The organism is Streptomyces sp. NBC_01077 (assembly GCF_045162855.1).
Classification (GTDB): domain Bacteria; phylum Actinomycetota; class Actinomycetes; order Streptomycetales; family Streptomycetaceae; genus Streptomyces.
In genome coordinates, this window is the sequence record NZ_CP108669.1 from 4,887,673 (window position 1) to 5,001,791 (window position 114,119).

General features: G+C 71.1%; 108 protein-coding genes and 3 tRNA genes (2 of these 111 only partly in view). 45 read left to right on the forward strand and 66 right to left on the reverse strand.

The window, feature by feature from the left end:
- Positions 1–36, forward strand: the 3' end of a protein-coding gene (locus tag OG462_RS21950) for a maleylpyruvate isomerase family mycothiol-dependent enzyme (protein ID WP_406059976.1). Its footprint begins 792 nt before the window's first position; 36 of the gene's 828 nt are visible here — the last part of the coding sequence; its start codon lies off the left edge, out of view; its stop codon occupies positions 34–36.
- Positions 37–74: 38 nt separating this feature from the next.
- Here the strand turns inward: OG462_RS21950 and OG462_RS21955 are convergent, their stop codons facing one another.
- From OG462_RS21955 to pdhA (OG462_RS21975), 5 genes are all read right to left on the reverse strand, one after another.
- Positions 75–1,391 carry a nitrate/nitrite transporter gene (locus tag OG462_RS21955; protein WP_406059978.1) on the reverse strand — a complete coding sequence of 439 codons (1,317 nt, stop codon included), beginning with the start codon at positions 1,389–1,391 and terminating at the stop codon, positions 75–77.
- Positions 1,388–2,029: a GntR family transcriptional regulator gene (locus tag OG462_RS21960; protein ID WP_406059979.1), complete on the reverse strand. Its 642-nt coding sequence runs from the start codon at positions 2,027–2,029 to the stop codon at positions 1,388–1,390. The genes OG462_RS21955 and OG462_RS21960 overlap by 4 nt, the downstream gene beginning before the upstream one ends.
- Positions 2,030–2,427: 398 nt before the next feature.
- Positions 2,428–3,840, reverse strand: a complete 1,413-nt coding sequence (locus OG462_RS21965; RefSeq protein WP_406066651.1) for a dihydrolipoamide acetyltransferase family protein — start codon at positions 3,838–3,840, stop codon at positions 2,428–2,430.
- Positions 3,841–3,871: 31 nt separating this feature from the next.
- On the reverse strand, positions 3,872–4,852 hold the full coding sequence (locus tag OG462_RS21970; RefSeq protein ID WP_406059980.1) for an alpha-ketoacid dehydrogenase subunit beta: 981 nt from the start codon (positions 4,850–4,852) through the stop codon (positions 3,872–3,874).
- A 2-nt stretch (positions 4,853–4,854) separates the two neighbouring features.
- Positions 4,855–6,048 (reverse strand): pyruvate dehydrogenase (acetyl-transferring) E1 component subunit alpha, encoded by a 1,194-nt coding sequence (gene pdhA / locus OG462_RS21975; protein WP_406059981.1) that lies wholly within the window; start codon positions 6,046–6,048, stop codon positions 4,855–4,857.
- 341 nt (positions 6,049–6,389) lie between these two features.
- On the opposite strand from pdhA (OG462_RS21975), the gene OG462_RS21980 reads away from it, so the two are divergent.
- The 3 genes from OG462_RS21980 (at position 6,390) to OG462_RS21990 (ending at position 8,800) form a co-directional block, all read left to right on the forward strand.
- Positions 6,390–7,049 (forward strand): response regulator, encoded by a 660-nt coding sequence (locus OG462_RS21980; RefSeq protein WP_406059983.1) that lies wholly within the window; start codon positions 6,390–6,392, stop codon positions 7,047–7,049.
- A gap of 86 nt (positions 7,050–7,135) precedes the next feature.
- Positions 7,136–7,588, forward strand: coding sequence for a pyridoxamine 5'-phosphate oxidase family protein (locus OG462_RS21985; protein ID WP_406059985.1), 453 nt, complete (start codon positions 7,136–7,138; stop codon positions 7,586–7,588).
- Between the two features lie 213 nt (positions 7,589–7,801).
- Positions 7,802–8,800 (forward strand): phosphotransferase, encoded by a 999-nt coding sequence (locus OG462_RS21990; protein ID WP_406066653.1) that lies wholly within the window; start codon positions 7,802–7,804, stop codon positions 8,798–8,800.
- Between the two features lie 8 nt (positions 8,801–8,808).
- On the opposite strand, the gene OG462_RS21995 is transcribed toward OG462_RS21990, so the two are convergent.
- Positions 8,809–10,431: a protein kinase domain-containing protein gene (locus OG462_RS21995; protein ID WP_406059987.1), complete on the reverse strand. Its 1,623-nt coding sequence runs from the start codon at positions 10,429–10,431 to the stop codon at positions 8,809–8,811.
- 276 nt (positions 10,432–10,707) lie between these two features.
- Between OG462_RS21995 and OG462_RS22000 the strand changes: the two genes are divergently transcribed.
- A complete protein-coding gene (locus OG462_RS22000; RefSeq protein ID WP_406059989.1) occupies positions 10,708–12,357 on the forward strand; it encodes a protein kinase domain-containing protein in 1,650 nt (549 codons plus the stop codon).
- A gap of 102 nt (positions 12,358–12,459) precedes the next feature.
- On the opposite strand, the gene OG462_RS22005 is transcribed toward OG462_RS22000, so the two are convergent.
- Entirely contained in the window at positions 12,460–12,972 is a 513-nt protein-coding gene (locus OG462_RS22005) for a hypothetical protein (protein ID WP_406059991.1), read from the reverse strand.
- 61 nt (positions 12,973–13,033) lie between these two features.
- On the opposite strand from OG462_RS22005, the gene OG462_RS22010 reads away from it, so the two are divergent.
- The 5 genes from OG462_RS22010 (at position 13,034) to OG462_RS22030 (ending at position 18,531) form a co-directional block, all read left to right on the forward strand.
- A complete protein-coding gene (locus OG462_RS22010) occupies positions 13,034–13,336 on the forward strand; it encodes a hypothetical protein (protein WP_406059992.1) in 303 nt (100 codons plus the stop codon).
- 95 nt (positions 13,337–13,431) lie between these two features.
- Entirely contained in the window at positions 13,432–14,142 is a 711-nt protein-coding gene (locus OG462_RS22015) for a PadR family transcriptional regulator (protein WP_406059994.1), read from the forward strand.
- A 147-nt stretch (positions 14,143–14,289) separates the two neighbouring features.
- A complete protein-coding gene (locus OG462_RS22020; protein WP_406059995.1) occupies positions 14,290–15,024 on the forward strand; it encodes an ABC transporter ATP-binding protein in 735 nt (244 codons plus the stop codon).
- Entirely contained in the window at positions 15,021–17,885 is a 2,865-nt protein-coding gene (locus tag OG462_RS22025; protein ID WP_406059997.1) for an FtsX-like permease family protein, read from the forward strand. The genes OG462_RS22020 and OG462_RS22025 overlap by 4 nt, the downstream gene beginning before the upstream one ends.
- 97 nt (positions 17,886–17,982) lie before the next feature.
- On the forward strand, positions 17,983–18,531 hold the full coding sequence (locus OG462_RS22030) for a bacterial proteasome activator family protein (RefSeq protein WP_406059999.1): 549 nt from the start codon (positions 17,983–17,985) through the stop codon (positions 18,529–18,531).
- A 119-nt stretch (positions 18,532–18,650) separates the two neighbouring features.
- On the opposite strand, the gene OG462_RS22035 is transcribed toward OG462_RS22030, so the two are convergent.
- The 7 genes from OG462_RS22035 to pdhA (OG462_RS22065) all read right to left on the reverse strand — a co-directional run bounded on the left by OG462_RS22035 (position 18,651) and on the right by pdhA (OG462_RS22065) (position 26,813).
- On the reverse strand, positions 18,651–19,637 hold the full coding sequence (locus OG462_RS22035) for an NAD(P)H-quinone oxidoreductase (RefSeq protein ID WP_406060000.1): 987 nt from the start codon (positions 19,635–19,637) through the stop codon (positions 18,651–18,653).
- Positions 19,638–19,685: 48 nt separating this feature from the next.
- Positions 19,686–20,771, reverse strand: coding sequence for a potassium channel family protein (locus tag OG462_RS22040; protein ID WP_406060002.1), 1,086 nt, complete (start codon positions 20,769–20,771; stop codon positions 19,686–19,688).
- A complete protein-coding gene (locus OG462_RS22045; protein ID WP_406060003.1) occupies positions 20,768–22,153 on the reverse strand; it encodes a molybdopterin molybdotransferase MoeA in 1,386 nt (461 codons plus the stop codon). Before OG462_RS22045 ends, OG462_RS22040 begins: the two co-directional genes overlap by 4 nt.
- Entirely contained in the window at positions 22,150–23,079 is a 930-nt protein-coding gene (locus OG462_RS22050) for an NTP transferase domain-containing protein (protein ID WP_406060004.1), read from the reverse strand. Before OG462_RS22050 ends, OG462_RS22045 begins: the two co-directional genes overlap by 4 nt.
- Before the next feature lie 103 nt (positions 23,080–23,182).
- The gene (locus OG462_RS22055; RefSeq protein ID WP_406060006.1) at positions 23,183–24,589 is read right to left on the reverse strand and encodes a dihydrolipoamide acetyltransferase family protein; all 1,407 of its coding nucleotides are present in this window, start codon (positions 24,587–24,589) and stop codon (positions 23,183–23,185) included.
- Entirely contained in the window at positions 24,589–25,653 is a 1,065-nt protein-coding gene (locus OG462_RS22060) for an alpha-ketoacid dehydrogenase subunit beta (protein WP_406060008.1), read from the reverse strand. Before OG462_RS22060 ends, OG462_RS22055 begins: the two co-directional genes overlap by 1 nt.
- Positions 25,653–26,813 carry a pyruvate dehydrogenase (acetyl-transferring) E1 component subunit alpha gene (pdhA, locus tag OG462_RS22065; protein WP_406066654.1) on the reverse strand — a complete coding sequence of 387 codons (1,161 nt, stop codon included), beginning with the start codon at positions 26,811–26,813 and terminating at the stop codon, positions 25,653–25,655. The genes OG462_RS22060 and pdhA (OG462_RS22065) overlap by 1 nt, the downstream gene beginning before the upstream one ends.
- 177 nt (positions 26,814–26,990) lie before the next feature.
- On the opposite strand from pdhA (OG462_RS22065), the gene OG462_RS22070 reads away from it, so the two are divergent.
- The gene (locus OG462_RS22070) at positions 26,991–27,581 is read left to right on the forward strand and encodes an Lrp/AsnC family transcriptional regulator (protein ID WP_406060010.1); all 591 of its coding nucleotides are present in this window, start codon (positions 26,991–26,993) and stop codon (positions 27,579–27,581) included.
- Between the two features lie 82 nt (positions 27,582–27,663).
- Here the strand turns inward: OG462_RS22070 and OG462_RS22075 are convergent, their stop codons facing one another.
- Both OG462_RS22075 and OG462_RS22080 read right to left on the reverse strand, forming a co-directional pair.
- Positions 27,664–28,257, reverse strand: coding sequence for a TetR/AcrR family transcriptional regulator (locus tag OG462_RS22075; RefSeq protein ID WP_406060012.1), 594 nt, complete (start codon positions 28,255–28,257; stop codon positions 27,664–27,666).
- Positions 28,254–29,861, reverse strand: coding sequence for a 3-hydroxyacyl-CoA dehydrogenase (locus OG462_RS22080; protein ID WP_406060013.1), 1,608 nt, complete (start codon positions 29,859–29,861; stop codon positions 28,254–28,256). The genes OG462_RS22075 and OG462_RS22080 overlap by 4 nt, the downstream gene beginning before the upstream one ends.
- 124 nt (positions 29,862–29,985) lie before the next feature.
- On the opposite strand from OG462_RS22080, the gene paaN reads away from it, so the two are divergent.
- On the forward strand, positions 29,986–31,683 hold the full coding sequence (paaN, locus tag OG462_RS22085) for a phenylacetic acid degradation protein PaaN (protein ID WP_406060015.1): 1,698 nt from the start codon (positions 29,986–29,988) through the stop codon (positions 31,681–31,683).
- A gap of 42 nt (positions 31,684–31,725) precedes the next feature.
- Here the strand turns inward: paaN and OG462_RS22090 are convergent, their stop codons facing one another.
- The 3 genes from OG462_RS22090 to OG462_RS22100 are packed head-to-tail and all read right to left on the reverse strand — an operon-like array spanning position 31,726 to position 34,525.
- On the reverse strand, positions 31,726–32,403 hold the full coding sequence (locus OG462_RS22090) for a TrmH family RNA methyltransferase (protein ID WP_406060017.1): 678 nt from the start codon (positions 32,401–32,403) through the stop codon (positions 31,726–31,728).
- Positions 32,400–33,749, reverse strand: coding sequence for an HTTM domain-containing protein (locus tag OG462_RS22095; RefSeq protein WP_406060019.1), 1,350 nt, complete (start codon positions 33,747–33,749; stop codon positions 32,400–32,402). The genes OG462_RS22090 and OG462_RS22095 overlap by 4 nt, the downstream gene beginning before the upstream one ends.
- Positions 33,746–34,525, reverse strand: a complete 780-nt coding sequence (locus OG462_RS22100; protein WP_406060021.1) for a DUF5819 family protein — start codon at positions 34,523–34,525, stop codon at positions 33,746–33,748. The genes OG462_RS22095 and OG462_RS22100 overlap by 4 nt, the downstream gene beginning before the upstream one ends.
- 112 nt (positions 34,526–34,637) lie before the next feature.
- On the opposite strand from OG462_RS22100, the gene paaA reads away from it, so the two are divergent.
- From paaA to OG462_RS22130, 6 genes are all read left to right on the forward strand, one after another.
- Positions 34,638–35,690, forward strand: coding sequence for a 1,2-phenylacetyl-CoA epoxidase subunit PaaA (gene paaA, locus OG462_RS22105; protein ID WP_406060022.1), 1,053 nt, complete (start codon positions 34,638–34,640; stop codon positions 35,688–35,690).
- Positions 35,687–35,974 (forward strand): 1,2-phenylacetyl-CoA epoxidase subunit PaaB, encoded by a 288-nt coding sequence (paaB, locus tag OG462_RS22110; protein WP_055599070.1) that lies wholly within the window; start codon positions 35,687–35,689, stop codon positions 35,972–35,974. The genes paaA and paaB overlap by 4 nt, the downstream gene beginning before the upstream one ends.
- Positions 35,971–36,711: a 1,2-phenylacetyl-CoA epoxidase subunit PaaC gene (gene paaC, locus OG462_RS22115; protein WP_406060024.1), complete on the forward strand. Its 741-nt coding sequence runs from the start codon at positions 35,971–35,973 to the stop codon at positions 36,709–36,711. The genes paaB and paaC overlap by 4 nt, the downstream gene beginning before the upstream one ends.
- A complete protein-coding gene (paaD, locus tag OG462_RS22120) occupies positions 36,705–37,202 on the forward strand; it encodes a 1,2-phenylacetyl-CoA epoxidase subunit PaaD (protein WP_406060026.1) in 498 nt (165 codons plus the stop codon). The genes paaC and paaD overlap by 7 nt, the downstream gene beginning before the upstream one ends.
- Positions 37,203–38,306, forward strand: coding sequence for a 2Fe-2S iron-sulfur cluster-binding protein (locus OG462_RS22125; protein ID WP_406060028.1), 1,104 nt, complete (start codon positions 37,203–37,205; stop codon positions 38,304–38,306).
- 119 nt (positions 38,307–38,425) lie between these two features.
- A complete protein-coding gene (locus OG462_RS22130; protein ID WP_406060029.1) occupies positions 38,426–39,559 on the forward strand; it encodes an acyl-CoA dehydrogenase family protein in 1,134 nt (377 codons plus the stop codon).
- Between the two features lie 54 nt (positions 39,560–39,613).
- Here OG462_RS22130 and OG462_RS22135 read toward each other — a convergent pair whose 3' ends face one another.
- From OG462_RS22135 to OG462_RS22150, 4 genes are all read right to left on the reverse strand, one after another.
- Positions 39,614–39,958: a rhodanese-like domain-containing protein gene (locus tag OG462_RS22135; protein ID WP_328487986.1), complete on the reverse strand. Its 345-nt coding sequence runs from the start codon at positions 39,956–39,958 to the stop codon at positions 39,614–39,616.
- Between the two features lie 59 nt (positions 39,959–40,017).
- Positions 40,018–40,839 (reverse strand): hypothetical protein, encoded by an 822-nt coding sequence (locus tag OG462_RS22140; protein WP_406060030.1) that lies wholly within the window; start codon positions 40,837–40,839, stop codon positions 40,018–40,020.
- 43 nt (positions 40,840–40,882) lie between these two features.
- A complete protein-coding gene (locus tag OG462_RS22145; RefSeq protein WP_406060031.1) occupies positions 40,883–42,376 on the reverse strand; it encodes a DUF2252 domain-containing protein in 1,494 nt (497 codons plus the stop codon).
- Positions 42,377–42,481: 105 nt separating this feature from the next.
- A complete protein-coding gene (locus OG462_RS22150; protein WP_406060033.1) occupies positions 42,482–43,582 on the reverse strand; it encodes a hypothetical protein in 1,101 nt (366 codons plus the stop codon).
- A gap of 92 nt (positions 43,583–43,674) precedes the next feature.
- On the opposite strand from OG462_RS22150, the gene OG462_RS22155 reads away from it, so the two are divergent.
- Entirely contained in the window at positions 43,675–44,169 is a 495-nt protein-coding gene (locus OG462_RS22155; RefSeq protein ID WP_406060035.1) for a MarR family winged helix-turn-helix transcriptional regulator, read from the forward strand.
- Positions 44,170–44,316: 147 nt separating this feature from the next.
- On the opposite strand, the gene OG462_RS22160 is transcribed toward OG462_RS22155, so the two are convergent.
- The 4 genes from OG462_RS22160 to OG462_RS22175 all read right to left on the reverse strand — a co-directional run bounded on the left by OG462_RS22160 (position 44,317) and on the right by OG462_RS22175 (position 49,663).
- The gene (locus OG462_RS22160) at positions 44,317–44,976 is read right to left on the reverse strand and encodes a response regulator (protein WP_406060037.1); all 660 of its coding nucleotides are present in this window, start codon (positions 44,974–44,976) and stop codon (positions 44,317–44,319) included.
- 37 nt (positions 44,977–45,013) lie between these two features.
- On the reverse strand, positions 45,014–46,792 hold the full coding sequence (locus tag OG462_RS22165) for a histidine kinase (protein ID WP_406066656.1): 1,779 nt from the start codon (positions 46,790–46,792) through the stop codon (positions 45,014–45,016).
- 306 nt (positions 46,793–47,098) lie between these two features.
- Complete coding sequence (locus OG462_RS22170) at positions 47,099–48,151, reverse strand: aldo/keto reductase (protein WP_406060039.1); 1,053 nt, start codon at positions 48,149–48,151, stop codon at positions 47,099–47,101.
- A 39-nt stretch (positions 48,152–48,190) separates the two neighbouring features.
- Positions 48,191–49,663 carry an MFS transporter gene (locus OG462_RS22175; RefSeq protein ID WP_406060041.1) on the reverse strand — a complete coding sequence of 491 codons (1,473 nt, stop codon included), beginning with the start codon at positions 49,661–49,663 and terminating at the stop codon, positions 48,191–48,193.
- A gap of 57 nt (positions 49,664–49,720) precedes the next feature.
- Between OG462_RS22175 and OG462_RS22180 the strand changes: the two genes are divergently transcribed.
- From OG462_RS22180 to OG462_RS22190, 3 genes are all read left to right on the forward strand, one after another.
- Entirely contained in the window at positions 49,721–50,596 is an 876-nt protein-coding gene (locus OG462_RS22180) for a helix-turn-helix transcriptional regulator (RefSeq protein ID WP_406060043.1), read from the forward strand.
- A gap of 221 nt (positions 50,597–50,817) precedes the next feature.
- The gene (locus OG462_RS22185) at positions 50,818–51,336 is read left to right on the forward strand and encodes a cupin domain-containing protein (protein WP_406060045.1); all 519 of its coding nucleotides are present in this window, start codon (positions 50,818–50,820) and stop codon (positions 51,334–51,336) included.
- A complete protein-coding gene (locus OG462_RS22190) occupies positions 51,336–52,379 on the forward strand; it encodes a 3-oxoacyl-ACP synthase (protein ID WP_406060047.1) in 1,044 nt (347 codons plus the stop codon). The genes OG462_RS22185 and OG462_RS22190 overlap by 1 nt, the downstream gene beginning before the upstream one ends.
- A gap of 198 nt (positions 52,380–52,577) precedes the next feature.
- On the opposite strand, the gene OG462_RS22195 is transcribed toward OG462_RS22190, so the two are convergent.
- The 4 genes from OG462_RS22195 to OG462_RS22210 all read right to left on the reverse strand — a co-directional run bounded on the left by OG462_RS22195 (position 52,578) and on the right by OG462_RS22210 (position 56,314).
- Positions 52,578–53,435, reverse strand: coding sequence for a BTAD domain-containing putative transcriptional regulator (locus OG462_RS22195; RefSeq protein WP_406060049.1), 858 nt, complete (start codon positions 53,433–53,435; stop codon positions 52,578–52,580).
- Between the two features lie 301 nt (positions 53,436–53,736).
- Positions 53,737–54,186: a MarR family winged helix-turn-helix transcriptional regulator gene (locus tag OG462_RS22200; RefSeq protein ID WP_406060051.1), complete on the reverse strand. Its 450-nt coding sequence runs from the start codon at positions 54,184–54,186 to the stop codon at positions 53,737–53,739.
- A gap of 110 nt (positions 54,187–54,296) precedes the next feature.
- Complete coding sequence (locus OG462_RS22205; RefSeq protein ID WP_406060053.1) at positions 54,297–54,728, reverse strand: hotdog fold thioesterase; 432 nt, start codon at positions 54,726–54,728, stop codon at positions 54,297–54,299.
- 11 nt (positions 54,729–54,739) lie between these two features.
- Positions 54,740–56,314, reverse strand: coding sequence for an MFS transporter (locus OG462_RS22210; protein WP_406060055.1), 1,575 nt, complete (start codon positions 56,312–56,314; stop codon positions 54,740–54,742).
- A gap of 175 nt (positions 56,315–56,489) precedes the next feature.
- Here OG462_RS22210 and OG462_RS22215 point away from each other — a divergent pair, with 175 nt between their 5' ends.
- Entirely contained in the window at positions 56,490–57,458 is a 969-nt protein-coding gene (locus OG462_RS22215; RefSeq protein ID WP_406060057.1) for an aldo/keto reductase, read from the forward strand.
- 171 nt (positions 57,459–57,629) lie between these two features.
- On the opposite strand, the gene OG462_RS22220 is transcribed toward OG462_RS22215, so the two are convergent.
- The 10 genes from OG462_RS22220 to OG462_RS22265 all read right to left on the reverse strand — a co-directional run bounded on the left by OG462_RS22220 (position 57,630) and on the right by OG462_RS22265 (position 67,602).
- On the reverse strand, positions 57,630–58,376 hold the full coding sequence (locus tag OG462_RS22220; RefSeq protein ID WP_406060059.1) for an HAD family hydrolase: 747 nt from the start codon (positions 58,374–58,376) through the stop codon (positions 57,630–57,632).
- Entirely contained in the window at positions 58,373–59,932 is a 1,560-nt protein-coding gene (locus tag OG462_RS22225; protein WP_406060061.1) for an FAD-dependent monooxygenase, read from the reverse strand. Before OG462_RS22225 ends, OG462_RS22220 begins: the two co-directional genes overlap by 4 nt.
- A 44-nt stretch (positions 59,933–59,976) precedes the next feature.
- A complete protein-coding gene (locus tag OG462_RS22230) occupies positions 59,977–60,735 on the reverse strand; it encodes an SDR family NAD(P)-dependent oxidoreductase (protein WP_260225706.1) in 759 nt (252 codons plus the stop codon).
- Positions 60,736–60,871: 136 nt separating this feature from the next.
- Positions 60,872–61,858, reverse strand: coding sequence for a 3-oxoacyl-ACP synthase III family protein (locus tag OG462_RS22235; protein WP_406060063.1), 987 nt, complete (start codon positions 61,856–61,858; stop codon positions 60,872–60,874).
- 54 nt (positions 61,859–61,912) lie between these two features.
- The gene (locus OG462_RS22240) at positions 61,913–62,665 is read right to left on the reverse strand and encodes an SDR family oxidoreductase (RefSeq protein WP_406060065.1); all 753 of its coding nucleotides are present in this window, start codon (positions 62,663–62,665) and stop codon (positions 61,913–61,915) included.
- Positions 62,662–63,921: a beta-ketoacyl-[acyl-carrier-protein] synthase family protein gene (locus OG462_RS22245; RefSeq protein WP_406060067.1), complete on the reverse strand. Its 1,260-nt coding sequence runs from the start codon at positions 63,919–63,921 to the stop codon at positions 62,662–62,664. Before OG462_RS22245 ends, OG462_RS22240 begins: the two co-directional genes overlap by 4 nt.
- Entirely contained in the window at positions 63,921–64,160 is a 240-nt protein-coding gene (locus OG462_RS22250) for an acyl carrier protein (RefSeq protein WP_406060069.1), read from the reverse strand. Before OG462_RS22250 ends, OG462_RS22245 begins: the two co-directional genes overlap by 1 nt.
- Positions 64,161–64,218: 58 nt before the next feature.
- Positions 64,219–65,274, reverse strand: a complete 1,056-nt coding sequence (locus tag OG462_RS22255; protein WP_406060071.1) for a ketoacyl-ACP synthase III family protein — start codon at positions 65,272–65,274, stop codon at positions 64,219–64,221.
- Positions 65,275–65,280: 6 nt separating this feature from the next.
- Positions 65,281–66,330, reverse strand: coding sequence for a ScbA/BarX family gamma-butyrolactone biosynthesis protein (locus OG462_RS22260; protein WP_406060073.1), 1,050 nt, complete (start codon positions 66,328–66,330; stop codon positions 65,281–65,283).
- Positions 66,331–66,672: 342 nt separating this feature from the next.
- Complete coding sequence (locus OG462_RS22265; protein ID WP_406060075.1) at positions 66,673–67,602, reverse strand: NADP-dependent oxidoreductase; 930 nt, start codon at positions 67,600–67,602, stop codon at positions 66,673–66,675.
- Between the two features lie 165 nt (positions 67,603–67,767).
- On the opposite strand from OG462_RS22265, the gene OG462_RS22270 reads away from it, so the two are divergent.
- Genes OG462_RS22270 through OG462_RS22280 form a run of 3 tightly spaced genes read left to right on the forward strand, consistent with a single transcriptional unit; the run spans position 67,768 to position 71,034 of the window.
- Positions 67,768–68,409 carry an MBL fold metallo-hydrolase gene (locus OG462_RS22270; protein WP_406060077.1) on the forward strand — a complete coding sequence of 214 codons (642 nt, stop codon included), beginning with the start codon at positions 67,768–67,770 and terminating at the stop codon, positions 68,407–68,409.
- Complete coding sequence (locus tag OG462_RS22275) at positions 68,406–69,428, forward strand: zinc-binding alcohol dehydrogenase family protein (RefSeq protein ID WP_406060078.1); 1,023 nt, start codon at positions 68,406–68,408, stop codon at positions 69,426–69,428. Before OG462_RS22270 ends, OG462_RS22275 begins: the two co-directional genes overlap by 4 nt.
- 28 nt (positions 69,429–69,456) lie before the next feature.
- Positions 69,457–71,034 (forward strand): methylmalonyl-CoA mutase, encoded by a 1,578-nt coding sequence (locus OG462_RS22280; protein ID WP_406060080.1) that lies wholly within the window; start codon positions 69,457–69,459, stop codon positions 71,032–71,034.
- A gap of 130 nt (positions 71,035–71,164) precedes the next feature.
- Here the strand turns inward: OG462_RS22280 and OG462_RS22285 are convergent.
- Positions 71,165–71,251, reverse strand: a tRNA-Leu gene (locus OG462_RS22285).
- A 420-nt stretch (positions 71,252–71,671) separates the two neighbouring features.
- Between OG462_RS22285 and OG462_RS22290 the strand changes: the two genes are divergently transcribed.
- The 6 genes from OG462_RS22290 (at position 71,672) to pknB (ending at position 79,852) form a co-directional block, all read left to right on the forward strand.
- Positions 71,672–72,541 (forward strand): FhaA domain-containing protein, encoded by an 870-nt coding sequence (locus OG462_RS22290; RefSeq protein WP_406060082.1) that lies wholly within the window; start codon positions 71,672–71,674, stop codon positions 72,539–72,541.
- A 10-nt stretch (positions 72,542–72,551) separates the two neighbouring features.
- A complete protein-coding gene (locus tag OG462_RS22295) occupies positions 72,552–73,076 on the forward strand; it encodes an FHA domain-containing protein (protein WP_406060084.1) in 525 nt (174 codons plus the stop codon).
- 179 nt (positions 73,077–73,255) lie between these two features.
- Positions 73,256–74,749 carry a Stp1/IreP family PP2C-type Ser/Thr phosphatase gene (locus OG462_RS22300; protein ID WP_406060086.1) on the forward strand — a complete coding sequence of 498 codons (1,494 nt, stop codon included), beginning with the start codon at positions 73,256–73,258 and terminating at the stop codon, positions 74,747–74,749.
- A 26-nt stretch (positions 74,750–74,775) separates the two neighbouring features.
- Positions 74,776–76,215 (forward strand): FtsW/RodA/SpoVE family cell cycle protein, encoded by a 1,440-nt coding sequence (locus tag OG462_RS22305; RefSeq protein ID WP_406060088.1) that lies wholly within the window; start codon positions 74,776–74,778, stop codon positions 76,213–76,215.
- Positions 76,212–77,678, forward strand: a complete 1,467-nt coding sequence (locus OG462_RS22310; protein WP_406060090.1) for a peptidoglycan D,D-transpeptidase FtsI family protein — start codon at positions 76,212–76,214, stop codon at positions 77,676–77,678. Before OG462_RS22305 ends, OG462_RS22310 begins: the two co-directional genes overlap by 4 nt.
- 155 nt (positions 77,679–77,833) lie before the next feature.
- The gene (gene pknB / locus OG462_RS22315; RefSeq protein WP_406060092.1) at positions 77,834–79,852 is read left to right on the forward strand and encodes a Stk1 family PASTA domain-containing Ser/Thr kinase; all 2,019 of its coding nucleotides are present in this window, start codon (positions 77,834–77,836) and stop codon (positions 79,850–79,852) included.
- 92 nt (positions 79,853–79,944) lie between these two features.
- On the opposite strand, the gene OG462_RS22320 is transcribed toward pknB, so the two are convergent.
- The 6 genes from OG462_RS22320 to OG462_RS22345 all read right to left on the reverse strand — a co-directional run bounded on the left by OG462_RS22320 (position 79,945) and on the right by OG462_RS22345 (position 84,215).
- Positions 79,945–80,619, reverse strand: a complete 675-nt coding sequence (locus OG462_RS22320; RefSeq protein WP_406060094.1) for a class E sortase — start codon at positions 80,617–80,619, stop codon at positions 79,945–79,947.
- Between the two features lie 37 nt (positions 80,620–80,656).
- Entirely contained in the window at positions 80,657–81,877 is a 1,221-nt protein-coding gene (locus OG462_RS22325; RefSeq protein WP_406060096.1) for a class E sortase, read from the reverse strand.
- Positions 81,874–82,512 carry an aminodeoxychorismate/anthranilate synthase component II gene (locus tag OG462_RS22330; protein ID WP_017240376.1) on the reverse strand — a complete coding sequence of 213 codons (639 nt, stop codon included), beginning with the start codon at positions 82,510–82,512 and terminating at the stop codon, positions 81,874–81,876. The genes OG462_RS22325 and OG462_RS22330 overlap by 4 nt, the downstream gene beginning before the upstream one ends.
- Positions 82,509–82,670, reverse strand: coding sequence for a hypothetical protein (locus tag OG462_RS22335; protein WP_017240377.1), 162 nt, complete (start codon positions 82,668–82,670; stop codon positions 82,509–82,511). The genes OG462_RS22330 and OG462_RS22335 overlap by 4 nt, the downstream gene beginning before the upstream one ends.
- Before the next feature lie 64 nt (positions 82,671–82,734).
- On the reverse strand, positions 82,735–83,406 hold the full coding sequence (locus tag OG462_RS22340) for a class E sortase (RefSeq protein WP_406060098.1): 672 nt from the start codon (positions 83,404–83,406) through the stop codon (positions 82,735–82,737).
- 41 nt (positions 83,407–83,447) lie between these two features.
- Entirely contained in the window at positions 83,448–84,215 is a 768-nt protein-coding gene (locus OG462_RS22345) for a DUF881 domain-containing protein (protein ID WP_406060099.1), read from the reverse strand.
- A 140-nt stretch (positions 84,216–84,355) separates the two neighbouring features.
- Here OG462_RS22345 and crgA point away from each other — a divergent pair, with 140 nt between their 5' ends.
- Positions 84,356–84,610, forward strand: coding sequence for a cell division protein CrgA (gene crgA / locus OG462_RS22350; RefSeq protein ID WP_030321260.1), 255 nt, complete (start codon positions 84,356–84,358; stop codon positions 84,608–84,610).
- A 315-nt stretch (positions 84,611–84,925) separates the two neighbouring features.
- On the opposite strand, the gene OG462_RS22355 is transcribed toward crgA, so the two are convergent.
- Together OG462_RS22355 and OG462_RS22360 are read right to left on the reverse strand one after the other, a co-directional pair.
- Complete coding sequence (locus OG462_RS22355; protein WP_406060101.1) at positions 84,926–85,810, reverse strand: rhomboid family intramembrane serine protease; 885 nt, start codon at positions 85,808–85,810, stop codon at positions 84,926–84,928.
- A 22-nt stretch (positions 85,811–85,832) separates the two neighbouring features.
- Complete coding sequence (locus tag OG462_RS22360) at positions 85,833–86,360, reverse strand: peptidylprolyl isomerase (protein WP_406060103.1); 528 nt, start codon at positions 86,358–86,360, stop codon at positions 85,833–85,835.
- Positions 86,361–86,535: 175 nt separating this feature from the next.
- Between OG462_RS22360 and OG462_RS22365 the strand changes: the two genes are divergently transcribed.
- The gene (locus OG462_RS22365) at positions 86,536–87,234 is read left to right on the forward strand and encodes a DUF5324 family protein (protein WP_406060105.1); all 699 of its coding nucleotides are present in this window, start codon (positions 86,536–86,538) and stop codon (positions 87,232–87,234) included.
- 253 nt (positions 87,235–87,487) lie between these two features.
- Here OG462_RS22365 and OG462_RS22370 read toward each other — a convergent pair whose 3' ends face one another.
- Positions 87,488–87,874 carry a DUF6344 domain-containing protein gene (locus OG462_RS22370; protein WP_406060107.1) on the reverse strand — a complete coding sequence of 129 codons (387 nt, stop codon included), beginning with the start codon at positions 87,872–87,874 and terminating at the stop codon, positions 87,488–87,490.
- 584 nt (positions 87,875–88,458) lie between these two features.
- Positions 88,459–88,531, reverse strand: a tRNA-Ala gene (locus tag OG462_RS22375).
- A 128-nt stretch (positions 88,532–88,659) separates the two neighbouring features.
- Between OG462_RS22375 and OG462_RS22380 the strand changes: the two genes are divergently transcribed.
- Both OG462_RS22380 and OG462_RS22385 read left to right on the forward strand, forming a co-directional pair.
- Positions 88,660–89,208 carry a helix-turn-helix domain-containing protein gene (locus OG462_RS22380; RefSeq protein ID WP_406060109.1) on the forward strand — a complete coding sequence of 183 codons (549 nt, stop codon included), beginning with the start codon at positions 88,660–88,662 and terminating at the stop codon, positions 89,206–89,208.
- A gap of 61 nt (positions 89,209–89,269) precedes the next feature.
- On the forward strand, positions 89,270–90,670 hold the full coding sequence (locus OG462_RS22385) for a serine/threonine-protein kinase (protein ID WP_406060111.1): 1,401 nt from the start codon (positions 89,270–89,272) through the stop codon (positions 90,668–90,670).
- Between the two features lie 83 nt (positions 90,671–90,753).
- On the opposite strand, the gene OG462_RS22390 is transcribed toward OG462_RS22385, so the two are convergent.
- From OG462_RS22390 to dnaA, 11 genes are all read right to left on the reverse strand, one after another.
- Entirely contained in the window at positions 90,754–92,091 is a 1,338-nt protein-coding gene (locus OG462_RS22390; RefSeq protein WP_406060112.1) for a hypothetical protein, read from the reverse strand.
- Positions 92,092–92,196: 105 nt separating this feature from the next.
- Positions 92,197–92,331: a DLW-39 family protein gene (locus OG462_RS22395; protein ID WP_003958712.1), complete on the reverse strand. Its 135-nt coding sequence runs from the start codon at positions 92,329–92,331 to the stop codon at positions 92,197–92,199.
- Positions 92,332–92,489: 158 nt separating this feature from the next.
- Positions 92,490–92,563: transfer RNA gene (locus OG462_RS22400), tRNA-Ile, on the reverse strand.
- Positions 92,564–92,672: 109 nt separating this feature from the next.
- The gene (locus OG462_RS22405; protein ID WP_406060115.1) at positions 92,673–93,233 is read right to left on the reverse strand and encodes a DUF3566 domain-containing protein; all 561 of its coding nucleotides are present in this window, start codon (positions 93,231–93,233) and stop codon (positions 92,673–92,675) included.
- Between the two features lie 106 nt (positions 93,234–93,339).
- Complete coding sequence (gene gyrA / locus OG462_RS22410) at positions 93,340–95,961, reverse strand: DNA gyrase subunit A (protein ID WP_406060116.1); 2,622 nt, start codon at positions 95,959–95,961, stop codon at positions 93,340–93,342.
- A 41-nt stretch (positions 95,962–96,002) separates the two neighbouring features.
- Positions 96,003–98,030 (reverse strand): DNA topoisomerase (ATP-hydrolyzing) subunit B, encoded by a 2,028-nt coding sequence (gene gyrB / locus OG462_RS22415; RefSeq protein ID WP_406060117.1) that lies wholly within the window; start codon positions 98,028–98,030, stop codon positions 96,003–96,005.
- Between the two features lie 415 nt (positions 98,031–98,445).
- Positions 98,446–99,000: a DUF721 domain-containing protein gene (locus OG462_RS22420; RefSeq protein WP_406060118.1), complete on the reverse strand. Its 555-nt coding sequence runs from the start codon at positions 98,998–99,000 to the stop codon at positions 98,446–98,448.
- Positions 98,997–100,118, reverse strand: a complete 1,122-nt coding sequence (gene recF / locus OG462_RS22425; RefSeq protein WP_406060120.1) for a DNA replication/repair protein RecF — start codon at positions 100,116–100,118, stop codon at positions 98,997–98,999. The genes OG462_RS22420 and recF overlap by 4 nt, the downstream gene beginning before the upstream one ends.
- 59 nt (positions 100,119–100,177) lie before the next feature.
- On the reverse strand, positions 100,178–101,056 hold the full coding sequence (gene gnd / locus OG462_RS22430) for a phosphogluconate dehydrogenase (NAD(+)-dependent, decarboxylating) (protein ID WP_141298773.1): 879 nt from the start codon (positions 101,054–101,056) through the stop codon (positions 100,178–100,180).
- Between the two features lie 185 nt (positions 101,057–101,241).
- Positions 101,242–102,372: a DNA polymerase III subunit beta gene (dnaN, locus tag OG462_RS22435; RefSeq protein WP_030205035.1), complete on the reverse strand. Its 1,131-nt coding sequence runs from the start codon at positions 102,370–102,372 to the stop codon at positions 101,242–101,244.
- Positions 102,373–103,312: 940 nt separating this feature from the next.
- A complete protein-coding gene (gene dnaA, locus OG462_RS22440; RefSeq protein WP_406060123.1) occupies positions 103,313–105,070 on the reverse strand; it encodes a chromosomal replication initiator protein DnaA in 1,758 nt (585 codons plus the stop codon).
- A 394-nt stretch (positions 105,071–105,464) separates the two neighbouring features.
- Between dnaA and rpmH the strand changes: the two genes are divergently transcribed.
- The 9 genes from rpmH to OG462_RS22485 all read left to right on the forward strand — a co-directional run bounded on the left by rpmH (position 105,465) and on the right by OG462_RS22485 (position 112,222).
- Entirely contained in the window at positions 105,465–105,602 is a 138-nt protein-coding gene (gene rpmH, locus OG462_RS22445) for a 50S ribosomal protein L34 (protein ID WP_030205020.1), read from the forward strand.
- A 20-nt stretch (positions 105,603–105,622) separates the two neighbouring features.
- Entirely contained in the window at positions 105,623–105,994 is a 372-nt protein-coding gene (rnpA, locus tag OG462_RS22450) for a ribonuclease P protein component (protein WP_406060125.1), read from the forward strand.
- A complete protein-coding gene (gene yidD / locus OG462_RS22455) occupies positions 105,991–106,317 on the forward strand; it encodes a membrane protein insertion efficiency factor YidD (protein ID WP_215065479.1) in 327 nt (108 codons plus the stop codon). Before rnpA ends, yidD begins: the two co-directional genes overlap by 4 nt.
- 3 nt (positions 106,318–106,320) lie before the next feature.
- Positions 106,321–107,664 (forward strand): membrane protein insertase YidC, encoded by a 1,344-nt coding sequence (gene yidC, locus OG462_RS22460; RefSeq protein WP_406060127.1) that lies wholly within the window; start codon positions 106,321–106,323, stop codon positions 107,662–107,664.
- Between the two features lie 29 nt (positions 107,665–107,693).
- Positions 107,694–108,203, forward strand: a complete 510-nt coding sequence (locus tag OG462_RS22465; RefSeq protein ID WP_189833698.1) for a R3H domain-containing nucleic acid-binding protein — start codon at positions 107,694–107,696, stop codon at positions 108,201–108,203.
- A gap of 117 nt (positions 108,204–108,320) precedes the next feature.
- Positions 108,321–109,040 carry a 16S rRNA (guanine(527)-N(7))-methyltransferase RsmG gene (gene rsmG / locus OG462_RS22470; RefSeq protein WP_406060130.1) on the forward strand — a complete coding sequence of 240 codons (720 nt, stop codon included), beginning with the start codon at positions 108,321–108,323 and terminating at the stop codon, positions 109,038–109,040.
- 236 nt (positions 109,041–109,276) lie between these two features.
- Positions 109,277–110,353 (forward strand): ParA family protein, encoded by a 1,077-nt coding sequence (locus OG462_RS22475; RefSeq protein WP_078944828.1) that lies wholly within the window; start codon positions 109,277–109,279, stop codon positions 110,351–110,353.
- On the forward strand, positions 110,350–111,444 hold the full coding sequence (locus tag OG462_RS22480; protein ID WP_406060132.1) for a ParB/RepB/Spo0J family partition protein: 1,095 nt from the start codon (positions 110,350–110,352) through the stop codon (positions 111,442–111,444). The genes OG462_RS22475 and OG462_RS22480 overlap by 4 nt, the downstream gene beginning before the upstream one ends.
- Before the next feature lie 160 nt (positions 111,445–111,604).
- Positions 111,605–112,222, forward strand: coding sequence for a GNAT family N-acetyltransferase (locus tag OG462_RS22485; RefSeq protein WP_406060134.1), 618 nt, complete (start codon positions 111,605–111,607; stop codon positions 112,220–112,222).
- Positions 112,223–112,331: 109 nt separating this feature from the next.
- On the opposite strand, the gene trxA is transcribed toward OG462_RS22485, so the two are convergent.
- From trxA to OG462_RS22500, 3 genes are all read right to left on the reverse strand, one after another.
- Entirely contained in the window at positions 112,332–112,664 is a 333-nt protein-coding gene (trxA, locus tag OG462_RS22490; protein WP_406060136.1) for a thioredoxin, read from the reverse strand.
- Between the two features lie 47 nt (positions 112,665–112,711).
- A complete protein-coding gene (trxB, locus tag OG462_RS22495) occupies positions 112,712–113,677 on the reverse strand; it encodes a thioredoxin-disulfide reductase (protein ID WP_406060138.1) in 966 nt (321 codons plus the stop codon).
- A 139-nt stretch (positions 113,678–113,816) separates the two neighbouring features.
- Positions 113,817–114,119: the end of a zf-HC2 domain-containing protein gene (locus OG462_RS22500; RefSeq protein WP_406060140.1), read on the reverse strand. The gene runs 648 nt beyond the window's last position; the window shows 303 of its 951 coding nt (coding positions 649–951); the start codon falls outside the window, past its right edge — the gene reads right to left on this strand; it ends in the stop codon at positions 113,817–113,819.

The following is a 114,119-nucleotide window of genomic DNA, read 5'->3' on the forward strand; positions in this document are numbered from 1 at the left end:
GCGATCCTCGACAACTTCGCGGTGACGCCCCGGTAGCTCTCCCCCCAGGGCGTCCGGACAGTCCCGGCAGCCCGCTACACCGGGACGTGGACGGCTTCCACGCGGCTGGCGACGAGCCGGTCCCGTTCCCTGCGGTGGGTACGGGCCTTGAGGCGCAGGATCTGGACGACGCCCAGCGCCTCCAGGACGAAGACCGACGAGAACGCGATCCGGTAGTTGTCACCGGTCGCGTCGAGCAGCACGCCCACGGCGAGCAGGGTCGTCATCGAGGCCACGAAACCACCCATGTTGACGATGCCCGACGCGGTGCCCTGACGCTCCGGCGGATTCGCCGGGCGGGCGAAGTCGAAGCCGATCATCGAGGCCGGTCCGCAGGCGCCGAGGACCAGGCAGAGCGTGACGAGCAGCCACATCGGTGCGTGGTCGACGGGGTACGCGAGGGTGGTCGCCCACAGCAGGGCGGTCGCGGCGACCGTACCGAGGGCGAGCGGGGCGCGGGCCGTGTGGTGGCGGGCGATGATCTGCCCGTACGCGAGGCCGACGACCATGTTCGACAGGACGACCAGGGTGAGCAGGCCCCCGGCGGTCGACCGGGAAAGGCCCTGCGCCTCGACCAGGTACGGCAATCCCCACAGGAGCAGGAAGACCATCGCGGGGAACTGGGTGGTGAAGTGCACCCACATGCCGAGCCGGGTGCCGGGTTCCCGCCAGGACTCGGCGATCTGACGGCGCACGAAGGCGGCGCCGGCGTGGGTGGCCGGCTGGGGCTCGTACCCCTCGGGGTGGTCCTTGAGGAAGAGCAGCAGCAGGACGAGGACGACGACGCCGGCGAGGGAGCTGCCGACGAACGTGGTCGTCCAGCCGAGGCCGTGCAGGGCGCGGGCGATGAAGACGGTCGAGACGAGGTTGCCGGCCATGCCGAAGAGGGCGGCGACCTGCCCGATGAGCGGGCCGCGGCGGGCGGGGAACCAGCGGCTGCCGAGCCGCAGGACGCTGATGAAGGTCATGGCGTCGCCGCAGCCGAGCAGGGCCCGGGAGGCGAGCGCCGTGCCGTACGAGGGGGAGAGCGCGAAGCCCAGCTGGCCCAGGGTGAACAGGACGACGCCGAGGGCGAGGACCTTCTTGGTGCCGAGCCGGTCGACCATGAGGCCGACGGGTATCTGCATGCCCGCGTAGACGAGCAGCTGGAGTATGGAGAAGGTGGAGAGCGCGGAGGCGTTGACGTCGAAGCGGTCGGCGGCGTCGAGTCCGGCGACACCGAGGGACGTACGGAAGATGACGGCGACGAAGTAGACGGCGACGCCGACACCCCAGACGAGGGCGGCGCGGCGGCCGCCGGGCGGGTCCCCGGGGAGGGTGACGGCGGAGCCGAAGCCGTTGCGGCTGCTCACCGGTCCTCACCCCGGACCAGGACCTTGACCCAGCTGAGGTGCTGCCGGACGCAATGTGCCGCGCCCTCGGCGTCGCCGGCTCTTATGCGGTCGAGGATCTCGGCGTGCTCGGTGATGTTCTTGGCGACGCGGTCGGGCTGGGACTGCATCACGGCGACGCCCATCCGCAGCTGGCGGTCGCGGAGCTGGTCGTAGAGCCGGGAGAGGATCTGGTTGCCGGCGTGGCGCACGATCTCGGCGTGGAAGCAGCGGTCGGTGACGGCGACCTCGGCGAGGTCCCCGGCCTCGGCCCGCAGCTTCTGCTCCTCCAGGAGCTCTTCGAGCCGCTCGATGAGCGAGGCGGGCGCGGGCACGGCCCGGCGGACGGCGAACTCCTCGACGAGCAGCCGGGTCTCGACGACATCGGCGATCTCCTGCGCGGAGACGGCGAGGACGAGGGCGCCCTTCTTCGGGTAGAGCTTCAGCAGCCCTTCCATCTCCAGCTTGAGGAGCGCCTCGCGGACGGGTGTCCGCGACACCCCCACGGCGAGGGCGAGTTCGCCCTCGGTGAGGAGGGTGCCTCCCTCGTAGCGCCGGTCGAGTACGGCCTGCTTGACGTGCATGTAGACACGGTCGGCTGCGGGGGGTGCGGATGCCATGGACACAGCATAGATACAACAAGGGTGCAACAGGCAGCCACGTCCGCGATGTGGACGTGGCTGTCGGCGGATTCGGCCGCCTCCGGGATCAGACGTGGACGGCTGCGACGATCTCGCGGATCCGCCGTACCGACGACCTTCGGTACGGCAAGGGCGCCACCTGCTCGACGACCGCGCCGAGCCACTCCGCATCGCCCAGCCGGTGCGTCAGCTTCGCCTCGGAGACCGCGTCGAAGAGATGACGCAGCAGATGGACGGCGCACCCGTGTAGGCGCGCTCGTGGTGGCTGTAGCGCGCGTACCGGTCGTCGTACGGATGGCGCACGAAAGAGAAACACCCGGCCGGGGGTGGTGTCACCCCCGGCCGGGTGTTTCACGTGAAACATCGCAACTCGGGCGTCACGCCCAGCTGATCAGCCTCTTCGGCTGCTCCAGGATCGCGGCGATGTCCGCCAGGAACTTGGAGCCGAGCTCGCCGTCGACCAGGCGGTGGTCGAAGGAGAGGGCCAGCGTGGTGACCTGACGCGGCTTGACCTTGCCCTTGTGGACCCACGGCTGGAGCTTGATCGCACCGACCGCGAGGATCGCGGACTCGCCGGGGTTCAGGATGGGCGTACCGGTGTCGACGCCGAAGACGCCGACGTTGGTGATGGTGAAGGTGCCGCCCTGCATCGCCGCCGGGGTCGTCTTCCCCTCGCGGGCGGTGGAGATCAGCTCGCTCAGCGACGCCGAGAGCTCGGGCAGGGTCTGCGCGTGCGCGTCCTTGATGTTCGGCACGAGCAGACCGCGCGGGGTGGCCGCGGCGATGCCCAGGTTCACGTAGTGCTTGAGGACGATCTCCTGCGCCGCCTCGTCCCAGGCCGCGTTGATCTCCGGGTTGCGCCGGACCGCGACCAGGACGGCCTTGGCGATGAGGAGCAGCGGGTTGACCCGCAGCCCCGCCATGTCCGTACCGGACTTGAGTTCGTCGACCAGCTTCATCGTGCGCGTGATGTCGAAGGTCACGAACTCGGTGACGTGCGGGGCGGTGAAGGCCGAACCGACCATCGCCGCCGCCGTGGCCTTCCGTACGCCCTTGACGGGGATACGGGTCTCCCGGGAGTCGGTCGACACGACGGGAGCGGCCTGCACGGCCGCCGGAGCGGCCACGGGCTGGGCGACGGGCGCCGCGGCCGGGGCCTCGACGACCGGCGCGGGCGCCGGAGCGGCCGCCGCGTGGACGTCCTCACGGGTGATGATGCCGTCCGGGCCGGTCGGGGTGACCGTCGCCAGGTCGACGCCGAGGTCCTTGGCGAGCTTCCGGACCGGCGGCTTGGCCAGCGGCCTCGCGGCGGCCGGCGCGTGCCCGTTGAGCTGCTCCGGCACGGAGACGGGAGCAGCCGCGGGGGCGCTCACGACCGTGCCCGGTGCCGCCTTGCGCGGCCGGCGCTTGGTGGAGCTCGTGGCCACGCCGTAGCCGACGAGGACCGGCGTACGGCCCTGCGGCTCGGCCTCCTCCTCGACGACCGGAGCGACCGGAGCGACCGCGGCGGGCGCCGCGGCCTGGGCGACCGGAGCGGCCTCGGCCGCCGGCGCCTCGGGTACGGCCCCGCCGCCCACGTTCACCGAGATGATGACCTGGCCGACGTCGACCGTCGTCCCCTCGGGGAAGCGCAGCTCGTGGACCGTGCCGTCGAAGGGGATCGGCAGCTCGACGGCGGCCTTGGCCGTCTCGACCTCGCACACGACCTGGCCATCGGTGACGGTGTCACCGGGCTGGACGTACCACTTGAGGATCTCGGCCTCGGTCAGGCCCTCGCCCACATCGGGCATCTTGAATTCGCGGATCGTCACGGTGCTCTCCTCAGTACGCCAGCGAGCGGTCGACGGCGTCGAGCACGCGATCGAGACCCGGCAGGTACTCCTCCTCCAGGCGCGCCGGCGGGTACGGCGCGTGGTAGCCGCCGACCCGCAGGACGGGGGCCTCCAGGTGGTAGAAGCAGCGCTCGGTGATCCGGGCGGCGATCTCCGCACCGGCGCCGTAGAAGACCGGGGCCTCGTGGACCACCACGAGGTGACGGGTCTTCTCGACGGACCGCTGGATGGCGTCGAAGTCGATCGGGGACATCGAGCGGAGGTCCACGACCTCGATCGACTTGCCCTCCTCCTGGGCGGCCGCGGCGGCCTCCAGGCAGACCTTCACCATCGGGCCGTACGCGGCGAGCGTGAGGTCGCTGCCCTCGCGCGCCACCCGGGCCTTGTGGAGCTCGCCCGGGATGGCCTCGGTGTCGACCTCGCCCTTGTCCCAGTAGCGGCGCTTGGGCTCGAAGAAGATGACCGGGTCGTCGCTCTGGATGGCCTGCTGGAGCATCCAGTAGGCGTCCGAGGAGTTGGACGGCGAGACGACCTTGAGGCCCGGGACGTGCGCGAAGAGCGCCTCCGGGGACTCGGAGTGGTGCTCGACCGCGCCGATGCCGCCGCCGTACGGGATGCGGATGACGACCGGCATCTTGACCTTGCCGAGCGCACGGGCGTGCATCTTGGCGAGCTGCGTGACGATCTGGTCGTACGCGGGGAAGACGAAACCGTCGAACTGGATCTCGACGACCGGCCGGTAGCCGCGCAGGGCCAGACCGATCGCGGTGCCGACGATGCCGGACTCGGCGAGCGGCGAGTCGATGACCCGGTCCTCGCCGAAGTCCTTCTGCAGACCGTCGGTGACCCGGAAGACACCGCCGAGCTTGCCGACGTCCTCGCCCATGATGAGGACCTTGGGGTCGGTCTCCAGCGCCTTGCGGAGCGACTCGTTGAGCGCCTTGGCGAGCGGAAGCTTCTGTACAGCCATGGTTACTTGACCTCGCCATCCGCGAAGGACGCCTGGTAGGCGGCGAACTGCGCGCGCTCCTCGTCGACGAGCGAGTGCCCGTCCGCGTACACGTTCTCGAAGATCGCCATGTGATCCGGGTCGGGCATGTTGCGCACACCCTCACGGACGCGCTTGCCGAGCGCCTCGCTCTCCGCCTCCAGTGCCTCGAAGAAGGCCTCGTCGGCGTTGCCCTCCCGCTCCAGGTACGCCTTGAGGCGCAGGATCGGGTCCTTGGCCTCCCAGGCCTCCCGCTCCTCGTCGGCCCGGTACTTCGTCGGGTCGTCGGAGGTGGTGTGGGCACCCATGCGGTAGGTGAAGGCCTCGACGAGGGTCGGGCCCTCGCCGCGGCGGGCGCGCTCCAGGGCGGAGCGGGTGACGGCCAGGCAGGCCAGCACGTCGTTGCCGTCGACCCGGACGCCGGGGAAGCCGAAGCCGCGGGCGCGCTGGTAGAGCGGGACGCGGGTCTGCTTCTCGGTGGGCTCGGAGATCGCCCACTGGTTGTTCTGGCAGAAGAACACGACGGGCGCGTTGTAGACCGCGGAGAAGGTGAACGCCTCGTTGACGTCGCCCTGGCTGGAGGCGCCGTCGCCGAAGTAGGCGATCACGGCGGAATCCGCGCCGTCCTTGGCGATGCCCATCGCATAACCCGTGGCGTGCAGGGTCTGCGAACCGATGACGATCGTGTAGAGGTGGAAATTGTTGCTGTTGGGATCCCAGCCACCGTGGTTCACACCGCGGAACATTCCCAACAGATTCGTGGGGTCGACGCCACGGACCCACGCGACACCGTGTTCGCGGTAGGTGGGGAAGACGTAGTCGTCGTCCCGCAGGGCGCGGCCGGAACCGATCTGGGCCGCCTCCTGGCCGAGCAGCGAGGCCCACAGGCCCAGCTCGCCCTGACGCTGCAGCGAGGTGGCCTCGGCGTCGAAGCGACGGGTGAGGACCATGTCGCGGTAGAGACCGCGCAGCTCCTCGGCGCTCAGGTCGATGTCGTAATCGGGGTGCTGGACGCGCTCTCCCTCGGGCGTCAGCAGCTGGACGAGCTCGGGCTCCACAGCCCCCGCCTCGGCGCGCGTGCTCGTCTTCTTGGTGGTGCTCGTGCTCGCGCTTGCGGTGCGCTTGGTGCCGCTGCTGCGTCGCGTCGTCTTGCGCGCTGCAGTGCTCTCCACGGTCACGTGCGTGCTCCTCCGTCGGTCCGGCCCCGGGTTCGCCGGTAAGGCCAGTGCGGCTCTCCGCCTTATCCGTACCCTTCGCACGGGGTGGGTGCGACGCGGCCGGGGTCGGGCGTGACAGGTGCCCCGGCGAGCGCCCTGTCATAGGCACGTTACCCACAGCGCGGCATTCCCGCGAAACCCCACTTGACCTGCGATTTTGCTTGGATTTCCAAGTAAATCGAGAAAAGCGGGAACAGCGGCTGGTCAGCGCGTCGGCAGCGACCGAGAGGGCCGCCGGAACATCCGGCACGTTATCCCGCGCACCCCGGGCGCGGGAAGAGCCAATATGTGAGACTGGCTGGGTGCGCGAAGAAGGAAAAATCCGGGTATTTCTGTTGGACGACCACGAAGTCGTCCGGCGCGGCGTCCACGAGCTGCTCTCCGTGGAGGACGACATCGAGGTGGTCGGCGAGGCCGGGACGGCGGCGGACGCGCTGGTCAGGATCCCCGCGACCCGCCCCGACGTCGCTGTGCTCGACGTCCGGCTGCCGGACGGCAGCGGGGTCGAGGTGTGCCGCGAGATCCGTTCGCAGGACGAGGGCATCAAATGTCTGATGCTCACCTCGTACGCGGACGACGAGGCGCTCTTCGACGCGATCATGGCCGGGGCCTCGGGATACGTCCTCAAGGCGATCCGGGGCAACGAGCTCCTCAACGCGGTACGGGACGTGGCGGCCGGCAAGTCGCTGCTCGACCCGGTGGCGACCGCCCGCGTCCTGGAGCGGCTGCGCGACGGCAACAACCCGAAGGGTGACGACAAGCTCGCCAACCTGACGGACCAGGAGCGCAAGATCCTGGACCTGATCGGCGAGGGCCTGACCAACCGGGTCATCGGCGAGCGGCTCCACCTCGCGGAGAAGACCATCAAGAACTATGTCTCCAGCCTGCTGTCGAAGCTGGGCATGGAGCGGCGCTCGCAGGCCGCCGCCTTCGTGGCACGGCTCCAGGCGGAGCGCCACTGACGGTCGCGATTCGGGACCTACGTCCTCGCGAAAGCGGGGCAGGGGCCCCTTTTCCGACACGGTGCCGGTGGCGGAGAGTGGATGCCATGTCCACCGACGAGACCCTCGCCAACGAGTTGCTCAGCCGCGTGTCGTACGGCCGGGTGGCGACGAGCATGCGGGCGATGCCGTTCGTCGCCCCCGCCCGGCACATCGTGGCCGACGGCTGCGTCCTCCTCCGGCTGCACCGGGGCCTCGGCTACCACCGCGCCTGCAACGGCAGCGTCGTCGCGTACGGCGCGGACAACTTCAACTCGGGCTCCGAGCACCTCTGGTCCGTGCAGTTCACCGGCACCGCCGAGATCGTCGAGCCGACCGGGGAGGAGCTCGCGGCCTTCGGTAGCGAGCCGGAGCTCGTGGACGGCGAGACCTTCGACCCGGTCTACATGCGGATCGAACCGCAGTTCGTGACGGTGCACGCGCTCGACTACGCGAGCGAGACCCCGGTGACCCGTCCCGACCCTCACTCCGTGCGGCGACACCTCCACCACGTAGCGTGATCTAACATCTGGCGGGTGCCGCGCTCATCTGAAACGCTCACTCCGTCGGCTGCACCGCTCACCCCGCCGGACGCCCTGGCCGATGCCCGCCGCGTGGCCGCCCGGCCCGTCGGCGTCCCGACGCCGCGGCCCTCCGGCGCCCCACCGGTTCCACCCGCAGGCGCCCCACCGGCCCGGCCAACCGGCGCCCCACCGGTTCCACCCGTCGGCGCCCTGCTGCGCCGCCACCGGCACGCCGGGGAGCCGCTCTCCTGCGTGCCCGTCACCGAGGGGCTGCTCAACCGCGGCTTCCGGCTCTCCACCACCCGCGGCACCTATTTCCTCAAGCAGCACCTGGACGCCCCCACCGCCGACCGCGCCACCATCGCCCGCCAGCACCGCGCCACCCAGCGGCTGCACGCCCTGGGCCTGCCCGTCGCCCCGCCGCTGCCCGACGCCACCGGCCGCACGGTCGCCGTCGTCGACGGCCACTGCTACGCCCTGCACCCCTGGATCGACGGCCGGCACCGCGACGGCACCCAGCTCTCCACCGGCTGCTCCCGACGCCTCGGCACCCTCCTCGGGCAGGTCCACACCGCCCTGGACCGGGTCATGGAGCCCTCCGGGCCGGACGGGGCACCCGGGACCGCCGACGACGGCGTCTGCGCGAGCGCCGACCTCCAGGACACCTTCCGGGCCATCGACGAACTGATCCGCCTGGCCCGGGCGCACCGCCCCCGCGACAGCTTCGACGCGCTCGCCGAACACCGGCTCAGGGAGCGCCGCCGACTCCTCGCCCAGCACGCCCACCACCGGCCGCCGCCCGCCGCGGCCGCCGGCTGGGTGCACGGCGACTTCCACCCGCTGAACCTGCTCTACCGGGACGCCGAACCCGCCGCGATCGTCGACTGGGACCGGCTCGGGGTCCGCCCCAGGGCCGAGGAGGCGGTCAGGGCCGCCGCCATCTTCTTCGTACGGCCGGGGGGCGAGCTGGCCCTGGAGAAGGTCCGGGCGTACGCGCGCGCGTACCGGCGGGCGACCGGCGCCGACCGCGCCGAGCTGGCGGCGGCGGCGCACCGGGTGTGGTGGGAGCGGCTCAACGACTTCTGGACCCTGCGCTGGCGCTACCAGCTGCACGACCGAAGGGCCGACCCGCAGTTTCCTGCGGTGTCGGCCCTGGCGGTCTGGTGGACCCGCGAGTACGAGGCGGTACGCGACGCGTTCGCGGGGTGAGCCGGGGGTCAGCCCGTCTCGGCGCCGTCCGTCGGCGGCGGGTCCGAGTTGCCGTTGCCCCCGGTCGGGTCGGTGGGCTGCCCGGTGGACGGCTCGTCCGTGGGCTCGGTGGGCGGCTCGGTCGTCTTGGTCGGCTCGTCCGTGGGCTCGGTGGGCGGCGGAGTCGTCGTCGGCGCGGTCGTCGGCGGAGTCGTCGTCGGCGGCTGGGTCGTCGGGTCGACCGTGGTCGGCGGCGGCCACGGCGCCTCCGTGACGCCCCCGTCCGACGTGCCCGGGTCGGTCGACGGCTCCTCGGAGGGCTCCTCCGAGGGTGTGGGCTCCTGGGAGACCGTCGACGGCGAGTTCGTGATCGTCGGCGTCGTGCCGCCCGTGGTGCCGCCCGGGTCGCGCGCCTTGTCCAGGGCGTAGACGACACCGGCGACGACCGCGATCAGCGCGAGCGCGGCGAACAGCCACACCTTGCCGCGGCGGCCCTTGCCGCCGCCGTGTCCGCCGTACGAGCCGTCCTGGCCGTAGCCGCCGTTGCCGCCCGTACCGCCGTCGTAGCCGCCGTAGCCGCCGACTCCGCCGTCCTCCGGGTTCCGCGGGGGAAGGATCGGGCCCTGCGCGGTCTCGCCGTGCATGGGGTGGCCCATCGCGGTCGTCGCGGCCATGCCGCCGACCGGGGTGTGACCGCCGTCGTGCATCTCGACCGGGCCGGTGTTCCACGTGCCGGTGTGGCCGCCCTGCTGCTGGAGCATCTGCAGGCCGTACTGGATGAGGCCGCGCATCTCCTCGGCGCTCTGGAACCGGTCGTCCGGGTCCTTCGCGAGCGAGCGCATCACCAGGCCGTCGAGCTCCGGCGGCACGGACTGCGTGACGTCCGACGGCGGGACGGGCGCGTCCTGGACGTGCTGGTACACGACGGACAGCGGGGTCTCGCCGGTGAACGGGGGCCGCAGCGCGAGGAGTTCGTAGAGGAGGCAGCCCGTCGCGTACAGGTCGGAGCGGTGGTCGACGGCCTTGCCGAGTGCCTGCTCGGGGGAGAGGTACTGCGGGGTGCCCATGACCATGCCGGTCTGGGTCATCGTCGACTGCGCGCCGTGCAGGGCGCGGGCGATGCCGAAGTCCATGACCTTCACGGCGCCGCCGTGGGTGATGATCACGTTCGCCGGCTTGATGTCACGGTGCACGATGCCGTGCTGGTGCGAATAGGCCAGCGCCTCCAGGACTCCGGAGACGATGATGAGGGCCTGCTCGGGCCCGGGGGCCTCGGCGCTGAGCAGCAGGTCGCGGATGGTGCGGCCCTCGACCAGCTCCATCACGATGTACGGCACGGGCCGGCCGGCCACGAGGTCCTCGCCGGAGTCGTACACCGCGACGATGGCGTGGTGGTTGAGCCCGGCGACGGACTGCGCCTCGCGGGTGAAGCGGGCCTTGGAGACCGGATCCTCGGCGAGATCGGCGCGGAGCAACTTGACGGCGACGGTACGGCCCAGCCGTACGTCCTCGGCCGCGAACACCTCCGCCATGCCGCCGCGGCCCAGACGGTGCGTCAGCCGGTAGCGGCCGTCGCCGACGACTCCACCGACGCCCCAGGACTCCGCCGACGAGTCGGGCACACCGCCGCCTGCTCCGGATTCGGGTGCCATCAGTCCTCGCCGTCGTCTGTCGTGCCGTGTCCAGTCGTCACGCTACAGGCTCCGTACGACACCACGGTCCGAGGTGGACCGGCCATCCAACCCCTTCCACGTACACCTGTGCAAATTCGGCAGGATTCCTCCGCCCCTTCGAAAACGCTTCGGGGAACGTTCCTGTGCGGAGGGTCACGGAACGGGCACCCGGCTTGACGTGTCACTGCCCTCGGGCAGACTTGGCCAGGAAATTCCGGATCAACGCCGCCACGCGCGCGTATGGGGGAAGCACAGATGAGCCAGGACGGCGCACAGGGCCGCTATGCGGGCGGTTCGGTCGCGGGCGGCCGGTACCAGCTGCGCGATCTTCTCGGCGAGGGCGGTATGGCGTCGGTCTACCTGGCCTACGACAGCGCGCTCGACCGCCAGGTCGCCATCAAGACGCTGCACACCGAGCTCGGCCGCGAACAGTCCTTCCGCGAGCGCTTCCGGCGCGAGGCGCAGGCGGTCGCGAAGCTGTCGCACACCAATATCGTCTCGGTCTTCGACACCGGCGAGGACACCCTCGACGGCGCCGTCATGCCGTACATCGTCATGGAGTACGTGGAGGGGCAGCCGCTCGGCTCGGTCCTCGCCTCGGACGTCCAGCAGTACGGCGCGATGCCGGCCGACAAGGCGCTGAAGGTCACGGCCGACGTGCTCGCGGCCCTCGAAGTCAGCCACGAGATGGGCCTGGTCCACCGCGACATCAAGCCCGGCAACGTGATGACGACCAAGCGCGGCGTGGTCAAGGTCATGGACTTCGGCATCGCGCGGGCCATGCAGTCCGGGGTCACGTCGATGACGCAGACCGGCATGGTCGTCGGCACCCCGCAGTACCTCTCCCCCGAGCAGGCCCTCGGGCGCGCGGTGGACGCCCGCTCCGACCTCTACTCGGTCGGCATCATGCTCTTCCAGCTGCTGACGGGCCGTCTTCCCTTCGACGCCGACTCCCCGCTCGCCATCGCGTACGCGCATGTGCAGGAGGAGCCGGTCGCCCCGTCCACCGTCAACCGGGCGGTGACGCCGGCCATGGACGCGCTCGTCGCCCGCGCGCTGCGAAAGAACCCGAACGAGCGGTTCCCGAGTGCGGCGTCGATGCGCGACGAGTGCCTGCGGGTGCTCTCGGCCGGTCAGACCGGTGCGCCGATGATCGTCCCGGGCGGTCCCGTCAGCAGCGGCGCGGGCGTCGGCTCGGCGGTCTTCCCGCCCGTGGGCCAGACTCCGCCGCCGGCCCCCCAGTCCGGCCCGCACGGGGTGCAGCAGCCCTACCAGCCGACGCCGCAGCCGGGCCCCTACGGCCCCGCGACCCCGGCGCCCGCCCCCTCGTACGGCTACCCGCAGCAGGCGCCGACGCCCGCTCCGGCGTACCAGACCCCGGCTCCTCAGCCCTCGTACCAGACCTCGGTCCCGCAGGGCTCGTACCAGGCCCCCACCCCGGCGGGCGGCGGTCCGCGGCGGAACACGCCGGTGCTCGTCGGTGCGGTCGTCGTCGCACTGCTCGCGGTCGGCGGCCTGCTCGTGGCCCTCAACCTCAACAAGGACGAGGACCCCAACGCCGGCGGCACGGGCGGCACCGACACACAGCAGAGCCAGACCGCGGCCCCCGGCCACAAGGGTCCCGACCTGACCAAGACCATCGACCCGAAGAAGTGCACGCAGCCGACGGAGTCGAGCGACGACCCGGAGAAGTTCGAGGTCCCGAACTTCACCTACAAGAACATCCAGTCGGTGAAGGAGTGCATCCAGGCGGCCGGCTGGAAGCTCATGACCCAGCGCCCGGTGGACGAGAACACCTACGGCGAGGGCACGATCCTCGAGCAGTACCCGCCGGCGGGCCAGGACATCGCGGCCAAGGACGCCGAGTTCACCCTCAACATCTCGACGGGCAACCCGGGACAGTAGTCCTGACGCTTCCTTACGCCTGCTGCCCCCGTCCCGGATGCCGGAAGTGTCCCGACATGTGACGCTGAGTTGACCATCTCGTCGGCTCGGCACGGGAGGGGGTCACCCGGTGACTCCAGCACTCCGCAGGGCACGGGCGCGGGCTCTCGGCCCCGCGCTCACCTGCGTGTTCGCCTGCACGTGCGCCGTGTACGGCACGCCCCTGGGACACGGGGAGGCCCGGGCGTACGGGGCGGAGGCACCCGGGACGTCGGCGGGGACCACGGCACGGACTTCGGTGGAGACCACGGCACGGACGTCGATGGGGACCACGGCGAGGACGTCCGTGGGGACCACAGCGAGGACCCTGGTGGGGACCACGGCCGCGACGCCCGCGCCGACGCCCACCACCCCGTCGGCACCCTCCCCCTCGTCGTCCCCTTCTCCGTCCCCCTCTTCCGACGCGCCGTCCGCGACCGTCACCCCTTCCCTCCCTTCCTCCGGTTCCCCGGGGCGGACCGGGAGTGCCGGTACGCCCGCACCGCCCGCTCCCGCGCCGACCGGCACCGGCACCGGGTCGGGGTCCGCCTCCCCCGTCGCGCCGAGCGCCGAGCCCAGCGACGCGCCCGCCCCCAACGGCTCCGCCTCCCTCGCGGGCCGGCCCGCCGGTGAGGGGCGTCCGCGGCCCGGACGTCCCGTGGCACCGACCGACCCGGAGAGCGCCACGGACCCGTCGCCGGAGGAGGCCTCTCGTACCGAAACGGCAACAGACCCGGATTCCCCCGAGGCCGTCGAAGAGGAGGCCGAGGGGGTACGCGAGGAGGACGCCGTCCTCCCGGAGGCGGCGCCCGCCAGCCGGCCGGCCGCCGCGCCGCACATGGCGTCCGAAGCCGCGACACCCCTCGTCGACCAGCGGATTCCCGTGCTCACCCTGGGAGTCGGGCTGGCCCTGATGGGGCTCGGCATCGGGTTTCTCGGGCTCCGGATGCGGCGCCGCTGAGCCCTTCGGCACGCCCGGGTCCCCCTTGAGGCGGACCTGCCTCTTCCGTCTCAGGGCGGTTGTTCGCGACGGCATACCCGGTATACATACTGAGTATGTCGATCCGCCACGGGCTTCTCGCCCTCCTCGAACGCGGCCCTCGGTACGGCTCCCAGCTCCGTACGGAGTTCGAGTCCCGCACCGGTTCCACCTGGCCGCTCAACGTCGGCCAGGTCTACACGACCCTCAGCCGGCTCGAGCGCGACGGCATGGTCGCCCAGGGCGGCGAGGACGCGGCCGGGCACGCCCTCTACGCGATCACCGACAGCGGCCGCGCCGAACTCAGGACCTGGTTCGAGAAGCCGGTTGACCGCACCAGCCCCGCCCGTGACGAGCTGGCCATCAAGCTCGCCATGGCCGTGGGCGCTCCCAGCGTCGACATCCGCGACGTCATCCAGTCCCAGCGCCGGCACACCGTGAAGGCGATGCAGGACTACACCCGCCTCAAGGCGCAGGCGCTCGTCGCCGTCGAGAGCGGCGGGGCCCGGGAACGGGACGACGTCGCCTGGCTGCTCGTCCTGGAGCAGCTGATCTTCCAGACCGAGGCCGAGGCGCGCTGGCTGGACCACTGCGAGTCCCGGCTGATCCGCCTTTCGGCGGCGGCACCGGCACCGGCACCGGCCGCGAACCCGGCGCCTCACGCCGATGCGCCGACCGCCGCGTCGGCATCCCGCTCCGAGGCGACCGCCGCCACCGCCGCCGATGCCCCGTCGGCCACCGCTCGGCCGGGCGCCGAGGCCGCGCCACCCGTGGCCGGGGCGCGCTGACCGCACAGTCGCGCCCCACCCCGTACCGCCCGCACATCACCTTCCGTACGGCCCGCGCACCATCTGCCGTACCGCCCACGCACCGCCTTTCCACCGCTCGCTCCCGTACCCGGCCGACCGCCGCGTACGCCCAAGGGGGGACCCCTCATGTCCGCACAGCAGCCCGTGCTGCAACTCCAGAACCTGACCCGCGTCCACGGCGCGGGTGCCACCGAGGTGCATGCCCTGCGCGGCATCGACCTCGCCGTGTACCCGGGTGAACTCGTCGCCGTCATGGGCCCGTCCGGCTCCGGCAAGTCCACGCTGCTCACCATCGCCGGTGGCCTCGACACCCCCACCTCGGGCCGCGTGATCGTCGAGGACACCGACATCACCACGGCGAGCGTCAAGGAGCTCGCGGCCCTGCGCCGCCGCAGCATCGGCTACGTCTTCCAGGACTACAACCTCATCCCGGCCCTCACCGCCGCCGAGAACGTGGCCCTGCCCCGCGAGCTGGACGGTACGTCGGCCCGCAAGGCGCGCGTCGAGGCCCTCAAGGCGCTGGAGGAGATGGGGCTCGGCCACCTCGCCGACCGCTTCCCCGACGAGATGTCCGGCGGTCAGCAGCAGCGCGTGGCCATCGCCCGCGCGCTCGTCGGCGACCGCCGGCTCGTCCTCGCCGACGAGCCGACCGGCGCCCTCGACTCCGAGACCGGTGAGTCCGTGCTCGCCCTGCTCCGCACCCGCTGTGACGCCGGCGCCGCCGGTGTCCTCGTCACGCACGAGCCGCGGTTCGCGGCCTGGGCGGACCGGGTCGTGTTCCTGCGGGACGGCGCCATCGTCGACCAGACCGTGCGCAGCGAGGCCGATTCCCTGCTGTCGGGCCAGGGGGCCGAGGCGTGAAGATCTGGTTCCACTCCTGGCGGGCCGCGATCCGTATCGCCCGCCGTGACGCCTGGCGTTCCAAGGGCCGCAGTGCCCTCGTCCTGGCCATGATCGCCCTGCCGATCCTGGGTGTCAGCGCCCTCGATCTGACCTTCCGCAGCTCCGAGCTGTCTCCCGCCGAGCGGGCGGACCGCACGATCGGCGCTGCCGACGCCCGGTTCAAGGACTCCGGCTACGGCGGGGTGCCGATCTTCCAGGATCCGATCGGCGAGATGAACACGCCGGCCAAGGACTACGGGGACATGGCCTGGCCGAGCGGCTCCACCGATGTCACCAAGACCTTCCCCGCGGGTTCCACGGTCCTCACGGACATCTCCGGCTCGGCCAAGCTGACGACGGCTCACGGTCTGCTCCTGACCGACATCCGTGAGCTCAAGGCCGCCGATCCGATCGCCCGGGGCATCACGACCCTCCTGGAGGGGCGTTACCCGGAGAAGAACGACGAGGTCATCGCGACCTCGCACTTCCTGGAGACCAGCGGTCTGGCGGTCGGCTCGACCCTTTCCGCACGCAACTTCGACCGCCCGTATCGGATCGTCGGCTCCTACGAGATTCCCGATTCCCTCAACGCCGACCAGGTCAATGCGCTGCCCGGGGCCTTCATCGCCCCGTACACGAAGGCCGTCGAGAAGGCCGGCCTGCAGGCTCCCGGCACCTCCACCACGTACCTGGTGCGCAAGCCCGGTGGTTTCACGTGGAACATGGTCAAGGAGATCAACACCAAGAGCGTGATCGTCACCTCGCGTGCCGTGATGCTCGACCCGCCGGCCAAGTCCGAGATCCCGCTCTACCAGAAGGACCACTGGGGCGACTTCGAATCCAGCACGGTGGGCAACGCCGCCGAGCTCGCCGCCATCGGCACCGTCGTCGGCCTGGCGATGCTGGAGATCTGCCTGCTCGCCGGACCCGCCTTCGCGGTCGGCGCCCGTCGCTCGCGCCGCCAGCTCGGTCTGGTCGGTGCCAACGGCGGTGCCCGCAGCCACATCCGGGCCATCGTGCTGAGCGGCGGTCTGGTCATCGGTGTCGCCGCGGCGGTCACCGGTACGGTCCTCGCCCTGATCCTCACCCTGGCGCTCCAGCCGGTCCTCGAAGAGACCATGGGCCAGCGGTTCGGCGCCTTCGACGTCCGGCCGCTCGAAATCCTCGGCATCGCGCTGCTCGCCGTGCTGACCGGTCTGCTCGCCGCCATCGTGCCGGCCATCACCGCCTCCCGGCAGACCGTCCTCGCCTCGCTCACCGGCCGGCGCGGAATCCGCCGCAGCAGCCGGGTGCTGCCCCTGATCGGCCTCGCGGCCATCCTGATCGGCGGCGCCATCGCGCTCTTCGGCTCCATGTTCAGCCAGCAGTTCATCATCGTGGCCGGTGGCTCCGCCATCGCCGAGCTGGGCGTCGTCGCCATGACCCCGGCCCTGGTGGGCCTGTTCGGGCGGACCGGGCGCTGGCTGCCGCTGTCGCCGCGGCTCGCGCTGCGGGACGCCGTGCGCAACCGGGGCCGTACGGCACCCGCCGTCGCCGCCGTCCTCGCCGCCGTCGCCGGTACGGTCGCCGTCTCCACCTACATGGCAAGCGAGGAGGCCCAGCACAGGGCCGAGTACACGGCCCAGCTGCCGTACGGAGCCATCTCCGCGTTCGTCACGGAGGAGGGCGGCCGGGACGTCCCCGCGGTCCGCGAGGCGATCCAGCGCTACGTCCCCGTCGACGTCCGCGCCGATGTCGAGCGCGTCCTGGTCGGCAAGCCCGGCTGCGAGCCGTGGGACAGCGCCGCGGGCTGCGGCCGCTACGAGGTCATCGTCCCCCCGGCGAACGAGTGCCCGATGTACGTGTCGGTCCCGGGCGGCGGAGACCCCTCGGAGAAGTACACGCCCGAGCAGAAGCGGAAGATGCTCACCGAGGACTGGCGGTGCATGAGTTCCGCGAGCAGCGGGATGTACATCTCCGACGGTGGGCTGCTCGTCGGTGACGCCAAGCTGCTCCAGGTGCTCGGCATCGACGACCCCGCGGCCGTGAAGGCCCTGGCCGACGGGAAGATCGTCAGCTTCAACCGCGCCCAGGTCGACAAGAACGGCGCCGTCGGGATCAGGCAGATCACCGACACCGCCGCCGCCGACAAGGCCTCCGAAGAGGGTCGGCCCGCACCCGGCAAGGTCAGCACCCTGCCCGCGTACCAGGTCCCCGGCGGCAAGAAGTCCTACGGCATCCAGGCCCTGCTGACCCCGGCCACCGCCAAGGCCGCCGGTCTCACGACCGTGCCGCTCGGCACCTACGTCAGCACCGACCGGCTGCCGGACAGCGAGGCGCGCCAGAAGCTCGACGGCGAGCTCACCAAGCTCGGCAGCAGCGTGGAACTCCACGTGGAGGAAGGATTCGTCAACGCCAACAGCCTCGTCCTGCTGTCGCTCGCGATCTTCGCAGGGCTCGTCACCATCGGCGCCGCCGGCATCGCCACCGGGCTCGCCCAGGCCGACGCCGAGGCCGACCTGAAGACGCTCGCCGCCGTGGGCGCCCCGCCCCGGGTCCGCCGTACCCTCAGCGGCTTCCAGTGCGGAGTCGTCGCCGCGATGGGCGTACTCCTCGGTTCGGCCGCCGGAGTGCTGCCGGCGATGGGGCTCCGGCTCACCGAGGAGCGGCAGCAGCTCCGCTTCCACGAGCAGGCCGTCGCCGAGGGCTGGAGCACGGCGACGGAGCTGCCGTACGTCCCGATCGTCATCCCCTGGGAGACCCTGGCCGGCCTGCTCGTCGCCGTACCGGTGGGTGCCGCGCTGCTCGCCGCCCTGGTGACCCGCTCGCGCGGCGCGCTGGCCCGGCGCGAGGCGACCTGACGGTCTTCGTTGTCGTCCTGTGCCCCCGGACGAGGGTGGATCACCCTCGTCCGGGGGCACACCCCGTGGTGACGCATGTGTACGAGAGAATGGCGGCATGGAGATGCCGAGGAATGACAGGTCGCAGGAGAGCCCCCAGGTCCTCATCGTGGGACAGGACGGGATGGCGCTCGGCGGCACTCAGGGCGACGACGAACCCCGCGAGGTCCCGGTGACGGAAATGGTCGAGCAGCCTGCGAAGGTCATGCGGATCGGCAGCATGATCAAGCAGCTCCTGGAGGAAGTACGCGCGGCACCTCTCGACGAGGCCAGCCGGGTCAGGCTCAAGAACATCCACGCCAGCTCCGTGAAGGAACTGGAGGACGGGCTCGCGCCCGAACTGGTCGAGGAACTGGAGCGCCTCTCCCTGCCGTTCACCGACGAGGCGATCCCCTCCGAGGCGGAACTGCGCATCGCGCAGGCGCAGCTGGTGGGCTGGCTGGAGGGCCTCTTCCACGGCATCCAGACGGCGCTGTTCGCCCAGCAGATGGCGGCCCGCGCGCAGCTGGAGCAGATGCGCAGGGCGCTGCCGCCGGGTGCGTCCCACGACGATGACGACGACGACCGGGGCCACGGCCACGCGGTCCGCTCGGGGCCGTACCTGTAGGCCGTACCTGTACGTGAGAGGGGCCCGGCACTGTATGTGCCGGGCCCCTCACGCGTGTGACGGGTCTGGGCCGGGAAGCGGCCCGCGCCGGTCAGCCCCGGGGAGGGGGCCAGCGCCGGTCAGCCCTGGGGGGCGAGCAGCAGGACCTTGCCGACGTGGGTGCCGGATTCCAGCGCCCGGTGGCCCTCGGCGGCGTCGTTCAGCGGCAGCGTCCGGTCGACGACCGGACGGACCGTGCCCGCGCCGATCAGCGGCCAGACGTGCTCCCGTACGGCGGCGACGATCGCCGCCTTCTCCTCAGCCGGGCGGGCACGCAGCGTGGTCGCCATGACGGCGGCGCGCTTCGCGAGCAGCGCCCCGAGGTTCAGTTCGCCCTTGACCCCGCCCTGCAGACCGATGACGACGAGCCGGCCGTTCACGGCCAGCGCCTTCACGTTCCGCTCCAGGTACTTGGCGCCGACGATGTCCAGGATGACGTCCGCGCCGGCCCCGTCCGTCGCCTTGGTCAGCTCCTCGACGAAGTCCTGCTCGCGGTAGTCGATGAGGATGTCCGCGCCGAGCTCGGCGCAGCGCGCCAGCTTCGCGGGACCGCCGGCGGTGACCGCGACCCGCGCCCCGACCGCCTTCGCCAGCTGGATCGCCATCGTGCCGATCCCGCTCGCACCGCCGTGCACAAGGAGCGTCTCACCCGGACGCAGGTGCGCGATCATGAAGATGTTGGACCAGACGGTGCAGGCCACCTCCGGGAGCGCGGCGGCCGTGGCCAGGTCGACGCCCTCCGGTACGGGGAGCAGCTGACCGGCCGGGACGGCGACCTTCTCCGCGTAACCGCCGCCCGCGAGCAGCGCGCACACCTCGTCGCCGACGGCCCAGCCGGACACCCCCGGGCCGAGCGCGGCGATCCGGCCCGAACATTCGAGACCGGGGTACCGGGAGCTGCCCGGCGGCGGGTCGTAGAAGCCCTGGCGCTGGAGCAGATCGGCGCGGTTGACGGCACTCGCCACCACCTCGACGAGGACCTCGCCCTCGCCGGGTACGGGATCGGGCACCTCGGCCCAGACGAGGGCCTCGGGACCACCGGGTTCCGGAATCGTGATCGCATACATGGCGGCGAGGCTACTCCCGGGACCGGCCGGGGGCGCGCTGCTCCGGGCTCAGTCCTCCGGCGGCGTCCTGAGCGGGGTGACCGGCGCGGCGCGCACGATGGTGATCACCCGGTCGGTGAGCTGGAGCGGGCTGGCGGCCGGGTCGTCGTAGCCGAGCAGCCGGTGACCGCGGAGCACACTCACGACCAGGTCGCCGGTCTCCCGCACGCTCTTCCCGACCTCGCTCTTGGTCACCGGGCGCTCCACCAGGTCGAGGCCGGAGCCCTGCTGGATGAGGTCCTCCATCACGGTGCCGGCGCTGGGGCTCAGCACGGAGAGGCCGAGCAGGCGACCGGCGGCGCTGGCGCTGGTGATGACGGCGTCCGCGCCGGACTGGCGCAGCAGCGGCGCGTTCTCCTCCTCGCGGACCGCGGCGACGATCTTCGCGCCCCGGTTGAGCTGGCGGGCCGTGAGGGTGACCAGGACGGCCGTGTCGTCGCGCTGGGTGGCGATGACGATCTGCCGGGCCCGCTGCACCTCGGCGCGGAGCAGCACGTCACTGCGGGTCGCGTCGCCGACGACGCCGACGAACCCGTCCGCGTTCGCCGTCTCGATCACCTTGTTGGAGGGATCGACGATGACGATCTGATCCTTGCTGAGTCCGGTCGCGCAGAGCGTCTGGATCGCGGACCGCCCCTTGGTGCCGAAGCCGACGATGACGGTGTGGTCGCGCAAGGTGGACCTCCAGCGGTTCAGCCGGAACTCCTCGCGGGTCCGCTCCGTGAGGACCTCGAGAGTGGTGCCGACCAGGATGATCAGAAACAGCACGCGCAAGGGCGTGACCAGCAGGATGTTGGCGAGCCGCGCCGTGTCGCTGTACGGGACGATGTCGCCGTATCCGGTGGTGGAGAGCGTGACGGTCGCGTAGTAGGCGCAGTCGAGGAAGTCGAGCGTCCCGTCGGCGTTGTCGTGGTAGCCGTCGCGGTCGACATAGACGATGAGGATCGTCACGGCCAGCACGCCGAGCGCCATCAGGAGCCGCTTGCCGACCTGGCGCAACGGCCGCTCGACCTCCCGGCGCGGCAGCCTGATCTGCGGGCCGGAGATCCGCTCGTCCGCATGGCGGGCCATCACGTCACGACTGGGAAGTTTCACGTGAAACACGCTCCTTGGGCCGGTACGGCCCCCTCGGCCGTCGCCCAGGGAAGGTCGAGGACATCCAGGTCTTGGCCGGGGCGGGCGCCGCCGGGCGGGACGACGGCCAGGCCGTCGGCGGCGGCGATGCCTCGGAGCATGGCCGGTCCGTTGTAGCGCAGGGGTACGGCTCGTCCACCACGGCGGACGACCGGGACGAGCCGTGTGTCGTACGGATGCCCGTGCACCTCGTCCTGGACGAGGACGCGGGGCGGGGTGGGCGTACGGTCGCCTGCTTCGGATGCGGCTCCGGCGAGCGCCCTGAGGAGGGGTTCGGCCAGCGTCAGAAGGCCGGATACGGCCGCGAGCGGGTTGCCGGGGAGCCCGACGAGATGGCGGACGTGCTCGGCGCGAGTGAGCTCGCTGCCGATGGGCTCGGTGCCGGTGGGCTCGGCGCCGAGGCGGGCGAGCAGCATCGGGTGGCCGGGCCGGACCTTCACACCGTCGACCAGGAGGGTGGCGCCGGCCTTCTCCAGTACGCCGTGGACGTGGTCCACGGGCCCGGCGGCGGTCCCGCCGGTGGTGAGGACCAGGTCCGCGGTGGAGCCGGTGACGGCCGCGTACAGCTCCTCGGCCTCGTCACCGATCCGGCGGGTGGCGAGGACGTCGGCGCCGAGCGCCGTCAGCCAGGGGCCGAGCATCGGGCCGAGGGCGTCACGGATGAGGCCGTCGTGGGGGAGACCGGCGGTGAGCAGCTCGTCGCCGAGAACCAGGATCTCGACCCGGGGGCGCGGCGGTACGGGGAGTTCGTCGTAGCCGGCGGCTGCGGCGAGGCCCAGTACGGCGGGGGTCACGACGGTGCCGGCGGGGAGCAGTTCGTCGCCGGAGCGGCACTCCTGGCCCCGGGGCCGGATGTCCTGGCCCGGCACCACCTCGCGCAGGGCGTGCAGCAGAGCACCACCGGGGGCGCTGACGCTGTCCGTCCGGGGGTGCTCGGTGCGGGAGTGCTCGCTGCGGAGGACGGCGGTGGTCCCGGTCGGGACGCGGGCACCGGTGGCGATCCGTACGGCCTCGCCGTCCACCGCCGCGGCCGCGGCCGCGTGCCCGGCGAGGACGGCGCCGTCCTCGCGGACGGTCCACGGGCCGGGGCCCGCGACCGCCCAGCCGTCCATGGCGGAGGTGTCGAAGGGCGGCAGGTCAGTGAGGGCGAGGAGCGGCTCGGCCAGCACCTGGCCGAGTGCCTGCCCGAGCGGTACGCCGAGCGGCGCCCGGCCGGCCCGCGCGGAGACCCCGGCGCGGACGGCCGCGGCTCGCGCCTCGGGCCAGGCGGTGGCCCGGTGCGGTCCCCCGGCCTGCGCGTCGGCGGTGTCCGGGGCCACCGGGAGGGGCTCCTTCAGGCTCATCCGGCCTCGTCCTGCTCGGCGGCCCAGCGCTGGGCCAGCGCGGCGGCCTTGCGGGCGGCCTCGGCGACCGCCTCCGGACCGCCCTCGGTGCCCGCGCGCGCCGCCGCGTATCCGACCAGGAAGGTGGTCAGGGGCGCGGCGGGGCGGGCCACTCCGTGGGCGGCGTCACGGGCCAGATCGAGCAGCACGCCGGTGTCGACGTCCAGCTCGATGCCCAGTTCGTCCTTGACTGCGGTGATCCATTCATCCAGCACGGTCCCATGCTCCCTGATACGGGCCCGGGCCGTGGCGATGTCCTCCCAGGTGTCGCAGTCGAAGGAGGCGAGGGGCGCCGCCGTGACCCGGGTGAGGCGCAGCGCGCCGGTGAGCTGCCGCAGCGAGCCACCGGTGAGGGTGCCGCGCTCCTCGGCGATCCGCGCCAACTCCCGCCGGAGCGGGGCGGCGCGGTACGCGGCGACGAGCGGCTGGTCCCGTCCCTCGGCGTCGGTGAGGAGCGCGGCCTCGGCGTCGGGGGCCTCGGCGAGGGCACCGAGCAGTCGACGGACGGTGTCCTCGTCGAGGAAGGGCAGGTCGGCGGAGAGGACGAGCAGGACATCGGCCTCGGTCTCCCGTACCCCTGCCGCCCGCAGCCCCGCGTCACGTACGCCGGTGTCACGTACGCCGCTCTCCCGTACGCCGGTCTCCCGTACGCCGGCGTCGAGGGCGGCGAGCGGCCCTCCGCCGGGCGGGTCCTCCCTGGTCCAGCGGACGGGGCGGACGGTCGGGCGGGGATCGCCGACGACCACGGTCCGGTCCGCACCGCGGCAGGCCGTGAGGACCCGGTCGAGGAGCGCCCGGCCTCCGACGCGTACGCCGGGCTTGTCGGCGCCGCCGAGTCGCTGGGCGGCGCCTCCGGCGAGTACGACGGCGTCATGTGGGGTGGTCACCCCAGCAGTATGGTCCGCCGCCCGGTCTCGCCGTCGGGCGCGTCTCCCTTGATGAGACGCCCCGGACGGCGGGACCGGGAAGGTCCCGCCGAAGCGCGGGGCGTCAGAGCGTGCGGAGCAGGACCGCGGGCTGCTCGACGCAGTCCGCCACGTACCGCAGGAAGCCGCCCGCCGTGCCGCCGTCGCAGACGCGGTGGTCGAAGGTGAGCGAGAGCTGCACCACCTGACGTACGGCCAGTTCACCCTGGTGCACCCAGGGCTTGGGGATGATCCGGCCGACGCCGAGCATCGCGGCCTCGGGGTGGTTGATGATCGGCGTGGAGCCGTCGACCCCGAACACCCCGTAGTTGTTCAGGGTGAACGTGCCACCCGTCAGATCGGCCGGGGTGAGCGCGGACTGCCGTGCGGCCTCCGTCAGCCGGGCGAACTCCGCCGTCAGCGACTCGGCCGTCCGGGTCCCCGCGTCCTTGACCACGGGGACGACCAGGCCTCGCGGGGTCTGGGCGGCGAAGCCGAGATGCACGGCCGGCAGCCGGACGATCTCCCGGGCGGCCATGTCCACGGTGGAGTTGAGCTCGGGGAACCGGGCCAGGGCGTGGACGCAGATCCGGGCGAGGAGCGCGAGCAGCGAGATCTTCGGCCCGCCCGCCGCGTTCATCGCCACCCGCGCGGCCATCAGCTCGGTCGCGTCGGCGTCGACCCAGCAGGTCGCGTCCGGGATCTCCGTACGACTGCGCGACAGCTTGTCCGCCACGGCGCCACGGACCCCGCGCAGCGGAATCCGTTCACCGGCCGGGACCGCGACCGCAGGCGCGGAGACGGCGGCAGGGGCCGGCGTCGGCGCGGCGACCGGACGCTCCAGGGCCGCGAGGGCCAGCTCCACATCGGCCCGCAGGATCAGGCCCTCGGGCCCCGATCCACGGACCTCGCGCAGATCGAGCCCCCGGTCCCTGGCCAGCTTCCGTACGAGCGGTGAGATGACGGGAACCGGACTCCCGTGGCCGGACGCCGCCAGGGCGACCGGCGCCGCGGCGACGACCGGGGCCGGAGCGGCCACGGGAGCCGGAGCGGCGACGGGGGCGGACGCGGGCGTCTGCGCCACGGCCGGGCTCTCGTGCCGTACGCGACGGCGCCGGGCGGCGGGCCCCGCCGTGCCGTAGCCGACGAGCACATTGCCCGAGTACTCGGAGGAGACGGCGGACTCGGCGGAGCCGGATGCCTTCTCGGAGGCGGCCGGCGCGGAAACCGCGTCCGCGCCTGCGCCGCCACCCACCGCGACCGTCAGAAGCGGCGCGCCGACGGGCAGTTCGGTGCCCTCCTCGCCGTACCGGGCGGTGACGACACCGCCGTACGGGCAGGGCACCTCGACCATGGCCTTGGCCGTCTCGACCTCGACGACCGGCTGGTCGATGGCGACGACGTCGCCGACGCTGACCAGCCAGCGGACGATCTCCGCCTCGGTGAGTCCTTCACCGAGGTCGGGCAGCTTGAACTCGAGCACCTGCGCCATCAGCTTCCCGCCTCCCACTGCAGCCGCGCCACCGCGTCCAGGACCCGGTCGACGCCCGGCAGATGGTGCCGTTCCAGCATCGGCGGCGGGTACGGGATGTCGAAGCCCGCGACCCGCAGCACCGGCGCCTCCAGGTGGTGGAAGCAGCGCTCGGTCACCCGCGCGGCGATCTCCGCGCCGGGGCCGCCGAAGCCGGTCGACTCGTGGACGACGACCGCGCGGCCGGTGCGCCGCACCGACGCGCCGACGGTCTCGTCGTCGAAGGGCACGAGCGAGCGCAGGTCGACGACCTCCAGGTCCCAGCCCTCGGCCTGGGCGGCCTCCGCGGCCTCCAGGCAGACGGGCACGGAGGGGCCGTAGGTGATCAGGGTGGCGCCGGTGCCGCGCCGTCGTACGACGGCCTTGCCGATCGGCTCCACGGGCGCGGGCGCCTCGGGGGACCAGTCGGACTTGGACCAGTAGAGCCGCTTGGGCTCCAGGAAGACCACCGGGTCGTCGGAGGCGATGGCCGCGCGCAGCAGCCCGTAGGCGTCCTCGACGGTCGCCGGGGTGACGACGTGCAGTCCGGGAGTGGCCATGTAGTAGGCCTCGGAGGAGTCGCTGTGGTGCTCGACGCCGCCGATCCCGCCGCCGTACGGGACACGGATGACGATCGGCATCGGCATCGCGCCACGGGTGCGGTTCCGCATCCGTGCCACATGGGAGATCAGCTGCTCGAACGCCGGGTAGGCGAACGCGTCGAACTGCATCTCGACGACCGGTCGCAGGCCGTACATGGCCATGCCGACGGCCGCGCCGAGGATGCCGGCCTCGGCCAGCGGGGTGTCCGTGCAGCGGTCCTCGCCGAACTCCTTGGCGAGCCCGTCGGTGACCCGGAAGACCCCGCCGAGAGTGCCGACGTCCTCGCCCATCACATGGACGGTCGGGTCCTCGGCCATCGCGTCGCGCATGGCGCGCTGGAGCGCCTGCGCCATCGTGGCGGGCTTGGCCTTCCCGGCCCCGCCGCCCTTACCGGAGTTCCCGGCGGTCGTGCCCGCCGTGGATCCGGTCGTCGCCGTCGTCATCACGCCTCACCCTCGGCTTCGAGCTCGGCGCGCAGCTGCGCCGCCTGTTCCCGCAGCTGCGTGGTCTGCTCCGCGTACACGTGCGAGAAGAGGTCCATCGGGTCGAGCACCGGGTCGGCGTTCATCCGCTCGCGCAGGTCCGCGGCCATCGTCTCGGCGGCCTCGGCCGCCGCTCGCCTGCCGTCCTCGTCGAGGAGGCCACGCTCCGTCAGTTCCCGTTCGAGGATCAGGATCGGGTCGTGCGCCCGCCAGGTCTCGACCTCGCCGGCCGCACGGTAGCGGGTGGCGTCGTCGGCGTTGGTGTGGGCGTCGATCCGGTACGTGATGGCCTCGACCAGGGTGGGGCCGCCGCCGCGCCGCGCGCGGGCCACGGCCTCGGTGAGCACCTGGTGGACGGCGATCGCGTCGTTGCCGTCGACGAGCCGGCCGGGCATCCCGTATCCGACGGCCTTGTGGGCCAGGGAGGGGGCGGCGGTCTGCTTGGCGAGCGGTACGGAGATCGCGAAGCCGTTGTTCTGCACGAGGAAGACCACGGGGGCCTGCCAGACGGCCGCGAAGTTCAGCGCCTCGTGGAAGTCGCCCTCGCTGGTGCCGCCGTCGCCGACCATGGCGAGGGCGACGACGTCGTCCCCCTTGAGCCGGGCGGCGTGGGCGAGGCCGACCGCGTGCGGGAGCTGGGTCGCCAGCGGGGTGGAGAGCGGCGCGATGCGGTGCTCGTGCGGGTCGTACCCGGTGTGCCAGTCGCCGCGCAGCAGGGTCAGGGCCTGCACGGGGTCGAGGCCGCGGGCGACCGCGGCCAGCGTGTCGCGGTACGAGGGGAAGAGCCAGTCCCGCTCCTCCAGGGCGAGGGCGGCGGCGATCTCGCACGCCTCCTGCCCGTGGGTGGACGGGTAGACGGCGAGCCGGCCCTGCTTGGTGAGGGCGGTGGCCTGCGTGTTGTACCGGCGGCCGCGGATCAGCTCCGCGTAGAGCCGGAGCAGCAGCGCGGGGTCGGCGTCGGCCACGGCGTCCGTGCCGAGCACGCGCAGCGGCTCGGTGTCGGGCAGCAGCGGGGCGGGGTCGGTACGCGGCTGCCACGTCGGCGGCGGGGTGGGCCGGTGGGCGGGAACGGCACCGGGCGGCTCTTGGACTGTCGAACTGCGCTGTTGCAACGAGTCCACCTCCTCGTGGGAGCGGGCATAAGACCCGAAGGCGGGTGGCGCGAGTGTGGCGCGCCTCACCTACCGATTGTTCGGTCGTGGAGGCATTTTGGCTACAGGCACCTGCAGCCTGTGGACAAACGGTTCTCCACGGCCTGGGATGAGTACAGGTCGTCCACCGGAGAGAGGCGGGGGGACATGGCGGATGAACAAATGGCCGACGACCGGAGCGGGGCTCCGGACGACGGCACGGGCGGCGCACTCGGCGGGACCGGGAGCGAGGTGCCCGGCGAGGCCCTGAGCGCCCCGATCGGCACGCCGACGGGCGCGCTTCCGGCACGCCCGCTGGACGCGATCGACCGGGACATCCTGCGGTTGCTGCAAACGGACGGTCGCGCCTCGGTACGCTCCGTGGCCGAGCGGGTGCACGTCTCCCGGGCCAACGCCTACGCGCGCATCAACCGGCTCATCGACGACGGGGTGATCCGCGGCTTCAGCGCCCGGGTCAACCACGAGCGGGCGGGCCACGGCGCCTCCGCCTACATCACGCTCAAGATCGTCCAGAACTCCTGGCGCACGGTCCGCGAGCAGCTCGGAGCGCTGCCGGGCGCGACGCACATCGCGCTGGTCAGCGGCGATTTCGACGTCCTGCTGCTGGTGCACACGCCGGACAACCGGACGCTGCGCGAGCTGGTGCTCACCCGGATCCAGGCGATCCCGGAGGTGCTGTCCACGCGCACGCTGCTGGTCTTCGAGGAGACGGACCTGAACACCGACCCCCACGCCTGAGGGCCGCCCCGGGCCGCGCCCTGGGCGGCCCTCAGCAGGCCTCATGCGCTCAGCAGGCCCTCGGCATGCGCTCAGCGGGCCCTCAGCGGGCCGTCCGCAGCCCGTCGAAGGCCAGGTGCGCGACGGTCTCGGCGAGCTGCTCGCGCTCCGCCGTCGCGTCCGGATGCGGCCGGTACCACTCCACCAGCGAGTTGATCATGCCGAAGAGGAGCCGGGTCGCGAGCCGGATGTCCACATCGGCCCGCAGGTCGCCCTCCTCGGCGGCGGCCTTGAGCAGGTCGGCCACCCTGTGGTCGAACTCGCGCCGCCGCTCCATGGCCCACCGCTCGGTGCCCGTGTTGCCCCGCACCCGCAGCAGCAGCGTCACGTACGGCAGCTCCGCTATCAGCACCTCGACCGTCCGGCGCGTGACGTACTCGACCCGCTCGACGGCCCGGCCGCGCCCGGCGCCCGGCTCGTCGAGGATCGCGAAGAGACCGTCGAGCGCCCGGCTGACCGCCCGCCGCAGCAGCTCCTCCTTGCCGGACACGTGGTGGTAGATCGACGACTTGGAGATCCCGGCCGCCTTGGACAGGTGCTCCATGGACGTGCCGTCGTAGCCGCGCTCGTTGAAGACCCGCACGGCGACCGAGAGCAGCGTCTCGGGGGTGTACGTGTCGCGCTTGGCGGTGGTCATCGGGAGTCCTCCGCGTCCTCGGCGTAGCCCCGGCGTGCCGTGGCCAGGCTCGGCGCGTACCGGCCCGTGGGGTAGCGGTCGTCCATCGCGTCGAGGAAGTCCCGCACGCGCGCGTGGCCCACCTTCCCGGCCCACTCCAGTGGGCCGGCCGGGTAGTTGACCCCGAGCCGCATGGCCGTGTCCACGTCCTCGGCGGTGGCGACGCCCCGGTCGACGGCGTCGGCGGCGAGGTCGGCCAGCATGGCGACCGTACGGCCGACGATCATGCCGGGCACGTCGCCGATCACGGACACCTGCTTGCCGAGCGCCTGGAAGAGACCGACCGCCTCCGCGAGCGTCTCGTCCGAGGTCCCCTCACGGGTGGAGAGCACGATCCGGGTCGCGCGCGCGTAGTCGAGCGCCAGGTCGAAGTAGATGATCTCGTCGGTGTCGTACTCGAAGGAGGTCTCTCCGTCCACGAGGCAGAGCCTGCCGCCGCCGGGCAGCAGGATGTACCCGTTGCCGCCCTTGCGCCGGACGGTGATCCCGGCCTCCTCGAAGAGCCCCACCAGCGGCTCCGCCGGCCCGAGCTCTCCCCGGACGGCGATCCGCTTCGGCGCCTCCGCCGGCGCCGCCGTGTGCGGCTCGGGCCGCTCCGCGCCCTCCGCGTACGAGAACCAGCCCCGGCCCGTCTTCCGGCCTAGCCGCCCCGACTCCACGAGCCGCCGCTGCGCGAGCGAGGGCGTGAACTTGGGGTCCTGGTAGAAGGACTCCCAGACGGAGCGGGTGACGGCCTCGTTCACGTCCTGGCCGATGAGGTCGGTCAGCTCGAACGGGCCCATGCGGAAGCCGCCGCACTCGCGCAGGGCCGCGTCGATCGTGGCCGGATCGGCCGCGCCCTCCTCGAAGACCCGCAGCGCCTCCGCGTAGAAGGGGCGGGCGACCCGGTTCACGATGAAACCGGGGGTGTCCGCGCAACGCACCGGGGTCTTGCCCCAGCCCTTCACCGTCTCGTACGCGCGCGTGGCGACGTCCGGCTCGGTGGCGAAGCCGCTGACGACCTCGACGAGCGGGAGCAGCGGCGCCGGGTTGAAGAAGTGCAGTCCGACGAACCGGCCGGGCAGCCGCAGGCCTCCCGCGATGGCGGTGACGGAGAGCGAGGAGGTGTTGGTGGCGAGGACGGTGTCGTCGCCGACGACCTTCTCCAGGTCGGCGAAGAGCTGCTGCTTGACGGGCAGCAGCTCGACGATCGCCTCGACGACGAGCGCCGCGTCCGCGAGCTCCGCGAGGTCCTGGGCGGCGTGCAGACGTCCGACGGCGGCCTCGCGCGCGGTGGCGTCGAGGCGTCCCTTCTCGACGAGCCGGTCGAGGCGGGCGGTGAGGGCGGCCACGGCCTCCTCGGCGCGGCCGGGGGCGCTGTCGTAGAGGCGTACGGGGTGGCCGGCGACCAGGGCGACCTGGGCGATGCCCTGGCCCATGGTGCCCGTGCCGACGACGGCGACGGTACGGTCCCGCCCGACGGGCCCCAGGGCCCCTTCGGCCACGGCTTCGGCTGCTTCCACGGCGGCGGCAGGCTCACTGGCGGTCACGTCGTCGCTCCCCCTGACGGTCACGTTGGCGCTCATAGGAGTGATCCTCCCCGATGGGTTTTCCACAGGATCGACAGGCCCCCTTGTCCCGACCGATCGTTCGGTTACTCTAACTCCGTACGTGTCTCCCTGCCCAGCTCGACGAGGAGTTGGTCCATCCATGGCCACCGCCCTGCAGACCATCGACCGTCTGGCCGAGAAGCACCGGTCCACTCTCGACCAGGCGCTCGACACCATCCGGACCCGTGCCTACTGGTCGCCGTACCCCGAGCACCCGAAGGCGTACGGGGAGGACGGCTCGCTCGACGCGGCGGCCGGTCTCGCCGCCCACCAGGCCCTGCTGAACACCCGCTTCGAGCTCGACCAGCCCGGCACGGACGGCTGGACGGGCGGCGAGACCTCGCCGTACGGGCCGGCGCTCGGCATCGAGTACCCGCACGCCGACATCGACGTCCTGCTCCCCGCGATGCGCGCGGGCACGGGTGCCTGGCGCGACGCCGGGGCCGAGACCCGCGCCCTGGTCTGCCTGGAGATCCTCGCCCGGATCTCCGCCCGCACCCACGAGTTCGCCCACGCCGTCATGCACACCAGCGGCCAGGCGTTCATGATGGCGTTCCAGGCCGGCGGCCCGCACGCCCAGGACCGCGGCCTGGAGGCCGTGGCGTACGCGTACGCGGAGCAGACCCGCACCCCCGCCGGGCGGGCCGACTGGTCCAAGCCGCAGGGCAAGCGCGACCCCCTGGAGCTGAGCAAGGAGTTCACCCCGGTCGGCCGCGGCGTCGCCCTGGTGATCGGCTGCAACACCTTCCCCACGTGGAACGGCTACCCGGGCCTGTTCGCCTCCCTCGCCACCGGCAACCCGGTCCTGGTCAAGCCGCACCCGCGCGCGGTGCTCCCGCTCGCGCTCACCGTGCAGGTCGCCCGTGAGGTGCTCGCCGAGTCCGGCTTCGACCCGAACCTGGTCGCGCTCGCCGTCGAGCGGCCGGGCGAGGGCATCGCCAAGACCCTGGCCGTGCGCCCCGAGATCCGGATCATCGACTACACCGGCTCCACCGCCTTCGGCGACTGGCTGGAGGCCAACGCCCGCCAGGCGCAGGTCTACACCGAGAAGGCCGGCGTCAACACGGTGGTGGTCGACTCCACCGACAACTACAAGGGCATGCTGGCCAACCTGGCCTTCTCGCTGTCCCTGTACAGCGGCCAGATGTGCACCACCCCGCAGAACCTGCTGATCCCCCGCGACGGCATCACCACCGACCAGGGCCCCAAGTCGTACGACGAGGTCGTCGCCGACCTCGCCTCGGCGGTCGGCGGTCTGCTCGGCGACGACGCCCGGGCGAACGGTCTGCTCGGCGCCCTGGTCAACCCGGACGTGAAGGCGCGCCTGGAGGCCGCCGCCGGTCTCGGCGAGGTGGCACTGGCCTCCCGCGAGGTGGTCAACCCGGAGTACCCGGACGCCGTGGTCCGTACACCGGTCATCGTGAAGCTGGACGGCTCCAAGCCGGACGCCCAGGCCGCGTACTTCTCGGAGTGCTTCGGCCCGGTCTCCTTCGCCGTCTCGGTGGACTCCACCGACGACGCCCTGGAGCTGCTGCGGCGCACGGTCCGGGAGAAGGGCGCGATGACGGTCGGGGCCTACACGACCTCGGCGGACACCGAGCGTGCGGTGGAGGAGGTCTGCCTGGAGGAGTCGGCGCAGCTCTCCCTGAACCTCACGGGCGGGGTCTACGTGAACCAGACCGCCGCGTTCTCCGACTTCCACGGCTCCGGCGGCAACCCGGCGGCGAACGCCGCCCTGTGCGACGGCGCCTTCGTCTCCAACCGCTTCCGGGTGGTGGAGGTCCGCCGCCAGGCCTGAGGCACGCGCGCGTGGAGGCCCTCCGGGGCCTCCACGTCTCGCTCAGGGGGTCTCGATCTCCGCGTAGCGCTGCACCCAGGCGTGCATGGCGATGGCGGCGGCGGCTCCCGCGTTGATCGAGCGGGTCGAGCCGAACTGGGCGATCGAGCAGACCATCTCCACATGGGCGCGGGCCTCCTCGGTGAGCCCCGGGCCCTCCTGCCCGAAGAGCAGCACACAGCGGCGGGGCAGCACGGTCCGCTCCAGCGGCACGGCGCCCGGCAGGTTGTCGATGCCGATGACGGGCAGGCCCTCGGCTGCCGCCCACGAGGTCAGCGACTCGGTGTCCGGGTGGTGCCGGACGTGCTGGTAGCGGTCGGTGACCATGGCGCCGCGCCGGTTCCAGCGCCGTCGGCCCACGATGTGGACCTCCTTCGCCAGGAACGCGTTGGCCGTCCGTACCACCGAACCGATGTTGAAGTCGTGGCCCCAGTTCTCCACGGCCACGTGGAAGTCGTGGCGGCGGGTGTCCAGGTCGGCGACGACCGCCTCCCGCGTCCAGTACCGGTAGCGGTCGACGACATTGCGCCGGTCGCCGTCGGCGAGCAGCTCGGGGTCGTACCGCTCGCCCTCGGGCCACGGCTCCGGGTGCGGCCCGACGCCGATCTCGGGGCCGAAACCCTCGTCGTACTGGGTCGGCTCCGACGCCTCGGGCGCTGCCTTCTCTTCGGTGGTGCTCACCCGACGAGGGTACGGGGACCGTGCTCCTCACCCGTACGGCGCTGCTCGGGCACCGTCTCGGCGGGCGTCCGCCGCAGCAGCCGGTCCCTGCGCCGTACGACCCACGCGCCGAGCGCCAGCAGGAACGGTGTCGGCAGGAACACGGCGTCGGCGGAGATCATCGCGAGCGAGAAGACCGGCAGCCCGAGGAGCACCGCGATCCCGGCGTGCTCCAGCATCATCGCGACGAGCAGGACGTTCTTGACCTTGCGGTGGAAGAGCGTGAACGGGAAGGCGACCTGCACGATCACCGTGCCGTAGGTCAGCAGCATCACCATGACCCCGCTCGTCCCGAGCAGCTCGGAGAGGGCCGGCCAGGGCGTGAAGTAGTCCAGGTTGAGCGGGTAGAACAGCGCGGTGCCGTCCTGCCAGCGCGAGCCCTGGATCTTGTACCAGCCGGCCGTGGCGTAGATCAGACAGACCTCCGCCATGATCACGACGAGGGCGGCGTTGTGCGCGAGGTGGGCGAGGGCGTCGAGCAGGGTGCGCGGCTCCTCGGGCGCGAACCGGCAGACCAGCCACCACAGGCCGTTCCCCAGCCACAGGACCCACAGCAGCACCGGCAGCCACCACTCGCCGGTGACGTCGCTGAACCAGGTGGTGGCGAGGAGGAAGCCGCCGAGCACCGTCCACAGGAGCGGGCCGACGCGATCGTGGCGCGGGGGTTCCCCGGCACGGGCGGCGCGGGCCTCGCGGGCCGCCCGCCGGGCGTCGAGGGACCACACCTGCGAGCAGCGGGTCAGCACGAGGTAGATCGCGGCGAGGTGGAGGACGTTGTCGCCGCCGTCGCCCACGAAGACGGACCGGTTCTGCAGCGAGAGCACCCCGCACATGAAGACCACCGACACGGCACGGGTGCGCCAGCCCAGCAGGAGCAGCACGGCCGAGAGCACGGCGAGCCCGTAGACGAGCTCGAACCAGAGCCGGCCGTCCGACCACATGAGCACGGTGAAGGACCGGTTGTCGGCGATCAGCCGGCGGGCCATCTCCCAGGACCAGGGGCCGTCGGGACCGTACAGCTCGTGCCGGAACGGCAGCTCGCGCAGCAGGAAGACCAGCCAGGTCAGCGAGAAGCCGATCCGCACGATCGCGGTCTGGTACGCGCCGAGGGAGCGGCCCGTGACGGTCTGGACGGCACGGGCGAGCCGACGGTCGAAGGACTCACGGGGAGCCGCGGGAGCGGACGCGGGGATGGGCGCGGGGGCGGGCGCGGGGATGGGCGCGGGCGCGGGGGTCGACGCGGGGATGGGCGCGGGGGCGGGCGCGGGGATGGGCGCGGGCGCGGGGTTCGGGGTCGGGATGCTCATCGGCCCGCCTCCGCGCGGCTTCGGTCGACCCCGGTGGGCCGGTCCGCGTCGGTGACCGGCCACCACGGGAAGTCGCGGTAGGAGGGGGCGGCGTCGATCTTCTCGGAGCTCCACGTGGGAGCGGGGACCGCCCGGGTGACGGCACGCAGCTGGACACGCTTCACGTCACCGGGCCGGTCGCCGAGGCGGAGCATCGCGATCCGGCGCATGTACTCCTCCGAGAGGCGGCCGCGCATCCCGTTGGGGGTGTGGTCGTCGGAGTGCGAGTTGAGGTAGAAGTCCACGGCCCGGCGGAGCTCGTTCTGCTGGGCGTGGCTGGGCATCGGGTTGTGGCGGATCGCCTCGGCGTCCTGGGCCGTGAGGTCGATCCAGCCGGTGGTGCGGCGGCTGCCGTCGGCGGCGGCGATTTCGGCCCGGACCTCGACGGAGACGTTCTGCTGGAGCGGGTTGGGCGCAAAGAGCTTCCAGTTCTGTTCGAACTCGGGATAGACCCAGTCGTCGACAGCCTGGCCGTGCCGCTTGGTCAGCGTGTTGGACGGCGCCACGTGCAGGAACACCATCGCGAGGTGGACGCAGGCGAAGACCCCGACGACGGCGAGCGCCACGGCGAGAACGACCTGGTAGGGCATCGACAGGGCCATGATCCCGGTGGCCGCGCGCTCCGCCGCGGGGGGCACGTCCGGGGTGCCGGCCGGGGGGTCCGCCAGGGGGTCCGCCGGGGGTGTCGGACGGCCGTCGTCCACGTCAGCCGCGTCCTTTTCGACGTACGCGTCCATCCCGCCCCGATCCCGATCGGCCCACCTCGGTTATCCACAGGGTTGACACCATACGGGCCGCCGACTCACCATTGAAGTCATTCAACCGAACGATCGGTCGGTAGGGGGTCTGATGACCGCAGTGACGGCAGGGACGGCAGCGACCACGGGCGTGCCCGGTGTGTCGGACGCGGCCGCGGCCGCGGAGCAAGCCGCTTTCGAGGCCGTGTTCGACGCCGCCGTGGCCGCCGACGAGCGGATCGAGCCGCGCGACTGGATGCCCGAGGCCTACCGCGCCTCGCTCGTCCGGCAGATCGCGCAGCACGCCCACTCCGAGATCATCGGCATGCAGCCGGAGGCGAACTGGATCACCCGCGCGCCCTCGCTGCGGCGCAAGGCGATCCTCATGGCCAAGGTCCAGGACGAGGCCGGCCACGGCCTGTACCTGTACAGCGCGGCGGAGACTCTCGGCACCAGCCGCGACGAGCTGCTCGACAAGCTCCACGCGGGCCGCCAGAAGTACTCCTCGATCTTCAACTACCCCACGCTGACCTGGGCCGACGTCGGCGCGATCGGCTGGCTGGTGGACGGCGCCGCGATCACCAACCAGGTCCCGCTGTGCCGCTGCTCCTACGGGCCGTACGCCCGCGCGATGGTCAGGGTCTGCAAAGAGGAGTCCTTCCACCAGCGCCAGGGGTACGAGGCACTGCTCGCCCTGTCGAACGGCACCGAGGCCCAGCACGCCATGGCGCAGGACGCCGTGGACCGCTGGTGGTGGCCCTCGCTGATGATGTTCGGCCCGCCGGACGACGAGTCGACCCACACCGCCCAGGCCATGGCCTGGAAGATCAAGCGCCACTCCAACGACGAGCTGCGGCAGCGCTTCGTCGACATCGCCGTGCCGCAGGCCGAGGCCCTCGGACTCACCCTCCCCGACCCCGACCTCCGGTGGAACGAGGAGCGCGGGCACTACGACTTCGGCGCGATCGACTGGGCCGAGTTCTGGGACGTCCTCAAGGGCAACGGCCCCTGCAACGACCAGCGGCTGAGCAGGCGGCGCCAGGCCCACGAGGACGGCGCCTGGGTCAGAGAAGCCGCGGCGGCCCACGCGGAGAAGCACCGCGTGGAGAAGCACCAGGCGGAGAAGCACCAGCACACCGGCGAGCACGTGGAGGCACAGGCATGACGAGCGACGGTTGGCCGCTGTGGGAGGTGTTCGTGCGCTCCCGCCGCGGGCTGTCCCACACCCACGCGGGCAGTCTCCACGCGCCCGACGCGGAGATGGCCCTGCGCAACGCCCGTGACCTGTACACCCGCAGGAGCGAAGGCGTGTCGATCTGGGTCGTGCCCTCCGCGGAGATCACCGCCTCCTCGCCCGACGAGAAGGACCCGTTCTTCGAGCCGGCCGCGGACAAGCCCTACCGCCACCCGACGTTCTACGAGATCCCGGAGGGGGTGAAGCACCTGTGAGCACCACCCCCGACACGCATGAGGGCGTCCTGATCACCGGCGCCGCACTCGCCCTCGGCGACGACGCCCTCGTCCTCTCCCACCGCCTGGGGGAGTGGGCCGGCTCCGCCCCCGTCCTGGAGGAGGAGGTCGCCCTGGCCAACATCGCCCTCGACCTCCTCGGCCAGGCCCGCGTCCTGCTCTCCCTCGTCGGCGACGAGGACGAACTGGCGTACCTGCGCGAGGAGCGCTCCTTCCGGAACGTGCAGCTGGTCGAGCAGCCGAACGGCGACTTCGCCCACACCATCGCCCGCCAGCTCTACTTCTCCACCTACCAGCGACTCCTGTACGGGCAGCTGGCCTCCGGCGGCGGACCTTTCGCCCCTCTCGCGGCCAAGGCCGTCAAGGAGGTCGCCTACCACCAGGACCACGCCGAGCAGTGGACCCTGCGCCTCGGCGACGGCACCGCCGAGAGCCACGAGCGGATGCGGCGGGCCTGCGACGCCCTCTGGCGGTACACGGGCGAGCTGTTCCAGCCCGTCGAGGGACTCGACGTGGACCACGCGGCCATGGAGAGCGCCTGGCTGGCCTCGGTGACCGACGTCCTCGGCCGGGCCACGCTCACCGTGCCCGAGGGGCCGCGCACCGGCGCCTGGGCCGCGGGCGCCGGCCGGCAGGGACTGCACACCGAGTCCTTCGGACGGATGATCGCCGAGATGCAGCACCTGCACCGCAGCCACCCGGGGGCGGCATGGTGACCATGACGGCCCTGGAAGAGGAGCTGAGCCGGATCGCCGGCTCCGTCCTCGACCCCGAGCTGCCCGTCCTCACCCTGGCGGAGCTCGGCGTCCTGCGGGGCGTCCACGTCACCGGCCCCGGCCGGGTCGAAGTCGCCCTCACCCCCACGTACACCGGCTGCCCCGCCGTCGAGACCATGTCCTCGGACATCGAGCGCGCGCTCCACGAGCACGGAGTGCCGGAGGTCTCCGTCGTCACGGTCCTCGCCCCCGCCTGGTCCACCGACGACATCAGCGAGGAAGGGCGGCGCAAGCTCGCCGAGTTCGGCGTCGCACCGCCGCGCCCCCAGGGCCCGGCCGGCGGCCCGATACCGCTGACCCTGGCGATCCGCTGCCCGAACTGCGGCTCCACCGACACCGAACTCCTCAGCCGCTTCTCCTCGACCGCGTGCAAGGCCCTGCGCCGCTGCACCGCCTGCCGCGAACCGTTCGACCACTTCAAGGAGCTGTAGATGGAGTCCTCAGGCGTGGGCGCCCGGGCCGGCGGACGGGCCGGGTTCCATCCGCTCAGGGTGAGCGAGGTCGAGCGCCTCACGGACGACTCCGTGGCCGTCACCTTCGCGGTCCCGCCCGAGCTCCACGACACGTACCGGCACCTCCCCGGCCAGCACCTCGCCCTGCGGCGCACCGGCGAGCAGGGGGAGGAGATCCGGCGCACGTACTCGATCTGCGCCCCCGCCACCCCGGCCGGTGAGGCCCCCGTCCTGCGGGTCGGCATCCGGCTCGTCGACGGCGGCTCGTTCTCGACGTACGCCCTCAAGGAGCTGGCCGTCGGCGACCTCGTCGAGGTCATGGAGCCCATGGGCCGCTTCTCGCTCACCCCGCGTCCCGGCCACTTCGCGGCCGTCGTCGGCGGCAGCGGCATCACCCCGGTCCTGTCGATCGCGGCCACCCTGCTCGCCCGCGAGCCCGAGGCCCGGTTCTGTCTGATCCGGAGCGATCGCACCGCCGCGTCCACGATGTTCCTCGACGAGGTCGCCGACCTGAAGGACCGCTACCCCGAGCGCTTCCAGCTGGTCACCGTCCTCTCCCGGGAGGAGCAGCAGGCGGGTCTGCCGTCCGGGCGCCTCGACCGCGAGCGCCTCGCCGCGCTCCTGCCCTCGCTGCTGCCGGTCGACGCCATCGACGGCTGGTTCCTCTGCGGTCCCTTCGGGCTCGTCCAGGGCGCCGAGCGGGCACTGCGCGGACTCGGGGTCGACCGCGGCCGGATCCACCAGGAGATCTTCCACGTCGACGACGGCTCCGCGCCCGCCCCGGTCCCGACGGCCGACACCCCCGCGCACGCCACGCTGACCGCGACCCTGCACGGCCGCTCCGGCACCTGGCCGGTGGACCGCGGCGAGACGCTCCTCGACACGGTGCTCCGCTCCCGCGCGGACGCCCCGTACGCCTGCAAGGGCGGGGTGTGCGGCACCTGCCGCGCCTTCCTCGTCGGCGGAGAGGTGCGGATGGACCGCAACTTCGCGCTGGAGCCGGAGGAGACCGAAGCCGGATACGTCCTGGCCTGCCAGTCCCACCCGGTCACCCCGGACGTGGAGCTGGACTTCGACCGCTGACGGGAGAGGCCCCGGCGCCACACCCGACCAAGTGTGGCGCCGCCATTCCCTTCCACTAGAACCTGTTCTATCTTGACGAACCGTCAGGACCAGCAGGGGCACAACGGGAGGGCAGGGCAGTGGACTTCACCTTCACCGAAGAACAGCAGGCGGCCGTCGAGGCGGCCAAGGCGGTCTTCTCGGGCGTCACGCCCGACGCGATACCGAGCCCCGCCCTCACCCCGGGCGCCGTCGCCGAGGACCTCGACCGACCGCTCTGGTCCCGCCTCGCCGCCGCCGACCTGCTCGGTCTCGTGGTGTCCCCGGATCACGGCGGCGGCGGGCTGGACCCCGTCGCCCTCTGCCTCGTCCTGCGCGAGTCGGCCCGCGTCCTCGCCCGCGTCCCCCTCCTGGAGACCAGCGCCGTCGCGATGACCGTCGACCGGTACGCACCCCCGACGACAGCAGCCGACCTGCTCCCCCGCGTGAGCCGCGGCGAACTCGTCCTCACCGCCGCCTCCCAGGGACGCACCGGCCACGACCCCGCCGAACGCGCCGTCACCGCACGCCGCGACGGCACCGGCTGGATCCTCGACGGCCTGCAGACCGCCGTCCCGTGGGCCCACGGCGCCGACATCATCGCCGTACCCGCGCACACCCCCGACGGCGACACCGTCCTCGCCCTGGTGCCCCGCACCCACGACGGACTCGTCCTCACCGCGCAGTACTCCACCAGCGGCGAACTCCTCGCCGAACTACGGCTCGACGCCGTACGCCTCGACAGCACCCACGTCATCGACTCCGAAGGCGCCTGGGACTGGCTGCGCGGACTCCTCACCACCGGCACCTGCGCGCTCGCCCTCGGCCTCGGCGAGGCCGTCCTCACCATGACGAGCCAATACACCGGGAAACGCGAACAGTTCGGCCACCCCGTGGCCACCTTCCAGGCCGTCGCCGTCCAGACCGCCGACCGCTACATCGACCTGCGCGCCATGGAGGTCACCCTCTGGCAGGCGGCCTGGCGCCTCGCCGGCGGAGCCGAAGCGGCACTCCCCGCCGCGGGGGACATCGCCGTCGCGAAGATCTGGGCCTCCGAAGGAGTGCGACGGGTGGTGCAGACCGCCCAGCACCTGCACGGCGGCTTCGGCGCCGACACCGACTACCCGCTGCACCGCTACCACGCCTGGGCCAAGCACCTGGAGCTGTCGCTCGGCCCCGCCGCGGCCCACGAGGAGGCCCTGGGCGACCTGCTGGCCGCCCACCCCCTCGACTGAGGCCTTCCCGTCCCCAAAGACCCACCGGAGAACGTCAGGAAGGGACCGGAAGTCTCAGAGAACGAAGGCCGGGCTTCCGGTACCCGTCACCATCGGACGCCCGGCACCGTCCCAGGCGAGCATTCCGCCCTCGACGTTCACCGCGTCGAAGCCCTGCTGCACCAGATACTGCGTGACCTGCGCCGACCGGCCGCCCACCCGGCACATCACATACGCGCGACCGCGCTCGGCCACGGCCTCGGTCACCTCGCCGAAGCGGGCCACGAAATCGCTCATCGGCACGTGCACCGCGCCCTCGACATGACCGGCCGCCCACTCGTCGTCCTCCCTGACGTCCAGCACCAGGGCATCGGCCGGCACGGAAGCCGCGTCCACCGAGGGCAGAGGGGAGAAATTCATGGGACCGGCCTTCTCTCGTTCCTAGTACCGCCCGAAGGACCTCGAGCGCACGGAAAAACCTACTGCACCAGCTCGGCCAGCTCGTTCTCCCGCTCGGACACCTGCGCGAGCAGCTGCTCCGCGATCTCCTCCAGGAGACGGTCCGGGTCCTCCGGCGCCATCCGCAGCATCGCGCCGATCGCGCTCTCCTCCAGCTCGCGCGCCAGCCCGGACAGCATGTCCTTGCGCTGCGCCAGCCACTCCAGGCGCGCGTACAGCTCCTCGCTCTCGCTGAGCCGCTCCTCGGCCGGCACGGGACCGGCCTCCCACTCCGCGGACAGCTCGCGAAGGAGCGTCTCCTCGCCCCGGGCGTAGGCGGCGTTCACCCGCGTGATGAACTCCTCGCGCCGCTTCCGCTCGTCCTCCTCGCGGGCCAGGTCGGGGTGGGCCTTACGGACCAGCTCCCGGTAGAGCCTGCGGGCCTCCTCGCCGGGACGGACCCGCTTCGGCGACTGCACCGGACGCTCGGTGAGCATGGCCGCGGCCTCGGGGGAGAGGCCGTCGGAGTCGATCCAGTCGTGGAACAGCTCGTCCACCCCGGGCATCGGCATGACTGCCGCCCGCGCCTCCTGCGCCCGCCGCAGATCCTCCGGGTCGCCGCTGCGCGCGGCCCGCGCCTCGACGATCCGGGCGTCGAGCTCGTCGAGCCGCGCGTACATCGGGCCGAGCTTCTGGTGGTGCAGCCGCGAGAAGTTGTCCACCTCGACCCGGAAGGTCTCGACGGCGATCTCGAACTCGATCAACGCCTGCTCGGCCACCCGCACAGCCCGCTCAAGCCGCGCCTCGGGCCGCTCGTCGGCCTTGCCCTGGTCCACGTCGCTGTCCTCGTTCCGGCTCGTCACACCCCCAGCGTACGGGGCCGCACGCGGGTCCCTGCCGCAGGCGTCAGACGCCCAGCTCGGCCGCTATCCGCCCGGAACGGACGGCGGTGAGCAGCTCCTCGTGGTCGGCGGTGGTGCGGTCCGCGTACGAGACGGCGAAGGCGGCGACGGCCTCGTCGAACTCCTCGTTCTTGCCGCAGTACCCGGCTATCAGTCGGGGGTCGGCGCTGTGGGCGTGGGCGCGGGCGAGCAGGGCCCCGGTCATCCGGCCGTAGTCGTCGACCTGGTCCACGGTGAGCGCGGCGGGATCGACGCTCCCCTTGCGGTTGCGGAACTGGCGCACCTGGAAGGGGCGCCCCTCCACCGTCGTCCAACCGAGCAGGATGTCGCTCACGACCTGGATGCGTTTCTGTCCGAGCACCACGCGCCGCCCCTCGTGACCGGGGTCCGGCACGGTGAAGCCGGCTGTCGGCAGGTGGGGCAGCAGGGCGGACGGCCGGGCCTCCTTCACCTGGAGGACCAGCGCCTCGCCCCGGTGGTCGAGAAGCAGCACGACATACGAGCGGGTGCCGACGCTGCCGGTGCCGACGACCCGGAAGGCCACGTCGTGGACGGCGTACCGCGCGAGGAGCGGCAGCCGGTCCTCGGACACGGTCTCCAGATAGGGGCCGAGGGAGGCGGCGACGGCGGCCGCCTCGGCATCCGGAACCCGGCGCAGGACCGGGGGAGCGTCCACGAATCTGCGGCCGCCGCCCTCGGCGTCGGTCAGGGCTTCGGTGGAGCGGGCGGCGAACCGGGCGCTCGTGTTGTTGCGGGCCTTGGCGGAGACCCGCTCCAGGGTGCCGAGGAGATCACGGGCGTCGGTGTGGGAGACGAGTTCCTCGTCGGCGATCGCGTTCCACGCGTCGAGGGCGGGGAGCCGGGCGAGCAGTCGCATGGTGCGGCGGTAGGCGCCGACGGTGTCGAAGGCGGCGGCCCGGCACACCTCCTCGCTCGCTCCCACCTCCCGGCCGACGAGGACGAGGGAGGTGGCGAGCCGCTTGAGGTCCCATTCCCAGGGGCCGACGACGGTCTCGTCGAAGTCGTTGAGGTCCATGACGAGCCGGCCGCGCGCGTCTCCGTAGAGCCCGAAGTTGGCGGCGTGGGCGTCGCCGCACAGTTGGGCGGCGATCCCGGTGACGGGGGTGCCGGCCAGGTCCTGGGCCATGAGCCCGGCGGATCCACGGAGGAAGGTGAAGGGGCTGGCCGCCATCCGGCCGACCCGCATCGGTGCGAGTTCGGGGACGCGGTCGCGGTTGGACTCCTCGACGGCCCGGACGGCGTCGGGGCGGTCGGCGGCGAGGGCGGGCTGCCGGTGGGCGGAGCGCGGGACCCGCTCGCGCAGTGCCTTGCCCCGTTCCTTGGGGGAGGTGGCGGCGGTCCCGCCGCCGAAGGCGCCGCGGCGGGCGAAGCCCGGCACGTGCGGCACGCGCACGCCGCCCGAGCCGCTGTCCGAGCCGGCGTCCGGCGCTCCGTCCGTGCCGCGCTGTCCCGGCACCACGACCTGGTTGTCGTCCATGGCCTGCCCTCCCCCGATGCGAAAGTCCAACATCATCGGGCCTGACGGTACCGCCGCACCCGAGCGGGCGTCTCCCCCTGTGGACAAGCCCCTGTGGACAACTGCTCAGACCGCGACGGCCTCCTCCATCTCCTCCTCCGCCGCCTTCTCCCCCTCGGCTTCGGTCCGGGTGGTGGCTTCCCGGGCCGGGGCCGCGGCCGGTCCCTGGCCGCCCGCCTTCGCCCGCCTGGCCTCCGTGACCCCGGCGGCCACGACGAGGGCGGCACCGGCGAGGAGCCAGAGGGCAAGGGTGAGGACGTGTCCGCCGAGGGCGTGACCGTCGAAGTACACATGGCCGCGTACGCCCTCGACGAAGCCCGCGCCGTTCCAGAAGGCGTGCAGCGCGCCGAAGAAGCCGGGCTGGAGCTCGGGCCGGAAGATGCCGCCGGAGCTGGTGAAGTTGAGCATGACGAAGAGCACCATCACGCCGAGCGTGGTCCAGCGGCGCAGGAAGGTGTGGAGGCCGACGCCGACGAGCAGGATGCCCGCCGCGTACAGCCACGACAGTGCCCACACGCCGCCGAGCCCCTGGTCGACCAGGTGGAAGACCGGCCCGGCGAAGAGGGTGCCGACGAGGCTGACGACGAGCGACATCCCGGCGGCGAGGAGGACCCTGATCCGCAGGGGCAGCACGGCTCCGGCTCCGCCGATGACGGCGACCGAGGCGTACGCGCCGATGCTGAGGGCGACGAGCAGGAAGAAGACGCCCTGCCCGGTGGGGTCGCCGGCGGCGACGGGGGCCACGTCGGTGACCTTGAGCGGGGAGTCCTGTGCGGCGGCGACCTTGGTGAACACCTTCTCGACGGCCATGGCGCTGGTGTCGGAGGAGGCCGAGGCCACGAGGAGTTCGGGCTTGTCGCCGGGGATGTAGGCGCCGAAGCTGCTCTGCTCGCGCAGCGCGGTGACGGCCGTGTCCCGGTCGGCGACGGTACGGACGTCGAGGGCGCCGGCGCCCTTGTCCTGGAGGGTCTGCGCGAGGACCTGGGTGGTGGGTCCCGAGCCGATGACGTCGACGCGCAGATCGTGGGGTTCGGGGGCGTGGAACGCGCCGAGGTAGGCGAATCCCATGCCGACGCACATCAGCAGCGGGGTGAGCAGATGTCCGAGGACATGCCGCAGCGCACCGCCGGTGTTCGGTCCTGCAGGTGCGGACACCGAGACCTCCATGGTTGGCTTTTACAACTAAAGAACCGTTGTACTATACAACTGGAAGCGTGTGACGGGCTACCCGTGCCCGCACGGCGACGAGGGAGCCCGCCATGACCGGCGACACACAGCCACCGCATGAGGCCTCAGCGGCACAGCCACCACGTGAGGCGTCCGTGGACGTCATTCAGCGCGAGCTGACGGCGTTCGCCCGCCGGGCCCGCGCCGCGGCAGCCCGCGTCCACCCCGAGCTCCCGCTCGTCTCGTACACGCTCCTCGCCCACATCGAGGAGCAGCGCGGCTGCCGCGCGACCGATCTCGCGGCCCACTACCTGCTGGACAAGTCGACCGTCAGCCGCCAGGTCGCCGGCCTGGAGAAGCTCGGCTTCGTCGAGCGCCGACCCGCACCCGACGACCACCGCGTGCACGTCCTCCACCCCACCGAGAAGGGCACCAAGGTGCTCGCCGCGGCCCAGACGAGCCGTCTCGCGGCCTACCAGGAACGCCTCAAGGACTGGCCGGCCGAGGACCTCGCCCGCTTCGCCGCCTATCTGCTCCGCTACAACGCCGCGGGCACGTCCGGCCTCCCGGACAGCCCCCCGCACTGACCGGAGAAGCGAGGCCGCCCCGCAAACAGCCCCCGCGCCGACCGGAGCGGCGGCCGCCCGCGCGCTGACCGGAGAAGCGGGGCCGCCCCGCATACGGCCCCGCGCCGACCGGAGCAGCGGCCCGCCCGCGCGCAGCCCTCCTCGTGCCTACAGCCCCGCGTCCCGTGCGAGCAGTGCCGCCTGGACCCGGTTCTCGCAGTCCAGCTTGGCGAGGATCCGGCTCACATACGTCTTCACCGTGGCCTCGCTCATGTGCAGCCGCTTCCCCGCGTCCGCGTTGGAGAGTCCTTCCCCGAGCAGCGCCAGCACATCGCGCTCCTTCTCGCTCAGGCCCGCGACCCGTCCCCGTGCCTCCTCGGCGCGGGCCGCCTCCCGGCCCGTGGCGAGCCGCTCCACCACGTGCCGGGTCGCCGCCGGTGACAGATACGCGTCGCCCGCCGCGGCCGCCCGTACCGCCCGGATCAGCTCGGCGGGCGCCGTGTCCTTGAGCAGGAACCCGGCACCCCCGTGCTCCAGGGTCCGCAGTACGTTGTCCCGCTCCCCGAAGGTCGTCAGGACGATCACCCGGGCCGACGGCGCCGCCCGGCGCAGCTCCGGCAGCGCCGAGAGGCCGTCGAGCACCGGCATCTGGATGTCGAGCAGCACCACGTCGGCGGCGTGCGCCCGTGTCGCCTCGACCGCCTCCCGGCCGTTGGCGGCCTCGGCGACGACCTCGATCTCCGGGTCGGAGGTGAGGATCATCCGGATCCCGGCCCTGATCAGAGGCTCGTCATCGGCGATCACGACCCTGATGGGCTGCCCTGCCACAGCTACTCCCCACGGCTCCGGTACGGGCGGGTCGGCGCTAGCGCGCCTCGACCTCGTACGACTTCTTCTCGATCAGCTTGCCGTCCTTGAAGCAGAACCGGAAAACGGGCTCCTTGTCGAAGTCCTCGCTCACCTCCGAGGACATCAGCACGAGACAGTCGGCGCCGTCCGGCATCGCGGGTCCAACGCCGCTCAGGCCGGCGGTGGCGATCGTGTCACCGGACGGGAGTTGGTTGCGCACGTCCTTCTCCGACGCCCCGACCTTCACCGCGTCGTACTGCTCGGGCTCGATCATCCCCTCCTTCACCGATCCCATCAGGAAGTAGAGGCCGAAGCCCGCCGCGACCAGCAGCAGCACGAGTGCCGCGAACGCGATCCCGCAGCCCAGCGCGATCGAACCGCCCGTGCTTCTGCCCCTGCCCCCGCGTACCGCCATAGCCAGCTCCCGCTCCGTGAACGTCCAGTCGGCCGGTCCGACCACGACCGGACGACCATCGCCCACCAGCGGCTTCGTGGTCTGCTGCCGGAAGTCGTCGGCCGCATCGACCAAAGGCGCTGCTTCCGCGAGGGGCGCCGCCCCGTAGGGCAGCATCCCGGCCACCCGGAACCCGCCGCCGTCGGCCGGACCCGCGTGACACATGCCGCCCACCAGCCGGGCCCGCTCGGCGAGACCCGTCAGTCCCTGACCGCCGCTCACCACATCCTCCGCGGGCTCGTCCGTGGGCTTCTCGTTGAGGACCTCCACCACGAAGGTGTCCGGCTCGTACCGCAGGTCGACGCCGATCGCCGCCCCCGGCGCGTACTTGTAGGCGTTGGTGAGGGCCTCCTGCACGATCCGGTACGCGGCGTGGTCGGCGGCCGGAGCCAGCGACCGCTCCTCCCCCGACCGTCTCAGCCCGACCGAGGTGCCGGCCGTCCGCGCCGCCTCCACGAGGCCCTCGATGCCCGCGATCCCCCGTGCTGCCCGGCCGGTCTCGTCCCCGGACCGCCCGGGCGCCGGCACCGTACCGTCGGCGGCCTCTATCCCGTCGCGGAGGATCCCCACGACCTCCCGCAGCTCCTGCATCGCGGTCACCGACGCGTTCCGCAGGACGCCGACCACCTCGCGCTGGCGCTCGCTCAGGTCCCGGTCCACCTCCAGGGCTCCGGTGTGGACGGCGATCAGGGCCAGTTGGTGCCCGAGGCTGTCGTGCATGTCCTGGGCGATCCGCTGCCGCTCCCGCAGCCGCGCCTGCCCGACCACCATCGTCCGCTCCCGCAGCAACTGGGCGTTGCGCTCCTGCAGCGCGTGCAGCAGGGTCCGCCGCTGGGTCCAGTAGCGGTGGGCGAGCCCGGGAGCCAGGGTGGTGCCCAGGTAGTAGAGGGTCGCCGTGAGGGCGATGGTGAGCAGCCGGTCCCCTTCCCAGGGCCCCAGGAGACTCCCCCCGACGTTCAGGACGAAGGCGGCGATGAACGCGGCGAGCGCGCGGCCCGCCCCCGCGATGTACCGGCCGGAGGACCAGCCGACGACGAGCAGCAGGGGCCCGAAGCCGGGCACGAAGGGCGTGAGTCCCGCGGTCAGGACGAGCACGCTCGCGGGAAGTCTGCGCCGCGCGAGGGACAGCAGGGCCGACCCGGCGGCGACGAGGGCCGGCAGCCATCCCTCGCCGCCCAGGAGGTCCTCGGTCCCGGCGCCGAGCAGCGCGAGGACCGCGGCGAGTGCCACCTCACCGGTGGTCCTGCGCCCCGACCACTGCCCCGGCACCGCGAACCACGCCCACCCGGCGGCGAGCGCGGCCCCGATCCCGTACGAACTCCGGGTCCCCGACTTCGACATAGCGTCCACGCTCGCACCGTAGGCGGCTGCCCGGCCCCGGGTCTTCCCTCTTTCGTCGCGCCCCCCGACGACAAAAGTCGCACCCGGCCCCGGATACGAACCCGAGCCCGGATACGGACCCGACCCCGAGCCGCACCCCCACCCGAGCCCGAGCCCGCACCCGAGCCCGCACCCGACCCCGAGCCCGCACCCCCACCCGAGGCCACGCATGTACCCCCCACCCGAGCCCGCCCCCGGACACACAGACGAAAGCCGGAAGCCCCGCAGGTCTCCCGGACCCGCGGGGCTTCCGCCCATCGCTCGCACTCAGCCCTCGTCCGGCTCCTCGACCTCCTCGACCTCCTTGACGCGGTCCGCGTCGCAGTAGTCCTGGTGCCAGTACGGGTACGGCAGCGGCGGGGCGCTGACCTCGTCGAGGGCGGCGTGCTCCTCGGGGGTCAGCGACCAGGTCGTCGCCGCCAGGTTGTCGGTGAGCTGGCGTTCGTTGCGGGCACCGATGACCACCGAGGTGACGCCCTTCCCGTCCAGTGCCCAGCGCAGCGCCACCTGGGCCGGGGACACCTCGCGCTCCTGCGCGATCTTGCGCAGGACGTCGACGGTGTCGAAGGTGCGCTCGGGGTCGACGGGCTCGAACCAGCCCACCGCCCGCCGCGTGCCCGGCGGCGGTGTGGCGCCCCGCTCCTGGTGGCCGCTGAGCAGACCGCCGGCGAGCGGGCTCCACACCATGACGCCCACGCCCTCGGCCTCGGCCATGGGCAGCAGTTCCCACTCGACCTCGCGCGCGGCCAGGCTGTACTGGATCTGGTGCGAGGCGAATCGCTCGAGCCCGGCCTTCTCGCTGGTGGCGAGGGCGCGGGTGAGCTGCCAGGACGTCAGGTTGGACGCACCGACGTAGCGGACCTTGCCCGCCCGTACGAGGTCGTCCAGGGCCCGCAGGGTCTCCTCCCACGGGGTGCGGCCGTCCCAGCCGTGCGTCTGGTAGAGGTCGATGTAGTCGGTGCCGAGACGGCGCAGACTGGCCTCCACCGAGCGCACGATGTGGTGCCGGGACAGACCGCGGTCGTTCGGGCCGCTGCTGCCGTCGGGCATCTGCCAGCGCACCTTCGTCGCGATGATCACGTCGTCGCGGCGGGTGCCGAGGGCGGCGCCGAGGACCTCCTCGGACTGTCCGGCGGAGTACATGTCGGCGGTGTCGAAGAAGTTGACGCCCGCGTCCATGCTCATGTGGACGAGCCGCCGGGCCTCGATGGTGTTGAGCTGGCCCATGTGCTGGAAGCCGTGGCGGCCGCCGAACGTCATGGTGCCGAGGCAGATCTCGGAGACCTGGAGGCCGGTGCGGCCCAGGTAGCGCATGCGCATCTGATTCGTTTCCTCAGTCTCTCAGCGCGTTCGACGGACTCAGTGCGCCTCGGCGGGGACCTGGCGGTCGGCCGCCGGAGCGCCGGCCGCCGCCGCGGTGCGCCCGGGCCGCAGGAAGGCGATGGCGACGAGGCCCGCGACGAGCAGCGCACCCGCGGCGATCAGCAGACCGCCCTGGACGCCCTCCAGAACGGCGGAGGCGCCGGTGCCGCCCGCGGAGTCCATTCCGGCCGCCGCGACGGTGGCGAGGACCGGGGTGCCGACGGTGACGCCGAGCTGCTGGCCCGTGTAGGCGAGGCCGGTGGCGAGGCCCTGCTCGCTGTCCGGCAGGCCCGAGGTCGCGGTGATCATGTAGCCGACGACGGCGAGGAGGTGGCCGAAGCCGCCGGTGGCGGTGGCGATGAGGAGCAGCGGCATGCCGCCGGTGGTGTCGAGGAAGTAGAGCGCGGCCGTGCTCGCGGCCTGCAGGAGCAGACCGTAGACGAGGGCGCGGTGGACGCCGATCGCGCCGATGATCCGGGCGGCGAACGCGCCGCCGAGGACGGCCGCGACGCCGAGTGAGGCGAAGGTGAAGCCGGCGTTGAGCGGGCTCATCCCGCGCACCTGCTGCATGTACAGGGTCAGCAGGAAGACCATGCCGGTCATCATCGCGAAGGTGATCAGGCCGGTGGCGTTGCCCCAGCTGACGGTGCGGCGGCGCAGCACCTTCAGGTCGACGAGGGGCGCGGTGACCCGCGACTCGATGGCGAAGAAGGCGACGAGGAGGACGAGTCCGGCGGCGAGGGAGACCAGGGTGGTGGTGGAGCTCCAGCCGTTGCGCTCGGCCGAGGTGATGCCGAAGATCACCGAAAGGAGGCCGCCGGTGACGGTGACCGCGCCGAGGAGATCGAGCCTCGGGGTCTCCTCGTTGCGGCTCTCCTTGATGAGCATCGGGGCGGCGATGGCGGCGACGATGCCGACGGGGACGCTGATGAAGAGCGTCACGCGCCAGCTGGTGAGGTCGGTGATGACACCGCCGAGGACCACGCCGGAGAGGAAGCCGAGCGACAGCAGGGCGCCGTTGATGCCGAGCGCGCGGTCGCGCTGCGAGCCCTCGGCGAAGCTGGTGGTGAGCAGGGACATCGCCGCCGGGGTGAGCATGGCGGCCGCGACGCCCTGGGCGGCGCGGGCCCCGAGCAGGAAGCCGGGTGTGGTGGCGAGACCGCCGGCGAGGGAGGCGACCGCGAAGAGGACCATGCCGGCGACGAACCAGTTGCGGCGGCCGTAGAGGTCGGCGGCGCGGCCGAAGAGCAGCAGCAGTCCGCCGGACGGCAGCGCGAACGCGGTGACCACCCACTGGAGGTCGCTCAGCTTGAAGCCGAGGTCCTCACCGAGGACGGGGAGCGCGACGCTGAGGATGGAGAAGTCGAGGGCGAGCATGAACTGCGCGCCGCACAGGAGGGCGATGATGAGCCACTGGCGGGTGGTGAAGGGCACTTTGCCGGGCGGCTGAGTGGCGGAGTCGGGAGTCATGCCAGAAGGCTGGCAAATATCGCCATGGCGTGGGGAGCCCGAACGTATCCTGGGTTCATGACCACCAGCCTCAACGCAGTACGGGAGCCCCGTCGACGCGAGGAGCTCAAGCACTTCCTGCGCACCCGCCGGGAACGGCTCAGGCCCGAGGACGTGGGACTTCCTCCCGGTGCGCGCCGGCGTACGCCGGGGCTGCGCCGCGAGGAGGTCGCGATGCTGGCCGGTATCGGCGCCTCCTGGTACACGTGGCTCGAACAGGGCCGGGACATCAAGGTGTCGGAGCAGGTCGTGGACTCCATCAGCCGGACGCTGCGGCTGGACGACGTGGAGCGGGACCACCTGTACCGGCTGGTGGGGATGAACCCGCCGCAGCGCGCGGCGGACGACCTCGCCGACACGGCGCAGTTGACGGCCCTCGTGGAGGGCTGGATGCCGAGTCCGGCGTATGTGATCGACCGGTGCTGGGACATCGTGGGGCTCAACCGGGCGGCCGCACTGGTCTTCGGGTTCGGCGAGCGGGACACCAACTGCCTGATGTCCTTCTTCACCAATCCGGCGTTCCGTGCGCGCCATCGCTACTGGGCGGAGGTCGCGCCCGGCCTGGTGTCCGAGTTCCGCAGGGACGCCGCCCGCTACCCGGAGGAGCCGCGGTTCACGTCGATCTCGGGCCGACTGACGGTGGAGAGCGAGGAGTTCGCGGAGCTGTGGTCGCGGTACGAGCTCACGGCGACGAACCAGGGCGTGAAGGCGATCGACCATCCGCGGGCGGGCTTCCTGATCTTCGACCATTCGGTACTGGAGATCCCGGACCGCCCGGGGATCCGGCTGATGCTGCACACGGCGCGGCCCGGTACGGAGACCCGCGAGAAGGTCGTGGAACTGCTGGGGCGGGACGAGCGGAAGGGCAGGATCTCGCTGGTCGAGGCGGGCTGACCGGCCCGCGCCCAACTCACCGGCAGACCCGCCCGGCCCACCCTCAGACCCCGCGCCCAACCCACCGGCAGACCCGGCCGAAGCGCCCGGCCGAAGGTCCCGCACAAGGACGACTCAAGGCCGACTCAAGGCCAGCACAGGAAGTCATGGCAGACCTCATTCCAGTGACAATGCTCTGATACATATGACTGCGATCGGTTCCCGTGAGCAGAGGACATCCCGTGGTCAAGAAGAGCAAGCTCGCCGTCGCCGGCACCGTCGCCGCGGTGGCGCTCGGCGCCGGATTCGCCACCCAGCCCGTCGCCCAGGCCGATGTCGCGGCCGACGTCCCCCCGGTCAGCGCGGTGACCCTGAGCCAGGGCGTCACCTCGGCGCCCTTCAAGATCAAGGCCAACGGCAACCGCAAGGTGCTCTACCGCAAGGCGGTCGTGCAGCCGGGCGCCTCCACGGGCTGGCACTACCACGTGGGTGAGGAGATCGCCGTCATCAACTCCGGTACGTTCACCCGGATCGACGGCTCGGACTGCTCCGTCGAGGAGTACGGCGCGGGCGAATCGCTCGTGGAGCCCGTGGGCCCGACCACCGTGCACATGGGCATCAACAAGGGCAGCGTGCCGGTCGAGTTGTACGTCGTCGACATCATCCCGACGGGCGCGACCGCGCCCACCACGCTCGCCCCGGACCCGGGCTGCGACATCGACGCGATCACCTCGAAGAGCACGAGCGCCGGGGCCAAGTGATGCTTCTGCCGCGCCCGTTGGGCATCTCGGGCCCCTCGCTCTGGCTGCCCTCGGGCCGGCAGAGCGCGGCCGAGGCGGTCGAGCGTGAGCTGGTCGACGCCGAGACCGCCGCCGAACTCGGGTACACCGGACTGCCGGTGGCCGATCTGGCCCCGCCCGAGATGGCGGTCGAGGCCGGCCGCGAGGCGCTCGCCGCGGCCGGTGTGGACGCCGGCGCCGTGGGCCTCCTGCTGCACGCCTGGATCCACTACCAGGGCCACGACCTGTGGTCCCCCGCGCACTTCGTCGCCGACCGGCTCGGCGCCGACTCCGCCGTACCCGTCGGCGTCCAGCAGGTGTGCAACGGCGGCGCGGCGGCCGTGGAACTGGCCGCCGCCCGGCTCTTCGTCGAGCCCGGCCTCGGCCACGCCCTGATCACCACCGCCGACGCCTTCGTGGAACCCGGATTCGACCGCTGGAGCGGTGACTACGGCATCGGGTACGGCGACGGGGCCACCGCCCTCGTCCTGCACCACCTGCCGGGGAGCGAGGGCGGCCGGCCGGCCGATCTGATCCTGCACTCCGTCGCCACGGTCGCCGCGCCCCGGCTGGAGCGCATGCACCGCGGGGACGACCCGTTCGGCCCGGCCGCCCGCTCCCTCGGGCCGAAGGTCGACATCCGTCGTACCAAGAAGGCGTTCCTCCGGGCGGGCGGCATGGAGGCGTTCACCGAGGCGAGTGCCGCGTCCCTGCGGTCGGCGGTGGACGCGTGCCTGGCGGGCGTGGGCCTGTCCGCCACGGGCGACGTGCCGCTGCGTTACGTGGTGGCGCCGCGGCTCGGGCGCAAGACGATCGACCTGGCCTACGCGCCGCTGCTGACCAAGCTCACCGGGGCGGAACTGCTGCGGCCCGGCGCCGACACCGGGCATCTGGGAGCCGGTGACGCCGCGGCGAGCCTCGCCGAGCTGCGGACCCGGCGGATGCTGGGCCCCGACGAGTACGCGCTGGTGGTGAGCGCGGGCGCCGGGTTCACCTGGTCCTGTCTGCTGGTCAGCGGAGCCTGAGGACGTATACAGGAATCCGCATACGAAAGGGTCCGCGGGCACCATGCCCGCGGACCCTTCATGCCGCCCGCCCCGTTCGGCCGGCCACCGCTCGCCCCGCACCGGCCGGCCGATGTCCGCCCGGTGCGGCTGGTCGATCCCCGCCCCGTTCGGCTGGTCGATGCCTACCGGGTGCGGCCGGTCGCGGCCGGCCGACGTTCAGCCGGTCGCCCGCAGCGCCGGCGTCAGGCTGTGCACCACGCTGCCCATGGTCCGGCGGTCCTGCTGCCGTACGACGGTGGCCCGGTCGGCCGACCTGAGCCGGGGCGTGTCCAGGGACGGCTCGCCGCGCAGGATGTCCTGCTCCAGCTGGACCAGGAACGGCGAGGGCTCCAGGCCCAGCTCCTCCACCAGCCGGGCCCGCAGCCGCCGCATGACGGCGAGCGACTCGGCCCGCCGGCCGCAGCGGTACAGCGCGAGCATCAGGTGCCGGTGGAAGTTCTCGTGGAGCGGGTGGCGGGCGGTGAGCTCGGTGAGCTCCGGAACCAGGGTGTGGTGCGCGCCGCGCTGGAGGTCGGCGTAGATCCGGTGCTCCAGCGTGCAGAGGAGGGACTCGTCGAGGTGGACGATCCGGGCGCCGAGCAGTTCGCCGGCCTCCACGTTGACGAGCGCGGGGCCGCGCCACAGCGCCACGGCCTGGTGGAGCAGATCGGAACCCTCGACGAATGCGCCGCGCTGGACCGCGGCGTTACCGGCGGCGGTCAGCATCTCGTACTCCGCGATGTCGAGCGCGACCCTCCGCGTGGACAGCACATAACTGCCGCCCTCGGTAATGAGGATTTCTTCTGCGATTTCGTTGGCGCTCTTCTTGAGGGCTTCCGCGATGGTGCGGCGGACCTGCCCGATATATGTCTGGATCGTTGCGGTGGCAGTTCGGGGAGGGTTGTTCCCCCACAACTCCTGCACGAGTGCGTTGACGGATATCGCACTGTCGGCATTGACAGCGAGTAAAGCGAGCAGACGACGCGGCTTGGGTGCCAGAACGACCGGCTCCAGGTCATCATCGAATACGGTCATCGGGCCCAGGACGTGAATCTGCACCATTCCCCCTTATTGGTACATCCATCCCACCCTGCGGTGAAATGGTCGAACCCTTGCTCCCCGCACAGGTACGTGCACCTAGCACGAGTCACCAGGTCACCCTAGCAGGATTCCGGCCGAAAACCGTTTACGGCCGACCGCCGTACGAAATGTTTACGGGCCGGAGCCCCGGCTGTTACCTGCCTCACAGGTGACATAAAAAGAAAACCGCCTTGAATTTCGTCGGAAGACGAATTCAAGGCGGTTTCCCTACGCGTCGCGTATACCCCCGAGGGGTTTATTCGAGGGCCCCGAGAACGGCGATCGTCCGCTCCAGGTACTCCTCGAACCGCGCCCTTTCCTCGGGCGTGAACTCGGCACCCAGAGACCCCTCGACGCGCAGGGCCGCCTTGTCGGCCTTCTTCGCGATGGCACGGCCGGCCCGGGTCGCCCGGTTGACCACGACCTTCTGGTGCAGCTCCGAGGGTTCCCGGAACACCAGGTCGGCCTTCTCCAGGTTGGTCAGGACCGTCGCCATCGTCTGCGGCGTGACCATGCACTCGCGCGCCAGCTGCGCGGCGGACATGCCGTCCGATACCGACAGCAACAGCAGGACCGAGTACTGGGGCACCGTCAGGCCGAACTCCCGCAGCACGTCCGTCTTGCGTCCGATCAGGGCCTGCTCGGCCCTCTTGATCGTGTGCCCGAGCCGACCTGCGGCGACCGTCTCCGTCGTCGTCTTCGCCATATCAATAGTCTTGCATACGACAGAGGACGAAGCAGTAGTCGCGCATTGCCGTCGCCGGGGCGCCCGGCCGTCGTTCCCCGAGCCGCGTTCGGTCACCGAGCCGCGTTCGGTCACCGGCTCGTCCGGCGCCTGGCCGGCGGGATCGCACAGGTCAGCCGGGCGGTGCAGGTCCGTCGGCCCCCCGCGTCGCGGATGACGATCTCGTACGTGGCGGTGTGCGTGCCCACGTGCAGTGGCCGGCACTCGCCGGTGACCCGGCCCGACCGCGCCCCGCCGTGGTGGGTACAGGACAGTTCCTGGCCGACGATGATCCGGTCGGCGCCGGCGTGCGTCCAGGCCGCGAGCGAACCGAGCGTCTCGGCGAGCACGGCGTTGGCCCCGCCGTGCAGGAGGCCGATGGGCTGCCGGTTGCCCGCCACCGGCATGGTGCCGATCACGAGGTCCGGCCGGCACACCTCGATCTCGATCCCGAGGCGCTCCACCAGCTGCTCGTCGACATAGGGGGACAGGACCTCGACGGGTCCGAGGGCGGTCTGTGTCATGACCCGCCCCCTCAGCGCGCGGACGCGGGCTCGGGCGCCACCGCGGACGTCTCGTCGGCGGCTTCGGCGGCGGGGGTTCCACCGGCGGCATCGGGCTTGCTGCCCTTGAGCAGGCTGCCGACGACGACCGCGGTGACCGCGCAGGCGGCCGCGACGATCCACATGGTGGTGTGCAGGCCGGCGGCGTAGGCGTCGGCCATCGCGGTCACCGCCCGGTCGCGGACCTCGCCCGCGGGCAGCGTCTCGGCGGCCTCGGTCAGACCGCCCTGGAGGGCGCGCGAGGTCAGCGCGTCGGCACCGCCCTGGAAGGCGGAGACGGCGTCGTTGTCGAGGGCGCTCTTGGTGAGCGCGGTGACGAGGGCGCCGAGACCGGCCATGGAGACCGCGTCGGAGGTGAGCCGCACGGTGTTGAACATGCCCGCGGCCATGCCCATCCGCTCCGGCTCGACGGCCGAGACGGCCGCGCCGTCCAGGATGCCGAGGGAGATGCCGTAACCGATGCCCAGGAAGAGCAGCGGGCCGGCCAGCGCGAGGGTCGAGGCGCCCGGCTCCACCAGGGTCAGCCAGGCGGCGCCGACGCCGGAGAAGGCGAGCAGGACGACGAACAGGGCGCGCTGCGAGACCTTCGGGGCGACCACGCCGGTGAGGGCGGGCATCACGAGCGAGGGGCCGGTCAGGAGCAGCAGGACCAGGCCGATCCGGACGGCCGACAGGCCGCTCGTGGAGGTCAGGTACGGCGGCAGGACGATGACGAGCGCGACGAAGCTGAACGCCAGCACCAGCGGCACCAGGCAGACGGCGAGGAACTGCGGGCGGGCGAAGAGCCCCAGGTCGAACATCGGGTGCTCGGAGCGGCGCTCCACCGCCACGAACGTCACGAGCAGGAGCAGGCAGCCGACGGCCGAGGCGAGCACGAGCGGGTCGGTCCAGCCGCGGCCCGGCCCCTCCACCAGGGCGAGGACGAACAGGGCGATGCCGAGGCCGAAGGCGAAGGTGCCGGCCCAGTCGAAGGGGGCTCCGCGGTTCGGTTCCGTACGGGGCAGCAGCGGCGTGCTCAGCAGGACGAGCGCGGCGACCCCGGCGAGGACCAGGAACACCGAGCGCCAGCCCCACAGGTTGACCAGGACGCCGCCGAACATCGGGCCGAACGCGAGACCCGCGCCCAGGAAGGTGCCGAACAGTCCGAACGCCTTCGCCCGGGCGGGGCCGTCGAAGGCCTGGGCCACGATCGCCGTGATGGAGGCGAGCGCCGCGCCGGAGCCGAAACCGGAGACGGCGCGCGAGACGTCGAGCAGCAGGATGCTGTTGGAGAGACCTGAGACCGTCATCCAGAACGCGAAGAAGGCCATGCCCCAGGTGAACATCCTGCGGTGGCCCACGCGGTCGGCGAGCGAGCCCATCGCCGCGAGGCTGCTGGACGCGGTCAGCATGTAGCCGTCGACCACCCACTGGGCAGCGGCGAGGGAACTGTGCAGGTCAGCACCGATGTCGGGGACGGCCACGGACGGGCCGGTCACCACCAAGGTCATCAGCGGGCCGACGACGCACGCCGCGGCGAGCGTCGCCCGCGGGTTGCCGGTGGACACGGAGAATCACCCCTGTTCTTGTCTATTCGTTGGCAGGCATGTGTAAGAACTCTGTCATAGAGTAGGAGCCTGACCATAGGAGATGTCAATGTCGTATGGCAGAGTTCTGCATGAAGACGAGGGCCTGTCACACGAATCGAGCGGACAGGACTCCACGGGCACAACGGGAGAGGCGGTGCGCACGAAGATGCGCAGGATCCAACTGGGCGGTTCGCAGCGGACCTTCGCGGCTGTCGGCATCGGCTGCATGGGCATGTCGTGGGGGTACGACGAGCTGGGCCGGGACGAGAGCGAGTCCATCGCGGTCGTACGGCACGCCCTCGACCTCGGCGTCGACCTGATCGACACGGCCGACCAGTACGGCCCGTTCACCAACGAACTGCTGGTCGGCAAGGCGCTCCAGGGCCACCGCGAGAAGGCCCTGCTCGCCACCAAGGGCGGGCTCGTCGTGGACGACCCCGCCACCTACAAGAGCCACCGGGACGGCCGGCCCGCGTATCTGCGCGCCGCCGTCGACGCGAGCCTCCAGCGGCTCGGCGTGGACCACATCGACCTCTACCAGCTGCACCGCATCGACCCCGAGGTGCCGGTCGAGGAGAGCTGGGGCGCGCTCGCTGAGCTGGTGAAGGAGGGCAAGCTCGGCGCGATCGGGCTCTCCGAGGCGTCGGTGGAGGAGATCGGCCGGGCGCACGCGGTCCACCCGGTCGCGTCCGTGCAGAGCGAGCTGTCGCTGTGGAGCCGGGAGGCCCTGAACGACGGCGTGGTGGAGTACTGCGGACGCGAGGGCATCGCTTTCATCGCGTTCGCGCCGCTCGGCCGGGGCTTCCTGTCCGGCCTGATCGGCAGCCCGAAGGACCTGCCGAAGGCGGACGGGCGGCACCGGATCCCGCGGTTCCAGCCCGAGGCCATCAGCGCCAACCAGGCGATCGTCGACCGGGTACGGATCCTGGCCGACGGCCTCGGCGCGACCATGGCCCAGGTGGCGATCGCGTGGGTGCTGGCCCAGGGCGAGCACGTGGGCGTCATCCCCGGCACCAAGACCCGCCGCTACCTGGAGGACAACGTGGAGGCCGGCTCCGTGACCCTCCCGCCGGAGGCCCTGACCGAACTGGCCTCGCTGCCGCAGGCGGTCGGCGCGCGCTGAGCCGTACCCCCCGCCGAGGCGCGCGCTGAGCCGTGCCCTGCCGGCAGGCGCGCGCTGAGCCGTACCCTGCCGGCAGGCGCGCGCTCAGCCGTGCCCACGCCGAACGCGCGCCCTGAGCCGGGGCAACGCCGAAGGGGCGCCCCACCCGAGGCGCCCCTTCGGCGTGGGCGGTCACACCGGCTGGCGGCGGGTCCCGGCCATCAGGGTGGCCGGGATGACCGGCCAGCCGTGCTCGGCCGCGTGGGCCGCCATCCGCGGGTTCTCGCCGACGACCGTCGGGTGGCCCACCATGCTCAGCATGGTCAGGTCCCCCGGGTCGTCGCCGTACGCGTAGCAATCGGCGGGGTCCGCACCGAACTTCGCCAGCGCCTCCCGCACCGCGTCCGCCTTCGCCGGGCCGAACATCGCGTGCCGGATCGCCCCCGTCATGCGCCGGTCGGCGTCCAGTTCCGGCTCGGTGCACAGGACGAGGTCGACGCCCAGGTCGTCGGTGATCGGGTGGAGCGTCGCCGGCCAGGAGCCGGAGATGACCACCGTGTGGTGCCCCGCCTCCTGGTGGCGGCGCAGCCGGGCGACCGTCGGCTCGATGAACGGCGCCCCGCGCTCCCGGAGATGGGCGTACCACTCGCGCGCCTCGGCGACCACGTCGTCCCAGGGGACGCCGGCGTACAGCTCGTAGAACTTGGACACCACCTCGACCGGCGTCACGCCCATCGACGCCAGCCGCCGCAGCGGCTCGACGAGCCGCTCGTACGCGGCGCCGGTGACGTCTCCCTCCCGCTTCATCCGGTGCCGCAGCAGCGAGAACGGCGTCTTCATCGCGACGAGCGTCTCGTCGGCGTCGAAGAAGGCGACGACCGGGCGGGAGTGGTCGGTGGTGAGGGGAGGGAGGAGAGGGAGGGCGGGGGACGTGGTCAAGACCGGCTCCTGAGGTGTGCCGCTCGGGTGAGCAGTCGTGTGGTGTCCTGGGGGCGCTTGGGGTCGACCCGCGCGAGCAGATGGCCGTCCGGGCGCACGACCGCCACGGTCGGCACCGGGCCGAGGGCCCGGGCCAGGCCCCGGGGAACGGCCCGGGTCAGATCGAGCACCGGGGTGCCCTCGGGCAGCTCCCGGCGGACCCGGTCGCGGGTCCGCTGCCAGTCCGCCGGCGGGGTCCGGGTGCCGGGCCACAGCAGCACGGTGTGCCGGTCCCGGTCGATCGTCGGCCAGCCGCCGCTGTCGAGCCGCGGGGCCGCGGCGGCCGCCTCACCCGAACCACCGGTCGTCGAAGCGGAATCGGCGAGCGACCCGGACGACACCTTCAGCGGCATACGGGGATGACGGTCGCCGTCGTAGCTGACGGCCGTCTGGCTCAGCTGCGGGGCGAGCCTGCGCTGGAAGAGACCGGTCCGGTCGGCCGCGGTGAACGCGGCGTCCCGCAGCGCGACCTTCGCGGGCGTGTTGACCAGACCCGCCTTGGTCAGCAGCGCCGTCGAGCGGGCCACCTCGTGGGAGACGGCCCGGCGTTCGGTGTCGTACGAGTCGAGGACCGGCTCCCCGAACTCGCCCCGGAGCACGCCGGACAGTTTCCATGCCAGGTTGAACGCGTCCTGCATGCCGGTGTTCATGCCCTGGCCGCCGGCCGGGCTGATCACATGGGCGGCGTCGCCCGCGAGGAAGCAACGGCCGCTGCGGAAGGTGGAGGCGATCCTGACCCGTACCCGGAAGGATCCGCTCCACAGCAGCTCCTCGACGCGGCTGCGGCCGGCCGCCCGGTCGTCGACGACCTGCTGGAACATCTCCCGGGGCGGCGGGTTGTCCTCGCTGTACGCGTCGTGCGGCACGTTCAGGGCGATGCGGTGCACGCCGTCGCCCATCGGACCGAGCACCATGGCGCCGCTCGGCGCGTAGCAGTAGTGGGACAGGTCCTCGGAGAGGGTGGTGGTGAGCCGGGCGTCGGTGATCGCGAACGACACGTCGACCGGCGGGCCGTCGTAGCCGATGCCCAGCTCCTTGCGGACGGTGCTGTGCGCGCCGTCCGCGCCGACGAGCCAGCCCGGCTCCAGTTCCTCGGTCCGGCCGTCCTCGTGCTCCAGCTTGACGGCGGGACCGTCCGCCGCGTTGTCGAGGGCGGTGAGCCGGACGCCCTGCTCGACGGTGCCGCCGAGCGCGGCGAGCCGCCGGCGCAGCACCCCCTCGGTGTCGTTCTGCGAGAGGGTGAGGGCGAACGGGTAGGGGGAGTCGGGCAGTCTGCTCATCCAGGCGGTCGCGAGGCGACGGCCGCGCGAGTAGAACGCGGTGCCCGCGAGCCGGTGACCCGTGTCGAGGAGTTCCTCGGTCACGCCGATCCGGTCGAGCAGTTCGAGGTTGCGCGGCCAGATGACGTTGGCGCGGGAGTGCGCGGTGTGTCCGCGGCCGGCGTCCACGACGCGTACGGGAATGCCCTGCTGGAGCAGTTCGCACGCGACGACCAGGCCGACCGGGCCGGCCCCCACGACGAGGACGGGCCGGTCCGCCCCGGGGCTTGTCCGAAGGTTCGTCAGGCCGCCCACATCAGCCCCCCGTTGACCTCGACCACGCTGCCGTTGACGTACGAGCTGTCCTGCGAGGCGAGGAAGACGGCGGTCGCGCCGACCTCGGCGGGACGGCCGAGGCGCCCGGACAGCAGACGGCCGCGGTAGCTCTCCCAGGCGCGTTCGTTGGAGGCGAGCTCCTTGCCCATGCCCTCGTCGATGTAGCCGGGCGACAGGCAGTTGACGGTGATGCCCTTGGGGGCGAGTTCGGCGGCCGAGGTCTTGGTGAACATCTCCACGGCGGCCTTGCTCGCGCTGTACGCGGCGGCGCCGATCGCGGCCCGGCCTGCGACGCAGGACGACACGTTGATGATGCGGCCGCCGATGCCGGTCGCCTCGCGGCGGGCGGCCATCGGGCCGATCACCGCGCGCGTGCAGAGGAAGACACCGGTCAGATTGGTGGCGAGCGTGGTGTTCCAGTCGGCCACCGACAGCCGGGCGATCTTGCCGTCCCGGCTGACGCCCGCGTTGTTGACGAGGACGTCCACACCGCCGAACGTCTCGCCGGCGGCGGCCACCAGCTCGGCCACCGAGGCCTCGTCGGTGACGTCGGTGTGGTGGAAGAGCAGCCGGTCGCCGTGGTCGTCGGCGAGTTCCTTGATGTCGTACGGGTTGCGCGCGGCGACCACGACCGAGGCACCCTCCGCGAGGAAGGCCTCGGCTATCGCCCGCCCCAGGCCCCGCGTGCCGCCAGTGATGACGGCCGTCTGTCCGTCGAGCCTCATGGCTCCTCCATCCGATGCTGCGTGTGGTGTGCGTGTGGGGTCGGTACCCGGGGTACGGGCGGGGCGCCGGCACGGAAAGGGTGCGCCGGCGCCCCCGGGCCGGGGGGGGGTCACCGCCCCGGCCCGGGGACGGGGGTCAGTACCAGGTCAGGAGTGCCGCGCCCGCGGTCATGCCACCGCCGACCGACGCCATGAGGACCCGCTCACCGCGCTTCAGGGGCCGTTCCCGATGGGTGGCGTGCAGGGTGAGCGGCACCGAGGCGGCAACCGTGTTGCCCAGGTGCGGCGCGGTGTAGGCGACGCGGTCCGGGTCGATGCCCGCGTCCGCCACGAAGGTCTCCAGGAGCCGGGTGTTGGCCTGGTGGAAGACGAAGCGGTCGATGTCCTCCAGAGCGAGCCCGCAGTCGTCGAGCGTCTGGGCGGTCAGCTTCGCGAGCACCGAGAGGGCGTAGTCGCGCACCGCGCGGCCGTCCATCCGGAAGTAGTGCTTGCCGGCCTCGCGGGCCTCGGCGTCGAGCGGCGTCCGGGTGCCGCCGCCCTCCACGCCCACGTAGTGGTGGAACTCCCCGTCCGTGACCAGGTGCACGGACTGCAGACCGTAGCCCTCGGGCACCTCGCCGAGCAGGACGGCGCCCGCGCCGTCGCCGAACAGGCTCACCGTGCGCCGGTCGGACCTGTCCATGATCGTGGAGAACATGTCGGCGCCGACGAGCAGCACGTGCTCCCCGTGCCTGCCTGCCTTCAGGAGCCCCTCGGCGACCGAGAGGCCGTACAGGAAGCCGCTGCAGACGGCGTTGATGTCGAAGGCGGGCAGGGTGGAGAGCCCCAGCTTGTGCTGGAGGATCGCCGCGGTCGACGGCTGCGGCACGTCCGGGGTGCTGGTCGCCACGACCAGCGCGCCGAGCCGCTCGCGCACCTCGTCCGGGACACCGGCCAGGGCCTCCTGGGCCGCGGGCAGGGCCAGGTCGGACGTGGCGGTGCCCGGCTCGGCGTACCGCCGCGTGAGGACACCGGTCCGCTCGGTCACCCAGGACTCGGGCATCCCCGTCCAGGCGCTGATCTGCTGGTTGTCGACCACCTGGTCGGGTGTGTAGGAGCCGATCGACAGGACACCGACGGGCATGGTTTACCTTCCCTGTGCTTGGTGAGTGGTGGTGGATGCGTGCGGCACGGGGCCTCAGTGACCCATGCCGAGCCCACCGCTGACCGGCAGCACGGCGCCGGTGATGTACGAGGCCTCCTCGCCGGTGAGGAACCGCACGGCGGCGGCCACCTCGTCGGCGGTGCCGGCCCGGCCCAGTGGCGTCATCGCCAGGTACTGGTCCATGCGGGCCGGCCGTACGTCGCGCAGCATGTCCGTCTCGACGAGCCCGGGGGCGACGACGTTGACGGTGATGCCGCGGCTGCCGAGCTCCCAGGCGAGGGAGCGGGCCAGGCCGACGAGGCCGGACTTGGCGGCGGTGTAGTTCGTCTGACCGGGCGAGCCGGTGAACGCGACGGCGGAGGAGATCAGCACCAGCCGGCCCCAGCGCCCGCCGAGCATGCCCCGGGCCGCGTGCTTGGCGACCCGGATGACCGACCGCAGGTTGGTGTCGAGGACGGTGTCGACGGCGTCGTCGTCGAGGGCGAGCAGCAGCCCGTCCCGGGTGATGCCGGCGTTGGCGACCAGCACCTCGACATCTCCCTGAGCCGCCGCGACCTCCTTGAAGGCGCGTTCGACCTGCGCCTCGTCCGTGACGTCGCAGCGCACGCCGAGCAGCCCCTCCGGGGGTTCGCCGGTGCGGTACGTGACGGCGACCCGGTCGCCGCGAGCGGCGAGCGACCGGGCGACGGCCAGACCGATACCGCGATTGCCACCGGTGACGAGGACCGAGCGGCCCGAGGGCCCGGAGGAGGCAGCGGGGCCTGCGGGGCCGGGAGTCGCTGTCATGCCGGCGTCACCACGATCACCGCGTTCTGGCCGCCGAAGCCGAACGAGTCGTTGACCGCCGCGCCGATCTCCATCGGCCGGGCCTCCTTGGCCACCACGTCCACCCCGATGCCCGGGTCCAGACTGTTCAGGTTGGCCGTCGGCGGGACGAGGCGCCGCTCCACGGCGAGCACCGTGTACACCGCCTCGGCGGCGCCGGCGGCGCCCAGCAGATGGCCGACGACCCCCTTGGTGGAGGTGACGGCGGGCTTCTCGCCGAAGACCCGGCGGAGCATCCCGGCCTCGGTGATGTCGTTGAGCGGGGTCGACGTGCCGTGCGCGTTGACGTGGTCGACCTCGGAGGTGTCGACCAGGGCGTCGGCGAGCGCCGCCCGGATGGCCCGCTCGGCGCCACCGCCGGTCGGGTCGGGCGCCGACGCGTGATGGCCGTCGGCCGAGGCGCCGAAGCCGGAGACCCGTGCCCGGATGCGGGCGCCGCGCGCCTGCGCGTCCTCGACCCGCTCCAGGACCAGCATGGCCGCGCCCTCGCCGGCCACGAACCCGTTGCGGTCGGCGTCGAAGGGACGGGACGCCGACGCCGGGTCGTCGCGCCGGGTGGACAGCGCACCGGCGCGGGCGAGGCTGGCCATGGCGGTCGGGGACATCGCGGCCTCGGCGCCGCCGGCCAGGACGATGTCGCAGACCCCGGACTCCAGGAGCGCGCGGGCGTACCCGATCGCCGTGTTGCCGGACGCGCAGGCGGTGGACACCACCTGGTTGGGGCCGAGCGCCTTGAGGTCCATGGCGATGTAGCCGGCGGTCATGTTGACCGGGCCCATCACCATGAGCAGCGGCGACACGAACTCCGGGCCGTCGGCGAGGTGCTTGCCGTGCTCGCGTTCGACGGTGGACCAGCCACCGAGCGAGGTGCCGACCACCACGCCGACGCGGGGGCCGTCCCAGGCCGCCGGGTCGAGCCCGGCGTCCTCGACGGCCTGCCGGGCGGCGACCACGCCGAAGTGGCTGATCGGGTCCATGCGGACGGCGCTGCGCCGCCCGAGCAGGGCTCCCGCGTCGAAGTCCGGTACGCGGCAGGCGAAGTCGACGGGCAGGCCGGCGAGGTCCGGGTCGGTGGCCGCGGTGGACCTGCCCGACCAGACCCGCTCGAAGTTGGCCTCGACACCGAGGCCGGCCGGGGTGACCAGGCCGACGCCGGTGACCGCCACGTCGAAGCGTTTGGTGCGCCCGCCCGGGCGCTGCGTCGGTATGCCGGTCATCAGGCCACCGCGACCTTGGAGTCGATCTCGGTGAGGATGTCGGCGAAGGTGTTCTCCGGGGTGAGTGCCGTCTCGTCGATCTGGACTCCGAACTCCTTCTGCACGATGACGCTGAGCTCGATCAGGGCGAGCGAGTCCAGGTCGAGGGCGTCGAAGGTGGAGGTGGTGTTGAGCTCCTCGGCGGCCACGCCGAGCTTCTCGGAGACGAGGGCGAAGAGACGGTCCTGGTGAGCGGACATGAGGGGTTCTCCTTGGGAGTGGGTGCGGATCGGGTGGAGCGGTACGGATCGCGGGAGGTCAGCGCTTGCTGACCACGGCCGCGGTGAAGGTGAACCCGCCGCCGCCGTTGAGCACGAGGGCGTGGGCCCCGGGCCTCAGCAGGTCCGAGCGGGCCAGGTCGGCAAGGGAGGCGTTCAGGTCGCCGGCCCCCACGTGCCCGGTGGCCCGGCCCAGGTCGAGCACCTCCGCGGAGGTGACGTCCTTCAGCGGCGGGATGTACGCCTCGTTCATCGCCTTGGCGCCCAGGCGGGGGATCACGGCGTAGTGCAGCCGCGGGTCGTCGCCGGTGAGCCCGGCGTCGGCCAGGCACTCCTCGACGACGGCGCGGATGCGGTCGGCGGCCGTCTTGACGAAGAAGTCGACGCCGTACGCCTTGATGAAGGCGCGCTTGGTGCGCCGCACGTCGATCATCGGGCTGTGCCCCATCGGCGTCGCGTTGAGCTCGTCGTCGCCGCGGTGCATCACCTCCAGTTCGGAGGCCGTCCGGGTGGCGAGCGAGTGCAGCAGCAGGTCGGGGGTGAAGGCGTGCGCCGAGCCGGGTTCCGCCGCGGAGCCGGTCCGGTGGACGAGGACGGCGGTGGCCGCGTCGCCGGCCGCCATCCCGTAGTCGCTGCGCCAGCGGTGCCAGCTCGGCATCAGGAAGCGGTCGGCGGTCGTGATCAGCGCGGGCCCCGCGGCCGGGTCGCCCTGGAGCCTGCTCGCGGCCAGTTCGATGCCGATGGCGCCGCCGTTGCACTGCTGGAGCAGCCCGATCGGTACGGCGCGGTCGGCGCCGATCCGGTTGGCGATGTAGTGCGGGGCGGACCAGGCGTCGTGGCCCTGGTGGTGGACGCTGGCGTGCAGGACGAGGGAGAGCGCGTCGGCGCGGGCGCCGGAGAGGGTGAAGAGCCGGTTGGCGGCCTCGACGGCCATGTCCGGCGGAGCGGTGTCCTCGCTGACCGGGAGAGAGGTGTAGCCGAGTTCGCGGGCGGTACGGGCGTCGATGTCACCGGCGGCCACGGCCTCTTCGGTCGTCTGAAGGCCGTCGGGATACCAGGCCGTCGCCGAAAGCCCCAGGGGCGAGTCCAGTCGCACGGCCCGTCACCTGCCGTCCGCGTCGGCTGCCGCCTGGACCGGGAGGGCGCCGTCCGCGTCGGCCGCCGGAAGGATCGCGACCTCGATCTCGGCCGTACAGACCGACTCCCCGTCCTGCAGGAAGTCGACGGTGAGGCGTTCGCCGGCCGAGGGCGTGACGGAGACCGTGACCGGACCGTCCAGCTCGACGAACCGGCGGAACGTGGCGCCGAAGGCGCGTGCGTACCGCCGGTCGCCGGACTCCCCGGACTCGTCGGAGGCGAGGACGGCGGCCTGGCGGGCCGCCTCCATCAGGGCCATCGCCGGTACGTGGTCGAGGGGATGGTCGTACATGGCCGCGTGCTGCACCGGGACGTCGAGCACGGCGCGCAGCGCGGTCGTGCCGTCGGGGTGCCGGGCCACGTCCGTGAGGACCACGTTCTCCGTCCGCTCGCGGCCCACCAGGGCGGGCGCGACGGGCGTGCCGGTGCGGGTGTGCGGCATGGCGGAGGAGAGCGGCGGGACGGAGCCGCGGCTCTTCTCGCGGTGGGCCGTGTAGCCGTCGCGGCTGAGGTATCCGGCCACGACGACGCTCGTACCGGCCCGCCGGCCGCCCACCACGAACACGCATTCCAGGGTGGCGGCGAGCAGCCTGGTGCCGCGCCGCTTGAGGTCGCGCGTCGTGACCTCGACGACGAGCTCGTCCGGAGCGTCGCCGCGGGCCCGCAGGGCGGCGAGGTCGGTGAACTCGGTGGCCCAGTCACTGATCAGGAAGGAGGTGTCGTAGGTGACGTCCAGCCACTGGTGTGCCACGACGGTGACCGCCTGGCGGGCGGCCTCCAGGAGGAACAGCGGGTCGAGCAGCGCGGGCCGCTGGGTGTGGTCGTTGTAGTAGCTGTGGGCGCGGGGGGCCTGGACGGCCACGGCGAAGGCGTCGTCGCCGTGCCGGACGGCGTCGGTGACGAAGACCTCCATGACGGCCCGGCGGTGCACCAGGACGCGGTCCAGAGGCCGCTGGTAGGCGAGTTCGGCCGCGGCCGTGGCCGCTTCCGTCGGCTCCTGCTCAGCAAGGGTCATGCCCGGTTCCGTTCGTCCGTGGGTCTGCTTCGGCGGGCCCCTGAGGGCATGAATCAAGCCTCACAGCCCGCTCTGGGGTTTCATCTGCGAACGACGGGGCAGTCGGCCGTTGCCTCACGGGTGGCCGGGTTGAGAGCCGCTGAAGGTTCACTGAAGACCGGCCGCAGAGGCCCCCGGACACACGGAAAAGGCCGCCCCTGACAGGGGCGGCCTTCGTTCTCGTACGGGTTCGGGTGCGGTTCTTACGGGTGTGGGCTGCGGTTCATCTCGTACGGGGGATCGGCTCCGGATGTCCCGTACGGGTCTCGGGTGCGCGCGCTTCGCCCGGCGGGACCGATCTGATCAGGCCGTTTCGACCGCGAGGACGACCTTGCCGCGCACATGGCCGGTTTGCACGAGTTCATGGGCGCGGGCCGCGTCGGCGAGCGGGAACTCGGCGCTCACGTGGACCCGTACCTCGCCGCGGTCCGCCATCGCCACGAGGTCGGCGAGGTCGACCGGGTCGGGGCGGACGAACACGTAGCGTCCGCCGAGTCCTGTCACGTCACCGGAGATGGAGGCGAGCCGTCCGCCCGGCCGCAGCAGCGCCGGCGAGCCGAACAGGGTGTCCCCGCCCATGAGGTCGAAGACGGCGTCGACGCCCTCCGGGGCCAGCGCGCGCACCCGGTCGGCGAGCCCGGGGCCGTAGGTCACCGGCTCGGCCCCGAGCGACCGGAGGAAGTCGTGGTTGCGCTCGCTTGCCGTACCGATGACGCGGGCGCCGAGGGCGCGGCCGATCTGGACGGCGAGCGAGCCGACCCCGCCGGCCGCCGCGTGGACGAGCAGCACGTCGCCCGCGGCGATCTCCAGGTGGCGGCGGAGCGCCTGGTACGCGGTGAGGCCGGCGGCCGGCAGTCCGGCCGCCTCCCGCGCGTCGAGGGAGCGCGGCTTGCGCGCCAGGGTCCGGACGGGCGCGGCCACCAGCTCGCCGTACGTACCGCGCTGCATGTGGTCGGCGCGGACGTAGCCGACGACCTCGTCGCCAGGGGCGAACTCGGTGACGCCGAGGCCGGTGCGCTCGACGACACCGGACAGGTCGCAGCCCATCACCATGGGGAAGTGCGACTCGAACCAGTCGTCGATGTACCCCTCGCGGATCTTCCAGTCGGCGGGGTTGACGCCCGCGTAGCGCACCCGGACGAGCACGACGTCCGGGCCGAGGCGGGGCTCGGGGAGGTCCACGAGTTCCAGGACCTCCGGGCCTCCGTAGCGCTGGATGGCGATGGCCTTCACGGACGAACCCCCTGCTGGGACGACGGATGTACGGGCGCCGCACGCCCCGCCCCGGGCGGGGGCCGGCCGACGACTGCCCTCGCCACTATAGGGCAGACGTGAGCCAGGGTTCTGCGACACCTACGGCAATTGACATATGACCGAAGGCTCGGTCAGAGTCGCGTCATGCTCGTACTGTCCGCCGCCACCGGCAAGTTCGGAACGAACGTCCACATCGTCGCCGCCGGCCCGGGTAACCCCTGCCTCGTCGTCGACCCCGGACACGACTCCCGAGAGGCGGTCCTGGAGGCCGTCCGCGCCCATCGACTCGAACCCGAGGCCATCCTGATCACGCACGGCCACATGGACCACACCTGGGACGCCGTGCCGCTCGCCCGGCACTACGGCGTCCCGGCCTGGATCCACCCGGCCGACCGCTACCAACTCGGCGCCCCCGCCAAGGGACTGCCCGACTCGTTCCCCCGCGACCTGCTCGTCGGCCACCCCGACCAGGAACCCGACGAGGTCAGCGAACTCCCCGAGCGGGGCGGCGAACTGACCTTCGCCGCCGGCACCGTCACGGTGCTGCACACGCCCGGCCACACCGTCGGCTCGGTGATGTTCCGCTTCGACGGCGGCGACGCCCCCCTGCTCGCCACCGGCGACACCCTGCTCGCGAGCGGCCGGGGACGCGCGGACGCACCGACCGCGAGCCCCACGAGCATGGAGGACTCCCTCCGCATGGTCACCGGCCTCTGCCCGGACGACACCCGGCTGCTCACCGGCCACGGCCCCACCTCCTTCCTCAGCCAGACGGGAATCCGATGACGAACACCGCCCCGACCTCCACGACCTCCGGCAGCCGTATGCGCACGGTCCGCTTCGACGCCTTCGGCGCCCCCTCCGTCCTCACCGTCGGCGAGGTCGACACGCCCGAGCCCCAGGCCGGTCAGCTCACCGTCGACGTCCGGTACGCGGGCGTGAACTTCGCCGAAGTGATGTTCCGTCGCGGCCAGTTCCCGGTCGACCTGCCGCACTTCCCCGGCCTTGAGGCGGTCGGCACGGTCCGCGCCGTGGGCGAGGGCGTCACCGGCTTCGAGCCCGGCGACCGGGTGGCCGCACTCACCCTGGGCGGCGGCGGCAACGCCGAGGTGGTGGCCGTCGGAGCCGAGCACGCCGTCCGCCTCGACGGCGAGCTCGCCGAGCTGGACGGAGCCCTCGCGGCCGCCGCCCTCTGCAACGTCACGACCGCCCTCGGCGTCCTCACCTCGGCCGGCCACCTCGCCAAGGGCGAGACCGTGGTCGTCCTCGCCGCGGCGGGCGGCGTCGGCACGGCAGCGGCGCAGCTGGCCCGCTCGCTCGGCGCGGGCACGGTCATCGGCGTGACGAGCTCCCCCGCCAAGGCCGAGTACGCGCGCGGCTTCGGCTACGACAGCGTCGTGTCCTACGAGGAGCTGGAGCAGGAGGTGGCCGAGCGGACCGGCGGAGCGGGCGCGGACCTGGTCCTGGACTCCGTCGGCGGCGCCTTCCGGTCGTCCGTGACGGGCCTCCTGGCCGCCTTCGGCCGGCACGTCATCTTCGGCAACGCGGCGGCCGAGGACGTCACCTTCGAGGGCAACCACCCCTGGTACACGAACAGTTCCCTCGCCGGCTACAACCTGGGCGGCGTCGCCGGCCGGGCGCCGAAGCTGCTCCGCGCCCACCTGGAGCAGTCCCTGGAGGAGGTCGCGAAGGGCACCGTCCGCGTGGACGTGACCGTACTCCCGCTAACCGACGCGGCACGCGCGCACGAACTCCTGGAGACCCGGGCGTCCACGGGCAAGTACGTCCTCGATGTCCGGTCCTGAACGCGGAGAGCGGAGAGGGGCGATAGGCATGGCGCGCGAGTCGGAGTCGGGTCTGCCCATCGAGCCGGTCTATGGGCCGGGGGTGTTGGAGGGCTGGGATCCTGCCGAGAGGCTGGGTGAGCCGGGTGGGTATCCGTTCACGCGTGGTGTGTATCCGTCGATGTACACGGGGCGTCCGTGGACGATGCGTCAGTACGCGGGTTTCGGTACGGCGGTGGAGTCGAACGCGCGTTACAAGCAGTTGATCGCGAACGGCACGATGGGTCTGTCGGTGGCGTTCGATCTGCCGACGCAGATGGGGCACGACTCGGACGCGCCGATCGCCTCGGGTGAGGTGGGGAAGGTGGGGGTGGCGATCGATTCGGTGGATGACATGCGGGTCCTGTTCGACGGGATCCCGCTGGACCGGGTATCGACGTCGATGACGATCAACGCCCCGGCGGCTCTGCTGCTGCTGATGTACCAGCTGGTGGGTGAGGAGCAGGGTGTCGAGGCGGGCCGGCTGACGGGCACGGTCCAAAACGATGTGCTGAAGGAGTACATCGCGCGGGGCACCTACATTTTCCCGCCGAAGCCGTCGCTGCGGCTGATCGCGGACATCTTCAAGTACTGCCGGGCCGAGATCCCGAAGTGGAACACGATCTCGATCTCCGGCTATCACATGGCGGAGGCGGGTGCCTCGCCCGCGCAGGAGATCGCGTTCACTCTCGCGGACGGTATCGAGTACGTCCGCACGGCCCTCGCGGCGGGGATGGACGTGGACGACTTCGCACCGCGGCTGTCGTTCTTCTTCGTGGCGCGCACGACGATCCTGGAGGAGGTCGCGAAGTTCCGGGCGGCCCGCCGGATCTGGGCGCGGGTGATGAGGGAGGAGTTCGGCGCGAGGAACCCCAAGTCGCAGATGCTGCGTTTCCACACCCAGACCGCGGGGGTGCAGCTGACCGCGCAGCAGCCCGAGGTCAACCTCGTGCGGGTCGCCGTGCAGGGCCTGGCGGCGGTCCTGGGCGGGACGCAGTCCCTGCACACCAACTCCTTCGACGAGGCGATCGCGCTGCCGACGGACAAGTCCGCCCGCCTGGCCCTGCGCACCCAGCAGGTCCTCGCCCACGAGACGGACGTCACCGCGACCGTCGACCCGTTCGCCGGCTCCTACGTCGTGGAGAAGATGACCGACGACGTCGAGGCCGCGGCCCTGGAGCTGATGGCCAGGGTCGAGGACATGGGCGGCGCGGTCGACGCGATCGAGCAGGGCTTCCAGAAGAGCGAGATCGAGCACTCCGCCTACCGGATCGCCCAGCAGACCGACAACGGTGAACGCGTCGTCGTCGGCGTCAACCGCTACACCATCGACGTCGAGGAACCCTACGAACCCCTCCGCGTCGACCCCGCCATCGAAACCCAACAGGCCCAGCGCCTCACCCGGCTCCGCGCCGAACGCGACCAGACAGCAGTCGACACAGCCCTCACCGAACTCAAGAAAGCCGCCCAAGGCACCGACAACGTCCTCTACCCCATGAAAGACGCCCTCAAAGCCCGCGCCACCGTCGGCGAAGTCTGCAACGCACTCCGCGAGATCTGGGGCACCTACGTCCCGACAACGACCTGAGATGTCGGCGACGATCCCCGCACCCGTGGGTTACGTCACACCGGCCGCCGGGCAGAGCTGAGGGGGGAAAACGAAACGGTCGGCATCGTGATCACGATGCCGACCGTCTCCTCGGTCACCCGAGTTGAACTGGTGCGCGAGGGGGGAGTTGAACCCCCACGCCCTTTCGGGCACTGGAACCTGAATCCAGCGCGTCTGCCTATTCCGCCACCCGCGCATTGGGTGTGCTCCGGACGCTCTCACTTGCGGTGCGAGCGCCTGGCGACATCAGAAGATTAGCACGTCGGAGACCGTGGATTCACATCCGTTGTTTGGCCTCCGCTCACGGAGACCAAGGTGAGGGAGGGACAGAAGGACGGTCAGGGGAATGACGGTGCCAGGAGGGCGGAAGGAGAAGGGGAGACGGGAGGGAAAGTAGGGGGAGGAAGGGGACGGACCGACCCCGGACCCCGACCGAGCCCCCGCTCCCACAGCCGGGTGCGGGACACTGTCCACAGGCCGCCTCTACGATCCGTGGGGAAAGCCTGTGAGAGGTGACACTCGTCCACAGGGCAGAGAAGGGGAACCAGCCGATTTCCCGACGCGTGGATACGATCAGTAAGCAGTACCAGGACGGCAACGACGGAGGAGGTGCCCCATGGGAGTCCTGAAGCGTTTCGAGCAGCGTCTCGAAGGTCTGGTCAACGGCACCTTCGCCAAGGTGTTCAAGTCCGAGGTCCAGCCTGTCGAGATCGCCGGCGCGCTCCAGCGCGAGTGCGACAACAACGCGCAGATCTGGAACCGCGAGCGGACCGTCGTCCCCAACGACTTCATCGTGGAACTGAGCACACCGGACCACGAGCGACTCAGCCCCTACTCGGGCCAGCTCGGCGACGAGCTCGCCGGCCTGGTCAGGGACTACGCGAAGCAGCAGCGGTACACCTTCATGGGACCGATCAAGGTCCACCTGGAGAAGGCCGAGGACCTCGACACCGGTCTGTACCGCGTCCGCAGCCGCACGCTGGCGTCGAGTACGTCACAGTCGCAGCCGCCCGCGGGCGGACAGCAGCAGCCTCACCAGCAGCAGGGCCCGGGACAGGGTCGCGGCGGCTACGGGTACCCCCCGGCCGGCGCCCCGCCCATGCCCGCCTCCCCGCCTCCCGGCGCCCCCGGCCACCGGCCGACGGCGGCGGCAGCGGCTCGTCCGGCGGCCCCCGGCCCCGGTACGCACGGCGGAGCGGGTACCCAGGTCCGCCACTGGATCGAGATCAACGGCACCCGCCATCAGATCTCCCGCCCGACCCTGGTCCTCGGCCGCAGCACCGACGCGGACGTGAGGATCGACGATCCCGGCGTCTCCCGCCGGCACTGCGAGATCCGGACCGGAACGCCCTCGACGATCCAGGATCTGGGATCCACCAACGGCATCGTGGTGGACGGGCAGCACACCACCCGCGCTACGCTCCGCGACGGCTCGCGGATCGTCGTGGGCAGCACCACCATCGTTTACCGGCAAGCCGAAGGGTGAAGCGGGGGCAATGTCAGAGCTGACCCTGACGGTCATGCGGTTGGGTTTCCTGGCCGTTCTGTGGCTGTTCGTCATCGTGGCCGTCCAGGTCATCCGCAGCGACCTCTTCGGTACGCGGGTCACCCAGCGCGGTTCACGGCGCCAGGAGGCGCGACCCCAGCAGCAGCAGGCGCGGCAGAACGCCGCGCCGCCGCAGCAGCGCGGCCAGCAGACCGCGGGCGGTGGGCGGCAGCGCCGCGGCGCCCCGACCAAGCTGGTCGTGTCCGAGGGCACCCTCACCGGCACGACCGTCGCCCTCCAGGGGCAGACGATCACGCTGGGCCGGGCGCACGATTCGACGATCGTGCTGGACGACGACTACGCGTCCAGCAGGCACGCAAGGATCTACCCGGACCGGGACGGCCAGTGGATCGTCGAGGATCTCGGGTCCACCAACGGCACGTATCTCGACCGGACCCGCCTCACCACCGCCACACCGATTCCGCTGGGCGCGCCGATCCGCATCGGCAAGACCGTCATCGAGCTGCGGAAGTAGTGCTACATCATGAATAGGCGCGAGCGGAGCGAGCGAGTCGGGACGGTCCCCGCCACCGGCCGTGCCGCGCTCCCGACCGGAGCGACTGAAGCGACCGGCGTGACCGGAGCGACCGGAGGGTGGGCAGTGTGGGTCGAGACCGGCTGTACCCCGATGCAGCGTCGACAGGGCAGGTGCGCATGACTCTGTCCCTGCGATTCGCCGCGGGCTCGCACAAGGGCATGATCCGCGAGGGCAACGAGGACTCCGGCTACGCCGGCCCCCGGCTCCTCGCCATCGCCGACGGCATGGGCGGCCAGGCCGCCGGTGAGGTCGCCTCGTCCGAGGTGATCTCCGCCCTCGTCACGCTCGACGACGACGTCCCCGGCTCCGACATCCTCACCTCGCTCGGTACGGCGGTGCAGCGCGCCAACGACCAGCTCCGGATGATGGTCGAGGAGGACCCTCAGCTGGAGGGCATGGGCACCACGCTCACCGCCCTGCTGTGGACCGGCCAGCGGCTCGGACTCGTGCACGTAGGCGACTCGCGCGCCTATCTGCTCCGCGACGGTGTGCTGACCCAGATCACCCAGGACCACACCTGGGTGCAGCGGCTCGTCGACGAGGGCCGGATCACCGAGGAAGAGGCCACCACCCACCCGCAGCGCTCGCTCCTCATGCGCGCGCTCGGCAGTGGCGACCACGTCGAGCCCGATCTCTCCATCCGTGAGGTCCGGGCCGGCGACCGCTACCTGATCTGCTCCGACGGCCTGTCAGGCGTGGTCTCGCACCAGACGCTCGAGGACACCCTCGCCAGCTACCAGGGCCCGCAGGAGACCGTGCAGGAGCTGATCCAGCTCGCCCTGCGCGGCGGCGGCCCCGACAACATCACGGTGATCGTCGCCGATGTCCTGGACGTCGACGGCGGCGACACCCTCGCCGGTCACCTCAGCGACACCCCGGTCATCGTGGGCGCGGTCGCCGAGAACCAGGCGGCCCAGCTGAACGACGGCGGGGCCATGCAGACCCCCGCCGGTCGCGCCTCCGGGCTCGGTCGCCCGGCTCCGCACCAGCAGCCGCCCGCCGGCGGCTTCGGCCCGCCCGGAAGCGGCGACGGCCACGGCTACGGCGGGATGCCCCCGCAGGGCTCCTTCGAGTCGTACACGGACGACGACTTCGTGAAGCCGCGCACCGGCCGCAAATGGCTGAAGCGCTCCTTCATCCTGGTCCTCGCCCTCGCGATCCTCGGCGGCGGGGCCTACGGCGGCTGGCGCTGGACGCAGACGCAGTACTTCGTCGGTTCCAAGGACCAGCACGTGGCGCTGTACCAGGGCATCAGCCAGGACCTGGCGTGGGTCTCGCTGTCGAAGGTCGAGAAGGACCACCCCGAGATCGAACTCAAGTACCTCCCCGCCTACCAGCAGAAGCAGGTCGAGGACACGATCACGGGCGGCAGCCTCGCCAAGGCCGAGACGAAGATCGCCGAACTGGCCGTGCAGGCCTCGGCCTGCAAGAAGACCGAGCAGCGCCGCGCCGCCGCCGAGAAGGCGGCCGACCAGGCGAGCAAGCCGCCGGCCGAGACGCCGGGCGGTACCGGCACCCCTGACTCCAAGCCCACCACAGCCGCTCCGACCCCGGGTCCCACCCTCACCGCGGAGGAGCAGAAGCTGGCCTCGAACTGCGGCAAGCAGTAAGCACCCGTAGGGGGCCTTTCACCACCATGAGCGTTGTCACCAACACGACCACCATCGGCGCGATCGAGGCGCCGAGCCGCCGGAACACCGAGCTGGCGCTGCTCGCGTTCGCCGTCGTCATCCCGGTGTTCGCCTACCTCAACGTGGGCCTGGCCATCGATGGCAAGGTCCCGGCCGGCATGCTCGGATACGGCCTCGGGCTCGCGCTGCTCGCGGGCGTCGCCCACCTCGTGGTGCGGAAGTGGGCCCCGTACTCGGACCCGCTGCTGCTGCCCCTGGCGACCCTGCTCAACGGCATGGGCCTGGTGCTGATCTGGCGGCTGGACCAGTCGCCGCGGCTGATCGCCACCTCGATGCGCCGGTACAACAGCTTCAGTCCCGACGCACCCAGCCAGATGATGTACTCGGCCATCGGCATCGCCATGTTCGTGGGCGTGCTGCTGCTCCTGAAGGACCACCGCGTCCTCCAGCGCTACACGTACATCTCCATGGTGGTCTCCCTCGTCCTGCTGCTGCTGCCGCTCGTCCCGGGCCTCGGCGCGGACGTCTTCGGCGCCAAGATCTGGATCAGCGTCGGCGGCTTCTCGATCCAGCCCGGTGAGTTCGCCAAGCTGGTCCTGGCGGTGTTCTTCTCCGGCTATCTCATGGTGAAGCGGGACGCGCTCGCCCTGGCCAGCCGCCGCTTCATGGGGCTCTACCTGCCGCGTGGCCGTGACCTCGGTCCGATCCTGACGATCTGGGCGGTCAGCCTTCTCATCCTGGTCTTCGAGAACGACCTCGGTACCTCGCTGCTGTTCTTCGGCATGTTCGTGATCATGCTGTACGTGGCGACCGAGCGGACCAGTTGGATCGTCATGGGCCTGCTGATGGCCTCGGGCGGCGCGGTCCTCGTCAGCACCTTCGCCGGCCACGTCCAGTCGCGCGTGGCCGCCTGGCTCGACCCGTTCGAATGCCTGGAGACGGCCACCGACCCCAACATGCTCAACGCCTGTGACCAGATGACCCAGGTGCTGATGTCCTTCGGCTCCGGCGGCATCCTCGGCACGGGCCTCGGCCAGGGCAACTCGGACCTCATCGGCTTCGCCGCCAACTCCGACTTCATCTTCGCCACCGTCGGCGAGGAGCTCGGCCTCGCCGGTGTGATGGTCTTCCTGCTCATCTACGGGCTGATCGTCGAGCGCGGTGTCCGCACCTCCCTCGCCGCCCGCGACCCCTTCGGCAAGCTGCTCGCGATGGGCCTCTCCGGCGCCTTCGCACTCCAGATCTTCGTCGTCGCCGGCGGCGTGATGGGCCTCATCCCGCTCACCGGTATGACCATGCCGTTCCTCGCGTACGGCGGATCGTCCGTGATCGCCAACTGGGCTCTCATCGGCATCCTGATCCGGATCAGCGACACCGCGCGCCGTCCGGCGCCCGCGCCCGCCCCGTCCCCCGACGCCGAGATGACCCAGGTGGTCCGTCCGTGAACAAGCCGCTGCGCCGGGTCGCGATCTTCTGCGGCCTGCTCATCCTCGCCCTGCTCCTGCGGGACAACTGGGTGCAGTTCGTCCGCGCGGACGAACTGAACGCCCACCCCAAGAACACCCGCGTCCGGATCGAGCGGTACGCGAACGAGCGCGGCAACATCATCGTCGACGGCAAGCCCGTGACCGGCTCCGTCGACTCCAAGGACGAGTACTACAAGTACAAGCGCACCTACATCGACGGCCCCATGTGGGCTCCGGTCACCGGTTACGCCTCGCAGGCCTACGACGCCAACCAGATCGAGAAGATCGAGGACGGCATCCTCACCGGCAACGACGACCGGCTCTTCTTCGACCGCACGCTCGCCATGTTCACCGGCGAGAAGAAGAAGGGCGGCGACGTCGTCACCACCCTCAGCGGGGCCGCCCAGAAGGCCGCCTTCGAGGGCCTCGGCAGCAAGACCGGCGCGGTCGTCGCCATCGAGCCGAAGACCGGCAAGATCCTGGCGATGGCGTCCACTCCCTCGTACGACCCCTCCTCCTTCGCCGGCTACTCCGGCAAGGACGAGAAGGCCTGGCTGGCGCTGGAGAACGACAAGAACAAGCCGAAGCTGAACCGCGCGATCCGTGAGATCTACCCGCCCGGTTCCGTCTTCAAGGTCGTGACCGCCGCCGCGGCGCTCGAAAACGGCAAGGTCAAGGACATCAACGCGGCGACCGACACCCCCGAGGGCTGGAAGATCCCGCTCTCCACGGTCCCGATGAAGAACCACGCCCAGGGCTGCGCGAACGCCAGCCTCAACAAGGCGCTGGAAGTCTCCTGCAACTCGGTCTTCGCGAAACTCGGCGACGAAGTCGGCGTCGACAAGATGACCGAAATGGCCGAGAAGTTCGGTTTCAATGCTGAGCAGTTCACCCCGGTCCGCTCCTCCGCCTCCGTGTTCGACAAGAAGGCCGACCGCGGCGGCAACGCGCAGGCCTCCATCGGCCAGTTCAACACCGCGACCACCCCGCTCCAGATGGCGATGGTCACGGCGGCGATCGCCAACGACGGCAAGCTGATGAAGCCGTACATGATCGACGAGCTGCGCGCCCCCAACGTCGACCTGCTCAAGAAGACCGATCCGGAGGAGATGAGCCGCCCGGTCTCGCAGGAGAACGCACAGCTGCTCCAGCAGATGATGGAGAACGTCGTCACCAACGGCACCGGCGGCAACGCCGACCTAAACATGGACGGCGTGAAGGTCGGCGGCAAGACGGGTACGGCCCAGCACGGTCCGAAGAACGCCGCGCGCCCGTACGCCTGGTTCATCTCGTACGCGAAGACCGCCGAGGGTTCCCCGGTCGCGGTCGCGGTCGTCGTCGAGGACTCGGAGGGCACGGACCGTGAGGACATCAGCGGTGGCGGCCTGGCCGCCCCGATCGCGAAGGCCGTGATGAAGGCGGTCCTGAAGACCCGGGGCTGACGTCTCGGCCCCGTACAAGCCAGGTACCGGTCAGGTCTCAGCTACCGGCCCCGGGCGGAACGTCTTCCCGGGGCCGGTACCGTATCCGCGAACAGCACACACCGCCGGACCACCCATGGGTGCGGTCGGGACAGACGGAGAGGGCTGGATTAGCTATGGAAGAGCCGCGTCGCCTCGGCGGCCGGTACGAGCTGGGCTCGGTGCTCGGCCGTGGTGGCATGGCCGAGGTGTACCTCGGCCAGGACACCCGGCTCGGCCGCACCGTCGCCGTGAAGACGCTGCGGGCCGACCTGGCCCGCGATCCGTCCTTCCAGGCCCGGTTCCGCCGTGAGGCACAGTCCGCCGCCTCGCTGAACCACCCGGCGATCGTCGCCGTCTACGACACCGGCGAGGACTACGTCGACGGGGTCTCCATCCCGTACATCGTGATGGAGTACGTCGACGGGTCGACCCTGCGCGAGCTGCTGCACTCCGGGCGCAAGCTGCTGCCCGAGCGCACCCTCGAGATGACGGTCGGCATCCTCCAGGCACTGGAGTACTCGCACCGCGCCGGCATCGTGCACCGTGACATCAAGCCGGCGAACGTCATGCTGACGCGCACCGGCCAGGTCAAGGTCATGGACTTCGGCATCGCGCGCGCCATGGGCGACGCCGGCATGACCATGACGCAGACCGCCGCGGTGATCGGCACGGCCCAGTACCTCTCCCCGGAGCAGGCCAAGGGCGAGCAGGTCGACGCCCGCTCCGACCTGTACTCCGCGGGCTGCCTGCTGTACGAGCTCCTCACCGTCCGTCCCCCGTTCATCGGTGACTCCCCGGTCGCGGTCGCGTACCAGCACGTCCGCGAGGAGCCGCAGCCGCCGAGCAACTTCGACCCCGAGATCACGCCCGAGATGGACGCCATCGTCCTCAAGGCACTGGTCAAGGACCCCGACTACCGCTACCAGTCCGCCGACGAGATGCGCGCGGACATCGAGGCCTGCCTCGACGGTCAGCCGGTCGCGGCCGCCGCCGCGATGGGCATGGGGATGGGCATGGCGGGCGCCCCCGGGTACGGCGGGGGCTACGGCGGCTACCCGGAGGACCAGCCGACCACGGCGCTGCGCCAGGCCGACCCGGCCGGCCAGACCTCGATGCTGCCCCCGATCAACGCGGACGACGGCGGCTACGGCTACGACGACCGCCCGGACCGGCGTCGAGGCGGCCAGAAGAAGTCGAACACCTCGACGATCCTGCTGGTCCTCGCGGGCATCCTGGTGCTCGTCGGCGCGATCTTCATCGGCGTCTCGCTGTTCGAAAAGAAGGACGGCACCCGGCAGGTCACCGTCCCGCAGCTGGTCGGCCAGACCGTGGCGGCGGCGAAGGGCTACGCCCAGAACGCCGAAGTGGTCCTGCAGGAGGCCGGCACCGAGCGCTGCGACCAGCCCAAGGGCTCCATCTGCCGCCAGGTTCCGGTCGCGGACAACATCGCGAAGATGGACACCGGCTCCACGATCCAGGTGTACGTCTCCGAGGGCGCGCCGCTCGTGGAGGTTCCGGACGTCCAGGAGCAGTCCCGGGAGCGCGCCGAGGAGTCCCTGAAGGCCAAGGGCTTCAAGGTCAAGGTCGAGCAGGAGGAGTCCGAGGAGGACCCCGGCACGGTCCTGCGCCAGAATCCGGACGGCGGCACCAAAGCGGATAAGAACTCCGAGGTGACGATCACCGTCGCGAAGCAGACGCTGACCGAGCTTCCCGATGTGAAGAACCGGAGCTACGCGCAGGCGGAGCAGCAGCTGAAGGCGCTCGGTTTCACCAGCATCACCCAGGAGCTGGTGGACAACGACCAGCCCGCGGGCACGGTCGTCGACCAGACCCCGCAGGGTCCGTCGGACCAGCCGAAGGACGTCCAGATCACGCTGAAGGTCTCCAAGGGCCCGCAGCAGACCCAGGTCGCCATCCCGGGCGACCTGGCGAACCGGCCGTTCAAGGACGTCAAGGCGCAGCTCGAGGCCCTTGGCCTGGTGGTCGTCCAGCAGGGCTCCGACAAGGAGGATGCGATGGTGATCACCACGACGCCGCCCGCGGGTTCCATGGTCAACACCGGTGACACGGTCAACGTCTTCACGATGGGCGGCGGAGGCGGCGGCAACGGCAACAACGGGGACAACGCCGGCGGCGGCGGCTTCTTCGGCTGACGCCCCGAACCCGACCCCGAGCTCGATCAAAAGGGGAGAGCCCCGGCATCCAGTGGATGCCGGGGCTCTCCCCTTTGCTCCTGCCGATCGGATCAGCGCAGCTCCGCAGGGGGTGTCCGGTCGCGGTCGACCTTCTCCGTGCGCTCCAGCTCGCCCCAGACGATGTACCGGTAGTCGGAGGTGTACATGGGGGTGCAGGTGGTCAGCGTGATGAACCGGCCCGGCTTGTTCTTGCCGGATTCCTTCGGCACGGGCTGGAGGACGTCCACGTTGTACTTCGTGGTCTCCGGCAGCGTCTTGTAGACCTTGTAGACGTACCAGGTGTCCTTGGACTCGAAGACGATCGCGTCGCCGGTCTTCAACTTGTGGATGTTGTGGAACTTGGCGCCGTGTCCGTCCCGGTGCGCGGCGAGCGTGAAGTTGCCCTGCTTGTCCTGCGGGAGCGCGGACTTGATCGGGTCGGCGTAGTAGCCGGCGACGCCGTTGTTGAGGATGTCGCTGTCGGTGCCCTGCTTGACCAGGACCTCGCCGTTCTTCATCGCCGGCACGTGCAGGAAGCCGATGCCGTCCTTCGTGTCGAGCGCTCCGGGTCCGTCGGCCCAGCGGTCGCGGACCTGGGCGCCGTCCTGGTCCGCGGCGCGGTCGGCGAGGACGTTCGTCCACCACAGGGAGTAGACGACGAAGAGGCCGAGCACCAGGCCCGCCGTGATGAGGAGTTCGCCGAAGAAGCTGATGACTCCGGCGATCCGATTACGCACGCGTGCCACTAGGTCGTCCCGTCGTCCCGTCCGGAGGTTGTGGGTCTCAGCCTACGAGCGCTTTCGGCTTTCCCTCGCTGCGCGGGCGTTCGTCGACCAGCTTGCCCCACACGATCATGCGGTACGTGCTGGTGAACTCGGGTGTGCAGGTGGTCAGCGTGATGAACCGGCCGGGCTTCGAGAAGCCCGAGCCCTTCGGCACCGGCTCGATCACGGAGACGTTCGAGGGCGAGGTCTGCGGCAGGATGCTCGCCATCTCGTAGGTGTAGTACGCGTTCCGGGTCTCGACGACGATCGGGTCGCCGGGCTTCAACTGGTTGATGTACCGGAACGGTTCGCCGTGGGTGTTGCGGTGGCCGGCGACCGCGAAGTTGCCCTGCTGGTCGGAGGGCATGGCCGTCTTGAGGCTGCCCTCGGAGTAGTGGCCGACCATGCCCTTGTCGAGGACCTTGGCCTTGCTGATGCCCTCGGCGACGGGGACGACGACGTCCAGCTTGGGGATGTACATGATGGCGAAGCCCTCGCCGGGCTCGAAGGCCCCCGGCTTGCTGTCGTCGTTGCCGTCGCCCTGGGCCCAGGTGTCCTCGATCTTCGCCTTGGCCCGGTCGGTCTCCTGGCCGGCGAGGATGTTCGTCCACCACAGCTGGTAGGTGACGAAGAGCAGCATGACGACGCCGAAGGTGATGAAGAGTTCGCCGACGGCGCGGCTGGCGACGACGCCGACGCTGTCCTTGGCTGCGCGGGCGGCGCGCCGGGCCTCGACGCGGGAGAGCGGGGCGGCGGGCGCGTCGGTGGGCGAGGTGCCGGCCCCTGTGGTGGGCGGGCCGCCTCGACGGCTCTTGCCCCGGCCGCCCTTGGCGGCGCGGCGGCGTTCGGCCCGGCCGGGCCCGGGAAGGGGCTCCACGGCCTCCAGGACCGTCGTGTCGCCCGGGGAGGGCCGTGGGGCCTCCGCAGCCTCGTACGGCTCGTACGGGGGCACGTAGGCGTCCTCGTGGGGAGCCTCGTAGGGGGCTTGGTAGACGGGCTCAGGCTCGCGGTAGGCCTGCGCGGGTTCCTGGTAGCTCTGCGCGGGCTCCGCGTAGGTCTGCGCAGGCTCCTGGTACGGCTGCTGGGGCTCCCCGTAGGCCTGCTCGGGGTACGGGGACGGAGCCGGTTCCTGGTACGGGGCCGGTTCCTGGTACGGCGACGGGACCCCGTAAGGATCCACGGGTATCGGCTCGGGCCCCGGTTCGTTCGTAGCCCGGAACCACGGAGAGCCCGTCGTCACGCGACGGCCTTGCCCACCACCGGCGCGAGCCCCGCCGACCGTCCGACCGCCCCCTTGTCGCCGCACTGCTCCAGCCAGTTGGCGAGCATCAGGTGCCCGTGCTCGGTGAGGACCGACTCGGGGTGGAACTGGACGCCCTCGACGGGCAGTTCCCGGTGGCGCAGGCCCATGATGATGCCGTCCTCGGTTCGCGCGGTGACCTCGAGCTCGGCCGGCAGGGCGGCGGGCTCGGCGGCGAGCGAGTGGTAGCGGGTCGCGGTGAACGGCGAGGGCAGCCCGGCGAAGACGCCCTGGCCCTCGTGCGTGACGAGGGAGGTCTTGCCGTGCAGCAGCTCGGGCGCGCGGTCGACGACACCGCCGTACGCCACGGCCATCGACTGCATGCCGAGGCAGACGCCGAAGACGGGAACGCCGGTGGCCGCGCAGTGGCGCACCATGTCGATGCAGACCCCGGCCTGTTCGGGCGCGCCGGGCCCGGGCGACAGCAGGACGCCGTCGAAGCCGTCCTGGGCGTGGCTCAGCTCGACCTCGTCGTTGCGGAGGACTTCGCACTCGGCGCCGAGCTGGTAGAGGTACTGAACGAGGTTGAAGACGAAGCTGTCGTAGTTGTCGACGACGAGAATTCGCGCGCTCACTGGCCGTCCACCGTCACATCGTTGAACGGAAGCAGCGGCTCCGCCCAGGGGAACACGTACTGGAAGAGGACGTACACGACCGCGAGGACCAGCACGATCGAGAGCAGGGCCCGCACCCACGCGTTGCCCGGCAGATGCCGCCAGATCCAGCCGTACATGACGTCGACCGCCCCTTCCGTTCGTTACGGGGACCAGAGTACGGGGCGAGGGGGCCGTGGGGGGTCAGCTGTCCAAAGCCTGTGGACGGCCGTCCGCGACCGGCCGGGTGGCGTCGAGGTGCGCCCAGACGACGAGCCGGTGGCTGCTGCCCCACTCGGGGTCGCAGGTGGTGAGGGTGAGATAGCGGCCGGGCCCGTCGAAGCCGGACTTCCGGGGGACGGAGTCGATGACGCCGACGTCGGTGGGCACGGTCCGGTAGGGGGCGCGGTCGACGCGGTACGTGAACCAGGTCGTCCCGTCGGTGAGGACGATCGCGTCGCCCTCGCGCAGCCGCGGGAAGTCCTTGAAGGGGTCGCCGTAGGTGCGGCGGTGGCCGGCGACGGCGAAGTTGCCGGTCGCGCCGAGACGGGCGGTGCCCGCGTAGTGGCCGAGCCCCTTCTTCAGGGTGCCGACCTCGGTGCCCTGCAGGACGGGCCACTTCCAGTCCTGGCCGAGCCGGGGGACGTACATCACGGCGATGCCCCTGCCGGGGACGTACGGCACGGCTCCGGACGGGGTGGGAGCGGCGGCCCGGACCGGGGTGCTCGTCCACTCCCGCTGGAGGGTGTCGATCTGGCCGGCGCTCGCGCTCGCGGCCTGGACGCCGGTCCAGTACAGGACGTAGACGACGAAGAGGACGATCAGGGCGCCGACGGTGATGCACAGCTCGCTGAAGGTCCTCACGACGAGACGCAAGCGCCCCTCCCGCAGTCGACTTCCGGCGGTGACCTCGGCGGTCAGCTCACCGGCTTCGCGTGGTGGAGGTCCACTGTGCCCGAGTACCCGGGAAGAGTCACCGCCCTGTGCTCGTCGACTTTCCAGCCGAGCCCGTACGCCTTCACGTACAGCTGGTAGTTCTGGATCGCCGGGGAGCCCGCGAGCGCCTTGCTCAGCTTCCCCCGGTCACCGACAGCGGTGATCTTGTACGGGGGCGAGTAGACGCGGCCCTGGAGGATCAGGGTGTTGCCGACGCAGCGCACGGCACTGGTGGAGATGAGCCGCTGGTCCATGACCCGGATGCCCTCGGCGCCGCCCTGCCACAGGGCGTTGACGACGGCCTGGAGGTCCTGCTGGTGGATGACGAGGTCGTTGGCCTGCGGCTCGGGGTAGCCGGGGGCGGCCTGGGCGTTCGGCGGGGCGTCGTTGAGGGTGACGGTGAGGCCGGAGCCGGAGACCTCGGTGGTGCCCGCCGACGCCTCCAGGGCGGCGAGTTTCGCGTCCTCCGCACGAGTGGAGCCGTCGTCCCGGGCGGCGAGGGTGTCGACCTGGGAGCGGAGGGCGGCGGTGGACTCGTCGAGGCCCGCGTTCTTGTGACTGCGCTCCTCGATCAGGTCGGAAAGCCGCAGGAGCGAGGCGTCGGTGCGGATGTTGGTGCCCTTGGCGGTGTTGAAACTCGTGACGAAGATCAGTCCGGCGAGGGCGAAAACGGCAAGGGTGAGCACCTGGACGGGGCGCCACCTCGCGGTGCGGCCAGGTCCTTCGGGAGTGCCGACGGAATTGCTCAACGTACCCTGATCCCCTTCGGTGCCGCGGAACCACTACGCTAACGGACGCCTGGGGGACGCAGTCGTCCTCCTTCGTCACATCCCGGCGCCAGCCACAGTTCCCTGCGCGGTCACGCAGCGCATCGACAGGAGAGTCCCTCGTGCCGAAGTCACGGATCCGCAAGAAGGCCGACTTCACGCCCCCGCCGGCGAAGCAGGCCACCTCGATCAAGCTGACCAACCGCAGCTGGGTGGCGCCGGTGATGCTCGCGCTGTTCGCCATCGGTCTGGTGTGGATCGTGGTCTTCTACGTCACCGACGGCTCGATGCCGATCGAGTCGATCCGGAACTGGAACATCGTGGTGGGCTTCGGCTTCATCGCGGCCGGTTTCGGTGTCTCCACGCAGTGGAAGTAGCGGCGAGCATCAGCGGAACGGCGGCGATCTAGCGTCCGTGCCGGGCGCTCGTCAAGCTCTCCCCTGAACTTATCCACAGCGTTGTGCACAGCACTGGATAACTTACGAAGATCTGTGGATAACTCGCACGAGGTTGACGCCGGTATGACCGGAATCACCCTCGCCCGAGACCACAACGCCCCTCGCCTCCCTGGAGAAACACCAGGTCAGAGGCGAGGGGCGCGGTCTTTCCCCACAGAACGGGGAGAGACCGCCACACACTGTGGATAACTCTGGGGAAAGCTCACCAGAGAGCTCGTCCACAGCCCTGTGCGCTCAGGTGAGCGCCGCAGAGCGGGCCAGCACGATCCCCAGGTCGAGCACGAACACAAGCCCCAGGGCCCCGTACTGCACGAGGTCCCGGCGGGCCCTGGGCGCGTGCAGAAGCGCGTACGTCACCAGGACGCCCCCGACCAGACCACCGACGTGGGCCTCCCAGGAGATCCCCGGACGGGTGAAGGTCATGAGCAGCGAAAGGGCCACGAAGAGGATCACCGGCCGCATGTCGTGGCGGCGCCGGCGGGCCAGCACCACCCAGGCGCCGATCAGGCCGTAGACGACGCCGGAGGCACCCAGCGAGGGCTGGTTGGGCGCGGCGACGAGATAGGCCAGCACGGAGCCGGACAGACCGGAGAGCAGACACAGGGCCGCGTACCGGATCCGGCCCAGTTCGGGTTCGACGATCCCGCCGATCACCCACAGGCCCAGCACGTTGAAGAGGATGTGCCAGACCTCCTGGTGGAGGACGGTCGAGGTCAGCAGCCGGTACCACTCGCCGTCGGCGACCCCGACGACCTCGCCGAGCGCCGGGCTGTAGGCGTAGCCGATGAGCACGAGCTCGTCGACGAGCCGGTCGCCGAACGCCAGGACGGCGACGTAGACCGCGAGGTTGATCCCGATCAGGATCTTGGTGACGAAGCGGTCGTCCGTCGCCACCCGGCCTCCCGCGAGCGTCCGCGGCTGGTTGGCGTCGGCGGCGTGGCCGGTCCCCGACCCTTTGCGTACGCAGTCGGGGCACTGGAAGCCGACGGAGGCGGACACCATGCACGCGGGGCAGATCGGCTTCTCGCAGCGCGTGCAGCGGATGCCGGTCTCCACCTCCGGGTGGCGGTAGCAGCGCGGCGTACCGGCGTGCGCGTTCTCGGAAGGACTCGGTTCCATGAGAGGTGCCGTCCCTTCCGCCTCAGCGCTTCTCGATCACCACGGACTCGATGACCACGTCCTGGAGCGGCCGCTCCGTGTGCGGGTCGGTCGGGGTGGCCGCGATCGCGTCCACGACCTGCCGGCTCGCCTTGTCGGCGACCTCGCCGAAGATGGTGTGCTTGCGGTTCAGCCAGGTCGCGGCGCCGACGGTGACGAAGAACTGCGAGCCGTTGGTGCCCGGTCCCGCGTTGGCCATGGCCAGCAGGTAGGGACGGTCGAAGAAGAGCTCCGGGTGGAACTCGTCGGCGAACTCGTAGCCGGGACCGCCCGTGCCGTTCCCCAGCGGGTCGCCGGCCTGGATCATGAAGCCCTTGATGACCCGGTGGAAGACCGTGCCGTCGTAGAGCGGGTCCGAGGAGACCGTGCCGGTCGCGGGGTGCGTCCACTCGCGCTCACCGCCGGCGAGCTCGACGAAGTTCCTGACCGTCTTCGGGGCGTGGAACGGCATCAGCCGCACCTCGATGTCACCCAGGCTGGTCTTGAGGATCGCGTACAGCTGCTCGGCCACGGTCGCCTTCCGTCCACGTCATGTCGCGTCATGTCACGTCTGTCTCTGGCGTGTCCGATCCTCGCATGCCCCGGATGCCCACCCCGCATGCCGGACCTTGCTCCGGGGGGCATGATTCCGAAAAGGATGGAAAGGTGAAAAACCGACATCGTCGCCACCGAGGAGGAGGAATCCCGTGACCCGCATGGACAGCGTGCGCGCCGCGTCAGATTCGGCGAAGGAGAGCGTCCTGCACGCCGCGGAAGTGGTGGCGCCGTACGCCGGCACGGCCAAGGACCAGGCCGCGCACTACGCGCAGGAGGCGCGTGAGCTGCTCGCGCCGAAAGTCTCGAAGGCCGCTCAACAGGCCCGAGCGCAGGCTCGTGAGCAGTACGACTCGTATGTCGCACCGCATGTACCGCCGCGGGTCGACGCGGCCGCACATCGTGCGGCGGTCAAGACCCGCTGGGCCTGCCGTCAGGCGGCCGACTACACCGTTCCTCGTGTCGAGCAGGCGGTCGCCGCGACCGGTCCCGTCCTTGAGGAGGCCGGGTCGCGCTCTACCGCCGCCTGGGCCGCGCTGCGCGGTCAGGTGACACCGAGGGAAATCCAGAAAATCATGAAGAAGCACGAGCGTCGGGCAAGGGCCGGACGCCTCGCCAAGGGCCTCTTGGTCCTGGGCATTCTCGCCGGCGGCGCGTTCGCCGCCTGGAAGTGGTGGGACAAGCAGGCCAATCCCGACTGGCTGGTCGAACCGCCCGCTCCCACCGAGGTGGAGGAGGGCTCCGTACTGGCGCCCTACGACGACAGTGAGGATTCCCTCGACCCGGAGGTGACGGCCAAGGAGTCCGAGGCCGAGGCCGAAGGGACCGCCGAACGCGACGAGCGCCGCTGACCGACCGGGATGCTGCTGGGTCCTACCGGGGTCCTGCTGGGTTCTTTCAGGGTTCTGCCGGGTCCTACCGGGTCCTGCCGGGTCCTGCCGGGCCTTGCCGGATCCCGCTGGGTGCCGCCGGGTCCTGCCTGTTCGTACGAAGCGGAGTCGTACGAAGCGGAGTCGTACGAAGCGGAGTCGTACGCAACGGAGTCGTACGCAACGGAGTCGTACGAGGAGGTGCGGGGAGTACGCATCGTCGTCTCCCCGCGCCCTACGCCGCCGCGGCGAGCGCGAGCTCCGTCAGCGCGGCCGGCTCGTCGTTCTCGGCCACCGCGGTCGCGCCGGCCGTGGAACGGTGCCGGGCGGCGGGAGAGGAACCGTGGGCCTCGGCGGCGATGCGCTGCTTGATCGTGGGCGGCAGGGAGCGGTCCCCGACGAGCGGCCACCGATGCGCCCTCTGTGCCGGTACGGAGGCGAGGGAGGCCCGCTCCCCGACGACGGGGGCCGTGGCGGCGGCGGGGCCGGCCGGCTCCTCGGGCTGCTGGACGGCGGGCTGCTGGGTCGCGGCGGCGGTACCCGCCAGGCCGACGGCGGCGAGCAGGGCGAAGAGGACGGAGATGAAGGCGGTCCAGAACTGCTTGACCTTGGCGGTGGCCATGGCCCCTCACTTTCGTGACGTTCTCGAATGGTTCATTTCGGTTTGCGCGCTTTACGTACTTTCCTCATGATGTGGATGCGCCCCCGATTTCCACGGAACGTCGCCGTGGCCGCGCAGTTCTTCCGATGAACACCACCCGTCCGGACCAGCGCCCCCTCCGGCACGGCTGAGCTGCTGCCCCGGCGGATCCCGTGAATTGGCCGAAACGGCGGAGAGGCAGCCGGGATCGCCGGGCGGACAGCAGCAGTCGACGGACGCGCCCGATGAGGTCCGGGTGGACGCGACGGGGCTGTACTCCGCGCTTCCGACCAACGAGAGCGTGAGCGACATATTCAGCGGCGGCGATCCCGTCGTGGTCCAGGACGGTGCGGGGCTCTCGTTCTGCTCCCAGGAGACCGGCTCGCCGTGCGCCGGGTTCCAGGCCGCCGGCCACAAGGGATGGAATCAGCGGACGAGACGCGCGCCGAGTTCACCGAGGTCGCGGCGGGCAAGAACCCGGACCGCTGAACCCCGCCGTGCCCTTCTCCCACTACGCAAAACCCCCTTCGACCTGCGGAAACGCAGGTCGAAGGGGGTTTTTTTCGTGGAGCCTAGGGGAGTCGAACCCCTGACATCTGCCATGCAAAGACAGCGCTCTACCAACTGAGCTAAGGCCCCGGAACGAGGACAGCGTACCGGGTCACCCCCCATGTCCGGCAAAAGGATTGGGACTCCCGGTCGGCGACCACTCTCCGTAAGATGCTGATCGAGGTTCGCAGTGGCGAACCGAGGGATGGGGAGAAGAAATGGACGCAGCGCAGCAGGAAGCCACGGCGAGAGCCAGAGAGCTTCAGCGCAGTTGGTACGGAGAGCCGCTGGGGGCGCTCTTCCGTCGGCTGATCGACGATCTCGGACTCAACCAGGCCAGGCTCGCGGCCGTGCTCGGATTGTCCGCGCCCATGCTGTCCCAGCTGATGAGCGGCCAGCGGGCCAAGATCGGGAACCCGGCCGTCGTCCAGCGCGTCCAGGCACTCCAGGAGCTCGCCGTACAGGTCGCCGACGGCACTGTCAGCGCCGCCGAGGCCACCGACCGGATGGACGAGGTCAAGAAGTCGCAGGGCGGCTCCGTCCTCACCAGCACGGCTCAGTCGACCGCCGGGTCCGGTGCTCCGACCGTCCGCCGGGTGGTCCGTGAGATCCAGTCGCTGCTGCGCTCCGTAGCCGCGGCGGGCGACATCATCGACGCCGCCGACTCCCTCGCCCCGGCCCACCCGGAACTGGCAGAGTTCCTCCGGGTGTACGGCGCAGGGCGCACCGCGGACGCGGTCGCCCACTACGAGTCGCACCAGAACTGACGCGGTCGGCAGCCGGCCGGCATCGCCTACAGACGAAGCAACGGGGAGCGGACGCAGCACGATGGGTGAGGTATTCGCTGGTCGGTACGAGCTGGTCGACCCGATCGGACGGGGCGGGGCGGGCGCCGTATGGCGCGCCTGGGACCACCGTCGCCGCCGCTATGTGGCGGCCAAGGTGCTCCTGCAGAGCGACGCGCACACGCTGCTCCGCTTCGTCCGCGAGCAGGCCCTGCGGATCGACCATCCGCACGTCCTCGCCCCGGCCAGCTGGGCCGCCGACGACGACAAGGTCCTGTTCACCATGGACCTGGTCGCCGGCGGCTCGCTGGCCCACGTCATCGGCGACTACGGCCCGCTGCCGCCCCGGTTCGTCTGCATCCTGCTCGACCAGCTGCTCTCGGGCCTGGCCACGGTGCACGCCGAGGGGGTCGTGCACCGCGACATCAAGCCCGCGAACATCCTCATGGACGTCACCGGCACCGGGCGGCCGCATCTGCGGCTGTCCGACTTCGGCATCTCCATGCGCAAGGGTGAGCCGCGCCTCACCGAGACCAACTACGTCGTGGGCACGCCCGGGTACTTCGCTCCCGAGCAGCTCCTCGGCGCCGAGCCGGACTTCACGGCCGACCTCTTCGCCGTCGGCCTGGTGGCCCTCTATCTGCTCCAGGGCCGCAAGCCGGACTCCCAGGCCCTGGTCGAGCACTTCCTCACGCACGGCACTCCCGGCGCCCCCGAAGGCATCCCGGAGCCGTTGTGGCAGGTGCTGGCCGGGCTTCTCCAGCCCGATCCGCAGGCTCGCTTCCGGACGGCCACGGGCGCGCGCAAGGCCCTGACCGCCGCCGTCGACATGCTTCCCGAGCCGCGTCCCGACGAGGAGCCGGTCGAGATCTTCGACCAACTCGGCCCCCTGCCGTCCGGCTTCGGCCCCCAGGGCCCGACGGGCCCCGCCGGCACCGCTGCCCCCACCAGCCCCGCCGACGCCCCCGCCGCGGCCGCCCAGGCCGCCTCCACGGGCGCTTCCACGACCGCCGCACCCGGCGCCGTACCGACGCCCGCCCCCATGCCCGTACCACCCCAACAGCAGCCCCCACAGCCGCACTACCAGCCCCAGCACCCGGTCACCCCGAGCACGGCCCCGCTCGCCGCCCCGGTCCCGGCTCCCGCGCCGCTGCCCGGGCCCTCCGAGACGGGCAGCTTCCACCTGCCCCCACCGGTCACGCACCCGACCCCCTCCTTCGAACAGGCACCCACCGCAGCGGTGCCGTACGAACAAGCCCCTACTCATCCATACACCGCTCGCCCCGTTCAGGTTCCCGCGCAGCACACCGCCCCCGTGCCGGCCCCGGCGGCGCCCCCGGCCCCCGTACGCCGACCGGGACCGCCCCCGAAGGTGGCGATCCCGGTCCTGCTGCTCGCGCTGATCTGCTTCGCGGTCGGCTTCTGGGCCCTCACCCAGACCTGAGCCGCGGACGGACGCCGGCCGGGCTGTACATCCCGTACGGCCCGGGCCGTACGGCCCTTCCTTCGTGCCGCCCGCCTGCGCGCCTACGCCGCCCGTCGGCGCGCCACCAGCGTCCACGCGCCGAGCCCCAGCAGCAGTACCGTCCCGCTGCCGATCCCGGCCGCCGCGACGACGGTCATGGAGTCGCTCCGCTCGGCCGCCTGTGCCCCGGAGGCGCCGTTCTCCGCCGCCTCCTTGTCGTCGGCGGTCACGGTGAACCGCCCGGGATCACCGTCGTACCCGGGCCCCGGCTTCGTGCTGCCGCGCACGGAGACCCGCAGGGTCAGCGGCACCGTCCTGTCCCCGTACTCCTTGGCCATCGCCGGGTTGAGCGTGGCGGACAGGTAGTACCAGCCGGCGAAGCGCATACCGCTGGTGGCCTCGTCGTACGAGCTGCGGTTCTCGTGCGCGACCGGCCGCAGCGGGTCGAGCGCGAGCGTCGCGGGCTTCCCGTCGTAGCTGACGGTGTTCTCGTCGACGTGCCCGAGCGCGGGGTTCTCCAGGGAGAGGACCAGGGCGTGGCCGATGTACTCGTCGCCGGCCGCGCTGCTGCCGAGTTCGGCGGTGGCGAAGAGCTGCTGGCCCCAGTCGAGGGGCACCCGGTAGAAGAGCGTCTGGCCGGGCCGGATGTCGGACCGCCACTCGCCCTGCGTCAGCGAGGTGGCGTCGTGGACGCCGGAGCCGCCCTGCCGCCGCTGCGGGCCGCCCCCGGGCGGCGCGGGCGTGCCGGAGGCCCAGACCTCGGGGAGTTCGGTCGGGCCGGCCTTCTTCAGGACCGGCTCGGACGTGTACCGGATCTCCAGTTCCCAGTCGTCGGCGGCGGAGGTCGCCTTCGCCTCCCGCTCGACGAGCACGTAGTAGGCGCCGGCGCGCTGGCAGGTGGAGCTTTCGGCGTCGACGATGCGGCGGGCGTACGCGGCGAGCGGCCGGGTGTACTCGGCGGAGGAGAAGTTCGCCTGCTGGTAGCCGCATTCGGTGCCCGAACTGTCCTGCATGCTCACTTTGAAGCCGTCGCCGTACTCGACCTTGCCGCCGGTCTTGGGCACGGCGACGACGGAGACGTACGCGTTCTGCTTGTCGAGGTCGACCCGGTAGTAGACCTTGCCGTCCTTCTTGAGCGTGTCGCGGTAGGTCTGCCCGGTCTTCAGCTGCACCGCGTCCGAGCTCGAAGCGGCTCCCTGGACCCGCTGGGCGGCGCCGTCGAAGGTGTACGGCGGGAGTGCGCTCCCCTCGGCGGCCACCGCCTGCTCAGGAAGCGCCACAGCCACCGTCGACCCGGGAAGCGCCACAGCCGGTACGGGAAGCGCCACCACCGCTCCCACCGCCGCGGCCGCCGTGATCAGGGCCCCCGCCCTCCGGCCGATGCCGGCCTGCGTCTTCACGCGCTGCTCCTCTTCACTTAAGCAAGTCGACAATTTGCTCAGGCAAAAGCGAAGCCCCGGCCCGCTCTCGCGCGGCCGGGGCTTCACCCACAGACGATCTTCGTCTCACACACCCGAACCTGCGGGCACGGAGTCGGTCGCCTCCGTCCACAGATCCTGCTCGGCGCGATCCGCCTGGATCTGGCGGTACACGAGGAGCCCGCCGATGGCGGCCAGTGCGACCAGGAGAAGCTTCTTCACCGCGCGACCTCGTCTTTCGTTGACGTAGGAGACTTCTGACGCCCACTCTACACATCGACCGATACCGATCGGTGACCTGTACGAGGTTCAAACCTTCCGGCGTCCCCGGAGAAACAGATCGACCCGGACGGAGTAACCGTCCGGGTCGATCGACACTGTGGGGCTAACAGGATTTGAACCTGTGGCCTCATCCTTATCAGGGATGCGCTCTAACCAACTGAGCTATAGCCCCGCCGCGCTCTGCGGTGTATGTCCCGCGCGCTGACTCCTGAACATTAGCGCACAGGGGGGCCAGTCCCAAAATCGGTAACCGACCGGCCCCCACGCAGGTCACTCGGCCGTCATTCGTCCTCGGCGAGCGTGAGCTCCACGCCGCCCACGAAGCCCGCCGACAGGTTGTAGATGAACGCGCCCAGCGTCGCCAGTGCGGTCATCAGGACCACGTCGATCACGGCGATCACCGAGGTGAACATCAGCACCCGCGGCAGCGAGAGGAACGACTGCAGGTCGAAGCCGTTGGACTCGTTCGAGCCCGTGGCCTCGCTGATCGTGCCGCCGACGGTCGAGAAGACGCCCATGGCGTCCATGACCATCCACAGCACCGCCGCGGCCACGATCGTGCAGATGCCCAGCGCGATGGAGAGCAGGAAGCTCACCTTCATCACCGACCACGGGTCGGCCTTGGCCACCCGCAGCCGCGCCTTGCGCGTACGGGGCGTCGTGCGTGCCCCCGTACGCGGCCGGCGCACGGCACCGGTCCCCGCCTGGCCGCCCGGCGCCGGAGCACCGTACGCCTGCGGCGGGTGGTAGGGCGTGCCCGGCTGCTGCGCACCCGTGCGCTCGCCGGGCAGCGGCCCGTTGTAGGTCTCGTACGAGGGCTGCTGCCCCCGAGTGTCCGTCACCGCAACCCCCTGGGAGTCCGTGGCGGAGCCACGGGCGCCGTTCGCTCCAGCACCAGCAGAAGCTCCGGCGGCCGCCGATCCGGCGCCCGTGGCTCCACTCACGCTCTTACTCCTCGTGCTCCCCGGCCGAGGGCTCCGTGCCCTCGACTGCCTCGGTCTCGACCACCACGGCCTCGACCACCGCGCTCTCGGACGCCTCCAGGGCATCCTCGGCGTCGTCGATGTCCTCGTCGCCGCCGGCCTCGGCGTTCCGTGCGATGCCGACGACGGCATCGCGCTTGCCCAGGTTGATCAGCTGGACGCCCATGGTGTCACGGCCGGTCTCCCTGACTTCGTTGACTCGCGTACGAATCACACCGCCGGAGAGCGTGATGGCGAGGATCTCATCCGTCTCCTCGACCACCAGCGCGCCCACGAGCGAGCCGCGGTCCTCCACGATCTTGGCGGCCTTGATACCGAGGCCGCCACGGCCCTGGACGCGGTACTCGTCGACGGGGGTGCGCTTCGCGTACCCGCCGTCGGTCGCGGTGAAGACGAACGTACCGGGCCGGACGACATTCATCGAGAGCAGCTCGTCGTCCGTGCGGAAACTCATCCCCTTGACGCCCGACGTGGCACGTCCCATCGGACGCAGCGCGTCGTCGGTGGCGGTGAAGCGGATCGACTGCGCCTTCTTGCTGATGAGCAGCAGATCGTCCTCGGCCGAGACCAGCTCGGCACCGATCAGCTCGTCGTCGCTGCCGTCCTCCGCCTCGCGGAGGTTGATCGCGATGACACCGCCCGAACGCGGCGAGTCGTAGTCCTTCAGCGCGGTCTTCTTGACCAGACCGGCCTTGGTGGCGAGCACCAGGTACGGCGCGGCCTCGTAGTCGCGGATAGCCAGGATCTGGGCGATCTGCTCGTCCGGCTGGAAGGCCAGCAGGTTGGCCACGTGCTGGCCGCGCGCGTCCCGCCCGGCGTCGGGCAGCTCGTACGCCTTGACCCGGTAGACCCGGCCCTTGTTGGTGAAGAAGAGCAGCCAGTGGTGGGTGGTGGAGACGAAGAAGTGGTCGACGATGTCGTCCTGCTTCAGCTTCGTGCCCCGCACGCCCTTGCCGCCGCGCTTCTGCGAGCGGTAGTCCTCGGTCTTCGTCCGCTTCACGTAGCCACCGCGCGAGATGGTGACGACGATGTCCTCCTCGGCGATCAGGTCCTCGATGGACATGTCACCGTCGAAGGGCACGAGCTTGGACCGGCGGTCGTCGCCGAACCTCTCGACGAGGGCGGCCAGCTCCTCGCTGACGATCGCGCGCTGACGCTCGGGCGAGGCCAGGATCGCGTTGTACTCGTTGATCTTGGCCTGAAGTTCGTCGTGCTCGGCGACGATCTTCTGGCGCTCCAGGGCGGCGAGCCGGCGGAGCTGCATCTCCAGGATCGCGTTGGCCTGGATCTCGTCGATCTGGAGCAGGTCCATCAGGCCGCCACGGGCGATCTCGACCGTGTCGCTGCGCCGGATGAGCGCGATGACCTCGTCGATCGCGTCGAGCGCCTTGAGCAGACCGCGCAGGATGTGCGCGCGCTCCTCGGCCTTGCGCAGCCGGAACTTCGTCCGGCGGACGATGACCTCGATCTGGTGCGTCACCCAGTGACGGATGAAGGCGTCGAGCGAGAGGGTGCGCGGCACGCCGTCGACGAGCGCCAGCATGTTCGCACCGAAGTTCGTCTGCAGATCGGTGTGCTTGTACAGGTTGTTGAGGACGACCTTGGCGACGGCGTCGCGCTTGAGCACGATGACGAGGCGCTGGCCGGTCCGGGACGAGGTCTCGTCGCGGACGTCGGCGATGCCGCCGACCTTGCCGTCCTTCACCAGGTCGGCGATCTTCTGCGCGAGGTTGTCCGGGTTGGTCTGGTACGGCAGTTCCGTGACCACCAGGCACTGGCGGTTCTGGATCTCCTCGACCTCGACGACCGCGCGCATCGTGATCGAGCCACGGCCGGTGCGGTACGCCTCCTCGATGCCCTTGCGGCCGACGACGAGCGCGCCGGTCGGGAAGTCCGGGCCCTTGATCCGCTCGATCAGCGCGTCGAGGAGTTCCTCGTGGCTGGCGTCGGGGTGTTCGAGCGCCCACTGCGCACCGGCCGCGACCTCGCGGAGGTTGTGCGGCGGGATGTTGGTCGCCATGCCCACCGCGATGCCGGCGCTGCCGTTGATCAGCAGGTTCGGGAAGCGGGCCGGCAGGACCGTCGGCTCCTGGTTGCGGCCGTCGTAGTTGTCCTGGAAGTCGACGGTCTCCTCGTCGATGTCCCGGAGCATCTCCATCGACAGCGTCATGAGCTTGCACTCGGTGTACCGCATGGCGGCGGCCGGGTCGTTGCCCGGGGAGCCGAAGTTGCCGTTGGAGTCGACGAGCGGCATGCGCATCGACCAGGGCTGGGCGAGGCGTACGAGGGCGTCGTAGATCGAGGAGTCGCCGTGCGGGTGGTACGTACCCATGACGTCACCGACGACGCGGGCGCACTTGTAGAAGCCCTTCTCGGGCCGGTAGCCGCCGTCGTACATCGCGTACAGCACGCGACGGTGGACGGGCTTGAGGCCGTCCCGTACGTCGGGCAGCGCGCGGGACACGATGACGGACATCGCGTAGTCGAGGTACGAGCGCTGCATCTCGGTCTCGAGCCCGACGGGCTCGATGCGCAGGACGGGCTCTTCTTCTTCGGTGGTCCCGGTCGGGGTGTTTTCGTCGGCCATTGCTGGTCGTCAGTCCTTTCGTACGGTCAGCTGAGACCGACTCAGATGTCGAGGAAGCGAACGTCCTTGGCGTTGCGCTGGATGAACGAGCGGCGTGCCTCGACGTCCTCGCCCATCAGGACCGAGAACAGGTCGTCGGCCTGGGCGGCGTCGTCCAGGGTGACCTGGCCGAGGACGCGGTGCTCGACGTCCATGGTGGTGACGCGCAGCTCCTCGGCGTTCATCTCGCCGAGACCCTTGAAGCGCTGGATCGAGTCCTCGCGGATCCGCTTGCCGTTCTGCTTGCCCAGCTCGACGAGCGCGTCCCGCTCCCGGTCCGAGTACGCGTACTCGAAGTCGTCCCGGCCCCACTTGATCTTGTAGAGCGGCGGACGGGAGAGGTAGACGTGACCGGCCTCGACCAGCGGCCGCATGAAGCGGAAGAGGAAGGTCAGCAGCAGGGTGTTGATGTGCTGACCGTCGACGTCGGCGTCCGCCATCAGGATGATCTTGTGATAGCGGAGCTTCTCGATGTCGAAGTCCTCGTGCACACCGGTGCCGAAGGCCGAGATGAGCGCCTGGACCTCGGTGTTCTGCAGGATCTTGTCGATCCGGGCCTTCTCGACGTTCAGGATCTTGCCGCGGATCGGCAGGATGGCCTGGTACATCGGGTTACGGCCCGACTTGGCCGAGCCGCCGGCGGAGTCACCCTCGACGATGAAGATCTCGCACTTGGCCGGGTCGTTCGACTGGCAGTCGGACAGCTTGCCCGGCAGCGACGCCGACTCCAGCAGGCCCTTACGACGGGTCAGGTCGCGCGCCTTGCGGGCGGCCACGCGCGCGGTGGCGGCCTGGATCGACTTGCGGATGATGTCCGCGGCCTCGACCGGGTTGCGGTCCAGCCAGTCGTTGAGGTGCTCGTAGACCGCCTTCTGGACGAAGGTCTTCGCCTCCGTGTTGCCCAGCTTGGTCTTGGTCTGGCCCTCGAACTGCGGCTCGCTCAGCTTGACCGAGATGATCGCGGTCAGACCCTCGCGGATGTCGTCGCCCGTGAGGTTGTCGTCCTTCTCGCGGAGCAGCTTCTTGTCGCGCGCGTACTTGTTGATCAGCGAGGTCAGCGCCGCACGGAAGCCCTCCTCGTGCGTGCCGCCCTCGTGGGTGTGGATGATGTTGGCGAAGGAGTACACGCCCTCGCTGTAGCCGCTGTTCCACTGCATCGCGACCTCGAGGGACAGGGCCTTGTCCTTGTCCTCCGCCTCGAGGTCGATCACGGTGGGGTGGACCAGCTCGCCCTTGCGCGAGTTGAGGTACTTCACGAAGTCGACGATGCCGCCCTCGTAGTGGTACTTCACCGTGCGCGCGGCCGGCTCTGCGGCCTCCGCCTCCGGGTCGTCCGCGCCGACCGTGGCCTTCGCCGACTCGCGCTCGTCCGTGAGCGTCAGGGTCAGGCCCTTGTTGAGGAAGGCCATCTCCTGGAAGCGGCGCGCGAGCGTCTCGAAGGAGTACTCGGTGGTCTCGAAGATGTCCGGGTCGGCCCAGAAGGTGACCGAGGTGCCGGTCTCCTCGGTCTCCTCGTGCTGCGCGAGGGGCGCGGTCGGGGCGCCCATCTTGTAGTCCTGCGTCCAGCGGTGGCCGTCCGTCTTGATCTCGACGGAGATCTTGGTGGACAGGGCGTTCACGACCGACACACCGACGCCGTGCAGACCGCCGGAGACGGCGTAGCCGCCGCCGCCGAACTTGCCGCCCGCGTGCAGCACGGTCAGCACGACCTCGACGGCCGGCTTGCCTTCGGAGGCCACGATGCCCACCGGGATGCCGCGGCCGTTGTCGACGACGCGCACGGCGCCGTCGGCCAGGATCGTCACGTCGATGGTGTCTGCGTGGCCGGCCAGGGCTTCGTCGACCGAGTTGTCGACGACCTCCTGCACCATGTGGTGCAGACCGCGCTCGCCGGTCGAGCCGATGTACATGCCAGGGCGCTTGCGCACGGCATCCAGGCCTTCGAGGACCTGGATGTTGCTGGCGGTGTACTGGTTGTTCTCGTTGGGGTTGCCGGAATCGGCCACGAAGCGCCCTTTCTGGCACAGCACAAGCCGTTCTCCGGGCATACGGGAGCGGCTGCGTCGTTCGACATGTTCCGCAGGGTGGCGGGATTGTCTCCCAGTCTACCGGTAGCGCCGACAGTCATGGGGGTTTGCCGGTGCCTGAGTCCGCATGTGCCGCCCTGAGCGGGAGCGAGACGACTCCCCATATCCGGACAGGGGCTTCAGAGCCCTCTGACGGCCACCCAGCGCTTCGACCCGTAGCGCGGTGTGGGCACGCGCGCCGCCCCGTTGTGGGCATGCGTTCCGCAGGACGTGGGGGTCCCCCGGACGGAGTCTGGGGGAGGGTGGGCACAACGCCCACGCGCACGGCGCCCTTCGGCTGTGACCCGCACCACCGGAACCGCTCAGCGACCGCGCGCCACAAGGTCCCGCCCCCAGAAAACCCAGGCCGCCCGGCGCCCTAGCCGTACGTGTCGCCCGGCCCCACGGACCCCGGCGCCCGCAACGGCCCGTACCCCCGCCGCGGTGCCCCCGGCCCGAGCACCTTGATCACCCGCACCGTCCCGTGCCCCAGGTCCTCGTTGAGCCGCGCGACGAGCCGCGGTGCGAGCAGCCGCAGCTGCGTGGCCCAGGCCGTCGAGTCACACTGCACCGTCAGCACCCGCGCGTCCGGCTCGTCGTCGAACTTCACCGGTACGCAGTGGTTCGCCAGGTCCTCGCCGACGATCTGCGGCCAGCGGCCCATGACCCCGCCGACCGCCGCCGGCGTCTCCCAGCCCCGCTCGGTGATGAGCCGGTTGATCGCGGCGCCGAGCGCCATCGGGTCGCGCCCGTCGGCGCGCGCGCCGGAGCGCAGTCCGCCCCCGCGCCGGGCCTGCTTCTTCTGCTGGGCGGCCGCGCCCTTGGCCTTCGCCTGTTCCTTGGCGGCGCGCAGCGCGACCCGCGCGAGATCCACACCCGAGGGTTCGGGAACGGAAGGCCTGTCCACAGGCTGGGGAAGGTTTTCCTCGCTCATACCCGCTCCACCGACCCTCCGGCCACCTCGTACCGCGTCCCCGCGAGGACCCCCGGCACGTCGTCGTCCACCGCGGCCGTCACGAGGACCTGCTCGCCGCCCGCCACCAGCTCCGCGAGCCGCTCGCGCCGCCGCGCGTCCAGCTCGGCGAAGACGTCGTCGAGGACGAGGACGGGCTCGTTGCCCTCGGACCGCAGCAGGTCGTACGAGGCGAGCCGCAGCGCGAGCGCGTACGACCAGGACTCGCCATGGCTGGCGTACCCCTTCGCCGGCAGCTCGCCGAGCTTGAGCAGCAGCTCGTCGCGGTGGGGTCCGACCAGCGTGACGCCCCGCTCGATCTCCTGCTTGCGCACCTCGGCGAGCGCGGCCATCAGCTGCTCGTACAGCTCCTCGCGGGTGTGCCCGGTGCCCGGCGCGGAGGGCCGGTACTCCAGCAGAATCGGTCCGCCACCGGGCGCGAGCTGCTCGTACGCCTTGTCCGCGAGCGGCTGCAGTACGGCGATCAGATCGAGCCGCTGGGCGAGCAGCTCGGCCCCGGCCCGCGCCAGATGCTGGTCCCAGACGTCGAGTGTGGACAGGTCCATGCCGCGGCCGCCGTGCCGGCGTGCCATCGCCGCCGACTTCAGGAGCGTGTTGCGCTGCTTGAGCACGCGCTCGTAGTCGGAGCGCACGCCCGCCATGCGCGGCGTTCGCGCCGTGATCAGCTCGTCGAGGAAGCGCCGGCGCTCGCCGGGGTCGCCCTTCACCAGGGCGAGGTCCTCGGGCGCGAACAGCACCGTCCGTACGATTCCGAGCACATCACGCGGTCTGACCTGCGAGGACCTGTTGATACGGGCACGGTTGGCCCGGCCCGGATTGAGCTCCAGCTCGATCAGCTGGGAACGCTCGCCCTGGGTGACGGCGGCGCGGATGACCGCGCGCTCGGCCCCCATCCGGACGAGCGGGGCGTCGGAGGCGACGCGGTGGCTGGAGAGGGTCGCGAGATAGCCGACGGCCTCGACCAGGTTGGTCTTGCCCTGGCCGTTGGCGCCCACGAAAGCGGTGACGCCCGGGTCGAGCGGGACCTCGACCCGGGCGTACGAGCGGAAGTCGGCCAGCGACAGATGCGTGACGTGCATGGTGGGCGCCGACCTTCTTCCCCCGGCGGCTGTGCACCGCGGGGTGCACAGCCTGTGGATTACTTCTTCGTCTCGACCGCGTGGCCACCGAACTGGTTGCGCAGCGCGGCGATCATCTTCATCTGCGGGGAGTCGTCCTGCCGCGACGCGAACCGCGCGAACAGCGACGCGGTGATCGCCGGCAGCGGTACGGCGTTGTCGATGGCGGCCTCGACGGTCCACCGGCCCTCGCCGGAGTCCGACGCGTAGCCGCGCAGCTGGTCCAGGTGCTCGTCCTCGTCCAGCGCGTTCACCGCGAGGTCCAGCAGCCAGGAACGGATGACCGTGCCCTCCTGCCAGGAGCGGAAGACCTCGCGCACGTCGGTGACGGAGTCGACCTTCTCCAGGAGCTCCCAGCCCTCGGCGTAGGCCTGCATCATCGCGTACTCGATGCCGTTGTGGACCATCTTCGCGAAGTGGCCGGCGCCGACCTTGCCCGCGTGGACCGAGCCGAACTCGCCCTCGGGCTTGAGCGCGTCGAAGATCGGCTGGACCTTCGCCACGTCCTCGGCGGAACCGCCGTACATCAGCGCGTAGCCGTTCTCCAGGCCCCAGACACCGCCGGAGACACCGCAGTCGACGAAGCCGATGCCCTTGGCCGCCAGCTCCTCGGCGTGCTTCTCGTCGTCCGTCCAGCGGGAGTTGCCGCCGTCCACGACGATGTCGCCGGGGGAGAGCAGATCGGCCAGCTCGTCGATGGTCGACTGGGTCGCGGCACCGGCCGGAACCATGACCCACACGACGCGGGGCCCCTTGAGCTTGCCCACAAGCTCCTCGAGGCTGTGGACATCGGCGAGGTCCGGATTGCGGTCGTATCCGATGACGGTGTGGCCTGCGCGGCGAATGCGCTCACGCATGTTGCCGCCCATCTTGCCGAGACCGACGAGACCGAGCTCCATCAGAGATTCCTTAAGCGTCGTGTGCGGTTTACCCGGGTCCGAGCCTACGCCGGGACCCGGGTGCACACCTGTGGGGTCAGCCGCTCAGGCGACGCCCCGAATCAGGGCGTCAGCCGCTGAGGCGCACCGGCATTCTGCGGCTTCCCGGGGGCGACCCCCGGACCCCCGGCACGGACTGCCAGGCGTCAGCCGCTGAGGCGCACCGGCATGATCAGGTACTTGTAGGCCTCGTCCGCCTCCGCGTCCACGGCCGGCTTGCCGCTCAGGAGCGCCGGCTTGGTGGAGGTCGTGAAGGAGAGCTGGGCGACCGGGGAGTCGATCGCGCTCAGGCCGTCGAGCAGGAAGGTCGGGTTGAAGGCGATCGAGATGTCGTCGCCCTCCAGCTGCGCGTCGACGCGCTCCACAGCCTGTGCGTCGTCACTGGAGCCGGCCTCCAGGATCAGCACGCCCTGCTCGAAGCTCAGCCGGACCGGGGTGTTGCGCTCGGCCACCAGGGCCACACGCTTGACGGCCTCGACGAACGGCGCGGTCTCGATCACCGCGACCGAGTTGAACTCGGTGGGGAAGAGCGTCCGGTACTTCGGCAGGTCGCCCTCGAGCAGGCGGGTGGTGGTGCGGCGGCCCGCGCCCTCGAAGCCGATGAGGCCCTCGCCCTTGCCGGAGCCCGAGAGCGCCAGGGTGACCGTGTCGCCGCTCGTGAGCGCCTTGGCGGTGTCCAGGAGGGTCTTCGCGGGCACCAGGGCGACCGCGGAGGCGTCCGGGGACTCCGGCTTCCACAGGAACTCGCGGACCGCGAAGCGGTAGCGGTCGGTGGAGGCCAGGGTGACCGTGTCGCCCTCGATCTCGATGCGCACACCGGTGAGCACGGGCAGCGTGTCGTCACGGCCGGCGGCGATCGCCACCTGCGCGGCGGCGGAGGCGAAGACCTCACCGGGGACGGTGCCGGTCGCGGTGGGCATCTCCGGCAGCGCCGGGTACTCCTCCACAGGCAGGGTGTGGAGGGTGAAGCGGGAGGAGCCGCAGACCACGGTCGCCCGTACACCGTCTGTGGAAATCTCCACCGGCCGGTTGGGGAGGGCGCGGCAGATGTCGGCGAGCAGTCGGCCGGAGACCAGGACGGTGCCGTCCTCCTCGACCTCCGCCTCGACGGAGACACGGGCCGAGACCTCGTAGTCGAAGCTCGAGAAGCTCAGCGCGCCGTCCTCGGCCTTCAGCAGAAGGCCCGCGAGTACGGGCGCCGGCGGACGGGCCGGGAGGCTGCGGGCCACCCAGGCCACCGCCTCGGCAAGTACGTCGCGCTCCACCCGGATCTTCACCGGAACCGCCTCCTGCTTGTTGCTGGCTCTTCGTCGACTGCGGGAACCAGTCTGACGTACGCCGCCGACACTCGGTGCTGCTCGGGGTCAAGTCGCGACAAGAGCGCGTCGGAGCTCCGGCGCCGAGTTGTGCACAGGCCCCACTTCGAAGCGGATTCCTAGCTAACTCTAAGTGGGAGTAGTAGTAGGGCCTGTGGAAACGGTGGATAACGTCGTTTTCGCAGGTCAGGCCCGGTTTTTTGTCCACTGCGCCTGTGGGTGGAGGCGGTGGACAACTGGGGTTCTCTGTGGACACCCGAAAGTTCTGCACACCCGATACACAGGCCATGGGGAGTTCTCCCCAGCGCTGTCCCCAGCTTTACCCACGTTCCCCACAGCCCAACCGTCCTCCTTGGTGTGACGGCTTTCACTCGACGCGGTGAGAGGGGGCGATTCGTTGCCGAACAGTGGACAGGGGTGTGGAGAAGCTGTGGGCAACGGACCCTGCCCTGTGGGCAGCCGGTGGACAACCTTCGGGACCCCCTGTGGACGAAAGTTCTGTCCACAGCCTGTGGAGATCTTTTACCAACAATTCCACAAGGGTCTGACCTGGGGTGATGATCTGTCAGCAGTCCGGCCTGTGGACACAATCCGGATAACTCGACAGTCCCCACCCTGTGGACGGGAGATCATCCCCCAATCTGTGGAGAACCCGCCACCGGAACGGAGTAATCGAACAGCCCGTCCCCCGGACGAGGTCCCGGGAGGGCTTCGGGAAGGTTCGAGGTGGGCTCCGGGTGGGCTCTTCGACGCCTCCCGGGGGGTTCGGGAAGGGCTCCGGAAGGTCCCCGAGCCGGCCTTACGACGGTTTCAGGAGAAGTTCAGGAGGCCCTGGGGAACGCCGAAGGGCGCCCCGGGAGGTGTCCCGGAGCGCCCTTCGGAAGCCGGCTGCGGCCGTCCGTCAGCCGTTCTTGATGCGGTTGGTGAGTTCGGTGACCTGGTTGTAGATGGAGCGCCGCTCCGCCATCAGCGCGCGGATCTTCCGGTCCGCGTGCATCACCGTCGTATGGTCACGGCCGCCGAACTGCGCGCCGATCTTCGGCAGCGACAGGTCCGTGAGCTCGCGGCACAGATACATGGCGATCTGCCGGGCCGTCACCAGGACGCGGCTGCGCGAGGATCCGCAGAGGTCCTCCACCGTCAGACCGAAGTAGTCCGCCGTGGCCGCCATGATCGCCGGTGCCGTGATCTCCGGCGACGAGTCCTCGCCACCCGGGATCAGGTCCTTGAGGACGATCTCGGTGAGCCCGAGGTCCACCGGCTGGCGGTTGAGGCTCGCGAAGGCCGTCACCCGGATCAGCGCGCCCTCCAGCTCACGGATGTTCCGCGAGATCCGGGACGCGATGAACTCCAGCACCTCCGGCGGGGCGTTGAGCTGCTCCTGCACCGCCTTCTTGCGGAGGATCGCGATACGCGTCTCCAGCTCCGGCGGCTGCACATCGGTGGTGAGGCCCCACTCGAAGCGGTTGCGGAGCCGGTCCTCCAGCGTCACCAGCTGCTTGGGCGGCCGGTCCGAGGAGAGCACGATCTGCTTGTTCGCGTTGTGCAGGGTGTTGAACGTGTGGAAGAACTCCTCCTGCGTCGACTCCTTGCTCGCGAGGAACTGGATGTCGTCGACGAGCAGGATGTCCACATCGCGGTAGCGCTTGCGGAAGGCGTCACCCTTGCCGTCGCGGATCGAGTTGATGAACTCGTTCGTGAACTCCTCGGAGCTCACGTACCGCACGCGCGTGCCCGGGTAGAGGCTCCGCGCGTAGTGTCCGATCGCGTGCAGCAGGTGCGTCTTGCCGAGCCCCGACTCCCCGTAGATGAAGAGCGGGTTGTACGCCTTCGCCGGCGCCTCGGCCACCGCGACCGCGGCCGCGTGCGCGAAGCGGTTCGAGGAACCGATGACGAAGGTGTCGAAGAGGTACTTGGGGTTCAGCCGCGCGTGCTGTTCACCGGGAGCGCCGGAGCCCTGCGCGGAGGAGGAACCGTGGCCGCCGCCGCCCGGGCCACCGCCCGGCCGGGGACCGGGACGGGCGCCGTGGTTCTGCGGGTCGGGCAGCTCGGCGCGCTCGGGCCGCTGCTGCTCGTAGCCACGGGGCGGCTCGTCGTAGCGCGACTGCCGGGGCTGCTCGGGACCGGTGTACGGAGCCCGCTCCTGGTAGCCGCCCAGCCGGGGCTGCTGCCAGGACAGGTCCTCCTGGGTGCGCGGCCAGGCGCCGGGGTCGGGGCGCTGCTGCGGGTAGTCCGGGTAGGCCGGGCGTGCGGTGGGCAGGCCGTCGTCGGGCATCGGTCGGTGACCGTAGCCGTCGTACTTCTCGTACGGCTCGGGCTGCTGGCGCTCGTCGTAGCGGGACTGCGGGGGCTGCTGCATCGGGGGCGCCGGCGGAGTCGGTTCGCCGACCGAGTCGTCGACGGTGATCGCGATCCGGATCGGGCGGCCGCACTCACGGCTGAGGGTCTCGCTGATCAGCGGGGCGAGCCGGCCCTCGAGGACGCGCTTGCCCCACTCGTTGGGCACGGCGAGCAGCGCCGTGTCGGCGACCAGGGCCAGAGGCTGGCAGCGCTCGATCCACTGCTTGTCCTTGGGCTCGATCCCCTGCTGGCCCTCTGCGAGGAGATGCTCGAGGACGCGTGGCCACACTGCGGCAAGATCGGCAGGTACGTCAGCCACAGGGCACGCTTTCTCGCAGGTCCCACGATGGTGTGGTTCTCGGGGACGGTGGGTCGATGTCCGTGCGGACGGACCCGTGAGGACAGTAAGGACAGAACGGAAAAGATTGTGGAGTCCATCCACGGTAGTCGCGGCGGCTGACGTGGTTCAAGTTGTTGTCCACAGCCTGTGCACAATGGGAGGTGGCGACAGGTCGGTTTGACCGGATGGCGTAGCCGCGCGTACCGTGACCAGGTCGAGTTGTCGATGGCTGCTGCCGCCTGCCTCCGATGGGCAAAGATCACGGTTTTTGAACGTGTAGCGGTGCACTCGGGCGTATTGCGAGCTACTCGTGGGCGCACGGTGACAGCCAGGCGATGTCCCGCCATCTACGAATCATTTCTGGAGCCCCCGAGTGAGCAAGCGCACCTTCCAGCCGAACAACCGTCGTCGCGCCAAGACCCACGGCTTCCGCCTGCGGATGCGTACGCGTGCCGGTCGAGCCATCCTTGCGAACCGCCGTTCCAAGGGTCGCTCTGAGCTGTCCGCCTGATCTGCTTAACAGGTCATGACGTGCTGCCTACCGAGAATCGGCTGAGGCGGCGCGAGGACTTCGCAATCGCGGTACGCCGAGGGCGTCGGGCCGGTCGCCCGCTCCTCGTCGTCCACCTACGCAGCGGTGCAACGAACCCGCACGCGCCTGGGGAGAGCGCTCCCCCGGCACGTGCGGGTTTCGTCGTGAGCAAGGCCGTGGGTGTTGCGGTCGTACGCAACCAGGTGAAGCGACGTCTGCGCCATCTCGTCCGCGACCGGCTCGCCGAGCTGCCCCCCGGTAGCCTGGTGGTCGTACGGGCGTTGCCCGGAGCCGGCGACGCCGATCACGCACAGCTGGCCCGAGACCTGGACGCCGCTCTCCAGCGGCTGCTGGGAGGGGGCACGCGATGAAGTACCCGCTGCTGGCTCTCATCAAGCTGTACCAGTGGACGATCAGCCCGCTTCTCGGGCCCGTCTGCCGGTACTACCCGTCGTGTTCCCACTACGGATTCACGGCCATCGACCGGCATGGCGCGATCAAGGGCACAGCCCTGACCGCCTGGCGCATCCTGCGGTGCAACCCGTGGTCGCCCGGCGGCGTGGACCATGTCCCCGCGCGTAAGCGCCCCCGCTGGCACGAAATGCTGAGGAACGCGCTGCGCGGCGACAAGGGCGGGTCCACCGCCGAGACGAGCCCGGCCGCAGAGACCTCGCCCAATGCTCAAGGAGCCTGATTAGTGGACACGATTGCCAGTCTGTTCAGCTTCATCACCTGGCCCGTTTCCTGGGTCATCGTCCAGTTCCACAAGGTGTACGGGGCGATCTTCGGCCCTGACACCGGCTGGGCCTGGGGCTTGTCGATCGTGTCCCTTGTGGTGCTGATCCGTATCTGTCTGATCCCGCTGTTCGTCAAGCAGATCAAGTCGACGCGGAACATGCAGGCGCTCCAGCCGAAGATGAAGGCGATCCAGGAGCGCTACAAGAGCGACAAGCAGCGTCAGTCCGAAGAGATGATGAAGCTGTACAAGGAGACGGGTACCAACCCGCTCTCCTCGTGCCTTCCCATCCTTGCCCAGTCGCCGTTCTTCTTCGCCCTGTACCACGTGCTGTCCGGCATCGCCTCGGGCAAGGAGATCGGGGTCATCGACGGCCCGCTGCTGGCCAGCGCCCGTCAGGCACACATCTTCGGTGCCCCGCTCGCGTCGAAGTTCACGGACAGTGCCGCTGAGGTCGCCGCGCTCGACGCCTCGCTGACCTCGGTCCGCATCGTCACCGCGATCATGATCGTCATGATGTCGGCCTCGCAGTTCTTCACTCAGCGCCAGCTGATGATGAAGAACGTCGACCTCTCGGTGAAGACCCCGTACATGCAGCAGCAGAAGATGCTCATGTACATCTTCCCGGTGATCTTCGCCGTCATGGGCATCAACTTCCCCGTCGGTGTCCTCGTCTACTGGCTGACCACCAACGTGTGGACCATGGGCCAGCAGATGTACGTGATCAACCAGAACCCGACCCCGGGCAGCAAGGCGCAGGACTCCTACCTCCAGCGTCTGCTGAAGAGCGTCACGCAGCACGGTGAGGTTCGCGGCCGTCGCCGGAAGAACATCGTCAAGGTGATCGTCGCCAAGGGCAGCGACCGCAACGAGAACGAGCGCCGCTTCTTCGCGGGCCTGTCCAAGGCCGGCTTCGCCGCCCAGGCCGACGGCACCGTGATCAAGGGCGACACGCTCGTGGCCGAGGCCGAGGGCGGTCCCGCCGCCAGGCGCCAGCAGCCGAAGCGCCAGACCAAGGCCCAGCGCCAGGCCGCCGCGGCCCAGCACGCCACGGCGAAGGACACCGAGGAAGCTTCCGAGCCGGCCGCCGAAGAGGCGCCGACCACCTCGCTCGAGAAGAAGTCCCAGGGTTCGGCCAAGGCCGACGCCAAGGATGAGCCCAAGGACGAGGCTCAGGGCGAGGGCGAGGCGCAGGGCGACAAGCCCGCGCGTCCCAGCCGCGCCAACTCCGGAGGATCCCGTCAGGGCAAGTCCGGTCAGCGCAAGGGCCAGCAGCGGCCCAAGCACCCGTCCTCCAAGAAGTAAGCCTCGCCGAAGCAAGAAGGAGTCCATCCGTGACGGAAGGCACCACCTCCGCCGCCGCCGAGGGTGGCGACACCCTGACCCGCCTTGAGCAGGAGGGTGAGATCGCGGCCGACTACCTCGAGGGTCTGCTCGACATCGCCGACCTCGACGGCGACATCGACATGGACGTCGAGGCGGACCGGGCCGCGGTCTCGATCATCAGCGACTCGGCGCGTGAGCTGCAGAAGCTCGTGGGCCGCGACGGTGAGGTCCTGGAGGCTCTCCAGGAGCTGACCCGGCTGGCCGTGCACCGGGAGACCGGTGACCGCAGCCGTCTGATGCTCGACATCGCCGGCTTCCGCGCCAAGAAGCGTGCCGAGCTCGCCGAGCTGGGCGCCAAGGCCGCGGTCGAGGTGAAGTCCACCGGCCAGCCGGTCAAGCTGGACCCGATGACGCCGTTCGAGCGCAAGGTCGTGCACGACGCGATCGCCGCCGCCGGTCTGCGCAGCGAGTCCGAGGGCGAGGAGCCGCAGCGCTTCGTCGTTGTTCTCCCGGCCTGAACCCTCACGTAGTGTCGGCCCCGTCTGTTCGCAGGCGGGGCCGATCTTTGTCAGCCTGATAGTCAGCCACCACAGTGCGCTCGCACACGATGCGTGCGGTACGGAAGGACGGTTCCCGTGACGGAGGAAGCGGCGGAGCTCCCCGAGGCTCCGGAGCAGGCGCGGACAGTCTTCGGTGAGTACTTCCCGGAGGCCGTGCGGTACGCGGAGCTCCTCGCGGACGCGGGTGTGAAGCGGGGGCTGATCGGCCCGCGTGAGGTCCCGCGGCTGTGGGAACGCCACCTGCTGAACTGCGCCGTGCTCTCCGAGGTCGTCCCCGAGGGAGTCACCGTCTGCGATGTGGGCTCGGGCGCCGGTCTTCCCGGCATCCCTCTGGCCCTGGTTCGCCCCGACCTGAAGATCACGCTCCTGGAGCCGCTTCTTCGCCGGACGAACTTCCTCCAGGAGGTTGTCGAGCTGCTCGGCCTCGACCATGTGACCGTGGTCCGGGGACGGGCGGAGGAGATGCTCGGCAAGATCACGCCCGTGCACGTGGTGACGGCTCGCGCGGTGGCGCCGCTCGACCGGCTGGCCGGCTGGGGAGTCCCCCTGCTGCGTCCGTACGGGGAGATGCTGGCGCTCAAGGGCGACACCGCGGAGGAGGAGATCCTCGGTGCGCGCGCCGCGCTCTCGCGCCTCGGTGTGGTGGAGACCTCCGTGATGCACGTGGGTGAGGGGATCGTCGATCCGCTGTCCACGGTCGTCCGGGTGGAGGTCGGAGAGAGCCCGGGTGGTGTGCGGTTCGCGGCCAAGCGGGCCAAGGCCGCCCGAACGAGCAAGACCCGTCGACGCCGCTGAGCGTCGCATACGTACCATTTCGGAGTGTCGAACGGTCCCGGCCGGGCAGCAGGGGCATGGTGTTTCACGTGAAACGTCGCTCACTGCTGCAGGGGATCATCAGCCGCGGTCGCGCGGCTGCCGCGCCCCGGGACCGTAGACCCCGCGTGAACCCACCCGCGAGGGTTACGGAGATGTCCACAGAGGTGGATTCACCCACAGAACCACCGGTCTCGCTGGTTCACGACCCCGAAAGCATGGCAGGCTCTCCCCATCGCGAGCCTGAAGCCGAGGAGAGTGAATCCTTGCGGTCCGACGCCAACATCGCGGGACCGATGACCGATCCGGTCCCCGGTCCCCGAACCGAATCGGTGGGGGAGGATGTTTCACGTGAAACACCGCCCCCGATGGACGACACCCCCATTGGTCGTGCTGCCCAGCTGGCAGTAGAGGCCTTGGGTCGTGCCGGTGAGGGACTTCCCCGCCCGGCGCAGACTCGCGTGATGGTGGTCGCCAATCAGAAGGGCGGCGTGGGCAAGACGACCACGACGGTCAACCTTGCCGCGTCCCTCGCCCTGCACGGTGCCCGGGTCCTGGTCATCGACCTCGACCCGCAGGGCAACGCCTCCACGGCGCTCGGCATCGACCACCACGCCGAGGTCCCCTCGATCTATGACGTCCTCGTGGACAGCAGGCCGCTCTCCGAAGTGGTGCAGCCCGTCATGGACGTCGAGGGTCTCTTCTGTGCCCCCGCCACCATCGACCTGGCCGGCGCGGAGATCGAGCTGGTGTCGCTGGTGGCTCGTGAGAGCCGCCTGCAGCGGGCGATCCAGGCCTACGAGCAGCCGCTCGACTACATCCTGATCGACTGCCCGCCCTCGCTCGGCCTCCTCACGGTCAACGCCATGGTGGCCGGAGCCGAGGTGCTGATCCCGATCCAGTGCGAGTACTACGCACTGGAGGGGCTCGGACAGCTCCTGCGGAACGTCGACCTGGTGCGCGGGCACCTCAACCCCGCGCTCCATGTCTCGACGATCCTGCTCACCATGTACGACGGCCGTACGAGGCTCGCCTCCCAGGTCGCCGACGAGGTGCGCACCCACTTCGCCGAGGAGGTGCTGCGGACCAGCATCCCGAGGTCCGTCCGCATCTCGGAGGCACCGAGCTACGGGCAGACGGTCCTCACCTACGACCCGGGCTCCAGCGGCGCCCTGTCGTATCTCGAAGCGGCCCGTGAGATCGCCCTGCGGGGGGCTGCCGTGCACTACGACCCGCAGCACGCCCATGTAGGGCACCAGAACCACCAGCGCAGCATGTCGGAGGGGATCCAGTGAGTGAGCGACGTAGGGGACTGGGGCGTGGGCTCGGTGCGCTGATCCCCGCTGCTCCCCAGGAACGGCAGGCGTCGACGGGTGGCGTGGGCGTGGCCGCACCCGGTGCGGCCCCGGCCATGCCCTCGGACCGAGGGGTGGCGGCCGCGAAGCTGGCGACGCTGCCGCAGAGTGCGCAGTCGCCGGAGTCGGCGCGGTCGTGGAACGAAGCCGAGCCGGTGGTCCGGCCCGAGCCTCCGGCGGGGGCCTACTTCACCGAGCTTCCGCTCGACGCCATCGTGCCCAACCGGCACCAGCCGCGTGAGGTCTTCGACGAGGACGCCCTGGCGGAACTCGTCGTCTCCATCAAGGAGGTCGGCCTCCTCCAGCCCGTGGTCGTGCGCACGCTCGATGCCGAGCGCTTTGAGCTCGTCATGGGTGAGCGGCGCCTTCGGGCCTCCAAGGAAGCGGGTCTTGAGCGGATCCCGGCGATCGTCCGGGACACCGACGACGAGAAGATGCTCCTGGACGCCCTCCTGGAGAACCTCCACCGTGCCCAGCTGAACGCGATCGAAGAGGCTCACGCCTACGAGCAGTTGCTCAAGGACTTCGGCTGCACCCATGACCAGCTCGCGGAGCGGATCGGGCGCTCCCGCCCGCAGATCTCCAACACGCTGCGACTGCTGCGTCTCTCCCCGCCGGTACAGCGAAGGGTGGCCGCCGGAGTGCTCTCCGCCGGCCACGCGCGGGCGTTGCTCGGTGTGGAGGACCCGGAGTCCCAGGACAAGCTGGCGTACCGGATCGTGTCCGAAGGTCTCTCGGTGCGTACCGTCGAGGAGATCGTGAGCCTCATGGGCTCCGAGGAGCCCGTCGGTGCGGTCAAGCCGACGAAGCCGCGAGCCGGTGGCCGTGTCTCGCCCGCGCTCACGGATCTCGCCTCCCGTCTTTCGGACCGCTTCGAGACCCGGGTGAAGGTCGACCTCGGGCAGAAGAAGGGCAAGATCGTCGTCGAGTTCGCCTCGGTGGAGGATCTGGACCGGATCCTGGCGACCCTGGCTCCCGGCGAGGGTCGGGTCATGGACCAGAAGAACGCCGAGAAGGGCGCGGAGGGCTGAGGCCGTTCGCTGTCTGAGGCCGCCCAGGGCGGGTCGTGCTCCGGTCTTCGCCGGAACGCGGCCCGCCCTTTGCCTGTGAGCGGTGTCGTCCCGATCGCCCGATCGATACGATTCCAGGAGGCGTATCCGTGCTCGGTGGCGAGGGAAGTGAGGAGCGGCCGTGGGGCGTCGGCTCGTACCGCTCACGCTGGACAACCTTCCGGACCTGCCCAAGCGGTGTCGTTCCTGTGTGTTCTGGGAACTCGACCAGGTCAGCGGTGAAGCCGCGGTCCGGTCGGGGCGCTCGGAGCTGGAGAAGGAAGCCTGGATCTCGGGCGTTCTCCTGGAGTGGGGGTCCTGCGGCCGGGTGGTCTACGTCGACGACGTGCCGGTCGGCTACGTCCTCTACGCTCCCCCGGCCTATGTGCCGCGTTCCACGGCCTTTCCGACGAGCCCGGTGGCGGCAGACGCCGCGCAGTTGATGACGGCCTGGATCATGCCCGGCTATCAGGGGCAGGGGCTGGGCCGGATGGTCGTACAGACCGTGGCCAAGGATCTGCTGCGGAGGGGCTTCAAGGCCATCGAGGCGTTCGGGGACGCCCGGTGGAAGGAGCCGGCCTGTGTGCTGCCGGCCGATCACCTGCTGGCGGTGGGCTTCAAGACGGTGCGGCCGCACCCGGCCTTCCCAAGGATGAGGCTGGAACTTCGGACGACGCTCTCCTGGAAGGAGGACGTCGAGATGGCCCTTGACCGGCTCCTCGGCGCCGTCCAGAAGGACCCCGTCCTGAGACCGCTGTAGCGTCGGGACACGAGAACGGCCCGCCCCCGGAAGAGGGCGGGCCGTTCCTGTTTCACGTGAAACACCGCTGCTGCTGTTTCACGGTTTCACGTGAAACAGAGAGGGAGCATCAGGCCTTGGTCGGCTCGACGAACGCCTCGAGGTCGCGCAGGATGGCGGCCTTCGGCTTGGCACCGACGATCGTCTTCACGACCTCGCCGCCCTGGTAGACGTTCAGCGTCGGGATGGACATGACGCCGTACTTGGCAGCCGTGGCCGGGTTCTCGTCGATGTTGAGCTTCACGATCTCGATCTCGCCGTGCTCCGCGGCGATGGCCTCCAGCGACGGGGCGATCTGGCGGCACGGGCCGCACCACGCCGCCCAGAAGTCCACCAGAACGGGCTTGTCGCTCTTGAGGACGTCCTCTTCGAAGGAAGCGTCGGTCACAGTCTTGAGGGCCACAGCGGCCTCCTTGATCTCGCGGGGTGTGGGGTGAGGAGAGACGGGGGTCAGACCGCGGGGGTCTCGGCCAGCTTCTCGCTGTCGGCGAGGGCGGCCAGGAAGCGCTCGGCGTCCAGCGCGGCGGAGCAGCCGGTGCCGGCGGCCGTGATGGCCTGACGGTAGGTGTGGTCGACGACATCGCCGGCGCCGAAGACACCCGTGAGGTTGGTACGCGTCGAGGGCGCCGCGACCTTGAGGTAGCCCTCCTCGTCGAGGTCCAGCTGGCCCTTGAAGAGCTCGGTGCGCGGGTCGTGGCCCACGGCGATGAAGAGGCCGGTGACGGGCAGCTGGCGGGTCTCACCGGTCTTCGTGTCGCGCAGGGTCAGGCCGCTGAGCTTCTGCTCGCCGTGGATCTCGGTGACCTCGCTGTCCCAGGCGAAGGAGATCTTCGGGTCGGCGAAGGCGCGCTCCTGCATGGCCTTCGAGGCACGCAGGCTGTCCCGGCGGTGGACGATCGTGACCGTCTTGGCGAAGCGCGAGAGGAAGGTGGCCTCCTCGATCGCGGTGTCGCCGCCGCCGACGACGGCGATGTCCTGGTCCTTGAAGAAGAACCCGTCGCAGGTGGCGCACCAGGAGACACCGCGGCCGGAGAGAGCGTCCTCGTTCGGGAGGCCGAGCTTGCGGTGCTGGGAGCCGGTGGTGACGATGACGGCCTTGGCGCGGTGCACGGTGCCGGCGGTGTCGGTGACGGTCTTGATGTCACCGCTCAGATCCACGGCGATGACATCGTCGGGGACGAGCTCGGCGCCGAAGCGCTCGGCCTGGGCCCGCATGTTGTCCATCAGGTCCGGGCCCATGATGCCGTCACGGAAGCCGGGGAAGTTCTCGACCTCGGTCGTGTTCATGAGTGCGCCACCCGCGGTGACGGCACCTTCGAAGACCAGGGGGTTCAGCGACGCTCGGGCGGTGTAGAGCGCAGCGGTGTAACCCGCGGGCCCGGAGCCGATAATGATCACGTTACGGACGTCGCTCACGGGTTTCTTCCTCGTCTCTGCAGACTGCCACTGCCTACGGGGGCGGTTGTCTCGGTCACTCTCACCCCACCCAACGGATCCTAAGGGGCGTACATTCCCGAAACCGCCGCGCGGCACCGTGGCCGGACGGGGAGAGAGGTCAGGAGCGGGGGTACGTCTCGCTGAACAGGAGATCGGCGGCCGGGCTTCCGCTCCCGGTCGTGCGGTCCGCGCAGGAGGCGTCGAGCACATAGGCCTGGACCCGGGTGCTGTCCGCGGGGTCGGGGAGGACCAGCAGATAGGCGGGCGATCCCCGGTACTCACCCCGCTCGTGCTCCAGCACCGCGTCGGAGCGGCCGGTGCCGGCCAGGACGCAGCCGGGGACGGCGGTGTCCCTGTTCCGCTGGGGGGCCTCGGGCTCGGCCTCGGCGGACATGGATTCCGGGGCGATGCCACGGGGAGT

Bases quoted from the DNA above. Each gene is read 5' to 3' on its own strand.
- OG462_RS22295 (WP_406060084.1), top strand. From the start codon at position 72,552: ATGTCAGAGCTGACCCTGACGGTCATGCGGTTGGGTTTCCTGGCCGTT.
- OG462_RS22095 (WP_406060019.1), bottom strand. From the start codon at position 33,749: ATGAGCATCCCGACCCCGAACCCCGCGCCCGCGCCCATCCCCGCGCCC.
- OG462_RS22000 (WP_406059989.1), top strand. From the start codon at position 10,708: ATGAGCCAGGACGGCGCACAGGGCCGCTATGCGGGCGGTTCGGTCGCG.
- OG462_RS22055 (WP_406060006.1), bottom strand. From the start codon at position 24,589: ATGGCGCAGGTGCTCGAGTTCAAGCTGCCCGACCTCGGTGAAGGACTC.
- OG462_RS22355 (WP_406060101.1), bottom strand. From the start codon at position 85,810: ATGGAACCGAGTCCTTCCGAGAACGCGCACGCCGGTACGCCGCGCTGC.
- OG462_RS22080 (WP_406060013.1), bottom strand. From the start codon at position 29,861: ATGAGCGCCAACGTGACCGTCAGGGGGAGCGACGACGTGACCGCCAGT.
- OG462_RS22200 (WP_406060051.1), bottom strand. From the start codon at position 54,186: ATGGCGAAGACGACGACGGAGACGGTCGCCGCAGGTCGGCTCGGGCAC.
- OG462_RS22190 (WP_406060047.1), top strand. From the start codon at position 51,336: ATGCTTCTGCCGCGCCCGTTGGGCATCTCGGGCCCCTCGCTCTGGCTG.
- OG462_RS22070 (WP_406060010.1), top strand. From the start codon at position 26,991: ATGGCGGATGAACAAATGGCCGACGACCGGAGCGGGGCTCCGGACGAC.
- OG462_RS22205 (WP_406060053.1), bottom strand. From the start codon at position 54,728: ATGACACAGACCGCCCTCGGACCCGTCGAGGTCCTGTCCCCCTATGTC.
- paaB (WP_055599070.1), top strand. From the start codon at position 35,687: ATGACGAGCGACGGTTGGCCGCTGTGGGAGGTGTTCGTGCGCTCCCGC.
- OG462_RS22060 (WP_406060008.1), bottom strand. From the start codon at position 25,653: ATGACGACGGCGACGACCGGATCCACGGCGGGCACGACCGCCGGGAAC.
- OG462_RS21995 (WP_406059987.1), bottom strand. From the start codon at position 10,431: ATGGCACCCGAATCCGGAGCAGGCGGCGGTGTGCCCGACTCGTCGGCG.
- OG462_RS22290 (WP_406060082.1), top strand. From the start codon at position 71,672: ATGGGAGTCCTGAAGCGTTTCGAGCAGCGTCTCGAAGGTCTGGTCAAC.
- OG462_RS22180 (WP_406060043.1), top strand. From the start codon at position 49,721: ATGACCACCAGCCTCAACGCAGTACGGGAGCCCCGTCGACGCGAGGAG.
- OG462_RS22150 (WP_406060033.1), bottom strand. From the start codon at position 43,582: ATGGAGGTCTCGGTGTCCGCACCTGCAGGACCGAACACCGGCGGTGCG.
- OG462_RS22020 (WP_406059995.1), top strand. From the start codon at position 14,290: ATGTCCGCACAGCAGCCCGTGCTGCAACTCCAGAACCTGACCCGCGTC.
- OG462_RS21985 (WP_406059985.1), top strand. From the start codon at position 7,136: ATGTCCACCGACGAGACCCTCGCCAACGAGTTGCTCAGCCGCGTGTCG.
- OG462_RS22165 (WP_406066656.1), bottom strand. From the start codon at position 46,792: ATGTCGAAGTCGGGGACCCGGAGTTCGTACGGGATCGGGGCCGCGCTC.
- OG462_RS22135 (WP_328487986.1), bottom strand. From the start codon at position 39,958: ATGAATTTCTCCCCTCTGCCCTCGGTGGACGCGGCTTCCGTGCCGGCC.
- gnd (WP_141298773.1), bottom strand. From the start codon at position 101,056: ATGGAGCTCGGTCTCGTCGGTCTCGGCAAGATGGGCGGCAACATGCGT.
- OG462_RS22195 (WP_406060049.1), bottom strand. From the start codon at position 53,435: ATGACCGTATTCGATGATGACCTGGAGCCGGTCGTTCTGGCACCCAAG.
- OG462_RS22035 (WP_406060000.1), bottom strand. From the start codon at position 19,637: ATGTATGCGATCACGATTCCGGAACCCGGTGGTCCCGAGGCCCTCGTC.
- OG462_RS22300 (WP_406060086.1), top strand. From the start codon at position 73,256: ATGACTCTGTCCCTGCGATTCGCCGCGGGCTCGCACAAGGGCATGATC.
- recF (WP_406060120.1), bottom strand. From the start codon at position 100,118: ATGCACGTCACGCATCTGTCGCTGGCCGACTTCCGCTCGTACGCCCGG.
- OG462_RS22475 (WP_078944828.1), top strand. From the start codon at position 109,277: ATGGCAGGCTCTCCCCATCGCGAGCCTGAAGCCGAGGAGAGTGAATCC.
- OG462_RS22420 (WP_406060118.1), bottom strand. From the start codon at position 99,000: ATGAGCGAGGAAAACCTTCCCCAGCCTGTGGACAGGCCTTCCGTTCCC.
- OG462_RS21965 (WP_406066651.1), bottom strand. From the start codon at position 3,840: ATGCCCGATGTGGGCGAGGGCCTGACCGAGGCCGAGATCCTCAAGTGG.
- OG462_RS22370 (WP_406060107.1), bottom strand. From the start codon at position 87,874: ATGGCCACCGCCAAGGTCAAGCAGTTCTGGACCGCCTTCATCTCCGTC.
- paaD (WP_406060026.1), top strand. From the start codon at position 36,705: ATGGTGACCATGACGGCCCTGGAAGAGGAGCTGAGCCGGATCGCCGGC.
- OG462_RS22015 (WP_406059994.1), top strand. From the start codon at position 13,432: ATGTCGATCCGCCACGGGCTTCTCGCCCTCCTCGAACGCGGCCCTCGG.
- OG462_RS22075 (WP_406060012.1), bottom strand. From the start codon at position 28,257: ATGACCACCGCCAAGCGCGACACGTACACCCCCGAGACGCTGCTCTCG.
- OG462_RS22145 (WP_406060031.1), bottom strand. From the start codon at position 42,376: ATGGACGACAACCAGGTCGTGGTGCCGGGACAGCGCGGCACGGACGGA.
- OG462_RS21960 (WP_406059979.1), bottom strand. From the start codon at position 2,029: ATGGCATCCGCACCCCCCGCAGCCGACCGTGTCTACATGCACGTCAAG.
- OG462_RS21970 (WP_406059980.1), bottom strand. From the start codon at position 4,852: ATGGCTGTACAGAAGCTTCCGCTCGCCAAGGCGCTCAACGAGTCGCTC.
- OG462_RS22245 (WP_406060067.1), bottom strand. From the start codon at position 63,921: ATGACCGGCATACCGACGCAGCGCCCGGGCGGGCGCACCAAACGCTTC.
- OG462_RS22385 (WP_406060111.1), top strand. From the start codon at position 89,270: ATGGGTGAGGTATTCGCTGGTCGGTACGAGCTGGTCGACCCGATCGGA.
- OG462_RS22250 (WP_406060069.1), bottom strand. From the start codon at position 64,160: ATGTCCGCTCACCAGGACCGTCTCTTCGCCCTCGTCTCCGAGAAGCTC.
- OG462_RS22280 (WP_406060080.1), top strand. From the start codon at position 69,457: ATGGCGCGCGAGTCGGAGTCGGGTCTGCCCATCGAGCCGGTCTATGGG.
- gyrA (WP_406060116.1), bottom strand. From the start codon at position 95,961: ATGGCCGACGAAAACACCCCGACCGGGACCACCGAAGAAGAAGAGCCC.
- OG462_RS22030 (WP_406059999.1), top strand. From the start codon at position 17,983: ATGGAGATGCCGAGGAATGACAGGTCGCAGGAGAGCCCCCAGGTCCTC.
- OG462_RS22175 (WP_406060041.1), bottom strand. From the start codon at position 49,663: ATGACTCCCGACTCCGCCACTCAGCCGCCCGGCAAAGTGCCCTTCACC.
- OG462_RS22230 (WP_260225706.1), bottom strand. From the start codon at position 60,735: ATGAGGCTCGACGGACAGACGGCCGTCATCACTGGCGGCACGCGGGGC.
- OG462_RS22380 (WP_406060109.1), top strand. From the start codon at position 88,660: ATGGACGCAGCGCAGCAGGAAGCCACGGCGAGAGCCAGAGAGCTTCAG.
- OG462_RS22045 (WP_406060003.1), bottom strand. From the start codon at position 22,153: ATGAGCCTGAAGGAGCCCCTCCCGGTGGCCCCGGACACCGCCGACGCG.
- OG462_RS22305 (WP_406060088.1), top strand. From the start codon at position 74,776: ATGAGCGTTGTCACCAACACGACCACCATCGGCGCGATCGAGGCGCCG.
- yidD (WP_215065479.1), top strand. From the start codon at position 105,991: ATGAAGTACCCGCTGCTGGCTCTCATCAAGCTGTACCAGTGGACGATC.
- OG462_RS22275 (WP_406060078.1), top strand. From the start codon at position 68,406: ATGACGAACACCGCCCCGACCTCCACGACCTCCGGCAGCCGTATGCGC.
- OG462_RS22125 (WP_406060028.1), top strand. From the start codon at position 37,203: ATGGAGTCCTCAGGCGTGGGCGCCCGGGCCGGCGGACGGGCCGGGTTC.
- OG462_RS22270 (WP_406060077.1), top strand. From the start codon at position 67,768: ATGCTCGTACTGTCCGCCGCCACCGGCAAGTTCGGAACGAACGTCCAC.
- OG462_RS22260 (WP_406060073.1), bottom strand. From the start codon at position 66,330: ATGACCCTTGCTGAGCAGGAGCCGACGGAAGCGGCCACGGCCGCGGCC.
- OG462_RS22100 (WP_406060021.1), bottom strand. From the start codon at position 34,525: ATGGACGCGTACGTCGAAAAGGACGCGGCTGACGTGGACGACGGCCGT.
- OG462_RS22235 (WP_406060063.1), bottom strand. From the start codon at position 61,858: ATGCCCGTCGGTGTCCTGTCGATCGGCTCCTACACACCCGACCAGGTG.
- pknB (WP_406060092.1), top strand. From the start codon at position 77,834: ATGGAAGAGCCGCGTCGCCTCGGCGGCCGGTACGAGCTGGGCTCGGTG.
- paaN (WP_406060015.1), top strand. From the start codon at position 29,986: ATGGCCACCGCCCTGCAGACCATCGACCGTCTGGCCGAGAAGCACCGG.
- OG462_RS22155 (WP_406060035.1), top strand. From the start codon at position 43,675: ATGACCGGCGACACACAGCCACCGCATGAGGCCTCAGCGGCACAGCCA.
- OG462_RS22170 (WP_406060039.1), bottom strand. From the start codon at position 48,151: ATGCGCATGCGCTACCTGGGCCGCACCGGCCTCCAGGTCTCCGAGATC.
- OG462_RS22335 (WP_017240377.1), bottom strand. From the start codon at position 82,670: ATGTACGGCTGGATCTGGCGGCATCTGCCGGGCAACGCGTGGGTGCGG.
- OG462_RS22240 (WP_406060065.1), bottom strand. From the start codon at position 62,665: ATGACAGCGACTCCCGGCCCCGCAGGCCCCGCTGCCTCCTCCGGGCCC.
- paaA (WP_406060022.1), top strand. From the start codon at position 34,638: ATGACCGCAGTGACGGCAGGGACGGCAGCGACCACGGGCGTGCCCGGT.